The sequence below is a fragment of the Streptococcus gwangjuense genome (assembly GCF_003627155.1).
GTDB lineage: Bacteria > Bacillota > Bacilli > Lactobacillales > Streptococcaceae > Streptococcus > Streptococcus gwangjuensis.
This window is the reverse complement of sequence record NZ_CP032621.1, coordinates 1,650,172-1,765,514: the sequence shown is the minus strand read 5'-3', so window position 1 is coordinate 1,765,514 and position 115,343 is coordinate 1,650,172. Positions and strand designations below refer to the sequence as shown.

Here is a 115,343-nt window from a genome sequence, read left to right as displayed (position 1 = left end):
TATCTACGGCAAGGCGACGTTGACGTGGTTTGAAGAGATTTTCGAAGAGTATTAGAAAATGCCGATAAGGGTTTGCATCCCAAGACTAGTGAGGATGATGGCAATCCAGCAGATGGCTCCGAGAACAATGGATTTTCCGCTGGATTTGACCATAGCTACCAGATTGGTTTTGAGTCCGATAGCACTCATGGCCATGATAATGAGGAATTTGGAGAGTTGTTTAAGAGGGGTAAAGAAGCTACTAGCTACACCGAGAGAGGTCAGTAGGGTTGTTAGGAGCGATGCAAGGATAAAGTACAGGATAAAAAGTGGGAAGACTTTTTTCAGTTGCAAGCCTTGCTTATTTTTTTGCTCGCGACTTTGCCAGTAGGAGAGAAAGAGGGTGATAGGGATGATAGCCAGGGTGCGCGTCAGTTTAACAATGGTTGCAGACTCAAGGGTATTGGTCTGGTAGAGACTGTCCCAGGCGCTGGCTGTGGCTGTTACAGAGGAAGTGTCATTGACAGCTGTTCCTGCAAAGAGGGCAAATCCTTCATTAGATAAGTGAAGCCAAGTACCTAGGGTTGGAAAGATGAGAGCAGCCAGGACATTGAAGAAAAAGATAACAGAGATGGCTTGGGCTACTTCCTTTTCCTTGGCATGAATAACGGGTGCTGTCGCCGCAATGGCAGAACCCCCACAGATAGAAGAACCTACTCCAATCAAGGTAGCCAGTTTTGTGTCCAGTGCAAAGAAATGTTGGAAAAGGTAGGCAACAATCAAGGCTATTGAAATAGTGGAAAGGATGACAGGGAGTGAAGATTGCCCAACTGCGAAGACTTGCGAGATATTGAGACCAAAACCAAGCAAGATAACGGCATACTGGAGCAATTTCTTGGAACTAAAGGTCAATCCAGCATCCAGTTGTTTATGAGACGCGATAAAGGGATGGAGAAGCATGCCTATGAAAATTGCAAAGACAGGCGCGCCAATCACAGGGAAGAATCCTCCTAAGTACCAAGATATGGTGGAAATCAGAAGACAGGCCAAGATGCCTGCTCCATTTTTTGATAGAAATGACATAAAAACCTCCAAATAGAATCTGTTACCATTATAGACCTGTAAACAGGAAAAGTAAAATAGAAAGTGGAAAGCTATTCTCTAATGTATTTTTGCGGTCGGGGGGCTTTTGTAGTATAATAGAGATACGTTTTGAAAGTAGGAGGTATCTATGGACTTAACTAAGCGCTTTAATAAACAGTTAGATAAGATTCAAGTTTCATTGATTCGTCAGTTTGACCAGGCTATTTCGGAGATTCCTGGGGTCTTGCGTTTGACCTTGGGGGAACCTGATTTTACAACGCCAGACCATGTCAAGGAGGCGGCCAAGCGAGCGATTGATCAGAACCAATCCTACTATACAGGGATGAGTGGCCTGCTGACTCTACGTCAGGCAGCCAGTGACTTTGTTAAGGAAAAGTACCAACTGGATTACGCTCCTGAAAATGAAATCTTGGTTACAATTGGGGCGACAGAGGCTTTATCTGCGACTTTGACAGCTATTTTGGAAGAAGGAGACAAGGTTCTCTTGCCAGCTCCTGCCTATCCAGGCTATGAACCGATTGTTAACTTAGTTGGGGCAGAGGTTGTCGAGATTGATACGACTGAAAATGGGTTTGTCTTGACTCCTGAGATGTTGGAGAAGGCCATTTTGGAGCAGGGTGACAAGCTCAAGGCGGTTATCCTTAACTATCCAGCCAATCCGACAGGAATTACCTATAGTCGGGAGCAGTTGGAGGCCTTGGTAGACGTTTTACGCAAGTATGAGATTTTCGTTGTCTGTGATGAGGTCTACTCAGAATTGACCTACACAGGGGAAGCCCATGTGTCTCTAGGAACGATGTTGAGAGACCAGGCTATTATCATCAATGGTTTGTCTAAATCGCATGCTATGACAGGTTGGCGTTTGGGCTTGATTTTCGCTCCTGCAGCCTTTACAGCTCAGTTGATTAAGAGTCACCAGTACTTGGTGACTGCTGCAAATACCATGGCTCAACATGCTGCAGTAGAAGCCTTGACGGCTGGTAAAAACGATGCGGAGCCTATGAAGAAGGAATACATCCAGCGTCGGGATTATATTATCGAGAAAATGACTGCTCTTGGTTTTGAGATTATCAAACCAGACGGTGCCTTCTATATCTTTGCTAAGATTCCAGCAAGCTATAATCAAGATTCTTTTGCTTTTCTGAAGGATTTTGCTCAGAAGAAGGCTGTTGCCTTTATCCCTGGTGCTGCCTTTGGGCGTTACGGAGAAGGCTATGTGCGTCTGTCTTATGCAGCCAGCATGGAGACTATCAAAGAAGCTATGAAACGACTTGAGGAGTATATGAGAGAAGCATGATTCAGTCTATCACGAGTCAAGGCTTGGTGCTCTATAATCGCAATTTTCGTGAGGATGACAAGCTAGTCAAGATTTTTACTGAGCAGGCTGGTAAACGCATGTTTTTTGTCAAACACGCTGGTCAGTCTAAGTTGGCTCCTGTTATTCAGCCCTTGGTGCTGGCACGATTTCTCTTGCGAATCAATGATGATGGGCTCAGTTACATTGAGGACTATCATGAGGTGATGACTTTTCCCAAGATTAATAGTGACCTCTTTGTTATGGCCTATGCGACCTATGTGGCGGCTCTTGCCGATGCTAGTTTGCAGGATAATCAGCAGGATGCTCCCTTGTTTGCTTTTTTGCAAAAGACTTTGGAGTTGATGGAAGAGGGTTTGGATTATCAGGTTTTGACCAATATTTTTGAAATCCAAATCTTGACCAGATTTGGAATTAGCCTCAATTTTAATGAGTGTGTTTTCTGTCATCGGGTCGGTCAGGCTTTTGACTTTTCTTTTAAATATGGAGCCTGCCTCTGTCCAGAGCATTATCATGAAGATGAGAGACGTTGCCATCTCAATCCCAATATCCCTTATCTGCTCAATCAATTTCAAGCCATTGATTTTGAAACCTTGGAGACCATTTCGCTTAAACCTGAAATCAAGCAAGACTTACGACAATTTATGGATCAACTCTACGAAGAGTACGTTGGGATTCACCTAAAATCAAAGAAATTTATTGATTCCCTAGCAGACTGGGGACAATTACTAAAAGAGGAAAAGAAATGAAAAAAATCGCAGTAGATGCTATGGGAGGCGATTACGCACCCCAGGCCATCGTTGAGGGTGTTAATCAAGCCCTAGCTGACTTTTCAGATATTGAGGTTCAACTCTATGGAGATGAAAGCAAAATCAAGCAATATCTAACAGCGACAGAGCGCGTCAGCATTATCCATACGGATGAGAAGATTGATTCAGACGATGAACCTACGAGAGCTATTCGGAAGAAGAAAAATGCCAGTATGGTCTTGGCGGCCAAGGCTGTCAAAGAGGGTGAAGCAGATGCTGTCCTATCGGCTGGGAATACAGGTGCTTTACTAGCGGCAGGATTCTTCATCGTGGGTCGTATCAAGAATATCGACCGTCCTGGGCTTATGTCAACTTTGCCGACTGTAGATGGAAAAGGTTTTGACATGCTAGACCTCGGTGCTAATGCAGAAAATACAGCCCAGCACCTCCATCAATACGCGGTTCTAGGCTCCTTCTATGCTAAAAATGTTCGTGGCATTGCGCAACCACGCGTTGGCTTGCTCAACAACGGAACAGAGAGTAGCAAGGGCGATCCGCTTCGTAAGGAAACTTACGAATTACTAGCAGCTGATGAAAGTTTAAACTTTATCGGAAACGTGGAAGCGCGTGATTTGATGAATGGTGTTGCGGATGTTGTTGTGGCAGATGGTTTCACGGGAAACGCTGTGCTCAAATCCATCGAAGGGACAGCCATGGGAATCATGGGCTTGCTCAAGACCGCTATTACAGGTGGAGGTCTCCGAGCAAAACTAGGCGCACTCCTTCTCAAGGACAGCCTCAGAGGTTTGAAAAAACAGCTCAACTATTCAGATGTTGGTGGAGCGGTCTTGTTTGGTGTCAAGGCACCTGTTGTCAAGACTCATGGCTCAAGCGATGCCAAGGCTGTTTATAGTACAATCCGCCAGATTCGTACCATGCTAGAAACAGACGTAGTTGCCCAGACTGCGCGTGAATTTTCAGGAGAATAAAAGAGATGACAGAAAAAGAAATTTTTGACCGTATTGTGACCATTATCCAAGAGCGACAGGGAGAGGACTTTGTCGTGACAGAATCCTTGAGTCTGAAAGACGATTTGGATGCTGACTCAGTTGACTTGATGGAGTTTATCTTGACGCTGGAAGATGAATTTAATATCGAAATCAGTGATGAAGAAATTGACCAACTGCAAAGTGTAGGGGATGTGGTAGAAGTCGTCAAAAGTAAAGAATAGCAAGAAGCAACATGCAAGTCGTGTTGCTTTTTTATTGTCAGGAAAAATAAAAAATTTAGAACTTTTAGTGGGACTTACGAATAGATAGATAAGGAAGAAAAAGGAGGAGTGTTTATGTATGTGACTGGTTTTTATCCGTGGTTCATTAAATTATTTTTCAAATAAAATTTAATTAATTGTACATTTTCGAATTATTTTTCGAATAAATAAGTGAGACGAAAAGGAAGGAGATTACGCGATGTATTTACCAATCTTATTGCCATGGTTTATCAAATGGTATTTAAAATAAATGAAATTTACCTGTTCATTTTAAATCACTTCTCAAATAGATAAGTGAGACGAAAAGGAAGGAAAAGGAATTCAGTAATTTATCTATTCTGGTTTTTAAAATGGTTTAAGAGCCAGAAATCGTAAACTAAAAAATAGAAATAAAGGAGAAAAAGATGACAAATTTTGACAAAATGGAACAGAACTTTGTAGCTCTTACAGAAGAAGAGTTGATGGATGTGGATGGGGGAATTGCACCACTAGTAGTTGCGTTTGGAGTAGCGGCGTTTAAAGGTTTTTCTGTAACAGGAGGGGCTATTATACTGGGAGCAGGTCTTTATCAAGTTGGAAAAAATCTGAAATAAGACTTTGAGTAAGTTTTATGAATAGAATATTAAAAAAAATATATATAGGATCTGCTTTAATAGCTTACAGCATATTATTAATTTATTCTCTACTTAATTTAGAGAAGGTATCGTTGGGGATCTGTATTTTGTTAGTAGCATTGACATACTATATTAATAAAAAAGAAATATTTAAAGCAAAAGTGAATAAGAGTAAGGAGAACTTAAAATGAATATTTTAGTAAATGATAATCAGTTTGCAGAAATGACAGAAAAAGAACTAGCAATAGTTGATGGAGGAGTACTTCCTGCAGCGGTAGTAGCAGTTCCAGTAGGAATCAAGGTTGCAGGGTATGTTGTCGGTGGTTTATCTGCGGTAGGGCTAGTTGCATGGGGTTACTTCAGATAAGATAAAACACTTTGGAGAAATCAATGAATTTTTCAAACGAATTTGTGGCTATTATATCAGCCTCAGGGATGGTAGGTTTATTAGTGGGAGTCACTATTGGCTTAGTTAGTATTATTTAAAGAGGGGTATAACATGCAAAATTTGAATCAATTTGAAATCGTAGAGTAAAGTGAATAAGTTGGAGCAGGTTTATTAATTGTTATCAAAGGCTCATTACTTCCTGTAGGTGGAGCAGCTTTAGGGTATTATGCGAATAGACCATAATCTGATTGTAGTCAGAGAGGCATTTCTATGTTTTTAAAAAAAGAAGTGATATTGCTAGGGGTATTGTTATCGATACGTATTATTTTTACTATCGTTCAAATTTTAATTGATTATAAAATATTATCTGGACAGTATAGTATAAATTTTATGGATATTTCAGAAGTATTTACCTATCCAATACTCATTTTAATCATTGACATAGCAATATAATATAAAGGAGTAATGACGAACATGAACTTAGAACAATTTTATCAATTATCTGACGATGAATTAGTGGGAACAAAAGGTGGTTTTGGTCTTGCGGAAGCAGTTGGGATCGCAGGAGTACTGAATGCTGCTGTACAAATTTTTAATGCTGGTTACAAATTTGGTTCAGATTTGGCTCGTCGTGGACGTTAGATAATGAATAATCTCAATACATTGTTACCTAAACTAGCCACGATATTTCCTTTGTTGGGAATAACTCTTAATGTCGCGCTTCATGTGATTCGTACAGGTTCGTTAGTATCCTTTAATTGGCAATGGACTTTAGTTGGGTTGCTTTTCTCAGCATATTTTGGTATTTTTCGCAAAGATTTGTCAAAAAATAATCAAAACTATAAATGAAGAACATGAATCAAAAGGATTTTGTGTATGTGAATGGTAGCGTTTTTCCTCCATTCTTGTCAGGTAATTAGGAGTTTCTTATGAAAACATTTTTATTAGGATTTGCTGAGGGTTATTTTACCGTATCGCTCATAATCTACATCGCAACGTATTTGATGTTGAAAAATCCGATCAATACCCTATTTTATCCAGAAATTTACCCTGTTTTATTTGGGCTCTTTTATCTGGGATATAAGGTCAATAAAAAGCGAGTAGAGTAAACAGTTAAGAATGACTTGTTAGTCTGCGCTGAAAATAGCTAGGCTAGAATCTCAGAATGTATCACATTGGAGTTTAAAAGGGGTAACTATGAATCGTAATTTAGAACGGTGTTATCTATTCTGACTATGAATAGATCATACCAGAGGTGGCTTAGAAATAGCAGGAACATTATAAATTGTAGTAATAAATAGGATGTCATAAATGTTACTATCAATGATTTATTTGTTCCAAGCTTGCCTAGGGTGTCAGTAAAAATCAATTTCCTTTCATACCATATTTTTAGTAGGTAGGACGTTTGTTCTACCTATTTTTTTATCTAAAAAGTGCAGTTGGGAGGGAGATAGGCGCATTTGGGGAGGAAGTCCAGTTTTTGTTTGGGGATTGGGGTAAGATAGTTATTATCAGATGAGTTTAGGAAAAAGGAGATGAATATGAAATTTGGGAAACGTCACTATCGTCCGCAAGTGGATCAGATGGACTGCGGTGTAGCTTCATTAGCCATGGTTTTTGGCTACTATGGTAGTTATTATTCTTTGGCACACCTGCGAGAATTAGCCAAGACAACCATGGATGGGACAACGGCTTTGGGCTTGGTCAAGGTGGCAGAGGAGATTGGCTTTGAGACACGGGCCATTAAGGCAGATATGACGCTCTTTGACTTGCCAGATTTGACTTTTCCTTTTGTTGCCCATGTGCTTAAGGAAGGGAAATTGCTCCACTACTATGTGGTGACTGGGCAGGATAAGGATAGCATTCATATTGCCGATCCAGATCCTAGGGTGAAATTGACCAAACTGCCACGTGAGCGTTTTGCGGAAGAATGGACAGGGGTGACTCTGTTTATGGCACCTAGTCCAGACTATAAGCCTCATAAGGATCAAAAGAATAGTCTGCTCTCTTTTATTCCTATATTAGTGAAGCAGCGTGGCTTGATTGCTAATATCGTTTTGGCGACACTCTTGGTAACCTTGATTAATATTGTGGGTTCTTATTATCTGCAGTCTATCATTGATACCTATGTGCCAGATCAGATGCGTTCGACGCTGGGGATTATTTCTATTGGGCTGGTCATCGTCTATATCTTCCAGCAGATCTTGTCTTACGCTCAGGAGTATCTCTTGCTTGTTTTGGGGCAACGCTTGTCGATTGATGTAATTTTATCCTACATCAAGCACGTCTTTCACCTGCCTATGTCCTTTTTTGCGACACGCAGGACAGGGGAAATCGTCTCTCGTTTTACAGATGCTAACAGTATCATCGATGCACTGGCTTCAACCATTCTTTCGATTTTCCTAGATGTGTCAACGGTTGTCATTATTTCCCTTGTTTTATTTTCACAAAATACCAATCTCTTTTTTATGACTTTACTGGCGCTTCCTATCTACACAGTGATTATCTTTGCCTTTATGAAGCCATTTGAAAAGATGAATCGAGACACCATGGAAGCCAATGCGGTTCTGTCTTCTTCTATCATCGAGGACATCAATGGTATTGAGACTATTAAGTCCTTGACCAGTGAGAGTCAGCGTTACCAAAAAATTGACAAGGAATTTGTGGATTATCTGAAAAAATCTTTTACCTATAGTCGGGCAGAGAGTCAGCAAAAGGCTCTGAAAAAAGTTGCCCATCTCTTGCTCAATGTCGGCATTCTCTGGATGGGGGCTGTTCTGGTCATGGATGGCAAGATGAGTTTGGGGCAGTTGATTACCTATAATACCTTGCTTGTTTATTTTACCAATCCTTTGGAAAATATCATCAATCTGCAAACCAAGCTTCAGACAGCGCAGGTTGCCAATAACCGTCTGAATGAGGTTTATTTGATAGCTTCTGAGTTTGAGGAGAAGAAAACAGTTGAGGATCTGAGCTTGATGAAGGGAGATATGACCTTCAAGCAGGTTTCCTACAAGTATGGCTATGGTCGAGACGTCTTGTCGGATATCAATTTGACCATTCCCCAAGGGGCTAAGGTGGCTTTTGTGGGGATTTCAGGGTCAGGTAAGACGACCTTGGCCAAGATGATGGTTAATTTTTACGACCCAAGTCAGGGAGAGATTAGTCTGGGTGGTGTTAATCTTAATCAGATTGATAAAAAAGCCCTGCGCCAGTACATCAACTATCTACCTCAACAGCCCTATGTTTTTAACGGAACGATATTGGAGAATCTTCTCCTTGGAGCCAAGGAAGGGACGACTCAAGAGGATATCTTATGGGCGGTCGAATTGGCAGAGATTCGGGAGGACATTGAGCGCATGCCACTGAATTACCAGACAGAGTTGACTTCAGATGGGGCAGGAATTTCAGGTGGTCAACGTCAGAGAATCGCTCTGGCGCGTGCTCTCTTGACAGATGCGCCTGTCTTGATTTTAGATGAGGCAACTAGCAGTTTGGATATTTTGACAGAGAAGCGAATTGTTGATAATCTCATGGCTTTAGACAAGACCTTGATTTTCATTGCTCACCGCTTGACCATTGCTGAGCGGACAGAGAAGGTTGTTGTCTTGGATCAGGGCAAGATTGTCGAAGAAGGAAAGCATGCTGATTTGCTTGCACAAGGTGGCTTTTACGCCCATTTGGTGAATAGCTAGAAAGAGGAGAGGATGAAACCAGAATTTTTAGAAAGTGCGGAGTTTTATAATCGTCGTTACCATAATTTTTCCAGTCGGGTGATTGTCCCCATGTCCCTTCTGCTTGTGTTTTTGCTTGGCTTTGCAACTTTTGCAGAGAAGGAGATGAGTTTGTCTACTAGAGCTACTGTCGAGCCTAGTCGTATCCTTGCAAATATCCAGTCAACTAGCAACAATCGCATTCTTGTCAATCATTTGGAAGAAAATAAGCTGGTTAAGAAGGGGGAGCTTCTTGTTCAATACCAGGAAGGGGCGGAAGGTGTCCAAGCAGAGGCCTATGCTAGTCAGTTGGACATGCTCAAGGATCAAAAAAAGCAATTGGAGTATTTGCAGAAGAGCCTGCAAGAAGGGGAGAATCACTTTCCAAAGGAGGATAAATTTGGCTATCAAGCCACCTTTCGCGACTACATCAGTCAAGCAGGCAGTCTTAGGGCTAGTACATCGCAACAAAATGAGACCATCGCGTCCCAGAATGCAGCAGCTAGTCAAACCCAAGCCGAAATCGGCAACCTCATCAGCCAAACAGAGGCTAAAATTCGCGATTACCAGACAGCTAAGTCAGCTATTGAAACAGGTGCTTCCTTGGCCAGTCAGAATCTAGCCTACTCTCTCTACCAGTCCTACAAATCTCAGGGTGAGGAAAATCCGCAAGCTAAGGCTCAGGTAATGGCGCAGGTTGAAGCGCAGCTTTCTCAGTTAGAATCCAGTCTTGCTACTTACCGTGTTCAGTATGCAGGTTCAGGTACCCAGCAAGCCTATGCGTCAGGCTTAAGCAGTCAATTGGAGTCTCTCAAATCCCAACACTTGGCAAAGGTTGGTCAAGAATTGACCCTTCTAGACCAGAAAATCTTGGAGGCAGAGTCAGGTAAGAAGGTACAGGGAAATCTTTTAGACAAGGGGAAAATTACAGCGAGTGAGGATGGGGTACTTCATCTTAATCCTGAGACCAGTGATTCTACCATGGTTGCAGAGGGAACCCTACTAGCCCAACTCTATCCATCCTTGGAAAAAGAAGGGAAAGCCAAACTAACAGCTTATCTTAGTTCAAAGGATGTAGCAAGGATCAATATCGGTGATTCTATTCGCTATACTACGACTCATGATGCCAAGAATCAACTTTTCCTAGATTCTACTATTACAAGTATTGATGCGACAGCGACTAAGACTGAGAAAGGGAATTTCTTTAAAATTGAGGCGGAGACTAATCTAACTTCGGAGCAGGCTGAAAAACTTCGATATGGGGTGGAAGGTCGCCTGCAGATGATTACGGGCAAGAAAAGTTATCTACGTTATTATTTGGATCAATTTTTGAACAAAGAGTAATGTTCGTGTTCTTAGAGTTAAATGATTTTTAAACTGTGAGAAAGATTCTTCTTGCAGTTTTTTTCTTTATGATTTCCGCCACACAATTATTATTTATTCGGTTAAATTCTTGTAATTTTAGGTTTTTTATGGTAGAATGTGCTCAAGTAATACGAAAGGCGAACTTTAAAATGTCAAAACAATTGATCTATTCGGGAAAAGCTAAAGATATCTATACAACTGAGGATGAAAATCTTATTATTTCAACTTATAAGGACCAAGCGACTGCTTTCAATGGTGTTAAGAAGGAGCAGATTGCTGGTAAGGGAGTGTTGAATAATCAGATTTCATCTTTTATTTTTGAGAAATTAAATGCGGCTGGTGTGGCGACTCACTTTGTGGAGAAACTTTCAGATACAGAACAACTCAATAAAAAGGTTGAGATTATTCCTCTCGAGGTTGTGCTTCGCAACTACACGGCTGGTTCCTTTTCAAAACGTTTTGGCGTAGACGAAGGTATTGCATTTGAAACTCCGATTGTCGAATTTTACTATAAAAATGATGATTTGGATGATCCATTTATCAATGACGAGCATGTGAAATTCCTACAGATTGCGGATGACCAGCAGATTGCCTACTTGAAGGAAGAAACGCGTCGTATTAATGAACTTTTGAAAGGCTGGTTTGCTGAGATTGGGCTTAAGTTGATTGACTTTAAGCTAGAGTTCGGTTTTGATAAGGATGGCAAGATTATCTTGGCAGACGAATTTTCACCAGATAACTGCCGTTTGTGGGATGCGGATGGCAATCACATGGACAAGGATGTTTTCCGTAGAGGATTGGGAGAGCTAACAGACGTTTATGAAGTTGTCTGGGAGAAGTTGCAAGGTTTGAAATAATCTGTTTGCAACGGAAAACCTTCGTCTCTCAACTAAAAGGACTCAGGCTGAAAAGGTCCCACAGACCTTTTCACTCCGTAGGGGATTGGGAGAACTAACAGACGTTTACGAAGTTGTTTGGGAGAAGTTGCAGGGGTTGAAATAACAACCTCAAAGTCGTTGGAAACATTGTAAGAGCTGAAATAAAGGAATAAGGATTGATGGATAAACGTATTTTTGTTGAAAAAAAGGCTGATTTTCAGGTCAAGTCAGAGAGTTTGGTTAGAGAACTCCAGCATAACTTGGGGCTTTCAACTTTGAAAAGTATTCGCATCGTGCAAGTGTATGATGTATTTGACTTGGCAGAGGACCTGTTTGCGCCTGCAGAGAAACACATTTTCTCTGAGCAGGTGACAGACCATGTCTTGGATGAAGCAGCTGTGCAGGCGGATCTTGCCAACTATGCTTTCTTTGCCATTGAAAGCCTACCAGGGCAGTTTGATCAGCGTGCAGCTTCTTCACAGGAAGCCTTGCTTTTACTAGGAAGTTCAAGTGATGTAAAGGTTAATACAGCCCAACTTTACTTGGTGAATAAAGATATTGATGCGACTGAGTTGGAAGCAGTCAAGAACTATCTGCTCAATCCAGTTGATTCTCGTTTCAAGGACATCATGACAGGGATTGCCAAGCAAGAATTTTCAGAGTCAGACAAGACCATTCCTAAATTGACTTTCTTTGAAAACTATACAGCAGAAGACTTTGCTCGCTACAAGGCCGAGCAAGGGATGGCCATGGAAGTGGATGATTTGCTTTTTATCCAAGACTACTTCAAGTCAATCGGGCGCGTGCCAACTGAGACAGAGCTCAAGGTTTTGGATACTTACTGGTCTGACCACTGCCGTCACACGACGTTTGAGACAGAGTTGAAACACATCGACTTTTCAGCTTCTAAATTCCAAAAACAATTACAGGCAACCTATGACAAATATATCACTATGCGCGATGAGTTGGGGCGTTCTGAAAAACCACAAACCTTGATGGATATGGCCACTATTTTCGGTCGTTATGAGCGTGCCAATGGACGTTTGGATGATATGGAAGTGTCAGACGAGATTAATGCTTGCTCAGTAGAAATCGAAGTGGATGTTGATGGTGTGAAAGAGCCATGGCTCCTAATGTTCAAGAATGAAACTCACAACCACCCAACGGAAATTGAGCCATTTGGTGGAGCGGCTACTTGTATCGGTGGTGCTATTCGCGACCCATTGTCAGGTCGCTCATATGTCTACCAAGCCATGCGAATCTCAGGTGCGGGTGACATTACAGCACCGATTTCTGAAACTCGCGCTGGGAAATTGCCACAACAAGTTATTTCTAAAACAGCGGCTCATGGTTATTCTTCATATGGTAACCAAATTGGGCTTGCGACGACCTATGTTCGTGAATACTTCCACCCAGGCTTTGTAGCTAAACGCATGGAGCTTGGTGCGGTTGTCGGAGCGGCTCCTAAGGGCAATGTTGTCCGTGAAAAACCGGAAGCGGGAGATGTGATTATTCTCCTTGGAGGTAAGACTGGACGTGATGGTGTCGGTGGTGCGACGGGCTCTTCTAAGGTTCAAACGGTTGAGTCTGTGGAGACTGCTGGTGCCGAGGTTCAAAAGGGGAATGCCATCGAAGAGCGCAAGATTCAACGTCTTTTCCGTAATGGGGACGTGACACGACTTATCAAGAAATCCAACGACTTTGGGGCAGGCGGTGTCTGTGTAGCTATCGGTGAATTGGCAGACGGCCTTGAAATCGACCTTAACAAGGTGCCTCTTAAATACCAAGGTTTGAATGGTACCGAAATTGCCATCTCTGAATCACAAGAACGGATGGCAGTCGTGGTTCGTCCTGAGGACGTAGATGCCTTCGTTGCTGAATGTAATAAAGAAAATATTGATGCTGTTGTGGTGGCGACAGTAACTGAAAAACCAAATCTTGTCATGCACTGGAATGGTGAAACCATTGTAGACTTGGAACGTCGTTTCCTTGATACAAATGGTGTGCGTGTTGTTGTAGATGCCAAGGTTGTAGACAAGGATGTAAAACTCCCAGAAGAACGTACAATAAGTGCAGAAAGCCTTGAAGTGGATACTCTTGCAGTCTTGTCTGACCTCAACCATGCGAGTCAAAAAGGATTGCAAACCATCTTTGACTGCTCGGTCGGTCGTTCAACGGTCAATCACCCACTTGGTGGTCGTTACCAACTCACACCAACTGAGGCTTCTGTGCAAAAATTGCCAGTTCAGCATGGTGTAACTCATACCGCATCTGTCATGGCGCAAGGATTCAATCCTTATGTAGCAGAATGGTCTCCATACCACGGTGCTGCCTATGCGGTTATCGAAGCAACTGCTCGTTTGGTTGCTGCTGGCGCAAACTGGTCTAAGGCTCGTTTCTCTTACCAAGAGTATTTCGAGCGGATGGATAAACAGGCAGAGCGTTTTGGTCAGCCAGTAGCAGCTCTTCTTGGATCTATTGAAGCACAAATCCAACTTGGTTTGCCATCTATCGGTGGTAAGGACTCTATGTCTGGTACTTTTGAAGAATTGACCGTACCGCCAACCTTGGTTGCCTTTGGGGTGACGACGGCAGATAGCCGTAAGGTCCTCTCTCCTGAGTTTAAGACTGCTGGTGAAAACATCTATTACATCCCAGGTCAAGCCCTCTCTGCAGAGATTGATTTTGCCTTGATTAAGAAAAACTTTGCTCAGTTTGAAGCCATCCAAGCTGACCATAAAGTGACATCTGCATCAGCGGTCAAATATGGTGGTGTGCTTGAAAGTTTGGCACTTGCTACCTTTGGAAACCATATCGGTGCAGAGGTGACCTTGCCTGAGCTTGAGACAGCCTTGACAGCTCAATCAGGCGGGTTTGTCTTTACGTCTCCTGAAGAACTCGCTGGAGTGGAGAAAATCGGGCAAACGAAAGCCAACTTTACACTTCTTGTCAACGGTGTGAAGTTAGATGGACACAAACTTGACAATGCCTTCCAAGGAAAACTGGAAGAAGTTTACCCAACAGAATTTGCCCAAGCCAAAGAACTGGCTGAAGTACCAGCTGTTACATCAGATGTTGTGATTAAAGCCAAAGAAAAGCTTGAAAAACCGGTAGTTTATATCCCAGTCTTCCCGGGCACCAACTCGGAATATGACTCAGCCAAGGCCTTTGAAAAAGAAGGTGCAGAGGTCAACTTGGTGCCGTTTGTGACCTTGAATGAAGAAGCCATTGTCAAGTCAGTCGAAACTATGGTTGACAATATCGGCAAAGCTAATATCCTCTTCTTTGCAGGTGGCTTCTCAGCCGCGGATGAACCGGATGGATCAGCTAAGTTTATTGTCAATATCTTGCTTAATGAAAAAGTGCGTGCGGCTATTGATAGCTTTATCGCTCGTGGTGGCTTGATTATCGGTATCTGTAATGGGTTCCAGGCCTTGGTCAAATCAGGTCTTCTTCCATACGGAAACTTTGAAGAAGCCACTAGTACTAGCCCAACCCTCTTCTACAATGATGCCAACCAACACGTGGCCAAGATGGTGGAAACTCGCATTGCCAATACTAACTCACCATGGCTTGCTGGAGTGCAAGTGGGAGATATCCACGCTATTCCTGTTTCGCACGGTGAAGGGAAGTTTGTCGTGACAGCTGAGGAATTTGCAGAGCTCCGTGACAATGGACAAATTTTCAGCCAATATGTTGACTTTGACGGCAAACCAAGTATGGATTCTAAGTACAATCCAAATGGTTCTGTCCATGCCATCGAAGGAATTACCAGCAAGAACGGCCAAATCATCGGTAAGATGGGACACTCAGAACGTTATGAAGACGGTCTTTTCCAAAACATCCCAGGAAATAAAGACCAGCACCTGTTTGCGTCGGCGGTTAAATACTTTACTGGAAAATAAGACTTACAGATTTTCTAATAGATTGTATCAGTAATGTAAAAGTCATGTAGATTTAGCTCTTGGTGCTATACAAATAAAAATTAGGTATATAAAATGACATACGAAGTAAAATCTCTTAATGAAGAATGTGGTGTTTTCGGTATCTGGGGACATCCAGATGCTGCTAAATTGACCTATTTTGGTCTCCATAGTCTTCAGCACCGTGGTCAAGAGGGGGCAGGAATCCTCTCCAATGACCAAGGAAAACTAAAGCGTCATCGCGATATGGGGCTTTTATCAGAAGTCTTTAGAAATCCTGCTAATTTGGATAAATTGACGGGAACTGGTGCGATTGGACATGTGCGTTACGCGACTGCTGGCGAAGCTTCTGTAGATAATATCCAGCCTTTCCTCTTCCGTTTTCACGATATGCAGTTCGGCTTGGCTCATAATGGGAATCTGACCAATGCAGCTTCTCTCAAGAAAGAACTGGAACAAAGAGGAGCGATTTTCAGCGCGACTTCGGACTCGGAAATCTTGGCTCACCTCATTCGTCGGAGTCACAATCCGAACTTGATGGGCAAAATCAAAGAAGCGCTCAGCCTAGTTAAAGGTGGCTTTGCCTATATCTTGCTGTTTGAGGATAAGTTGATTGCGGCTCTTGACCCCAATGGTTTCCGTCCCCTTTCTATCGGGAAAATGGCCAACGGAGCGGTGGTTGTTTCCTCTGAAACCTGTGCTTTTGAGGTTATTGGTGCTGAATGGATTCGTGATTTGAAGCCAGGTGAGATTGTGATCATTGATGACAAGGGCATCCAGTATGATAGCTATACAGATGATACTCAGCTAGCAATCTGTTCTATGGAGTATATCTATTTTGCCCGCCCTGATTCTAACATTCATGGTGTCAATGTTCATACGGCACGTAAACGTATGGGTGCCCAATTGGCGCGTGAATTCAAGCATGAGGCGGATATAGTGGTCGGTGTGCCCAATTCTTCCCTCAGCGCGGCTATGGGATTTGCGGAGGAGTCCGGGCTACCAAATGAAATGGGCCTCATCAAGAACCAATACACCCAACGTACCTTTATCCAACCGACTCAAGAATTGCGGGAGCAAGGGGTGCGGATGAAACTCTCTGCTGTTTCAGGCGTTGTCAAAGGCAAGCGTGTTGTTATGATTGATGACTCTATTGTACGTGGAACAACCTCTCGTCGGATCGTTCAACTCTTGAAAGAAGCTGGTGCGACTGAAGTTCACGTTGCCATTGGTAGTCCAGCACTAGCTTATCCATGTTTCTACGGGATTGATATCCAGACCCGTCAGGAGCTAATTGCGGCCAATCATACTGTTGAAGAAACTCGCCAAATCATTGGTGCGGACAGTCTGACCTATCTTTCTGTTGAGGGGTTGATTGATTCGATTGGTATTGAAACGGATGCGCCAAATGGTGGTCTCTGTGTCGCTTATTTTGATGGGGATTACCCAACGCCTCTCTACGACTACGAAGAAGATTATCGTCGAAGTTTGGAAGAAAAGACCAGTTTTTACAAATAGACGAAAGATCCTCCATTAAAGAAAAGGAATATAAAAATGACAAATAAAAATGCTTATGCCCCATGTCTCACTACTGACTAAAAGCTAAAGCATTTGTCAGTAGACGCTTTCTCCTATGGGACCAAAGCTAGAGACCTGACTAGTATTTTTAGATAAAATAATTGTTTATCTAAAAATACGTCGCAGTCTTTCCCAAAAAAAGAAAAGGAAAAATAAAATGGCAAATAAAAATGCGTACGCTCAATCTGGTGTGGATGTTGAAGCGGGTTATGAAGTTGTTGAACGGATTAAAAAGCACGTGGCTCGTACGGAGCGTGCAGGTGTCATGGGAGCTCTTGGTGGTTTTGGTGGTATGTTTGACCTTTCAAAGACTGGGGTTAAAGAACCCGTCTTGATTTCAGGAACTGATGGTGTCGGAACCAAGCTCATGCTGGCTATCAAGTACGACAAGCACGATACCATCGGTCAGGACTGTGTGGCTATGTGTGTCAATGATATCATCGCTGCAGGTGCGGAGCCCCTCTATTTCCTTGACTATGTGGCGACAGGTAAGAATGAACCAGCTAAGCTAGAACAAGTTGTCGCTGGTGTGGCAGAAGGTTGTGTGCAGGCAGGTGCAGCCCTCATCGGTGGGGAAACGGCTGAAATGCCTGGCATGTACGGCGAAGATGACTACGACTTGGCTGGTTTTGCAGTCGGTGTGGCTGAAAAATCTCAAGTCATTGACGGTTCAAAGGTGGTAGAAGGAGATGTTCTTCTTGGACTTGCTTCAAGTGGGATTCATTCAAATGGTTACTCTCTCGTCCGTCGTGTCTTTGCGGACTACACAGGTGAGGAAATCTTGCCAGAATTGGAAGGCAAGCAACTCAAGGACGTTCTTCTTGAGCCGACTCGTATCTATGTCAAGGCTGTTTTGCCACTCATCAAGGAAGAGTTGGTCAACGGCATTGCCCACATCACTGGTGGTGGCTTTATCGAAAATATCCCTCGCATGTTTGCGGCTGACCTAGCAGCTGAGATTGAGGAAGACAAGGTTCCAGTTTTACCGATTTTCAAAGCCCTTGAAAAATACGGTCAGATCAAACACGAAGAAATGTTTGAAATCTTCAATATGGGTGTGGGGCTTATGCTTGCAGTTAGCCCTGAAAATGTAAGTCGTGTCAAGGAATTGTTGGATGAACCAGTCTATGAAATTGGTCGTATCGTCAAGAAAGAAAACGAAAGTGTCATCATCAAATGAAAAAAATAGCGGTTTTTGCCTCTGGTAATGGCTCAAATTTTCAGGTGATAGCGGAACAATTTCCAGTAGAGTTTGTCTTTTCAGACCATCGTGACGCCTATGTGCTTGAGCGTGCAGAGCAGCTCGGGGTTCTGTCCTATGCTTTTGAGCTCAAGGAGTTTGAGAGCAAGGCCGACTACGAAGCGGCCCTTGTTGAACTCTTGGAAGAACACCAGATTGACTTGGTTTGTCTAGCAGGCTACATGAAAATCGTTGGGGCAACCTTATTGGCGGCTTATGAAGGTCGGATTATAAACATTCATCCAGCCTACTTGCCAGAATTTCCAGGAGCTCATGGGATTGAGGGTGCTTGGAATGCTGGGGTGGAACAGTCTGGCGTGACCATTCACTGGGTGGATTCTGGTGTGGATACAGGAAAGATTATCAAACAAGTGCGTGTGCCACGCTTAGCTAATGATACGATTGACAGTTTTGAAGCTCGCATTCATGAGGCAGAGTACAAGTTGTATCCAGAGGTTCTGGATAGCTTGGGAGTTGCACGAAAATAAGAGCGAAGTCAAGTTTTGATTGCGCAATCTTGCTAGGAGAAAAAATGATTGAACTGAAATTAGTAGATGAGAGCAGTTTTCAGGCAGTGCTGGATTTGAAAATATCTGAAGCTGATGAACGAGCACGTTTCGTGGCTCCAAATGTACGCTCTTTAGCTGACGCATGGCTCTACCGGGAAAATGAAGATGTGTTTCCGAGGGCAATCTATTGGGATAAGCAAGTGGTTGGCTTTCTCCTGCTGGAAATAGACAAGGATGAAGCGGAATACTTTATCTGGCGGATAATGATTGGTCAGCAGTACCAAGGAAGAGGTTATGGTCGAAAAGCCTTGGAAGTTCTAATCAAAGAGGCTCAGATGGATAGAGTCTGCAGTCATATTGTTGCAGATTATGTGGTTGGAAATGAAAAAATGAAGCACCTGCTGACTAGTCTTGGTTTTCAGGAAACAGGATTTATAGAAGAAAATAACGAAGTCGCTATGCGCTTGGACTTAAAGAAAGAGGAATAGAATGACGAAAAAAGCCTTAATCAGCGTCTCAGATAAAGCGGGCATTGTTGAATTTGCCCAAGAACTTAAAAAACTTGGTTGGGAGATTATCTCGACGGGTGGGACCAAGGTTGCCCTTGACAATGCTGGGGTGGACACCATTGCGATTGATGATGTGACTGGTTTTCCAGAGATGATGGACGGTCGTGTCAAGACCCTACACCCAAATATCCACGGTGGACTTTTGGCTCGTCGTGACTTGGATAGTCACTTGGAAGCAGCTAAAGACAATCAAATCGAGCTCATTGACCTTGTGGTGGTCAACCTTTACCCATTTAAGGAAACCATTCTCAAGCCAGACGTAACTTACGCTGATGCGGTGGAGAATATCGATATCGGTGGGCCGTCTATGCTTCGTTCAGCAGCGAAGAACCATGCTAGCGTAACAGTTGTTGTGGACCCAGAGGATTATGCTGTGGTTCTTGACGAATTGTCAGCCAATGGTGAAACGACTTACGAAACGCGTCAACGTTTGGCAGCCAAGGTTTTCCGTCACACAGCGGCTTATGATGCCTTAATCGCAGAATACTTCACAGCTCAAGTGGGTGAAAGCAAGCCTGAAAAACTCACTTTGACTTATGACCTCAAGCAGGCCATGCGATATGGGGAAAATCCTCAACAGGATGCAGATTTCTACCAAAAAGCCTTGCCGACTGACTATTCTATTGCATCAGCGAAACAGCTCAACGGGAAAGAATTGTCATTTAACAATATCCGCGATGCGGATGCAGCTATTCGTATTATCCGTGACTTCAAAGACCGTCCAACCGTTGTGGCTCTCAAACACATGAACCCGTGCGGTATTGGTCAGGCTGATGACATCGAGACTGCTTGGGACTACGCTTATGAGTCTGACCCAGTGTCTATCTTTGGTGGGATCGTCGTTCTCAACCGTGAGGTGGATGCTGCGACAGCTGAGAAGATGCATGGTGTCTTCCTCGAAATCATCATCGCACCAAGCTATACGGATGAGGCGCTAGCTATTTTGACCAATAAAAAGAAAAACTTGCGTATCCTTGCCTTGCCATTTGATGCTCAAGAGGCTAGCGAAGTGGAAGCAGAATACACAGGTGTAGTAGGTGGACTTCTGGTGCAAAATCAAGACGTGGTAAAGGAAAGCCCAGCTGACTGGCAAGTGGTGACAAAACGCCAGCCAACTGAGACAGAAGCGACTGCTCTTGAGTTCGCTTGGAAGGCTATCAAGTACGTCAAATCAAACGGTATTATCGTGACCAATGACCACATGACACTTGGCGTTGGCCCAGGTCAAACTAATCGTGTGGCCTCTGTTCGCATCGCTATTGACCAAGCTAAAGACCGTCTTGACGGCGCTGTGCTTGCTTCGGATGCCTTCTTCCCATTTGCGGATAATGTGGAAGAAATCGCCAAAGCAGGTATTAAGGCTATCATCCAGCCAGGTGGATCGGTCCGTGATCAGGAATCCATCGAAGCTGCTGACAAATATGGCTTGACCATGATCTTCACAGGAGTGAGACATTTTAGACATTAAGAATGTAAAGGGAAGAAAACAGTTTCTTTCCTTTTTTGCATAAAAACGCGGAGTGAAACAAGATTAAAACGAACGTTTATGATATAATGTTAGTAAATAATTCGCAAAAGAGGTTATAAGATGAAGCTGTTAGTTGTCGGTTCGGGTGGTCGTGAACATGCCATTGCTAAGAAGTTGCTTGAGTCAAAGGACGTTGAAAAAGTATTTGTAGCTCCTGGGAATGACGGGATGACTCTGGATGGTCTCGAATTGGTAAATATCTCTATTTCCGAACATTCTAAATTGATTGACTTCGCAAAGGCCAACGATATCGCTTGGACCTTTATTGGTCCAGATGACGCCCTTGCGGCTGGTATCGTGGATGATTTCCATGCAGCTGGTCTCAAAGCCTTTGGTCCGACAAGATTGGCAGCTGAGCTGGAGTGGTCCAAGGATTTTGCTAAGGAAATCATGGTCAAATACGGCGTTCCGACAGCAGCCTATGGCACATTCTCAGATTTCGAGGAAGCCAAGGCCTATATCGAAAAGCAGGGTGCGCCTATCGTAGTCAAGGCGGATGGCTTGGCGCTTGGGAAGGGTGTCGTCGTTGCTGAAACGGTTGAGCAAGCAGTCGAAGCAGCTCACGAGATGCTTTTGGACAATAAATTTGGTGACTCAGGTGCGCGTGTAGTTATTGAGGAATTCCTTGATGGGGAGGAGTTCTCCCTCTTTGCCTTTGTCAATGGTGATAAGTTCTACATCATGCCAACAGCTCAGGACCACAAACGTGCCTACGATGGCGACAAAGGGCCTAACACGGGTGGTATGGGTGCCTATGCGCCAGTTCCACACTTGCCACAGAGCGTGGTTGACACAGCAGTGGAGACTATTGTCAAGCCAGTCCTAGAGGGCATGATCCAAGAAGGGCGTCCATATCTGGGAGTTCTTTACGCAGGGCTTATCTTGACAGCTGATGGACCTAAGGTTATCGAGTTTAACGCTCGTTTCGGAGATCCAGAAACGCAAATTATCTTGCCTCGTCTGACATCTGACTTTGCACAAAATATTACGGATATTCTGGATGGCAAGGAGCCAACCATCACCTGGACAGACAAGGGTGTGACTCTGGGTGTGGTTGTCGCATCCAAGGGCTACCCGCTAGATTATGCAAAGGGTGTCGAGTTGCCAGCCAAGACCGAAGGCGACACCATCACCTACTATGCAGGGGCTAAGTTTGCGGAAAATAGCAGAGCACTGCTATCAAACGGTGGACGTGTCTATATGCTCGTCACTACAGCAGCCACCGTCAAAGAAGCCCAAAACACCATCTACGGGGAACTCAACAAACAAAACACAGAAGGCCTCTTTTATCGAACAGATATCGGAAGCAAGGCGAACAAATAAAATTTCAAAAGCGACTGAGTCGCCAAACCCGATAATGGTTGCCGTGGTGAAAAGACCAGAACAGTATCTGTTTTGGTCGGGGAAACTTTGAGACCTTAGGCTCAAAGTTTAGGAATGAAACCGAAGGTTTGCTTCCGTCCCCACCACCTAAGACCATTATCAAAAAAGAAGAAAAAAGGAAAAATTATGACTAAACCAATTATTTCCATCATCATGGGCTCAAAATCCGACTGGGCAACCATGCAAAAAACCGCTGAAGTCCTAGACCGCTTCGGTGTATCCTACGAAAAGAAAGTTGTCTCTGCCCACCGCACACCTGACCTCATGTTCAAACATGCTGAAGAAGCTCGTAGCCGTGGCATCAAGATCATCATCGCAGGTGCTGGTGGCGCAGCCCATTTGCCAGGGATGGTGGCAGCCAAGACAATACTTCCAGTCATTGGTGTGCCAGTCAAATCACGTGCTCTTAGCGGTGTGGATTCGCTCTATTCAATTGTTCAGATGCCAGGTGGGGTTCCTGTAGCAACCATGGCTATCGGTGAAGCAGGTGCGACTAACGCTGCCCTTTTTGCCCTCCGTCTCCTCTCTGTAGAAGATAAGTCCATTGCGGACGCACTTGCTAACTTTGCCGAAGAACAAGGAAAAATCGCAGAGGAGTCTACGAATGAGCTCATCTAAAACAATCGGAATTATCGGTGGTGGCCAGCTGGGTCAAATGATGGCTATTTCTGCTATCTACATGGGCTACAAGGTTATCGCGCTGGATCCTGCGGCTGATTGCCCAGCCTCTCGCGTGGCGGAGATCATCGTGGCTCCTTATAACGATGTGGATGCCCTCCGTCAGTTGGCGGAACGTTGTGATGTCCTCACTTATGAATTTGAAAATGTTGATGCTGACGGTTTGGATGTCGTTATCAAGGATGGACAACTCCCTCAAGGGACAGATCTGCTCCGCATTTCGCAAAATCGTATCTTTGAAAAGGACTTTCTCTTAAATAAGGCACAAGTGACAGTTGCACCCTACAAGGTTGTGACTTCTAGCCAAGATTTGGCGGATATCGACCTGTCGAAAAACCATGTCCTCAAGACTGCGACTGGTGGCTATGATGGACATGGACAAAAGGTTATTCGCTCAGAAGCAGACTTGGAAGAAGCCAATGCACTAGCCGATTCAGCAGACTGTGTCTTGGAGGAATTTGTCAACTTTGACCTTGAGATTTCTGTCATCGTGTCAGGTAATGGTAAGGACGTGACAGTCTTCCCTGTTCAGGAAAATATCCACCGCAACAATATCCTGTCTAAGACCATTGTGCCAGCCCGCATTTCAGAAAGTCTAGCAGCCAAGGCCAAAGCTATGGCAGTGCGAATCGCTGAACAGTTGAATCTGTCTGGAACCCTTTGTGTGGAAATGTTTGCGACAGCTGATGATATCATTGTCAACGAGATTGCCCCACGACCACACAACTCTGGGCACTACTCTATCGAAGCCTGCGACTTCTCCCAGTTTGATACCCACATTTTAGGTGTTCTGGGAGCATCATTGCCAGAAGTTAAATTACATGCACCTGCCGTCATGCTCAATGTTCTCGGCCAGCATGTCGAGGCTGCTGAAAAATATGTCACAGAAAATCCAAGCGCCCACCTCCACATGTATGGTAAAATAGAAGCAAAGCACAATCGCAAGATGGGGCATGTGACTTTGTTTAGTGATGTTCCGGATGAGGTGGAGGAGTTTGGGGAGGGGATTGACTTTTGAAATGGCAGAAGAATTTGATGAATTGCTAGATGATGAAATAAAGACCGAAAAACTGACTTATACGGACGATTTGATTGTTCCAGAGATTGCGGATAGAGAGGGGATTCATATTTTAGAGAGAGCTGGTAATCAGCTAGTCTTAGAATATTCTTGTTCCGTGAAGGAAGTTAAGGATTGTCTGAGTAGTTACGGCCTGCCTAGACATCCTGAGAGAATTTCATTTGAATTTTCTATACATGAAGACTCAGAAAATGATAATCTTTAAAGCTAAATGGAGACCAGTTTATGATTCAAATTATTGTCAACGCTTTTGTGGAAGTGCTCTTTGCCAGCGCCGACCATGAAAAAGTAAAAGCCAAATATCAGAAATTAAAGATTCAATATACGAACAATTATCTGGCTATCTATGATTTGCCATTGGATACAGATCTAAGTAGCTTGCCGCACTATCCGTCGGTGGCTATTGGGAAAGAGGATTTTGAGTGAGGAGTGAGGTTATGAATTTAACTGATGAAACTATTGAAAATCTCAAAAAGAGATTTAGCATTGATGAAATTTTGGAATCTAATAATTTTAGTTTTATTCGAATTCTAGGTCAGGGTGGTCAGGGTGTAGTAGTTTTAGCAACTGATAATACTGGGATAGAAAAAGCTGTAAAAATTATGCAACTACCAACTTCCGGAGGTCGAGCAAATAAAATTAAAATTGATAGATTAAAGCAAGATCTTGACTTTTGTTTAAACGACAATCATCCTAATATTATTCGTTATGATAGTTATGGAGAATTTCCTAAAGACGAAGAAGTTAAAACAAAATTCTTTTATGCAGTCATGGATTATTATCCCCAAACTTTGAGAGATGTAATTAATCATCGTGAAAATTATTCTCCCTTACAAAGATTGGATTTATTAATTCAATTAATAAAAGCAGTGAATGCTGCACATGACAAGAGGATTATCCATAGAGATATTAAACCAGAAAATGTATTAATTAGTGGATATCACCTTGTTTTAAGTGACTTTGGTATTGCACATTTTGAGGACGCTGGACTGACAGTCGCAGATGACCTTCTAGTTAATAGAAATTACCTTTCTCCTGAACAAAAAATAGAGGGTAATGCTCTCACTATTACTTTTGCATCGGATATCTATTCTTTAGGTTTAATTATTAATGAGTGTTTTACTGGTGAAAATCCAGCAGGTTCTGACTATCGGCATATTGAACAATATTATCCATATTTATTTGAGTTGGACAATCTGGTTGATATGATGATGAGCTATAGAGCTGATGAACGACCAACGGCTGATAGTGTAAGAATCAAATTGAAGATTTATAACCATGATATAAGAAATCAACTTGATGAAATTAAAGACAGTCTTAGAACTGAGATGATAGATGAAGATTCTATTTTACAAACAGCAGCTGAAGATTTGATATTTAGTGATCATGCATTGAAAGATTTAAACGATAGTGCATTGCAAAAATTAAATCCGAATTACCATTGTTCGTTATCATATAGTGTAACTAAAGATTTATATTCAAATTTTATACAGCATCGTTTGCTGGCTGAATGTGAAAAGAAATTTACATATGAAAGTCATAATTACTTAGATGGTGAATACTACGAACCACTTAATATTAATCATAAAGGGGAGCATAAGTATCTTTATGACCGTATGAAAGAAATTCTGATAAATATTGGTGGGAATAAAATTCTTTCAGGTAAGATTTTAAAATTGTTTATTTCTTGTAAAGACTATCATTGCGAAGAAATTTTAAGAGAAGTTGATCAAATAATTACGTATTCTAAAGACAACATAATTGATGTTCCAGTGCTTTGGTTAGTTAAATATTTAAGAAGCAATGCTTTTACTTTCGACTCTAACTTCAATGGTGATAAATTATTCGAGCATGTTAAACTAGTTGAATTTCGTGAGAATAAAGTGGGAACGCCACTAGAATTAGCACTGTTTGAAAATCAGTTAGATTCTTTCAAAAAAAGGGATGAGAAACTTTTAACGATTCTTAATACAGTTAAGAAACAGTATCATATAGAATTTGATCAGATTAGTCGAGAAAATTACTCTTTGAAGTTCGATAATGTATTTAATGCTGGTAGTTTTGACAAATTTAAAGAATACTGTATTTCAAAGACAGAACCAGGTTCAACATTTGAAGCAGATGTACATGATATGTTAAGTAATTTAAAGGAAAATATAAATGAAGGGGTTATTGAATTGATTGTCTCTAAGGATTGGGATATAGAAGTTACATTAAGAAAGATTTTTATTAATTTAATTAGGGAAGGAGAAACATCATGATCAACCGTTACTCTCGCCCTGAGATGGCGAACATTTGGAGTGAAGAAAATAAATACCGTGCTTGGCTTGAGGTGGAAATCTTGGCTGACGAGGCATGGGCTGAGTTGGGGGAAATCCCTAAGGAAGATGTGGCTTTGATTCGTGAAAAGGCGGACTTTGACATCGACCGTATTTTGGAAATTGAGCAGGAGACTCGCCACGATGTGGTGGCTTTCACGCGTGCGGTTTCTGAAACGCTTGGCGAAGAGCGCAAGTGGGTCCACTATGGTTTGACTTCTACCGATGTGGTAGATACGGCTTACGGTTACATCTACAAACAGGCCAACGACATCATTCGTCGTGACCTTGAAAACTTCACTAACATCATCGCTGACAAGGCTAAGGAACACAAGTTTACCATCATGATGGGTCGTACCCACGGTGTGCACGCTGAACCTACAACCTTTGGTCTGAAATTGGCAACTTGGTATAGCGAAATGAAGCGCAATATCGAGCGTTTCGAGCATGCAGCTGCTGGTGTAGAAGCTGGTAAAATCTCTGGTGCGGTTGGGAACTTTGCCAACATCCCACCATTTGTGGAGCAATACGTCTGCGACAAGCTTGGTATCCGTGCTCAAGAAATCTCTACACAGGTGCTTCCTCGTGATCTTCATGCTGAGTACTTTGCAGTTCTTGCCAGCATCGCGACTTCTATCGAACGTATGGCGACTGAGATTCGCGGTTTGCAAAAGTCTGAACAACGTGAAGTGGAAGAATTCTTTGCTAAAGGGCAAAAAGGGTCTTCAGCAATGCCTCACAAACGCAACCCGATCGGTTCTGAAAATATGACAGGTCTTGCGCGTGTTATCCGTGGTCACATGATTACAGCCTATGAAAACGTTGCTCTCTGGCACGAGCGTGATATCTCTCACTCATCAGCTGAGCGTATCATCACACCGGATACGACTATTTTGATTGACTACATGCTCAACCGTTTTGGAAATATCGTCAAGAACTTGACTGTTTTCCCAGAAAACATGATCCGCAACATGAACTCTACGTTTGGTCTTATCTTTAGCCAACGTGCGATGTTGACCTTGATTGAAAAAGGCATGACCCGTGAGCAAGCCTATGACTTGGTACAACCAAAAACAGCCTACTCTTGGGATAATCAAGTAGACTTTAAACCGCTTCTCGAAGCAGATCCAGAGGTAACTTCTCGCCTCACACAAGAAGAAATCGACGAAATTTTCAACCCAGTTTATTACACTAAACGAGTGGACGATATCTTTGACCGTCTTGGACTGGGTGATTAATTAAAAAATAAACAGCGAGCTTCAATCTCGCTGTTTATTTTTTATCGAAAAGACCTAGTCTTCTTTTCTTTTAGTGATTCCATAGGCTGCTAGTGAGGCCATGAGTCCTGCGACTACTAGTCCTGCAGAATCGTGACTTCCTGTTTCAGGAAGTTTTTTCTCTGTTGCCACAGGAGCTGGACCTTGAGGGAGAGCTTTGTTTTCCTCAGCAGGAGCAGTTGCTGGAGCTGGTTGGCTTGAGATTTCTAGTTTTGGTTTTTCTTCAGCAATAGCGGCTTGTCCGTTTTCACCGCCTACATGTGTTACCATAGTTCCGACTTCGACTATTTGAGTAACGGCTTCCTGTGCTACGACACTATTTACAAGTGTTTTCACTTCCTTGCCATCAACAGTGCTTACAGAGTAGAAGTTGCTACGATGTCCATTGACGCCCTTAGTAATGACTTTTGTTTTTCCTTTGAACAAGAGTGGATTTTCACGAGTCACTGTGGTAAATGGAATTTCTTCTTCTTGGATATCCAGTCTAGGTTTTGTTTCTGCAACTGGAGCAAGATCATGTTCATCGCCTACATGTGTTACCATAGTTCCGACTTCGACTATTTGAGTAACAGCTTCCTGTGCTACGACACTATTTACTAGTGTTTTCACTTCTTTACCATCGGCAGAAGCGCTCACCGAGTAGAAGTTTGTACGGCGACCGTTGACACCTTTAGTAATGACTTGTGTTTTTCCTTTGAGCAAGAGTGGATTTTCACGAGTCACTGTGGTAAATGGAATTTCTTCTTCTTGGATATCCAGTCTAGGTTTTGTTTCTGCAACTGGAGCAAGATCATGTTCATCACCTACATGTGTTACAAGGGTTCCGACTTCAACAATTTGAGTAACTGCTTCTTTGGTTACAAGACTATCTACAAGTGTTTTCACTTCCTTGCCATCAACAGTGCTCACAGAGTAGAAGTTGCTACGATGTCCATTGACGCCCTTAGTAATGACTTGTGTTTTTCCTTTGAGTAAGAGTGGATTTTCACGAGTTACTGTGGTAAATGGAATTTCTTCTTCTTGGATATCCAGTTTAGGTTTTACCTCAGTAGTTGGTGCAAGACCACTTTCATCACCCTTATGAGTTACAGGAGCGCCGACTTCAACCACTTGGTTTACAACTTCTTTGGTTACCTGGCTATCAAGGACTGTTTCTGTTGTTTTTCCATTTTCAGTGAGTACAGAGATGTAATGAGTTCGTTCACCTTTGACTCCTGCTGTGATAATATTTTCCTGACCAGCTGGGAGGTTAGGATTTTCTTTCTTGATAACTTCAAATGGAATTTCTTCAGTTCTTGTGATGAGTTCTGGACTGGTTTCAACATTGGCAGTCACTTCATTTTCATCCAGGCTTCCTGAGTGAGTTGTAGCTGGTTTGAGACCTAAGCGAGCGGCTTTTAGGTTGGCTACAAGTGTGTCAAGCTCAGCTTGTTTATTACGGTTGAGGTTGTAATTTAGAGCTGTTTTAGCTGCGTCAAGGGTCTCAAGACTTTCTTTACTATATCCTTCTAAGTTTTCAGGAATTTGTGCTAATTCTTCACGGAGAGCATTATAATTAGCTCGGAAGTAGTCTTTGTTGTGGTCTGCAAAGGCAGTCATGAGTTCAAAGATTTCTTCTTCCTTGTACTCAGCGCTTGGTCTATCTGCCCAGATTGAAAGCATACTACCGACTGTTGGAAGGTCTACTTCAGGATATTTAGTAGAAGCAAGTTGATTGAATGGTGTTTTTCCAGTATTCTCAATAGCTTTTTTGAGGAAACCACCACCATCTTCTGGTTTTTGACCGAGAATGTAGTACCAGTCACCGTTGGTATTCAAGAACTTATAACCCTTGCTTGCTAGGTATTGAGGTGATGCGAGGTTATATCCCCACCAGCCTTTAGACCAGTAAGAAATCAAGACGTCTTTGTCAAACTGAACATCGTCCTTGTCCTCGTAGTAGAAGCCATCGTTGAAGGCCATTGGTTGAAGTCCTCTTTCTTTGGCCATAGCTGCGAGGGTGTTGGCATATTCGGCAAACTTGCCATAGAGTTGATACCATTTGAGGTAGTACCAGCCTTGGGCACTAGTAGCATCGTTGGCGTATTCGTCAGTACCAAAGTTGAAAATCTTTGTTTTTCCTGCAAAGAAGTCCATGTATTTACCGATGAGGGCTTTTACAAAGTTCATCGCTTCTTCGTTTCTCAAGTCCATAGTTGTTTTGGAGACTTTGTCAAAGTGGGCTTGAGGATTTTTAATACCCAATTTTTCCATGGCAACTAGCATAGCATCCATGTGACCTGGGCTGTTGATAGCTGGGATGAGACCGATACCCTTAGATTTAGCGTATTCAATTAATTCTGTCACTTCTGCCTGTGTTAGTGCAGTACCGTTTGGATCGTCGTAGTAAGCTTTAGTTCCTTCGATAATAGCTTTTTTAACGTCATCACTAGCATAGGTTTTTCCGTTGGCAGTGATGGTCATATCATCGAGTAAGAATCGAAGTCCGTCATTTCCTAGAAGGAGATGAACATCAGAATATCCGAGCTCACTGGCCTTATCTACGATGCGTTTGAGTTGGTTAAGAGTAAAGTATTTGCGTCCAGCATCGATTGAAATCACCTTGTTTTTAGCAAGTTTTTCAACCTCACGTTTAGCATCTTCTTCTTTTTGAGCTTCTGGTGTGAATGTCAAATTGCTGACTGCTTCTTGAAGTTTTGCAATTGCTTGGTCAATCGTGTCTTGTTGGGCACGGCTGAGGTTGCTATCAAGTGAACGGATGGCTTTTGCCGCTTCGTTAACCGCTGCGACGCTTTCTGCAGTATAACGGTTAAGGTCTTTTGGTACCTCGTTAAGTGCTTTTTCTGCAGACTCATAATCAGCTGCGAAGTATTCAGCGTTAGAATTTGCGAATTGCCGCATGAGTTTGAAGAGTCGTGATGGTGAATAACGTGCAGATGGAGTGTCAGCCCAAGCAGCTACCATACCACCGATGATTGGGATATCAGCTCCTTCTGTTTTTGGTACAGAAGTGATTGGTGTGTTTTTAATACCATTGAGCCCCTGATCGAGATTGTACCAACCTTGGCCATCTGCATTTCGCCCAAGAACATAGTACCAAGCATCGTTAGTGTTTAGGATTTGGTGACCTTTTTCTACTAGAAGTTTAGAAGAAGCGACGTCGTAACCTCCCCAACCACCAGTCCACATTGAAACGATGATATCTTTGTCAAAAGTTCCGAAGCTAGTATCACTATTGTAGTAAATACCATCATTGAAGGCCATTGGTTTTAGACCGTGCGATTTTACAATACGAGCTAGGTCATTGGCGTAGGCAATAAATTTTTCATATCCTTTTACAGGGTAGCCTTCGTTTGGATAGTATTTATCAGCCTGAAGAACGCTCCAACCTTTAGCGTTTGTTGCGTCATTGGCATATTCATCCAGTCCGATGTTGAAGATTTCAGTCTTTTTCGCGAAATAAGCAGCATATTTATCGATAAGGGCTTTTGTAAAAGCGACCGCTTGTTCGTTGTCAAGATCGACAGTACGGGCTGATTCCTTCCCAAAATAGCTAAAGTTAGGGTTTTGGATTCCCAATTCTTTCATGGCATTGAGGATTGCATCCATGTGACCAGGACTATTTACTGTCGGAATGAGACCGATACCTTTATCTTTGGCATAGTTAATCAGATCTGTCATTTGATTTTCTGTTAAGTGATTGCCGTTTGGATCGTTGTAATAATCATTTGTACCTTTTTCAATGGCACGTTTGACATCGTCACTGGCATAGGTCTTGCCGTTAGCTGTGATGCTCATATCGTCCAACATGAAGCGGAGTCCATCATTTCCAACTAATAGGTGTAAATCAGTGTAGCCATAATGTTTCGCTTTGTCGATGATTTCCTTGAGTTGTTCTGGTGAGAAATATTTACGTCCAGCATCAATAGAAACAATTTTCTTTTTCGCTAGTTTTTCATTTACAGTTGTAGCACGTTCCTTTCCTGCCTCTGTTGCCAGTTTGTCAGCCTCTGCTTTCGCTTCATCTTTTTTAGCTGGTTTATCCTTGTCAGTCTTGTCTGTATTTGACTCTTTAGAATCAGCCTCTTTCTTAGGGCTAGCTTCTTCTGCCTTTTTATTAGCAGTTTCTTTTTCAGCAGAAGTTGGAGTTACCACTTCTGCTTTATCACTAGGAGTTGAACTAACTTCCTCTTGTGGTTTTTCTTCTGTTTTTGGAAGACTAGCTACCTTATCAGCAGCTGGAGTTTCTGTTTCTACAGTTTTTGGAGCTTCTGGTTGAAGCTCTGCTTTAGGTGTTTCCTCAGTCCGATTTTCGGATGATTGAGGGGAATCAGAAACCGTATGGATGGTCGGTTGGTTTTCTGTAGTAGTAGGAGTAACTCCATCGGCTGCAACAGTCTGTGCTTGGAAGGCGAATCCAACTAGAACAGAAGCTGCTCCTACAGCGTATTTACGAATAGAAAAACGCTGTTGTTTTTCATGTTTCATTGCAAAACCTCCTGATTGCATTGTTATATTGATAGCGTTTACATAAATCAACACCTTTATTTTATTTCTTATATTAACGAGAGTCAAGAGGAGATGACAAAAAACTATAATAAGTATAAAAAAATATAAAATTTAAACTTAAGATTTCAGATTGGTCGGAAAAGATACATATATATATCTAGTAGAATTTTTTTGGTTCTATTTCTATAAAATATTCCACAAATTATAGAATCTTCCAAAAATAGGTAAGCGCTACCTTTTTGGTGTGGTATAATAAGTATAGAAAAAGCCCAAGCGTTTAGGCTCAGGCTTTCTTCTTAGTGATCACGGTCACATGAAATGAATTTGATTTTGTAGTAATCTGCTCGTTTATATGTTTCGCTGTATGCGAGAACTTGACCAGTAGACTCTAGTTTAGTAGTCTTGGTTTGTAAAACGGTTGGGAATTGTTCATCGACTCCGAGGACCGAAGCCGCATGTTCTGGAGTTGGAAATGCTATTTCATTGATTTCTTCAAAATGTTCATCATTCATGTGAATGTGGTAATCCAATTTGAAACGGTTATAGATAGAGCTATAATATTCAAGATTTGGATAATTTGCGTTGATGTATTGTTCCGGAATGTAAGATGTATGGTAGATGTAGACAACACCACCTGTTTCGCGTACGCGTTCAATCTTGTAGTAGAACTGATCTCCGCGTAGTCCAAGTTTTTCTAAGTAGCTTAGTTTGTTTCCACGCTCAATAGAAAGGACGGTAACTTTATCATCTTTAGTTTCAAAAACTTCTACATCTGAAAACTCTACGAGTTTGTGTTTGCGTGCGCGTGAAACGAATGTACCCTTTCCTTGTTGGCGGACAATATAGCCATCCTTGGCAAGGTCGTTTAAGGCGCGAACAACTGTGATAGAACTTACATCATACATTGCAATCAATTCAGCTTCAGTGTAGAATTTATCTCCACTGGCAAATTGACCAGAAATGATTTTGTTCTTTAACTCATCTTTAATATATTGATACTTTGGAATTGCCATATTTTCACCTCGATTTTCCTTCTCCGTTAAAGATTTTACCATAAAACTGGAAAGAATAGTAGCCTTTTGAATAAAAAAATTAGAATAATAGGCTATAAGGTTAATTTACATAGGAATAAATAGAAAAACATACATTTTTATACATGGTACCAAAATGTTGTTATGACTATAGATTACAAGATTTTTATAAGTTTTTTGTGTAAAAGTTAGTGAAAAATGAAAAAAATTGTGAAAACCTATTGACAAATGCAGGATATTGAGATATATTTACTATATCAACAAATGAAAGCGTAAACTTTAGTTGTCAGAAGGTAAGAATATGACACGATTTGAGATACGGGATGATTTTTATCTCGATGGAAAATCATTTAAGATTTTATCTGGCGCCATTCATTATTTTAGGGTTCCTCCAGAAGATTGGTATCATTCGCTCTATAACTTGAAGGCTCTTGGTTTTAATACAGTAGAGACTTATGTAGCTTGGAATTTACACGAGCCTCGTGAGGGTGAATTTCACTTTGAAGGAGCTCTGGATTTGGAGCGATTTCTCCAGACAGCACAAGATTTAGGTCTTTACGCTATCGTTCGTCCCTCTCCCTTTATCTGTGCGGAGTGGGAATTCGGTGGCTTACCAGCTTGGCTCTTAACCAAGAATATGAGGCTTCGTTCCTCAGATCCTGCTTATATTGAAGCTGTAGGTCGCTACTATGATCAGCTCTTGTCACGATTGGTTCCACATTTGTTGGACAAGGGTGGCAATATCCTTATGATGCAGGTTGAAAATGAGTATGGTTCTTATGGAGAAGATAAGGCTTACCTGAGAGCGATTCGACAGTTGATGGAGGAGCGTGGCGTAACCTGTCCCCTCTTTACATCAGATGGTCCATGGAGAGCTACACTGAAAGCTGGAACCTTAATCGAAGATGACCTCTTTGTAACAGGGAACTTTGGTTCTAAGGCATCTTACAACTTTTCACAGATGCAGGAATTCTTTGATGAACATGGTAAGAAATGGCCACTCATGTGTATGGAGTTCTGGGATGGTTGGTTCAATCGTTGGAAAGAACCGATTATCACACGGGATCCGAAAGAGTTGGCAGATGCAGTTCGAGAGGTTTTGGAGCAAGGTTCCATCAATCTTTACATGTTCCATGGTGGCACAAACTTTGGTTTCATGAATGGTTGCTCAGCTCGAGGAACTTTGGACTTGCCACAAGTCACATCTTATGATTACGATGCCCTTCTGGATGAGGAAGGAAATCCAACTGCCAAATATTTAGCAGTCAAGAAGATGATGGCAACGCATTTCCCAGAGTATCCGCAGTTGGAACCACTCTACAAAGAGAGTATGGAGTTGGATGCTATTCCACTAGTTGAAAAAGTTTCCTTGTTTGAAACCTTAGATAGCTTGTCTAGTCCGGTAGAAAGTCTCTATCCTAAAAAGATGGAGGAGTTAGGACAAAGTTATGGCTACCTACTCTATCGAACAGAAACAGACTGGGATGCAGAAGAAGAGAGACTTCGTATCATTGACGGTCGAGATAGAGCTCAGCTGTATGTCGATGGTCAGTGGGTTAAAACCCAATATCAGACAGAGATTGGGGAAGATATTTTTTATCAAGGCAAAAAGAAAGCGCTGTCTAGATTGGATGTCTTGGTAGAAAATATGGGGCGTGTCAACTATGGACACAAGTTCTTAGCGGATACGCAACGTAAGGGAATTCGGACAGGAGTTTGTAAGGATTTGCATTTCTTACTAAACTGGAAACACTATCCACTCCCACTAGACAATCCCGAGAAAATTGATTTCTCAAAAGGATGGACAGAAGGACAACCAGCCTTTTACGCTTATGACTTTACAGTCCAAGAGCCAAAAGATACTTACCTAGACTTATCTGAGTTTGGTAAGGGAGTTGCCTTTGTCAATGGGCAGAATCTAGGACGTTTTTGGAACGTCGGCCCAACCCTCTCACTTTATATTCCTCATAGCTATCTCAAGGAAGGTGATAATCGCATCATCATCTTTGAAACAGAGGGCCAATATAGAGAAGAGATTTATTTAACTCGTAAACCTACACTAAAACACATAAAGGGGGAAAACTTATGACAATTGTAGGATGCCGTATTGATGGACGTTTGATCCACGGACAAGTAGCCAATCTATGGGCTGGAAAACTAAATGTTTCACGTATCATGGTTGTAGATGACGAAGTTGTCAACAACGACGTTGAAAAGAGTGGTTTGAAACTTGCAACACCACCAGGTGTGAAGTTGAGTATTTTGCCAATTGAGAAAGCGGCAGCCAATATTCTTGCTGGAAAATACGATAGCCAACGTCTCTTTATCGTGGCTCGTAAACCAGACCGCTTCCTTGGTTTGGTAGAAGCAGGTGTACCAATTGAAACCCTTAATGTTGGGAATATGTCTCAAACACCAGAAACTCGCGCCATCACACGTTCTATCAACGTAGTGGACAAGGATGTGGAAGACTTCCACAAATTGGCAGAAAAAGGTGTTAAACTTACTGCTCAAATGGTTCCAAATGATCCAATTTCAGACTTTTTGAGCTTATTAAAATAGGAAAAAATTTTTAGGAGGTCATTGTTATGATACAATGGTGGCAAATTTTACTTCTCACTTTGTACTCAGCTTATCAAATCTGTGATGAGTTGACGATCGTTTCATCTGCAGGTTCCCCTGTATTTGCTGGTTTCATTACTGGTTTGATTATGGGAGATGTGACTACTGGTCTGCTTATCGGTGGTAACTTGCAACTGTTCGTTCTTGGGGTTGGTACCTTCGGTGGTGCTTCTCGTATTGACGCAACTTCTGGTGCGGTTCTTGCAACAGCATTCTCAGTTTCACAAGGAATCGCTACAGACCTTGCGATTACAACAATCGCTGTACCAGTAGCAGCACTTTTAACATACTTCGACGTTCTTGGACGTATGACAACTACTTTCTTCGCACACCGTATTGATGCTGCAATCGACCGCTTTGATTACAAAGGTATCGAACGCAACTACTTGCTTGGTGCGATTCCTTGGGCTTTATCTCGTGCCCTTCCAGTCTTCTTCGCGCTTGCATTTGGTGGTGAATTTGTACAACACGTAGTAGACTTCGTTACAAAATACCAGTGGGTTGCAGATGGTTTGACACTTGCAGGACGTATGCTTCCAGGTCTTGGATTTGCAATCTTGCTTCGTTACCTTCCAGTTAAACGTAACCTTCACTACCTTGCAATGGGATTTGGTTTGACAGCTATGTTGACTGTTCTTTACTCATATGTAACAGGTCTTGGTGGCGCTGTTGCTGGTATCGTAGGTACTCTACCGAAAGATGTTGCTGAAAAAATTGGTTTCGTGAACAACTTCAAAGGTTTGTCTATGATTGGTATCTCTATCGTAGGTATCTTCCTTGCAGTGCTTCACTTCAAAAATAGCCAAAAAGTAGCTGTAGCAGAACCTTCTACACCATCAGAAAGTGGGGAAATCGAAGATGACGAATTCTAATTACAAACTTACAAAAGAAGATTTTAATCAAATCAACAAACGTAGCTTGTTTACTTTCCAATTGGGTTGGAACTACGAACGTATGCAAGCTTCTGGTTACCTTTACATGATCTTGCCTCAATTGCGTAAAATGTATGGGGATGGAACTCCTGAATTGAAAGAAATGATGAAAGTTCATACTCAATTCTTCAATACTTCACCATTCTTCCACACCATTATCGCTGGTTTTGACCTTGCCATGGAAGAAAAAGATGGTGTGGGTTCAAAAGACGCCGTTAATGGTATCAAGACAGGTTTGATGGGACCATTCGCTCCTCTTGGAGATACAATCTTTGGTTCACTTGTACCTGCGATCATGGGATCTATCGCAGCAACTATGGCTATCGGTGGTCAACCTTGGGGTATCTTCCTTTGGATTGCAGTTGCAGTAGCGTATGATATCTTCCGTTGGAAACAGTTGGAATTTGCCTACAAAGAAGGGGTTAACCTTATCAACAATATGCAAAGTACCTTGACAGCTTTGATTGACGCTGCATCTGTACTTGGTGTCTTCATGATGGGTGCTCTTGTAGCAACAATGATCAACTTTGAAATTTCTTACAAGTTGCCAATCGGTGAAAAGATGATTGATTTCCAAGACATCTTGAACCAAATCTTCCCACGTTTGCTTCCAGCAATCTTTACTGCCTTTATCTTCTGGTTGCTTGGTAAGAAAGGTATGACCTCTACTAAAGCTATCGGTATCATTATCGCTCTTGCAGTAGGTCTTTCTGCCTTTGGTAAATTTGTACTTGGAATGGGCGCATAATTTATGGCTAAATCATTAATTTTGGTGAGTCATGGTCGCTTCTGTGAAGAACTTAAAGGTAGCACTGAAATGATCATGGGTCCACAAGACAATATTCATGCAGTGGCTCTTCTTCCAGAAGATGGTCCAGAAGAATTTACTGCGAAATTTGAAGCTGCTATTGAAGGATTGGATGATTTCCTAGTCTTTGCGGATCTTCTCGGTGGAACACCATGTAACGTGGTCAGTCGTTTGATCATGGAAGGTCGTGACATCGAACTTTATGCAGGAATGAATCTTCCAATGGTGATTGAATTTATCAATGCGAGCCTTACAGGTGCAGATGCGGACTATAAAAATCGTGCTGCAGAAAGCATTGTGAAAGTCAATGACCTGTTAGCAGGCTTCGATGATGACGAAGATGAATAATACTCTTCGAAAATCTCTTTCAACCATACTAGTGTCGCCTTGCCGTATAGATGTTACTGACTTCGTCAGTTCTATCTGCAACCTCAAAGCAGTGCTTTGAGCAGCCTGCGGCTAGTTTGCTCTTTGATTTTCATTGAGTATACGATGTGACAACGTGAAAATCGTTAGAGCATCTTATATAGAATATACATGGGAATGGGGCTTACTCCCATTCCCATCTTTAATAGAAAAAGAGGAATTCAATGCTACATTATACAAAAGAAGACTTGATTGAATTGGGTGCAGAAATCACTACACGTGAAATCTACCAACAGCCTGATGTATGGAAAGAAGCTTTTGAATCTTATCAAGCAAAGCGTGAAGAAATTGCAGCCTTTCTACAAGGAATTGCTGATAAACATGACTATATCAAGGTTATCTTGACAGGTGCTGGAACTTCTGCTTATGTGGGAGATACCTTGGTACCTTACTTTAAGGAAGTCTATGACGAACGCAAATGGAATTTCAATGCTATTGCGACAACTGATATCGTAGCCAATCCAGAAACCTATTTGAAAAAAGATGTGGCGACTGTCCTTGTATCTTTTGCTCGTAGTGGGAACTCGCCTGAAAGTGTGGCGACTGTTGACTTGGCCAAAGCCTTGGTGGATGAGCTTTATCAAGTGACGATTACTTGTGCAGCGGATGGTGAGTTGGCTCTTCAAGCCCATGGTGATGACCGCAATCTTTTGCTTTTGCAACCGGCTGCCTCTAATGATGCAGGCTTTGCCATGACTTCAAGTTTTACGTCTATGATGTTAACAGCTCTCTTGGTCTTTGATCCTACAGAATTTGCTGTGAAAGCTGAACGTTTTGAAGTTGTGTCTAGTCTTGCCCGTAAAGTTCTAGACAATGCAGAAGATGTTAAAGAGCTTGTTGACCTAGACTTTAACCGTGTTATCTACCTTGGCGCAGGTCCTTTCTTCGGTCTTGCTCATGAAGCTCAGCTCAAGATTTTGGAATTAACAGCTGGTCAAGTGGCGACCATGTATGAAAGTCCAGTTGGCTTCCGCCACGGTCCAAAATCTCTTATCAACGAAGATACAGTTGTTTTGGTCTTTGGTACAACGACAGACTACACTCGTAAGTACGACTTGGACTTGGTTCGTGAAGTTGCTGGTGACCAGATTGCTCGCCGTGTTGTGCTTTTGAGTGATCAAGCCTTTGGTCTTGAAAATGTCAAAGAAGTGGCACTTGGTTGTGGCGGTGTCTTGAATGATATTTACCGTGTCTTCCCTTACATCGTTTATGCCCAACTCTTTGCCCTATTGACTTCACTTAAGGTAGAAAATAAACCTGACACACCGTCTCCTACAGGTACAGTAAACCGTGTGGTACAAGGCGTGATCATCCACGAATATCAAAAGTAATACTCTTCGAAAATCTCTTTAAACCATACTAGTGTAGCCTTGCCGTAGGTATATGTTACTGACTTCGTCAGTCTTATCCGGCAACCTCAAAACAGTGTTTTGAGCTGACTTCGTCAGTTCTATCTGCAACCTCAAAGCAGTACTTTGAGCAGCCTGTGGCTAGCTTTCTAGTTTGCTCTTTGATTTTCATTGAGTATAAGACAGTATTTATGAATTCTTGATAAGAGGATTTGTAAATCATACAAGTAAACCATAGATTGTGAATGGACTTTCTATGGTTTGTTTGCTTAATAGAATTAGGAAGAAGGAAAAACGAATGAAAGCATACACAGAGCGTGTGTTCGGAAGAGTTGATGAACAAGATGTCCTAGCTTATTGCTTTGAGACTGATGCTGGTTATCAATTAGAGGTTATGACTTATGGGGCGACTATCTTGCGCTATGTCACACCTGACAAGGCTGGAAACTTTGCCAACGTTATCTTGGGTTTTGATGATTTTGATAGCTATGTAGGCAATAGTCCCAAGCATGGAGCTAGCGTAGGTCCTGTGGCGGGCCGTATTGCAGGTGCGACCTTTGAGCTTAATGGCAAGACCTATGACCTTGAAGTCAACAATGCTAGCAACTGTAACCATAGTGGTTCAACTGGTTGGGATTCTAGTTTATTTGAATTGGTCGAGGTGAGCGACCATGGCTTGACCCTCTACACAGAGCGTACAGATGGGACAGGAGGATTCCCTGGCAATCTTAAAATCTGGATTAGCTACAACTTAGAAGAAACTGGTGCCTATGAAATCAGCTACAAGGTGACGACCGATCAGGATACGCTGGTTAATCCAACCAATCACAGCTACTTCAACTTGTCTGGTGATTTCACACAGACAATTGACCGCCATGTCTTCCAACTAAACACAGAGGGCATTTATCCAATCGCTCCCGACGGTGTTCCGGCTAAAACTCCAGATGCTAATCGTGATGTGGTTAAACACATCTACAATGGTGCCTTGTTGAAAGACATCTTTGCAGAGGATGATGAGCAAATCCAACTGGTATCTGGTTTGGATCATCCATTCGCTCTTCCTGCAGGTCATGACAATGCTGGTTTCCTTTATGACCAAAATTCAGGTCGCTTCCTGCTTTTCAAGACAGAGGCTCCATGCTTTGTAGTCTACACAGCAAACTTTGTGGATGAGAGTGTCATCATAGGAGGTCAGCCAATGGTACAGCACAATGGGATTGCCCTTGAAGCGCAGGCTTTACCAGATGCCATTCATAGCGACCTCAAAGACAAAGTTATTCTTAAAGCCGGTCAAACCTTTACAAGCAAGACACGTTATGAGATTGTTGTGAAATAAAAATTTAGAAATATGATAGGTGTTCCAGAAGTTAGGTATCTAATTTTAGGAATGCCTTTTATTATTCCCTTATTTGCATATCTATCCCTAGAATCTTTTAAAAAGTTGATGTATAATGGGAAGAGTTGTATATTTTGCTATAAATTAATATACTAATTTAAAAATGTAAAAAGAGGGGAATATGAATTTCAAAATTAGTGGAGAAAAAAGACAGAATTTCTCATTAAGAAAATTGGCAGTTGGCCTTGTATCTGTAGCAGTTGCGTGTTTCTTTTTGATGGGAACTGGCCTACAGACTGTATCTGCCCAAGAATCTCATGCCGTTAATTATACTTATGTTTTAGAGTCGGATTTGACTGATGAAGAGAAGACTCTCTTAGTTACATCCCTACCACAAGTAGCGGAAGAATCTGATGCGACTTACTATCTGGTTTATCGAGCCAATCAAGTACTACCCAACACAGGAACTAGCTCTTCCCTAGAAACTGCTGCCTTAGTGGCAGGCCTTAGTTTGCTGGTCGTAGTGGTTCTTAAGGGACGTGATGGTAAGAGCAAGATTAGTCGATTCTTGTTAGTAACCAGTCTAGGAAGCCAGTTGCTGTCTCCAACTGTCCTTGCCTTGACTAGTGAAACACTAGCTGCCTATAATACCCAACTATCGGTCCAGGCAGGAGATGCCTTGCCAGCTCCGGTTGATATCCCTGGTTATACATATATTGGATATGTGAAAAATAAAGTAGACGTTGTTAAGCAATCAAATAAACAGAAGGCGCATGACAGCAAGTCTAACTTAGAAAATGTAGGTAGCTCAACGATAGAGGAACAACAAGGAGGAACACCTTCTCCTATAGAGCCTCAACCACAAAAAAACAATGAAACTGTAGTGCAAGCAAAGGGGAGCCAAGAGCCGGGTCATGAGGGTGAGGCTCTAGTCCAAGCAGAGCAACCGTCTTATACAGAACCCATTAGCACTCAAGGTACACAAGAGTCAGGTCATGAGGGTGAGGCTCTAGTCCAAGCAGAGCAACCGTCTTATACAGCCCCAATTAGCACTCAAGGCACCCAAGAGTCAAGTCATGAGGGTGAGGCTCTAGTTCAAGCAGAGCAACCGTCTTATACAGAACCCATTAGCACTCAAGGCACCCAAGAGTCAGGTCATGAGGGCGAGGCTCTAGTTCAACCAGTGCAACCAGCCTACACAGCACCAATCGGTACTCAAGGCACCCAAGAGTCAGGTCATGAAGGTGAGGCTCTAGTTCAACCAGTGCAACCAGCCTACACAGCACCAATCGGTACTCAAGGCACCCAAGAGTCAGGTCATGAAGGTGAGGCTCTAGTTCAACCAGTTCAACCAGCGTATACAGATCCAATTAGCACTCAAGGCACGCAAGAGCCAGGTCATGAGGGTGCTGCCCTGGTTCAACCAGTGCAACCAGCGTACACAGCCCCAATTAGCACCCAAGGTACACAAGAGTCAGGTCATGAAGGCGAATCCCTGGTTCAATCAGAACTACCAGTTTACACAGGTCCTCAGGAGGGAGCTCCAGTTGAGCCAACAGTGCCAGAGTCTACAGAAGTTGTTAGCAGTAAGGGGACCCAAGAAATTGGTCACGAGGGTGAGGCTCTAGTCCAACCAGCACAACCAGCGTACACAGCCCCGGTAGAAGCAAAAGGCACACAAGAGTCAGGTCATGAAGGTGAGGCTCTAGTTCAACCCGTTCAACCAGCGTATACAGATCCAATCAGCACTCAAGGTACCCAAGAGTCGGGTCACGAAGGTGAGGCTGCTGTGGCAGAGGCTCTTCCTGAACTGCCTTTGACAAGTAATCATCGTACAGTAACAGAAACCATTCCTCATGAAACTGAAGAAATTGAAGATGCGACTATCTTAAAAAATCATCGAGAAATTGCTCAGGAAGGAAAAGACGGTTTACGGACAATCGAGTATGAAGATTATCTCGTAGATGGTAAGGTGGAAGCTAGCAAGGAAATCTCACGTACAGAAGTAGAACCAACCAAAGAGATTGTCAAGGTTGGTAGTCTTGTTAAAACCAAACCAACAGTTGAAATTACTAATCTGGTTAAAGATGAGAGCAAAAAAGCAGTAGCAGTCAACTACCGCTTAGATGACCCAACGTCTGCTTTTGTTAAGGCCAAGGCCCAAATTTTTCAAAATGGAACACTGATTAAAGAAGTGAATTTGAAAGATTTATCCGTTCAGCAAACGATTGATGGTTTGGACTACTATACTCCTTATACAATTAAGACTTACTTGACCTATAATCTAGGCCAATCTGATCAGGAAAATACAGAAGTATCAACGAAAGATTTTCAATTAGACTATAAAAAAATTGAAATCAAAGATGTGGATGAAGTGGGGCTCTATGGTAAGGAAGAGGGTCACTACCGTCGTTATCTGAACTTATCAGAAGTACCAAGCGATTTGTCACCTTATTTTGTCAAAATCAAATCAGATAAGATGAAAGAAATGTTGCTCCCAGTTAGCTCTATTAAGGAAACAGAGGATGGGAAATACAAGGTAACCGTTGCCTTCAATGAACTGGTTCAAGAGGAAGGCTCAGCATACCAGGATAACTATAGCTTCACAGTTGATAAGCAAAAGCTTGCCAAGGACGGTGTCTATACTTCCTTCAAGAAATTGATTGCTGCCATGCAAGATAATCTCGCTGGAACCTTTAAACTTGGAGCTGATATGACAGCTGATGAAGTGGCCCTAGCTAAGGGTCAAACCAGCTATGTGACAGGCACTTTCACTGGTAATCTTATCGGTGCGAGTGATGGGCAACCATTTGCGATTTATGACCTTAAGACAGCCTTGTTTGATAATTTGACCAAGGCTACTGTGAAAGATATTGACCTTAAAGCAGTAGCGATTAAGCGTCAAGAAGACACAGCTAGCCTAGCAAAAGTGGCTACTAACAGCCAGATCAGTAATGTAGCTGTAGAAGGTCAATTGACAGGTAACAAGTCAGTTGCAGGCTTGGTAGCGAAGGCTCAGGATACAGAAATAAGCAATAGTTCCTTTACAGGTAGCATTCAGGCCAAGCATACGGATGCTTCTCCTTACTATGTGGGAGGTATAGCAGGGCTCCTATCTGGTACTAAGGCTAAGATTGATAAGGTAGCTGTTGATGCAAATATTTCTAGCAATGCCCGCAACAATGACCAATTTGCGGGAGGTATTGTAGGGAAAGTTCAAAGTGGTGCTTTGGTTTCTCATGCATTAGCAAGTGGAACCATCCTCAATACGACAACCTATCCACGTGTCGGAGGTATAGCAGGTTCTACATGGCAAAATGGCCGTATCCATCATGTTGTCAGCATGGTTAATACTAGAGATGGTTATGCCATCACAGGAGACCAATATATGGGAGCGGACATCAAAGACGCTAGCACTACCGTTGAGAACAAGAAGGCCGATCTCTATGCGACCTCAATCACCCAAAACCAGGTCAGAGAAAAGGTTCAGTCTTATGGTATGACAGTGACACTAGACGATACAGGTCAAACGCTCAAGGACAATCAACGAAGTGTGGACTATACTCAGTTAAGCCAAGGCCAAGCTAGTCGAAAAGTTGCTTATCACAATATTGAGAAATTAATGCCTTTCTACAACAAAGAGTTAGTGGTTCACTATGGAAATCAAGTCGATCCTACTGATAAGCTCTATACCACAGAACTGCTGGATGTTGTACCAATGAAGGACAATGACATCATCACAGATATTCAGGCCAATAAAGCAGCAATCAATAAGCTTATGTTGCATTTTGCTGACAATACAATCAGTTATCTGGACGTCACTTACAAAGATGACTTCAAAAATACACAAATTGCAGAGTACAGCGTAGCAGGTAAACCCTTTATCTTTACGCCAGAGGCCTTTCTATCTGACTATACAAAAGTGACTAATCAGGTCCTAGCAGATTTGCAAGGAGTCGAATATGACTCGGCAGCCATGAGAAAAGTCCTTGGCATTGAGGCAGATGCTTCACTTGATCCGCTATATTTGGACAAAGAGTTTGAAAAAGTTAAGGCCAATATCGGCGAACATCTCCGTAAAGTGCTAGCCATGGACAAGTCTATCAATACGATGGGAGATAGTGTAGCGACCTACATCAGTGAGAAAATCAAGAACAACAAGGAAGCTTTCTTGCTTGGTTTGACCTACCTCAATCGCTGGTACAATATCAACTACGATCACATCAACACCAAGGACCTCAATAGCTATAAGTTTGACTTTGATGGCAATAGCACAGCTTCAACCTTGGATACTATCATTGCACTAGGTCAGAGTGGTATGGAAAATCTCAAGGCATCAAATAATCCAAGTGCCTATGAAACAACCCTGGCCCCTGCAAAAGGACGTAAGACAGTGACTGATTTACTAGAGTCTTACAGAAAACTCTTCCTACCAACTAAAACCAATAATGAATGGTTGAAGACAAATACCAAGGCCTATATCGTAGAGAGTAAGTCAGCAATTCCAGAAGTGCGTGCCAAACAAGAGTCAGCTACACCAGATAGTAAGTATACGCTGGGAGTCTATGACCGGATTACGGCACCAAGTTGGAACTTAAAAAACATGCTCTTACCGCTATTAACATTGCCAGAAGAAGATGTTTATGTGATTTCAAATCTTTCTACCTTGGCCTTTGGTGGCTACGAACGCTACCGTGACCGTGTTAATAATACAGTCTTGTCAGGAGAGGAATTGCGTCAGTATGTCCGTGCTAAGGTCGACCAGTCGGCTGAATGGCAACGAGACCACTACGATATCTGGTACCACCTCCTTTCACCAGAATACAAAGAAAAACTCTTCCGTTCAGTCATGGTGTCAGATGGCTTTGGTATGAAAGATAGCAATAGCAAGTATTACTGGGCTACCCTGTCTGATAAGGCCATTGCTTCTATTTACAACTTCTTTGGACCAACTGGTAAGTGGTATGGGGAAAGTAAAGGAGCTGGAGCCTATGCCAACGGTTCAGAGGTTCACTATGTCAGCGACCGCTTGTTAGATAAATACGGAACATCTGTCTATACCCATGAAATGGTTCACAATTCTGACGGACATATTTACTTTGAAGGAAAAGGTCGTCGTGAGGGATTGGGAGCAGAGTTGTATGCCTTAGGATTGTTGCAATCTACTGACAACCTAGATAAGGATGCTATTGTCTTGAATACTCTCTATAAAGGGGATAAGGATTCACTAACTCGCTTGCATACTTATGACCCGTCAAGTCGCTTCACATCAGCTACAGCCTTGCAAGAATATGTTCACGGTATGTACGATGTCTTGTACACCTTGGATGCTATGGAAGCCAATGCTATTTTAACCAAGTCTAATGATGTCAAGAAAAAATGGTTTAGAAAAATAGAGAATTTCTACATTGAGGACAAGTACCATAAACAAACTCATGCAGGAAACTCTGTTCGCCCATTGACAGATACTGAAGTAAGTAAACTAACTAGTCTGGATGCCTTGATTGACAATGATATTATCAACCGTCGGGCTTATCGTGATAAGAGTGACTATACTCGTAATGGCTATCATATTATCAGCATGTTCTCACCGATTTATGCTGCCCTCAACAATCCAAAGGGTGCGCCTGGTGACATCATGTTTAGAAAGACAGCCTACGAATTGTTGGCAGAAAAAGGTTATCAAGATGGGTTCTTACCATATGTATCCAACCAATATGCAGAAGAAGCTAAACGAAACGGGGACATTACCTATTCAGATTGGCAACGAAAAGATGTGGGACTCATTACTGATAGCCTCGTATTGAAAAATGTCTTTGCCAACCAATACGCTTCATGGTCTGATTTCAAGAAGGATATGTTTAATCAACGTATTCGTAAGCAAGATCAGTTGAAACCAATCACCATTCAGTACGAACTTGGTGTACCAAACAGCAGCAAGGAAATTACAATTAGTTCAGCTGCCCAAATGCAAGAACTCATTAATCAAGCAGTGGCAAAAGATGTGGCTAACATTGACCGTACGACAAGCCATGCACCTGCAAGTTGGGTCCACTTGTTAAAACAAAAAATCTACAATGCCTACCTACGTAGCACAGATGATTTCAGAGAATCGATTTATAAGTAATAAGAAAACTCCCCCAAGCTATCCTATCTAAGCCAGTCTATCTTGCAGATGGTCAGTCTTTGTGATAGAATAGCATAAAGTCCTTTTGAGGGGGAACTTGCTAGGAAATCCCCAAGCATTGTAACGGATGAACCACCCTCGCCTTTTTGTGAGGGTGGTTTTTCGTCTATAAGAAGTAAATAATAGAGAAAGAGTGTATAGCATGTCGAGAATTGTCACTATCTTTTACCCAGAATACATCTACCTCATAGGAGGAGAAATCCGTTCTGAAGAGGACTTGCTGGTTAAGTTTTTAGCCAGATGGGCCCAGCAAACCGACCTCTTTATCCGTGACCAACAAATCGTTCCCAAACCCAGCCTCTGGCGTTATATGGAAAATACGGACAAAAATTATTATGAAGTCGTTCATGAAGATATCATGCGAGACTTACGTCTTGCCAATCTGCGCCAGACAAACAAATACCTAGTTGCTAGCGAAGTGTTGACTGATACTTTGGCGAAACAAGGGTATGATACCAAGTTTTTACCACCAATGTTTACAGAAAAAGTAGCTCAAACATACAGAGAACTACTAGATAGGAACTTCTAGGATGTTGGGAATTCTAGTCACCCTATTGCTCTATTTCGGCTTGATTTCCTGGATTGCCTATCGCAAAAAAGGGAGCGAAGAGGACTACTATAGGGTTAAGAAAGCTGTTCCTGTGACAGTTTTGGCCTTCTCAGTCTTTGCGACCTTGCTTAGCCCCATTTCCTTTCTGACTCTGGTGGGGAATGCCTATACAGGCAGGTCCTATCTCTGGTTTGCCCAGTGTGGCATCTTTCTAGCCATTCCGCTGGCTCATCGCTACTTTTTGCCCCTCTATCAAAAGGGAAACTACGAGACAGCCTATCATCTTTTAGAGGACAAGTTTCAATCGGCGGGCATTCGTTCACTGGCTTCAGGGCTTTTCATCCTCTACCAGTTGGGGAGAATAGCAGTGGTGACCTACTTGTTGTCTCAGGCCTTAGAGCCCTTTATCCCTATCAATCAGCTGATTTTGTCAGGTTTACTCCTTCTCTTGACGGTCTATTATCTGGCAAGGGGTGGTCTCTTGGTTGTGCTGTGGACGGATTTCTTTCAAGGCTTGGTCCTGCTAGCTATACTATCCCTTTTTCTACCAAGAATTGCCCAATCTGGCTTAGTCATGAATAGCAGTCAACAACTCTCTCACTTTGCAGAGAAACTGGATGGGCAGACGGTCTTGATCTTAGTTGCAGGAGCAGGTTTTAGTAGTTTGTTCTCCTACGTTTCTTCGCAGGATATCGTTCAACGTTTTAACAGCAAAATGGGACGTCGGAAAATTGGGAAAATCTTATGGTTTCAGGGACTCTTGTCCTTTGGGATTGCCAGTTTACTCTATCTGATTGGTTGCTTGATTCGGCAGGAAAATTTCGCCACCACATCGACCAATCCTGTTCTCATTGCCTATGCTCGGGAAGGTCTGGCACCTTGGTTTGGTAGTTTCATCATGTTGGCTCTCTTGGCAGCAGGCCAATCCACGGTTTCATCTAGTATGAATGCAATCGTGACCTGCTTGAAGTTGGATTTTGCCTGGTCAAAGATTCGCTGGTCGCCAAGCCTTCTATCCTTTGTCTTAGCAGGTCTGTCCTGGCTCCTCTGCCTCTTACTCATGAATGCAGAAATCTACTCCATCTATGAGTGGATTAACGGCTTTATGGGCCTGATACTAGGTGTGATAGGTGGTTTGTACCTCTTAGTCCTACTCCTCAAAAAACCGAGTTTACAGTTAGCCAAAATCTATCTGGTCTTTAGTCTAGGAGCCTTGGTTCTCTATCATTACAGTGGTTTCTTTGCTAACCCTAATCCTTGGTTAAATAGCATCATCACCACCCTATCTGCCCTTTTTATCTCAATTCTAGGAAAACTATATGAAAGCAAAATCTAAACCCATAGCCGTGATTTTAATCCGTTCGGGTTCACGCGGCTTAGTGGATAAAAATATCAAACCGCTTGCAGGCAAACCCTTGGTTTTCTACACCATAGAAGTCGCTCTAGCCTCCAAGTTATTTAGTGACATCTGGGTTTCCTCAGACTCACTAGCCTATCTAGAACTCTGTAGACAAGCCTATCCAGAGATTCGTTGTGTCCATAGACCAAAAGAATTGGCCCTATCAACAACCTCTAGCTTAGAGACCTTACGAGACTTTTTGCAGCCCTTTGAGGAAGACCAGGTCTTTGTGAATCTACAGGTGACCTCGCCCCTGAGAGAGGTGGAGCACCTCATCGAGTCCTACCAACTCTACTGTCAGTCTGGCGCCGACCATCTGATTTCTTGTGTCAAGGCAGACAAGAGTCGTAGTCTTTTCTTGCAGTTGGAGGAGTCGACATTTATCCGTCCACCTCAGGTTTCCAAGCACTATGCTCGGCAAAAAGAACCTGTCTATTACTATCCCAATGGTAGCATCTGGATTTCTCGCAAGGACCTTTACCTACGAGATGAGACCTTTTACACGGATAAGACAGTAGCCTATGAAATGCCCAAACTCTATTCTTATGATATCGACGATGCCTTGGACTTTGAAGTCGTTGAGATCTTGCTGCACCATCATCACCTAGGAGAATCAAACCCCAGAAGAAAAAGCTAAAGCGAAAGAATCTGTCGATAAAGACTTGGAAGAAAAAATCAAGAACATTGATAAAGATCCAAGCTTGACTCCAGAGCAAAAAGAAAAAGCCAAGGAAGAGGCTAAGAAAGAAGCTGAAAAAGTTAAGAAATCAATCGAAGAAGGTAAAACAACTGAATGGGTAGACGAAAAAGGAAACCCAATCAAACCTGTAACACCAGGAACATACCCAGCAGGATCAACTCCTAACTACGAACTAGTAGGAACAGTTACAAACCCAGAAACAGGCAAAGTAACACACATCTTTAAACCAACAACATCTGACAAACCTTCTACAGTATAGGTAGATGTCAATGGTAAACCTGTGAAACCATTAGCTGAAGGTGATAACCCAGCTGGAGAGATCCCAGGATATGCCTTAGTAGAAACAATAAATGTTAAAGAAACTGGCGATGTCATCCACGTATTTAAACGTACTACAAATGGAAGACCTCAAAAAGAAGGTTCTACAAATGGAGGATCACTCATTCCATCTCAACCAGGTTCTCCAGCAAGACCTTCAACAAACCCAACAAGTCCGGTGAAACCGACAGACCCAAGTCAGCCAGAAACTCCAGTAGTTCCTACAGACCCAAGTCAGCCAACAACACCGGCTAACCCAGCTGCTCCAGCGATGCCATCAGCCCCAGTCAATGGTGAAGCACCACAAGCTCCAGCAGCTTCATCAGAAGCTAAAGGACAAGCAGAGCTTCCAAACACTGGTACAGCAGACAATGCTAGCCTAGCAGCACTTGGACTTCTTGGAGTCTTGAGTGGATTTGGACTTGTTGCTCGCAAGAAAAAAGAAGACTAATTCTAATTAGATTTTTTGACAAGATTAAGGAGTAGGATATTCTATCCGCTCCTTTTCTTTTTGGGATTGAGATGAGAGTTATCATAGCGTTGGTTAAAAAATTTCGGTGGCTTTATTGTCAATTTTCTGTAAATTCTCTCGTTATAATCCCATATAGACAAGATTACAGAATCATAATCTATAAGTTGTCTGGCTTGACTTTCTTGATGGAAATTATATAATGATTGTAACAATTAAAGTTACAATTAAAGAGAGAAATAGTTATGATCTATGAATACAAGAGCCACATTTATTTAGCAGAGGCAGTTTTAAATGTAAAGGATTTGGCAAGTCAAACAACCTTTTATCAGCAAGTTATTGGTTTGGAAATCTTATCACAGACTGAGACAGAGGCTATTCTAGGACTTGGTGGAAAAGCCTTGGTTCAGCTGATTCAAGCACAAGAGAGTGGAGAAGTAAGGGAACATTATGGCCTTTACCATCTGGCCATTCTCCTGCCGACACGCAAGGCTTTGGCTGATGTCTTGAAACACCTGACAGATTTGCAGATTCCTCTTGTCGGCGGTGCAGACCACGGTTACAGTGAGGCCATTTACTTGGAAGATTTGGAGGGAAATGGCATTGAACTCTATCGAGATAAACCAGTTTCCACATGGGATATTCGAGAAGATGGACGCATTATCGGGGTGACGGAAGCCCTTGCAGCGCAGGACATCTATGAGTTGGGAGAAAGAGTAGAGCCCTTTATCCTAGCAGAAGGTACGAGAATGGGGCATATTCATCTTTCCGTCAAGGATAGTCGAAAGTCCAGCCAGTTTTATCAAAAAGTGTTAGGACTAGAGGATAAATTAAGTGTGCCTAGCGCTAGTTGGATTGCAGCTGGAGATTACCATCATCATTTAGCAGTCAATGAATGGGGTGGAAAAGGTCTGGCCCCGCGTAAGCAGGGCTTGCCAGGTTTGGCCTATTATGTCATTGAAGTTGCGAGTAAGGAAGAACTGTTAACGATTGCCGAGCGAGCACAAGAAGTTGCTGCACCAATCAGGTGGTTGACATCTAGCCAGCTGGAAGTTACAGATCCAGACGGAATTGTGCCCCGTATTCGTTTAGCAAGATAGAGCGAATGTGATGAAAATCAGAGCATAAACTGTAGAAAGTATGTCTTATCCTAGTCAGATATGTAGAAAATTTGATATGATAGTAGGGAATAAGGAGAAGAATACAATGACCAGTGAATACCAGAAAATGATAGCAGGGGAACCCTATCATCCGTTTGATCCCGAGTTGCGGGCCTTGGCTCAGACTTCTCGTCAAAAACAGGCTGCTTTTAACCAGGAGCCAGACTCCTTGAAAGGGGCGGAGATTATCAAGACTTGGTTTGGTTCAACTGGGGAAAATCTCTATATCAATCCACGCCTGGTGGTCGATTATGGAGTCAATATTCATCTAGGGGAAAATTTTTATTCTAATTGGAACTTGACTATGCTGGATGTTTGCCCGATTCGTATCGGAGACAATGCTATGATTGGCCCCAACTGTCAGTTTTTAACCCCACTCCATCCGCTGGATCCGCATGAACGCAATTCAGGGGTCGAATACGGAAAGCCCATCACCATCGGTGACAATTTTTGGGCTGGAGGTGGCGTTATTGTCCTTCCTGGAGTGACACTAGGCAATAACGTAGTGGCAGGAGCAGGGGCCGTAATTACCAAGTCCTTTGGAGACAATGTTGTTCTAGCTGGCAATCCTGCGCGCGTGATTAAGGAGATAGATGTGAAATAGAAGTAAGAAGGAACAGCGGAGGTTGTTTCTTTTTTATGGGTTTTATCATCTTTTACCCAGCTCACATTTACTTACTCTATATCTTAGCAAGTGTGCTTCATTAAGCAATTTTAAATCATTTCGGAACTGGGATGCTTTTTTCTCCTCAGTTCATCAGCTTCCTCCTTGACACTCTGTCAGCTTTTGATACAATAGTACAAAATCAGAGGAGGTAGGCTATGATTCAGAAACATGCGATTCCTATTTTAGAGTTTGATGACAATCCTCAGGCAGTCATCATGCCCAATCATGAGGGGCTGGACTTGCGCTTGCCCAAGAAGTGTGTCTATGCCTTTTTGGGTGAGGAGATTGATCGCTATGCGAGGGAAGTCGAGGCGGACTGTGTTGGTGAGTTCGTTTCTGCCACCAAGACCTATCCAGTCTATGTCATCAACTACAAGGGCGAGGAACTTTGTCTGGCTCAGGCTCCTGTCGGTTCAGCTCCAGCAACCCAGTTTATGGATTGGTTGATTGGCTATGGTGTGGAGCAGATTATCTCTACAGGTACCTGTGGTGTGCTAGCTGATATAGAAGAAAATGCCTTTCTAGTCCCTGTTCGGGCTTTACGAGACGAAGGTGCTAGCTATCACTATGTGGCACCTTCTCGCTATATGGAAATTCAGCCAGAGGCTACTGCTGCTATTGAGCGAGTGTTGGAAGCCAAAGGGATTCCCTATGAAGAAGTCATGACCTGGACGACAGACGGTTTTTACCGAGAAACGGCTGAAAAGGTGGCTTATCGCAAGGAAGAAGGCTGTGCTGTTGTGGAGATGGAGTGTTCTGCGCTTGCAGCAGTAGCCCAACTGCGTGGGGTTCTCTGGGGAGAGTTGTTGTTTACAGCTGATTCCTTAGCAGACTTGGACCAGTACGATAGTCGTGACTGGGGTTCAGAAGCTTTCGAGAAGGCCTTGGAACTCTGCCTTGAGATAGCCTTTCAGATATAGCTACTCTCCTACTTTTTATGGTACAATGGATGTATGTTATTCAAATTATTTGTGAAAAAAATTGAGAGAGCCTTGGGCGGACTTTCGCCAGCTCGTCGCATCTTTTTAAGTTTCGCTGGAGTTATTTTTATAGGCTCTCTCCTTTTGAGTTTGCCTTTTGTCCAAGCGAGTGGTTCGCAGGCCACTTATTTTGACCATCTTTTTACGACGGTGTCTATGGTCTGTGTAACCGGCCTTTCTACGCAACCGGTAGCTACTACCTATAATGTCTGGGGGCAGTTGATTTGTATGCTCTTGATACAGATTGGTGGTCTGGGGCTCATGACTTTTATCGGGGTCTTTTATATTCAGGGGAAGCAAAAGCTCAGTCTTCGCAGTCGTGAAACTATTCAGGAAAGCTTTAGTTACGGGGAGACTCGGTCGCTGAAGGCCTTTATGCGATCTATCTTTTTGACGACTTTTCTAGTGGAGGGCTTGGGTGCCTTTCTACTAAGTTTCCGTTTTATTCCTGAGTTCGGCTGGGGACGAGGCATTTTTACCTCTATCTTTTTAGCCATTTCAGCCTTTTGTAATGCTGGTTTTGATAATTTAGGAAGTAGCAGTTTAGTGGCTTTTCAGACGGATCCCTTGATCAATCTGGTCATTGCTGGCTTGATTATCACGGGTGGTCTTGGCTTTATGGTCTGGTTCGACTTGGCAACCCAGTTTGACAAGAAGAAAAAACGCCGTCTGCGTTTCCACACCAAGCTGGTCCTTTTCTTGACTGCAGGGATCTTGCTGTTTGGGACAGTAGCCACACTCTTTACGGAGTGGTACAATCCAGGGACTATTGGCAATCTCAGTATCACAGAGAAAGTGTTGGTTAGCTTTTTCCAAACCGTCAGCATGAGAACGGCTGGTTTTGCTTCTATTGACTATACCCAAGCTCGGCCTGTGACCTTATTTATCTATATCCTACAGATGTTTCTCGGTGGAGCGCCTGGAGGGACGGCTGGGGGGCTCAAGATTACGACTTTCTTCGTCTTACTGGTCTTTGCGCGTAGTGAATTGCTGGGCTTACCTCATACCAATGTTGCGCAGAGAACCATTGAGGCTCGCACAGTCCAAAAATCTTTTAGTGTCTTCATTATCTTTTTGATGACCTTCCTGTTGGGCTTGGTGTTGCTGGGAATTACAGCAGAAGGAACACCGCGCTTTATCTACCTCATGTTTGAGACCATTTCAGCCCTTGCGACAGTTGGGGTAACGGCAAATCTGACACCAGAATTGGGCAAGTTAGCCCTCAGTATTGTCATGGTGCTCATGTTCATTGGCCGTATCGGTCCTTTGACCTTGTTGGTTAGTCTAGCGGATTACCAGCCTGATAAGAAAGATTTGATTCAGTATATGAAAGCAGATATTAGTATTGGATAAGAAAGGAAGAACTATGTCAGATCGTACGATTGGAATTTTAGGTTTGGGGATTTTCGGGAGTAGTGTCCTGACGGCCCTAGCCAAGCAAGATATGAATATCATTGCCATCGATGACCACGCCGAGCGTATCAATCAATTTGAGCCTGTTTTGGCGCGTGGAGTTGTGGGCGATATTACAGATGAGGAACTCCTCAGAACCGCTGGTATTGATACCTGTGATACAGTTGTAGTCGCGACAGGGGAAAATCTAGAGTCGAGTGTGCTTGCAGTCATGCACTGTAAGAGTTTGGGGGTACCAAGGGTTATTGCCAAGGTCAAAAGCCAGACAGCTAAGAAGGTGCTGGAAAAAATCGGTGCCGACTCGGTGATCTCGCCTGAGTATGAAATGGGGCAGTCCCTAGCGCAGACCATTCTCTTTCATAACAATGTTGATGTCTTTCAGTTGGATAAAAATGTGTCTATCGTAGAGATGAAAATTCCGAGTGTTTGGGCAGGTCAAAGTTTGAGCCAGCTGGATTTACGTGGCAAATATAACCTCAATGTCCTAGGATTTCGTGAACAAGAAAATTTACCACTGGATGTCCAGTTTGGTCCTAATGACCTCTTGAAAGCAGATGCCTATATCTTGGCGGTCATTAACAACCAATATCTAGATGACTTGGCAGAATTAAATTCGTAAGGAGGGGATTTCCCTCTTTTTTTATGTCCAAGGTAGCAGATAGAGAGAAAGCTGTATCCCAAATGAGACCAGAACACCTTGTATTCCAGTAAAAGTCCTTCAAAAACGGGACTTTATGGTAAAATAAAGAGAAGTGACAAGAGAGAGTAAGAAAATCAGTCCCCTAAAGGAGTAGATCATGAAGTTATTGTCTATCGCCATCCCTAGCTATAATGCTGCAGCCTATCTTCATTATTGTGTGGAGTCGCTAGTGATTGGTGGTGAGCAAGTTGAGATTTTGATTATCAATGATGGGTCCCAGGACCAGACTCAGGAAATAGCTGAGCGTTTAGTTAGCAAGTATCCTAGCATCGTTAGAGGCATCTATCAGGAAAATAAAGGCCATGGCGGTGCGGTCAATCGCGGCTTGGCGGAGGCTTCTGGACGTTATTTTAAAGTAGTTGACAGTGATGACTGGGTAGATCCTCGTGCTTACCTAAAAATTCTTGAAACCTTGCAGGAACTAGAGAGCCAGGGGCAGGAAGTGGATGCCTTTGTTACTAATTTTGTCTATGAAAAGGAAGGCCAGTCTCGTAAGAAGAGTATGAGTTACGAGTCGGTCTTGCCTGTCCAGCAGATTTTTGGCTGGGACCAAGTTGGAAATTTCTCAAAAGGCCAGTATATTATGATGCACTCGCTGATTTATCGGACAGATTTGTTGCGAGCTAGCAAGTTCCAACTGCCTGAGCATACCTTTTATGTTGATAATCTCTTTGTCTTTACCCCCCTTCAGCAGGTCAAGACCATGTACTATCTGCCTGTCGATTTCTATCGTTATTTGATTGGGCGTGAGGACCAGTCTGTCAATGAGCAAGTGATGATTAAGCGCATTGACCAGCAACTTAAGGTCAATCGACTCTTGGTAGACCAGCTTGATTTGTCCAAAGTGAGTCACCCAAAAATGCGAGAATATCTTTTGAATCATATTGAGATTACGACGGTGATTTCCAGTGCCCTCCTCAACCGAGCTGGAACAGCGGAGCATCTGGCAAAAAAACGTGAGCTATGGACCTATATTCAGCAGGAAAATCCAGAGGTCTTTCAGGCTATCCGTAAGACCATGTTGAGTCGTTTGACCAAACATTCAGTCTTGCCAGCCCGCAAACTTTCCGATGTCGTCTATCAAATCACCAAATCCGTTTATGGATTTAATTAATATAAGTATTTTATAAGAGGGATTTAAGAAAAATTTTAACTTTTTCTTAATCCTTTTTAATTTTAGGAGATTATACTAGAGTCATCAAATAAAGAAAAACTCTAAGGAGAATCCTATGAAATTCAATCCAAATCAAAGATATACTCGTTGGTCTATTCGCCGTCTTAGTGTCGGTGTTGCCTCAGTTGTTGTAGCCAGTGGCTTTTTTGTCCTAGTTGGTCAACCAAGTTCTGTACGTGCTGATGTGGTCAATCCAACCCCTGCTCAAGTTGTGTCAGATGATACTTCGGTGAGTGAAAAGAGCGACTTACCAGTAGAAGTTCTCAAAACAGCAGTCGATACAGCTCTTCCTTCAGAACAGGCAGACTCAACACCTAAAGCAAGCTTGGATACTGCAAGCTCTCCAGAAAAAGCAGATGCAGGTGCTAAAGAGCCAGTAGTAGCACCAAAAGAAGAAGTGCAAGCAAAACCAGAATCTAAGAAAGAAACAGAAGATGCGGTTAAACCTGTGGAAAGTCCTGCAGCTACAGTTTCTGGACAAGACCGTGAAGCAAGTGAAGCTCAACCAGCAACCACTCCAGCTGAAGTCCAAAAAGGTGTGGCTGACAATACTAAAGACACAGTAGATGTCCCAGCTACTTACTTGGATAAAGCCAACTTCCCAGGCCCATTCACAGCCGGTGTCAATCAAGTTATTCCATACGAATTCTTCGCTGGTGACGGTATGTTGACTCGCCTTATCCTGAAAGCCTCAGACAAGGCTCCATGGTCAGACAACGGTTCAGCTAAAAATCCTGCTCTTCCACCAGTAGAAAAATTGGGCAAAGGCCTTTACTTCTATGAAGTGGACTTGGCAGGTACCCAAGGCAAATCTGACAAAGAGCTTCTAGACCTCTTGAAACAAAACGGCACTCAAAGCTATAAAGCCACCATCAAGGTTTACGGTGCTAAAGATGGCAAGGCAGATTTGACCAACCTTGTAGCGACTAAAGATTTGGATGTCAACTTGAATGGCTTGACTTCCCCAGCTGAAGTCCAAAAAGGTGTGGCTGACAATACTAAAGACACAGTAGATGTCCCAGCTACTTACTTGGATAAAGCCAACTTCCCAGGCCCATTCACAGCCGGTGTCAATCAAGTTATTCCATACGAATTCTTCGCAGGTGACGGTATGTTAACTCGTCTTATCTTGAAAGCTTCCGATAAGGCTCCATGGTCAGACAATGGCTCAGCTAAAAACCCCGCCCTTCCACCAGTAGAGAAATTGGGCAAAGGCCTTTACTTCTATGAAGTGGATTTGGCCGGTACTCAAGGTAAATCAGACAAAGAGCTTCTTGACCTCTTGAAACAAAATGGCACTCAAAGCTATAAAGCTACTATCAAAGTGTACGGTGCCAAAGATGGCAAGGCAGACTTGAGCAACCTTGTAGCGACAAAAGATTTGACAGTGAACTTGCATGGACATCAGTCTCTGATTCCGATGCAGTCAGGTTTCGTCCCATCTTCTAATGGTTCAGCTATGCCGGCTCCAATGATGAATAGTCATCAAGATGCATCTAAGATGAACGCTCAAATGCCTAGTGCCAATCAAGATGAGATGAAATCTAAAATGCCAGCTGCTAGTCAGGATAAGATGATGCCTAACAAAGAGCAGGACAAAACCATGAATGCTAGCCAGCCTATGGCAACACCAAGCATGAAACAAGATCAAGCTCCAGCAGCCTCAAGCAAAATGTCTGATGAAGGCAAGATGGTATCTAATAACAAGGTATCAAGTCCAATGATGGCTGATCAAATGAAAGACCAAAAAGACATGCTTCCATATACTGGTGAAGCCCAAACATCAATGGCTACTCTTGGATTCTTTGGATTAGCCTTGGCCGGACTTCTAGGTGGACTCGGTTTGAAAGCTAAAAAAGAAGAAAATGACTAGTCTAGCTACAGACTTTCTATCTAGGATATGAAAAATCCAGATATCGTTTAGAATGTTCGTAAAGAGATTAAAATAGTGTTATACTATTGTGGTATAGCACTGTTTTTTTCAAAGGAGAGACAGATGGGAAAGACAATTTTACTCGTTGACGACGAGGTAGAAATCACAGATATTCATCAACGTTATCTGGTTCAGGCAGGATATCAGGTTTTGGTGGCCCATGATGGAGTAGAGGCCTTAGAAATCTTCAAGAGAAAACCAATTGATTTGATTATTACAGATATCATGATGCCTCGGATGGATGGTTATGATTTGATTAGCGAAGTTCAGTATCAATCTCCGGATCAGCCTTTTCTCTTTATCACGGCTAAGACCAGTGAGCAGGACAAGATTTACGGCTTGAGCTTAGGGGCAGATGACTTTATTGCCAAGCCCTTTAGTCCTCGTGAGCTGGTTTTGCGTGTCCACAATATCTTGCGTCGCCTTCATCGTGGAGGTGAGACAGAAGTCGTCAGTCTCGGGAATTTACGGATGAATCATGGTAGCCATGAGGTCCAAGTTGGAGATGTGGCGCTTGATTTGACCGTCAAATCCTTCGAACTTCTATGGCTTTTAGCCAGCAATCCAGAGCGGGTTTTCTCTAAGACAGACCTCTATGAAAAGGTCTGGCAAGAAGACTATGTGGATGACACCAATACCTTGAATGTTCATATTCATGCTCTTCGACAGGAGTTGGCTAAACATGCTAGTTCAGAAACACCCACCATCAAAACCGTCTGGGGCTTGGGCTACAAAATTGAGAAAGCACGAGGTAGTTAATGAAATTAAAAAGTTATATTTTAGTGGGGTATGTCATTTCAACACTCCTAACGATTATCGTGGTTTTTTGGGCCATCCAGCGAATGCTAATTGAAGAAAGAGAAATTTATTTCCTAGTGGGTATGACTCTAGTGGCTAGTTTTATCGGTGCTGGGATTAGTCTCTTTCTCCTATCGCCGGTCTTTACTTCATTGGGCAAACTCAAGGAACATGCCAAGAGAGTAGCGGACAAGGATTTCCCTGCAAATCTGGAGGTTCAAGGCCCTGTAGAATTTCAACAATTAGGCCAAGCTTTCAATGAAATGTCCCATGATTTGCAGGCGACATTTGATTCCTTGGAAGAAAGCGAACGAGAAAAGGGCTTGATGATTGCTCAACTTTCGCATGATATCAAGACCCCCATCACTTCGATCCAAGCGACGGTAGAAGGGATTTTGGATGGGGTTATCAAGGAAGGAGAACAGGACCATTATCTAGCAACCATTGGGCGCCAGACTGAAAGACTCAATAAACTGGTTGAGGAGTTGAATTTTTTGACCCTAAACACAGCTAGAAATCAGGTCGAAACGACCAGCAAAGACAGCATTTTTCTGGACCAGCTCTTGATTGAGTGCATGAGTGAATTTCAGTTCTTGATTGAGCAGGAAGAGCGAGATGTCCATTTGCAGGTAATTCCTGAGTCTGCACGGATTGAGGGAGATTATGCCAAACTTTCTCGTATCTTGGTGAATCTGGTCAATAATGCTTTTAAATACTCAGCTCCAGGAACCAAGCTGGAAGTGGTGGCCAAGCTGGAAAATAACCAGCTTTCAATCAGTGTGACGGATGAGGGACAGGGGATTGCCCCAGAGGATTTGGAGAATATTTTCAAACGCCTTTATCGTGTAGAAACTTCGCGTAACATGAAAACAGGTGGTCATGGCTTAGGACTTGCTATTGCGCGTGAATTGGCTCATCAATTGGGTGGAGAAATCACAGTTACCAGCCAGTACGGCCTCGGAAGCACCTTTACCCTCCTTCTCAATCTCTCTGGCAATGAAAATAAAGCTTAGTAAGTGGTAAGAGTTTTTAGATTGAATCAAATTTTCCTGTGAGGGAGAACAGAAATGTTCTCTCTCTTTTTTATTTGCTGAGAAATGGGGGATTTGATATGGAACGAGTAGGACGTCAGGAATTACTAGAACAATTATTAAATTATGAACCATTAGGATTTATTGATCCATTCTCAGATCTTGGGGAGTTTGATTCTCTCCAGAAGAAATTTAAACAACCCGTAAAGGACTTAGTGAATCGATATTCAGGACAACCTTACAGCTTGGCCTGGCAACATAAAATTATGGAAATGCGGAAGTTGTTTATTGCCTATCAGATAGCACTAAATGAAGAAGATAAGCAGATTAATTTTCAACGAAGAACAAGAAGCGAAGAGTCCAAAGAACATGCTAATGCTATTGTCACAACCTATTTGAAACTGGGCTTTAGTTTTAAAGAGATTGAGAAGCGTGTTTCTTTATCTTACAAACAACTTCGTAGAGGCTGGAGAAGAAGTGACCATGTAATGACAAGTAGTCCTGAATTTTATAGCAAGGGGGACTTATCTGAAGGTTGCTGTTTACCGAGTAAAAAGCTACCTAAAAGTATGAGAATCAATGAGGAGTAATTATCGTGAAAGAAGCAGTATTAACGAAAGCTATTTGTCAAAAATGCGGATGCACGTGGGAAACACCCTGTATTGATGAAAAATGGGGTTGCTGCTGGTGGATGGACCATGATGAGACTATCTGTAGTCATTGTTTTTGGAACTTAAATGAAGAGGTGAAATGATGGGGAAACTAGAAAATTCAATCAGTATGATTTTGATTATGGGACTACTTTTAATCAGGTTAAATAGAATTAGAAACCATAAAGCGGACTACCTATCAGGTAAACGAGTTGGATATTTTCAGTCTCCAAAATTAGATTATTGGAATGATTTAGTCACGACAATTTTTGGCATAATTCTATCAGCCATTCTACTTGGAATTTCGCTATTCCTTCAGCTATCCAATTAGTCTGTAAAGTAAATGAAATTGCTATAAAAACAAAAAGAGATATAATTTCCCATTTATTATACCGTTTAAAATTTTTAGTCATTTCTTTACATAGATGAATAAAATTATTTTTTATAAATGCAAAAATAGCGATAAAGAAAATAAATACAATAAGATCATTTTCCATAGGTGGAAGTATTATTTTTCTGGAGTGGAAACAGATGAATAAATAAATATATTGTATAAAGTCATTGGTGTCCCATACGAGACGTTGGATTGAAGGGTTAATATCTATGAAATTTTGTAAAACTTCAATGAAAAAGAATGAGACCAATATAACTATGTATAGATGCATGAATAGATGTAATGAAAATATTGGTAAAGATATGTTTTGTAATAGAAAGTCAAGTAAATCATCAATCGTTTTATGGATAAAGAGATAGGTTAGAAGTAAAAAAAGTAGATAATGATTTATTTTATAAAGATTGTTGAGACTGGATTTGATAAGTTCGAACATAGTAAATACCTTTCTTCTTTTGTTAATCAATTATATTATAACTGACTTTTTAATAAAAAGATATGTCATCAAACAGCAATATTAGGAGAAGTATGAAGTTACAAGAATGCTTTAGCTTAATCACAAAAGACGGATTAAGAACACAAAAATTTAAGAATAGCCATCTACAGCTCATCTCTTCAGCAGAAGAAGGAAGACGAGGCTCTGTATTTGCTTATCGTTCAAAAGCAAATATGGTGAAGGCACGTGGTGTTGTTTTAACCTCTGTCGAATCATTGCTGGAGAATCAGGATCAGTTTACACACTGGACTCCTAATGTGTATTGCTACGGAAGCTATAGCGATGCTGGTCGACGGATTACACGTGGCCACTCTGAAGATAATCTTAGACAGATTAACACATTCTACATTGACTTTGATATTACCTCTTCAGCTGAAGAAATGACGACAGGAGATATTTTAACTGCTTCCTTGGATCTAGGTTTTATGCCGACGTTGATTCTAAAATCTGATAAAGGATTTCAAGCCTATTTTGTCCTTTCAGAATCAGCCTATGTTACAGCTCATTCCCAATTTCGAGTGGTGAAGGTGGCCAAAGCTATCTCTCAAAATTTGAGAAAATACTTTGCTCAAACTTTACCAGTAGATATGACTTGTAACCATTTTGGGATTGCTCGGATTCCTCGAACTGATAATGTCGAATTCTTTGAAGCTGACTATACCTATTCCTTCAAGGAGTGGTTAGATTGGTCGATGAAGCAATCAGAACTTCCTTTCCAAAGTAAAAAGCCCAATTTGACGGTTATTTCAGGATCTAAAGGGGTGAAACAGATTGATGAACCCTGGTATCAATTGCTGATGAGAGAGGGGAATATCAAAGGTGGAAAAGCTTTGATGGGAAGAAACAACGTTCTTTTCACGCTAGCTTTAGCCAACTTCTCTTCAGGAATCGATCAGGAAGAATGTGAGGAGGTTCTTTCTAGTTTTAATGCGAATCTAGACGAACCACTCTCTTCAGCTGAATATCATAAAATTATCACAAGCGCCTACTCAGGAAAATATGAAGCTGCTAGTCGTGACTATGTGATGACTTTATGTAAAGCATGGGTCAATCAGGAACTCAAGGCTTCAGATCTCTTTGTGAAGCAACGTTGGTACAAGTTTAAGAAGAAACGTGCTGACAGAAAGAATAGTCATTATTCCGAGTGGGAAGAAGATCTTATGTTTTACATTACAAAGAGAACGAATCAAGATCAAACTATTTTAAAAGTGACACAAAAAGACTTACAGATTGCTCTTGGAATTGCCAGTTCTAGCTTAAAAATCGTTCTACGTAGACTGGTAGAGAAGCATAAAATTTTTTTACAAGTTAAAAAAGGGCGAGGAGGGGGATTAATATTAGCCTCTATTCGAATGATAATCTTAACGGCTATGCAAAAGAAACAAGATGCTAAAAAGGCCTATTTAGATACCATTACGCATCTTTTGAAGATACCTAGAAAGATTATCAACCAAACTATTTATCATGTACAGGAGGGCTTAAAACATGTCATACAAGGAGAATTATTTGAGGAGGATGTGGGATAAAAGTAGGAAAAAATTTAATAGCCAGACTGCCATTACATTATATCTATGATACTGGAGGGAAAAGAATGAATGAAAAAAAGTGTCGTCGATGGACACAAGAAGAAATAGACTATGTAAGAATGTTTGCAGAAGATCCTGATGGCGACAATTGTATTACCGTAGCGATGTATCTAGGAAGAACTGCATCTGCAGTTAGAGGAAAAGTTCATCAATTGAGAAAAGAGGGAACTCAAACTAAACTATTGGATAAATGGTCCGACTGGGAAATTAATGCTTTAAAAAGAATGAGTGGGAAAATGACTGTGAAAGAACAAGCTAGGTTACTTGGTCGTTCTTATCATTCTGTGTGTCATAAAAGGAGTGATTTAGGGATACCTAATGTGCCTAGTCAGTATGGGAAAGAGATTAGAAAGTTGGCGCATCAAGGTTTATTTAGGAAAGAAATTGCAAGGAAATTGAGATTGAACTACTCTTCGCTTTGTCATTATATTACACGTGAGGGAATTCCTTGTGTGGTGGATGAAGAGGGGCGTTTACAAGGTATAACAGACAAGATAAAGTATCATAATCAATTGATGTCTTGGGCATTTTATAAGGAGGGTAAAAATGGATAAATGGCTAATCTTCAGTTTTTATAATGGTGATTTTATTCGTCACGATGATGTGATAGTAGTATTTGAAACAAAAGGTCTAGCTCGTCAATTTTTAGATCATTATCAGAAGCCCAAACAAAAAGAGACGGCGACTAACTATAAATACTACGATGCACCATTTCGATTTGTGAAGGAGGGGGATTATGGAGTGTTGTAAAATTATTCGAGGTTATTATTTGACTGGATTAGGACAGGAAGAATTGGCTTATTATTTCAAGGTGACGGAGGAACAATTTGAGGATTTAAATTTAAAAGTTGGCGATATTCTGATAACTTTTTATCAGAATCAGGAAGTAATAACGAGTATTCCTGCTTTAGTAAGAGTAGCGTCATTGATAACTGATAAAACAATTGTAACTCAATATCTGAATTCTGAAAAAATAGATGGTTTTCCAATGTTGCCAATTGTTGAGAAGTATAAAAATTTTGATCCGATAGTTTTTAAACATATTATGGAAATGTATCAAAATATGAAAGAAGAAATCACACAGTTGAAATTAAAATAAAAAAATAAAGGAGAGAAAAATGGAATTAATTTTTAGAATTTTTGAAGCACTATTGTATAGTTTTGTAATGACACTCCTAGCATGGCTTTTAATTTATCCAATCTGTTACATACAGCTTCAATCATCTTCAAAGAAAAATAAAGTCAGGTTGTTTCCAGCTTCAGTTGCGGGTGTAATTTTATTCTTGTCTATTGCTCCTAAACGAGTCACAATCCTATCCGTAGAAGAGAGAAAACAACTTAAAAAGAATATAAAAAAGTAATAAAATTAGGCAGTTTAGAACAATATATTTTACAGAAATTAGGAGAAAAGTTGATGTTTATAAGTGTGTTTTAGTGTGTGTATGATGTGGGAGGGGGCAATTTGTAAGTATGTAAAAGTAGGCGAAGCCGAGAAAATTGGGGACACTAGAAACGTTGATACTATCAACTTATCACAGGATGTGGTAACAGTTTCCCTTATGCTCTTTTATTAGGTATAGGAGAGGAAAAAGGTAGGCAATTTGCCTAGTCAAAATATGGTCAAATTTACCCCTGCTTCACTCTATCAAAAATTAATTTGGAAAATGGTGTGTTTATGGATAATTGGAAAACGATGTTAGAAGTTGCGAAAGAGTTGGGGATTACAAAAAGTTTAGTTAGATATCACCGTCAAAAATTGGAGGATATTGATATCAAAAAACAAGGTGGTGTAACATACATTTCCCCTCAGGGTGTTATGAAAATAAAGAGCTTTTTACGGTCAACGGATTACGATGAAAGCTTTGAAACAATAGTTAAAAATCAACTCAGTTTGATTCAAGAATTATTAATGAGTCGGACAGAGTTGTATAGAGAAAATACTAGAGATACTATTGAACAATTTCGAGAATTTTTAATTCGTTCACCAGATAGTTTAAAAGTTTTACATGAATTGGAGGAACGGTCAAAAGGAACGCCAGAGAATGAGTTTTATTTCCTACTTGCAGATTATATTGAATTGAAAAGTAAGAGGCATTATGATTTTTTGGTGGAGTAGAAAGGATGGATAATAAATGACTAACGGAAAACGAAGTGAGTTGAAAATTCGTGGATTAACTCAACTGGAAATTGATTATTTAAAATCACTTGCTAAAAAGAAAAAAGCAAAATCTTTTAATGAGTTTTTACTTCAGATTTTGCGTGAAAAAATTGAATTTGGGAGATTCAATAGAGCTCAAGAATTATATGTAGCTCATTTGGAAAATATGAAATTAGCTTCAGACCATATTCAAAACCAAGTTCAAAAACAAACAGAACAATTAGATAGTTTCAACGAAAAGATCCATTGTTATGGCGATCATATTTCACGTTGGCTAGAGTATGAAGGGGAGGTAGAATGTGATGACTAAAGATTTACTTATTCGCAATATACCAGAAGATATGTTTATTCAGCTACATATGATGAAAAAGGAACAAAATTTTCCTTCTTTCAATGCGTTTATGTTAGCTCAGCTGGAAAAAATTTGTCAATTAGATGGCTTGAATTTATATGACAATGCCTTTTCTAAGAGTTTGACTGAAATTAAGGAACAGCAGAACAAAATTTTAGAGTTATTAATAAAAAATGAGATAACTATTTTGGGAGTTAGTGGGAAACAAGAAATAGTCGAAGAGCTGACAGTTAGCTGGTTAAATCGTGTTATGAAGGAGTGATTTTAGTCTAAAAGTTTGGTATAATAAAGCAAGTAAAACAGGAATAAAGGAGATCATCTATGATGAAACAGAAATTGATGCTTATTTTAGGAGTTCTTGGCCTCTGTATTGCTATCTTAACAGCTTGTTCAGGTGGTAAAACTTCAAAAAATGCAGACGGCACACCTAGCACCCTAAAAAGTCGTTATTTGGGGTATTATCGTTCTGATACAGATAATGCAACATATTTTGATGAAACCACTAATGAGTTTGATTTTGATGTGAATAAGAGTACGATTTCAGACGGAACTGAAATTGAATCTCATATCAAAACATATCAAGTATTGTCTGAGGATGAGCTAGCTTCTAACTTTAAAGGTCCGGCTGAAAAAAATAAAGCAGAATCTAATTCAAATGATACAATTTTTTATATTCAGATCAAGGGGAGTGATCAATCTATTTACCAAGTAAAACTAAGTGATGGTGGGAAAAAGATTAAAATTATATCGTTAGGAGATGGTTGGGATCAGTTTGTTTTTACTGGTGTAGCGAAATAATAGCCATTTAGAGGCGAGAAAAACTCAATTCCACGAAAATAAACCGTAACTTTTTTTCATGATAAATCGCATAGTATCAAGTATTCAAAAAAATTGATACTATGCGATTTTATGTTTTTAGTCCTTATTGATCGCTCTTTTTTGAGGTTTGTCCCTTTACTACAAACTTTTTTATTATTCTTTATGATAGTAATAAAAAGGAGATAGTAATGAAGTATAGTACTTTTTCAGATTTGATAGGAAGTTTCTCAACACATAATGATTTACATGATAAGATTCCAATAACAGATGAACGTTCGGCTCCTTTAGTTGAATTTTATAAGTATTGGAGCAATTACCTGGAACCAACACCAGCTTATTTAGCGTTTTTATCTAGTTTATGGGGTTCTTTGGCTAAAGGCCTGTATTTTATAACTGCTAGTCTAGAACATGTTTTTAACAATTTATTTAAGCTTTTTGGACTTTTCGGATATCTGGGGGATCAGAAGACAGTCATTGGTCAATTTTTTTACTGGTTTCAGGTAATTGGAACTTCTCTGTTTGCCTTAATACTCGTTGTATCAGCTGTTACAGGAGTTTTTACAAAACCAGTTAAATATAAAAATGTAATCTTAAATTTTTTGATGGTGACCCTAGTATCTTCAGCTTTACCGTTGGCTTTAACGACAATATCTACGGCCATTTCTGAAGATGTGCAGAGTGTTCAGAAAGTAGAGAGTGCCTCAGGAGACAATTCAAAGTATTTCTCTTCTCTAGCTATTCAACCTATGAAAAATAATGTTGTAGATTTGAAAGTTTTAATTGATAAGGATTTTTCAACAGAACTTTTCCCAATGGATGACTATGGCTTTATTAAACCTATTCAGGAAGGTTCGACTCCTCTTAATAATATTACAGATAGTCCAGATAAACGTGATACCTCTGATTTTGCTTCACGAATTGATTTTAGTGCCACATTTGGAGCGACTGATACAGTTCTATTAGATGCTCTTGAGGCAAAACAAAAGGGATTAAAAGGACTCTTTCTTCATCAATTAAATGCAACTCAAAATGGCATTCTAGCTGTTGATGAACATCGCATTGTAAAGGGGTTAAATGCTTTTGAACCAGTATATATGCGTTATAAAGTCAATTGGATTGGGATGTTTGCTCAGTATTTTATTTTGATTATTCTTTTAACGAGTATGGCCATTAAACTCGTAAAATCTATTTTTGATATTCTTATTGAAGCACTTATTTCACCTCTAGTCGGTTATACTTCACTTTCTAACTCTAAAAAATATAAGGAATTATTAAGAACAATTGGCGGTGCTGGAGCAGGTATCTTTTTTGAGGTGATCATTATGCGTGTAACGCTTGAGATTTTCCGAGATTTACCAGTTCTATCTGTCTCAGCTGTAGCGAAGCTTTCTGGAGGGTTCTTTGAAGGCCTTAATAGTTGGGAACAAATGATAGCAGCCTGTGTAGTTTATGTTGGAGTATTCTTTGCATCCATGCAAGGAGTGGCCATGATTGAGCGTTGGCTTGGAGTTTCGACAGGTCACAGTGAAACAGCTCAACAATTGCTTGGGGCTATGATGATGGGCAATGCCTTTGCGGCTGGAGCAGGTGGTGTCTTTAATGGGGGTATGGCACTTGGTCAATTTGGTATGGATATGGCACAAAAAGCTCCAGATGCCTTATCTAAAGGAAGCCAGATCCTAGGGAATAGCCTTGCCAGAACTGGAGGTGGTATTCAAGGTGCTTGGAACTCTGTAAAAGACCAGGGCTTGATGAATGCGGCCAAAGGTGGTGTAAGCAATATGGTTGATTTGGCAGAATGGAAAACTTTTGAAGCCATGCAAAATACGAAAGGGGCAGTAGGCAACGTTTTAGATAAGCTGGATGATAAGGCTGTCTCTGCTCAAAATGCGACCTATAACGCTCTGAAAAATGATGCTGTTCCTGGAATTGGTCAGCCTGGCCCAATTGATATTCCTGAACCTCCAATCGATCCAGGAACAACGGATGCACCTATTGTCGATCCAACTTCTTCAGCTGAAGGAATGGAGTCCCCAATTCAAGATCCAAATCCACCTGCAGAGGCACCAGTTTCAGAATCGACACAACCATCAGCACAGCCTGATCCTTCTCAACAAAAATTTCAACAGAGCATGAATCAAATGAATTACATGAACCAACAAATGCAACAAGCAGGACAGCGTATGCAGGGAGGACGTCATATCACTGGCGCTGAGAGTGAAGAAGATGATAATTAATGTTGACGTTTTTTTGAAAAAATGGCAAACTACTAACATTGTATTTGTTTGTTAGATTTAATAGTTTGTACCTATATCTTTAACTCCTGATTTATATCAGGAGTTTTTTGTAGAATTAAAATAAATTTGCCTAAAGTTCTACCTGACTTGTACAATAGCTCTATTGTACTAAAGGAGGTTGTGGCAGGTGCTAGATGAACGTTTATTCAAGGAGAATTTATTAGAGAGTAGCGGTAAAGATTTTTTAAATTGGATAAAATCTTATGATGATTCACAAGTGCCTATCATGAAGCGAAGAGGTTATACCTGTATTCATTCAATGGAGCGAACAGTAGCTTTTACATTTGGGGAATTTACTTTTAGGAGAAGGCGTTGGAAAAAAGGAGATAACTGGATAATTCCTGTTGATGATAAATTGGGTTTAGAGAGAAATACTAGATATTCCAGAGAATTTATGTACCAAATAGCTAAATTATCTACTATGATGTCTTATGGAAAAGTGATACAAGTGATTGAAATGACTTATAATATTGTAATTACAAAACCTACAGTCGTTAAGGCAGTTAAACTATGCGCTGATTTGTTGAAGAAACAGGAAAGTTACCAGTCTTATCAAGAATCAAACGAAATAAAAGAGAAAGTAGATGTCATCTACGTAGAGGGAGATGGTGTAATGGTAAAATCAAGTGATAAAAATCTAAATAATCGCCGTATAGATCTTTCTCATTTTGTCGTACATACAGGAAGCAAAAAGATAGGGAGTAAGAGATTTGAACTGCAAAACAAAAAGGAATTTATTTCACCCAAAAATCGTTTAGTGAGAGAGCAGGTAATAGACTATTTAACTAATACTTTCGAGATTAGTAAAGAAACTATTTTTGTCACTAATTCAGATGGAGGGCATGGCTATACACCGTATGTCTTTAAAGAAATGGCAAAGATACTCAGAGTAAGTCGCCATGAGCATTTTTGGGACGAATATCATCTTAATCATAGTTTAAAGAGCTTTTTCAATTCTTATCCATCAGAGCTTTTAGAAAAAGCATTTCAAGCGATTCAAAGGCATGATAAAAGTTTATTACGTAGTGTTTTAGATACGACAGAGGCTTTAATAGAGAATCAGGAAGAGATAGAACAGTTCTATAAATTTAAACGGCGCCTTCTTCAAAATTTTCAATATACCAAGCCTGCAGAATTGAGAGGCCTTTCGCATTCTGGAATAGGTATAATGGAAAGTCAGCATCGTAAAATTACTTACCGTATGAAGAGAGGTGGAAAATATTGGACAGAAAAAGGAGCAGAAGCAATGAGTAAAATGATACTCTTGGCTGATAAAGACGAACTTCGGGAATTATTATTGGGGTCTTGGATTGTTGACTATGATCAAATTCAAGAGCAAAGAGGGCTATCTGGTGGGGAGGTTAGACGCTTAGAGTCCAAAAAAACAAGTCAATATATGCCAACTGGGAAAATTACCTGGAAGAAATTTAAACCCTGATATTTAGAAATAGTTGCACCAGGGGATGAAACGTGCTATAATGATATCAAATTTAAGCAAATAAAAAAGCCGTAAGGACTGCAATCCTTACGGCACCGAGTAAGTAAAAACCGAAAGAAGAAATTTTATTTCCCCAACTTACTCAGTCTACATACTCTATGTTAAAGCATAATGAGCAGAATGTCAAGACTGGGACAAGGGAAATCCTAGTTTTTTTCTTGCTTGGGGGTCTCTCTCATAGGGTTTGAGGTTTTCTAAAAAATTTTACCACTTACTAAAGCTTAAAACCCCTTTACAAATCTAGCCATTCATGGTAAAATGGATTTTGTGTGAAATATCAGCAGGAAAGCATGAAGCTCGTCAACAGGTGTCTTATGATAAGTAACCTTGGCTGTTTAGGCGAAGGGCATCTGCACGAATCAGGGCTTTCTAAGTGACTATTTCCACCGAAATATTATTTATATCAGGAGGGCATTCACATGTCACGTTATACAGGACCATCTTGGAAACAAGCTCGTCGCCTTGGCCTTTCACTTACAGGTACAGGTAAAGAATTGGCACGTCGTAACTACGTACCAGGACAACACGGACCAAACAACCGTTCTAAATTGTCAGAATACGGTTTGCAATTGGCTGAAAAACAAAAACTTCGTTTCACTTACGGTGTAGGTGAAAAACAATTCCGTAACTTGTTCGTACAAGCTACAAAAATCAAAGGCGGAATCCTAGGTTTCAACTTCATGCTTCTTTTGGAACGCCGTTTGGATAACGTTGTTTACCGTCTTGGTCTTGCGACTACTCGTCGTCAAGCTCGTCAATTCGTAAACCACGGTCACATCCTTGTTGACGGAAAACGCGTTGATATCCCATCATACCGCGTAACTCCAGGTCAAGTGATCTCAGTTCGTGAGAAATCATTGAAAGTTCCAGCAATCCTTGAAGCAGTAGAAGCTACCCTTGGACGTCCAGCATTCGTATCATTCGACGCTGAAAAATTGGAAGGTTCATTGACTCGCTTACCAGAACGCGACGAAATCAACCCAGAAATCAACGAAGCACTTGTCGTTGAATTCTACAACAAAATGCTTTAATTTTGGCTCTTTGTCAACTGTAGTGGGTTGAAGAAAAGCTAAGATCGAGAAAGGACACATTTCGTCCTTTCTTTTTTGATATTGAGAGCGATAAAAATCCGTTTTTTGAAGTTTTCAAAGTTCCGAAAACCAAAGGCATTTCGCTTGATAAGTTTGATGAGATTATTGGTCGCTTCCAATTTGGCGTTGGAATAGGGTAGTTGAAGGGCGTTGACAATCTTTTCTTTATCCTTGAGGAAGGTTTTAAAGACAGTCTGAAAAAGAGGATGAACCTGCTTTAGATTGTCCTCAATAAGTCCGAAGAATTTGTCAGGTTCCTCGTTCTGAAAGTGAAAAAGTAAGAGTTGATAGAGATTGTAGTGGTGTTTCAACTCTTCTGAATAGCTCAAAAGCTTGTCTAGAATTTCTTTATTTGTTAAGTGCATGCGAAAAGTAGGGCGATAAAAACGTTTATCACTCAGTTTACGACTATCCTGTTGAATGAGCTTCCAGTAACGTTTGATGGTCTTATATTCATGAGATTTTCGCTCAAATTGATTCATGATTTGGACACGGACACGACTCATAGCACGGCTGAGATGTTGGACAATGTGAAAGCGGTCGAGAACGATTTTAGCGTTAGGAAAAAGTTTCCTGGCAATATCGTAGTAGGGGCTAAACATATCCATCGTAATGATTTTCACCTGACAACGAACGGCTCTATCGTAGCGCAGAAAGTGATTTCGGATGATAGCTTGTGTTCTACCTTCAAGAACGGTGATAATGTTGAGATTATCAAAGTCTTGTGCAATGAAACTCATTTTTCCCTTGGTAAAGGCATACTCGTCCCAGGACATAATCTCAGGAAGTTGGCTAAAGTTATGCTTAAAGTGAAAATCATTCAGTTTACGAATGACAGTTGAAGTTGAAATGGAAAGCTGATGGGCAATGTCAGTCATAGAAGTCTTTTCAATTAACTTTTGCGCAATTTTTTGGTTGATAATACGAGGGATTTGATGATTTTTCTTGACGATAGAAGTCTCAGCGACCATCATTTTAGAGCAATGATAGCACTTGAAACGACGCTTTTTAAGGAGGATTCTGGTAGGCATACCAGTTGTTTCAAGGTAAGGAATTTTCGATGGTTTTTGGAAGTCATATTTCTTCATTTGACTTCCGCAATCAGGGCAAGATGGTGCCTCATAATCTAGTTTAGCGATGATTTCTTTGTGAGTATCCCTATTGATGATATCCATAAATTGGACATTAGGGTCTTTGATATCGAGTAGTTTTGTGATAAAATGTAATTGTTCCATATGAATCTTTCTAATGAGTTGTTTGGTCACTTTTCATTATAGATCTTATGGGACTTTTTTTCTACAACAAAATAGGCTCCATAATATCTATAGGGGGTACCCACTACAAATATTATAGAGCCTTAATTTTAAGATATATCTTACAGAAAGCCTACAACAGTGGGCTTTTTGCTTTGTCTTAAAACGTTGATTTCTGGGTTTGTCCCCCTTTTTGTCCCCCTTCACAAAGAACTTACAGCTTTCTCATAAAATGAGACGGCTGTTTTTGCTTTTTCTTTGGAGAGATGACTGTAAGTGTCCATAGTCATAGCTAGTGTAGAATGACCTAGACGGTGTTGTAATTCTTTATATGGTATTCCAGAGTTTAGCAAAAGACTAGCGTGTGTGTGTCTAAAACCGTGGAATCCAATATTAGGTACACCAGCATGTTTGAAACGTGTATTTAAACGAGTTGATAGTGTTTTATTGTTTGGGTATTTATGAATAAAATCTGAGAAGACAACAGTTTCAGTTCGACCAAGTTTCCAAGCTTCTTGCCTTTGTCTTTTTTGATACACTTTTAAGACCTCTATAGTTTGTGGGTCAATATCAATTGTGCGATAACTTGCCTTAGTTGCTAGCAGAATGACAAGGAGATAGAAGAGATAAAAATGTCTCTTAATTCCTTACCAAATGGTATGGAGAATGGACTTGAACCAAGAGCGAACACCGAGAAAATGCAAAAAAAGCACCTAGAATAATCTAAGCGCTCAAGAGTAGTGGACGGTGTGCCTGTCCCGTCATCTCAAACTATGAAGTTGCGTAGCGACACTATCATTTCTACCTCACTTCTCTTTAAACTAATTATACTATAAGGAATACCAGTGTGACCACTAACCAAGTAGAAAAGAAACTAAAAAGCATTAAAAATTTTGAAAAAGCAATTCAGAGACTAGACTTAGAATTGAAGATAAGTGATTGTATGATGTAGGACGTGAGATATTCGCAAGACGATTTATAGATAGATTAAAGCTATTTCAGTTATATGAGACGCTGGGCATGATAAAGCTGAGTATGAACGCCTCAAGGCTGAGATACTGCTAGACTTCGCTAAAAGCTACCGTGGTGGTGTTTTGTTGGTATATGAACAAACATAACACAGACCTAATTAGAAGCCTTTAGAAACGAATCTAGGGGCTTTTTGATTGGTTGATTTTTTCAGTAATTTCAATTTCCTTTATTTCATCTTCAAAGAGTTTAGTCCACCTGGTTCCAGAATTAACGGATAACCCATCAAGTTCTTCATCGTGGACATCTTTGTCTTCGTAAAGAGCTACACCTTCAAATATTTGGCCATCAATATCGGTGATTCTGACAACCTTGTTATTAAATCTTCTAAGTTCCATCAGTCTCTCCTTTCGTGTTACTATACTCTGTTATATTATTGGAATTCCATTAACATAAGCTTCTTTAGCCTCCGCAAGGGTCATTTCATTAGGGCCACCATCTATATTAGTTTCTCCTGTGTTTTGCCACTGACAGACGTCACAGATGTCATACACTGCTGTAATAGTACCACATACTGGACAATGGACATATTCTCGACCATCAATGATTATCAAATTCTCTTTTCCAGTCTTATTCATTTAAGGTTACTCTCAATACTATACAAATATATTAGCTATTTCTATACACTACTTTTTCAATATCATTGATTGTGATTGTTATGGTATCCCAGTCTTTGGGTGAATCACCTATGTCAGCAATAAAAGTATCTTCACTTAACTTTTCGACAATTGTCGCCATTTGACCGTTTTTTAACAACACTGTATCAAATTCTAGAATTTTTACGATTTTTCTCCTTGCGTAAGCTTCTTTGGCTTCGGCTAGAGTCAATTTATTTGGGCCACCGTCAATATTTATAATACCTGTATTTTGCCAACGACAGACGTCACAGATATCATAGTCCATAACTTCAGTTCCGCAAACAGGGCAATTTAACCATAAATATCCATCAATAACCCAAGTTTTTTTTGATCTATCCATATAAATCCCTCCTCCATAAACTCGCCAAACCAGTCTTTTTAGTGAACCGTGAGTATCAACCCACCTTTCCATCATTATACTGCAAATCGATGGGGATTACTAATAATTTAGTGTGTTTTCTAGATGTGGTATGATAGTATTATTAGGTAATAAAAAAGGACGTTTGACCGTGCTAATTTCTTGCCTGCTGAACTCGAGCACAGCCTGCGGCTAGCTTCCTAGTTTGCATTTTGATTTTCATTGAGTATAAGAAATCAAATCATGAGAATTAAAGAGACAGAAAAGGCTACTTACCATTTTCTAAAAAGCTATCGTAATGGTCTCTTGTTGATTGAATATTAGGATAGGAAAGTTTATAATGAAGTTAAAGTAAAGGAGGTTTCGTTTTAGATATGATGATACCACCAAGCAAAGAGCTCTTGATTTTTTATAATCAAATTCATGAGTGGGTAGACCAAGTTTATCCTGACAAAGATATGCCTCGTGTATCTTTTAAAAAGAACACTCCTAAGTCTGTTTTAGATTTATTTGATAGTATTAAATCTAAAATAGGTTTTGATTACCAAGAACATAAGTATTAAAATAATAATTATGGATAAGTTAAACATGGAAAATAAGATAATTGATGTTTATAAAATAGCGCATCGTCTTATTTCTATTACTGTTGAGAATCCTGATTTTTCAGATTTGAAAATCAATCAGTTTGTTAGAATTGGAGAAAAAGAGTATAGGGTACGTAGTGTCCCTATGATTCATTCAACTCCACCTAAATCTATCTTTAATTTAGATACTTTTACAATTGACTACACAGAGGATGACTTGATGAATAAAGTGGCGGTATTTACGCATAGGGAAGTATTTAAAGATGATTAAAATTTCAATTAGTTTGTTACTAGATGCGATTGAAGATAACATCAACGACGAAGAACTTCAATCTATCGATTTCGAGAGTCATATTAGAAAAATTACAAAAGAATTCCAGGGAGAAAATGGTGAATTCTTAGTAAAAGAAGAAGCGTTTGAAACACTACCTTTAGACAGAGATAAAAAGGATAAAATCATTGAGCAAATAAAGCAAAATAGTCAAAATGTTTTCGAAGATGATTTTGACACGTTGTTGCAATTATATTTTTGAGAATCAAGAATAATTCCAGTGCCTTATTTTATACTAAATAGAAAATGACAAAGATTGATAAACAAATTATTACGATGTACAAAATAGAAGATGGCTCGTCTAAGAGGCAGTATTCTATTGTGAGTGGAAGTTGTAGAGGAATTGCAACGATCGATAAAACTACTTTGGAATATAGCTATGTTAGAGATGATTTAGGACAATTTTCTTCGTTTGTCAAAGATACTTTGAATAAAAGTATTCAGTTAGGAAAAGAGTTGCCGGATAAATTTTCGTATGGTTTTGGATAAGTTGTAGAATATCTTATATAGGAGAATTAAGCTATATTATGGCGATATTAGATGATTTACGAGCATTGTATGACAATGGTTGGGACGCTTCTTTTGATTATAAGGGGCAAGTATGTGGTATTTTTCCTAATTCTGTTTATGACATTGTAGTCGTACTTGGAGATAATGAATATAAAGTGGTATCTTTTGATGAGTTAATTTCTTTACAGATTAACGGGAAAACTTTGCTGGAAATCATGAGTGAGGTTGAAGTGCAATATGGTTGAAGGACACTAGAGAAAAAGATAGACAATAAATTCAGATGCACGGATTGAAAATTGAGAAAAAAGTGCTATAATGAAGACATGAAGGATAGAGGTTGAGAATCTGTCACCAACGCGCCACTTATAGTGGGTCGAGAAATGTAGGAGCCCCGACAGTCCTGCCTATCCTTGCAAATAAATCGGCCCTTAGCTACTCTAGGGGCTTTTTGCTTTGTCTTAAAATGTTGATTTCTGGGTTTACTTAGAGATTTACTAGTGAGGTTATTTGTGTATCTAAGTCTAGCTATTTCAAGAATGACACGATGTTGATGATATAAATCTGGGTATAATATTTTGGCCCCCTCACTTTAAGGAAGGGAGGTGTTATATATGCTAGAGTTATTTTCCCTTTTTCTAGCTCCGTTACTTGTTAACGTACTATCTGAGCTTTTCAAGCTATGGATAAAGAGACGTAGCAAGTAGCATTTAACCCTTTTAGAGGGTAGCAAAAAACCCCATCGGTGGCACGGTGGGGCTTTTTTAGTTGCATATGCTAGAAGCATTATTTTCCCTTTATGCTTTCATTCTAACACAACCCCTCCGATATTTCAAGCTTTTGTTTTGATATTCATCAGAGTGTGTTTGTGGTTTGAGTCCGCTTCACTAAAATTAGCACACGCGCTACTATCCTCCATTCTACATCAAAGAAATCAATTCTTTTCTAGGGAATTTCCGCCCTCATTTTTGTCTTTTGTGCTAAAATAGACTTATAAATTGAAAATAAGGAATGTTTATGAAATCGGGTAATGGTTTTTGGAAAGGCTGTCTCTATTTTTGGGGCTTCTTGTTCTTGTTGGGCCTTTTGGTTCAATATGCTCTTCCACTTGCGGCTTGTGTCCTGCTAGGATATGGTGGTTATCGTCTCTATAAACGTTGGCGCTATCCTCTTTTGCAGGATCGTTCTCTAGACGATCGGATTGAGCTTTTAAAAGCTAGGATTCGTCAGGCGGACAAAGATATTCAACAACTAGAGGGAACTTTAGTAGAAAAAGGTTCAGATTCCTATAAGAGTCTGGCCAATCAAGTATTAATCGAACTGAGGGAAATCCATCAGGAGGCGGATCGTCTCAAGTCCTATATCGATGATGATGTCTATAATCGTATTGATAAAAAGGTTCGTACAGTAAGGGCAAATATCGATGTTCAGCTGGAACGTTTGGATAGAGAAAGTCAGGTAGATCTTGAGAATGCAGAGCCAGAGGAATTAGCTCCAGAATTGTCCCAGACCTTGGCCAATATTGCCATTGACCATCAGGCTATTTTAGATAAGATTGCTACCTCTGCTGAGGGGGATAAGGAAGAATTGACTGCCATTCATAGTTTGAAGATGGAGAAATTCCAAACGATTTTAGAAGGCTATTTAAAGATTAAGGCTAATCCTAAAAACTATAATCGGGCAGAAGAACGTTTGCAACAAGCTAAAGCAGCCATCGAACAATTTGACCTTGAGCTGGACCAAGTCTTGAGAGAACTCAATGAAACAGATATGCGTGATTTTGATATCAGTCTGCGTATCCTCGAAAAAGATCGTAAAGAATAGGTTAGAAACAAAGGAGTAACCATGACAGAATTTAATTTTGATATTGACCAGATTGCCAATAATACGGTAGCTAAGGTGGATAAAACAACCCAAATCATCGAGACAAATACTGGCTCAGACAAGACCTTGACCTTCCTTGAAAAGTTGAGCCCTGAGCAGCAAGAAGGAATCAAGGCGCACGTGCCTCAGTTAGTAGACCAGTTTGTCACCAATCAAAATGCTCTTTTGGATTTTGGACAATCTGCTGTCGAAGGTGTGAACAATACGGTCAATCGTATCTTGTCAGAACAAAAGAAACTACAGATTCCCCAAGTGGATGATTTACTCAAAAATACCAACCGTGAGTTGCAAGGCTTTGTAGTCAAATACAAGAACGCTGAAATTGCTGAGTTAGAAGAGAAGCCAAACTTTTTGCAACGCTTGTTTAACAAGAGCAAGAATACCCTACAAGAATTTTACTTTGATTCAAAAACAGTGGAGCAAAAGCTAGATGGCATGGCTGCCGCAGTGGTCAAGCAAGAAGATGTGCTAGCTCGAAATATCGTCTCTGCTGAGATGTTGATTGAGGATAATACCAAATCCATTGAAAATCTAGTGGGAGTGATTTCCTTTATCGAAGCCAGCCAGACAGAAGCTGGTAATCGCGCTGCCGAACTGAAAGCCCAAGCTGACCAACTCGATACAAGTACGGTAGAATACCAAACCAAATCACAAGAATTGGCCCGCATGGCTGAAGTGGTCAATACCCTCGAACAACAGCACACTGAGTATGTCAGCCGTCTCTATGTTGCCTGGGCAACAACACCTCAGATGCGCAATCTTGTGAAGGTGTCATCTGATATGCGCCAAAAATTGGGCATGCTTCGTCGCAATACCATTCCAACAATGAAACTTTCTATTGCCCAACTTGGTATTTTGCAACAATCAATGAAATCAGGTGTCGTGGCAGATGCCATTGTCAATGCCAATAATGCTGCCCTTCAGATGCTAGCTGAAACCAGCAAGGAAGTGATTCCGCAGATGGAACGAATTGCCCAAAGCCCGACAGTTGCTGTTGAGTCTGTTACCAAGCTGGCTGAAAGTCTGGTCGCACAAAACCAAGGCATCGTTGCTGCTATTGAATTAGGCCGTCAAAAACGTGCCCAACTAGAAACAACCATCGTCAAGTCCGCAGAAATGATCAATGATTCTGTCAAACTACGCGATGAGAAAATCGTCCAAGCCCTTCTAGACCAAGGCAAGGCCGCCCAGAAAGAAGTACAAGAATAACACACAAATCCCCTGTAATGTAGATTTGCAGGGGATTTTGGATTTTTCTATATATCCGAACATCTAATTTATTTCACAAAAATATAGTCAAAAATGTAGTCATTCGAATGATTTCCCTTGCAATGTAGTGAAATTAACCAAAAGAAAAAAACGCTTGAATTAGCGTTTTTCTTCTGTATTGATTCGTATTGAATGCTTACTTCACCTCTGTAAACACAACGTGTTTGCGAAGTTTTGGTGAGTATTTCTTCAATTGAAGACGGTCTGGAGTGTTACGTTTGTTTTTAGAAGTAAGGTACAAGCGTTCACCAGATTCTTTGTGTTCAAGTGTAATATTTACGCGCATGGTATCTCCCTTCTATTATTCAGCTGATGCAGCTTTAGCGATTTTACGTCCTTTGTAGTATCCTTTAAGTGATACACGGTGAGAACGTGAGTAATCTCCAGTAGTTTCGTCAAAGTTTACAGATGGAGCTGTTACTTTGTAGTGTGTACGACGTTTGTTTTTCTTCGCTTTTGAGGTGCGACGTGCAGGTACTGCCATTTTGATTTCTCCTTTAGGTATTTATATTCGATTCAATCTACTGATTTTCATCAACCATACTAGAATAACACATTTTTTTTGTAAAGTAAAGTTACTTGACAAAAAAAGATGAAAAAATTCTCCTGTCCGACTTAGCAGACAGGAGAAGATATTAAATATCAATCTCAAATGGTTTGTCAATGGTTTCTGATACGTATTTTCCATCTTTCTTCCGTTGTTTGACACATCTATGAGGATATATTCGATTTGGCCATTGACTGAACGAAAGTTATCTTCTGACCATGATGCGAGTGCAGCGTATAACTTTGTTGAGAGTCGAAGGGGGATCTGCTTTTTTTAGCTTCAGCCATTTTTAGTAAAGACTTCCGTGGTTTGCAGGGTTGATTGCTACGCTGAAGGGATTGACAAAGTAAAAATCAGGTTCTTTGATGGTACCTGTACAATTACCAAAGAGTGTCAGAACCAGAGCTTTCTGAGGTTTGACAACTTTTAAATCAGAATGAGCTAGCGCTACAATTACGATTAGTACAAGTCCGATAATAATTCCAAAAATGTTTTCTTAGCCAGCACTCATTATAAATATAAAGACACCAAGTACGAGCGTCAATTCAATGAGAATCAATGCTAATACCCCATTTGGTTTTGAATTAATTAGTTTTTCAGTCATAAGACTGACTTCCTGATATTTGATATCTAAATGATATTACTTTAATTTATAAAGTCAATAGAAAGTTGAAAAATAATCACTAAAAACTTTCAGCCCAATAATTACTTGTAGGAAGTGAGATTATATTGTGCTGAAATACTCTTTTATTCTTATAACTTTTACACTATAATTGTAGTTAGAAAGGAAGAGAAATGTTTGATTATAGAGCACTAGTTATTTTGATGACTTTGATGGATCATTGTGAGCTATCATTATATGAATTATCTGTTAAGGTGAGCTTACCTATAAAGGAAGTCAAAGAAGGAATAGATTATTTAGTGCCTTATCTAGCTAATAAAGGGATAGTGCTGGATAAAAAACAAGGTCGCTATAGTTTATCAAATCGTACGAAGCAGTCTTTGACAGATATTATTAAGTCGGATGGATTGGTTTTACCAAAGTCGACTCGCTTAGCATTAATCTATCTTTACACTTTTTGCCGATTAGATTTTATATCGAATAATCATTACCAAGACTTTTTGAAAGTAAGTAAGAATACAACCTTATCTGATATTCAATCATTAAGAAAGATTATGTTAGATAATGATTTGGAGCTAGGGTACAGTAGAGCAAAAGGTTATACTTTACACGGTTCAGAGTGGAATAAGCACCGTTTAGCTTTTCAAATGGTTAGTGAGTTGCTGGAATCCTCCATAGGGATTTGGGGGTTGGATTATGTTTTATCCAGTTGGGGGTATTCATTAACTTATGATTTGATTGATCAGGTAGTTAAAGATTATTATGAAAAGCTACAGATAGTACCTATTGTTAATCAATTAAAAGTTTGCCTTTTCGGTTTAGTATTCATTATATGTAGGTATCAAAGGGATGTTGAAAGAGTATGTCTTTCAGAGACATTAGTATCTCCTATTATTCAAGATATAACGACTATTTTATTAGATACAGTAGTTGATTTGGGAATTATAGATACGGTATTTTCAGAGGATGATTATCGCTATGTCACAGTTTTATTATCAAGTTGCTTTGAAGGTGAAGTAGATGTTGCTCCGGTTTACTTTAATCAATTAACAGAGGCCATTATAAGTAGAATGGAAGATATTTCTTTGTTGCATTTTAAACAAAGGGAAGCATTGAGAGAAAATCTTCGCCGCCACCTTATACCGGCTTACTATAGATTAAAGTTCGGCTTACCTAGCTCAAATGAATATGTGTTGCATGTCAAAGAACATTATCCTGATTTATTTGAACTAGTAAAAGACTCTTTGACTCCCTTGATGGATGCTATTGACAAACCTATACCTGATAGTGAAACAGCATATTTTGTTATCCATTTTGGAGGTTATTTAAAGAATGCAGACAATTTGCCTCAAAAATGTTATAAAGCAGCAATTATCTGTCCTAATGGAATTAGTTCTTCATTGATGATAAAAGAGAATCTATTAGCATTATTCCCTCAGATTGAGTTTATAGGAACCTCAAAGATTGATGATTTATATGCGAAAACTAGTAGTGACTATGATATGGTTTTTTCTACTATAAAGGTGGATACAGAGAAGCCAAATTATCTAGTTTCTGTTATGATGACGGAAGAACAAACAACACAGTTAGTTGAATTGGTATCAAAAGATTTCCCAGATACAGGTTATCGAGATATTGAGCTTAATCAGATAATTAGTATAGTAAGACGATATAGTATAATCACACAAGAATTAGAGTTAAAATTAGCATTAAAGAGGTATCTCTATCAAGAAATGAACAGAAAGGAAGTGTTACCATTGTTAGAAGAATTAATTACAAAAGAAACTTATCAGGTTAGTTCGGAAAAATTAGGATGGAAGGAGGCAATTCGTTTAGCAGCTAAACCGCTTTTGGATCAACATAAGATAACTGAGAACTACCCTGAGGCAATGATTCAAAAAGTAGAAGAGTTTGGGCCTTTTATTAATTTAGGGAAGGGAGTAGCAATTCCTCACGCTCGGCCAGATGAAGGTGTGAATGAAATAGGAATGTCAATGTTAGTTTTGGAAGAACCGATTTATTTATTGGATAATCCAGAACAAGAGGTAAGATTGTTGATTTGTATTGCAGCCATTGATAATGAGAGTCATTTAAAGGCTTTGTCACATTTAACAACAATTTTAAGAGATAAAAATCATGTTCAAACTTTAATATCATCAAAAAACTATGATGACATTGAAATGATAATTAAACAGGAGGATTAGATAATGTTAAAAATTGGTACAGCTTGTGGTTCAGGATTAGGTTCAAGTTTTATGGTACAGATGAATATTGAATCTGTATTGAGTGATTTGAATGTTTCAGATGTAGAAGTTGAACACTATGATTTAGGTGGAGCAGATCCAAATGCAGCTGATATTTGGATTGTTGGTCGTGATTTAGCTGATTCAGCTAGTCATCTTGGAGATGTTCGTATCTTAAATAGTATTATTGATATGGATGAACTACGAGAATTAATTACTAAACTTTGTGAAGAAAAAGGACTTATTTAGGAGGCTAGCGTCATGATGAAGTTCATATTGGATATTGTTAGTACACCAGCTATTTTAGTAGCTTTAATTGCAATCTTAGGATTAGTTCTTCAGAAGAAGAAATTACCTGATATTATTAAAGGTGGAATTAAGACTTTTGTTGGTTTCTTAGTTGTATCTGGTGGTGCAGGAATTGTACAAAATTCTTTGAATCCATTTGGTACCATGTTTGAACATGCTTTTCATTTATCTGGAGTTGTACCGAATAATGAAGCAATTGTAGCTGTAGCTTTAACAACATATGGCTCAGCTACTGCAATGATTATGTTTGCAGGTATGGTATTCAATATCTTAATTGCTCGTTTTACTCGATTCAAATATATCTTTTTAACAGGGCACCACACTCTATATATGGCGTGTATGATTGCGGTCATTTTATCAGTTGCTGGCTTTACTAGTTTGCCTCTTATCTTACTAGGAGGATTAGCACTCGGTATTATTATGAGTATTTCTCCAGCATTTGTACAAAAATATATGGTTCAATTAACTGGAAATGACAAGGTGGCTTTAGGTCATTTCAGTTCTTTGGGATATTGGTTGAGTGGTTTCACTGGTAGCCTTATCGGTGACAAATCAAAATCAACAGAGGACATTAAATTTCCAAAGAGTTTAGCTTTTTTACGTGATAGTACTGTTAGCATTACTTTATCCATGGCAATTATTTACATTATTGTAGCTATCTTTGCAGGGTCAGAATATATAGAAAAAGAAATCAGTAATGGTACAAGTGGTCTAGTTTATGCTTTACAATTAGCAGGTCAATTTGCAGCAGGTGTATTTGTTATTTTAGCAGGTGTTCGCCTTATTTTGGGTGAAATTGTTCCAGCCTTTAAAGGTATTTCAGAGCGTCTTGTACCTAATTCAAAACCTGCTTTGGATTGTCCGATTGTTTATACTTATGCACCTAATGCAGTCCTAATTGGATTTATCTCTAGTTTTGTTGGTGGTTTAGTAAGTATGGCAATTATGATTGCTTCAGGAACGGTTGTCATCTTACCAGGCGTTGTGCCTCATTTCTTCTGTGGAGCGACTGCAGGTGTCATTGGGAATGCATCTGGTGGTGTTCGTGGAGCCACTATTGGAGCATTTTTACAAGGTATTTTAATTAGTTTTCTTCCAGTCTTTTTAATGCCAGTTTTGGGAGGACTTGGTTTCCAAGGGTCAACTTTCTCAGATGCAGATTTTGGTCTATCAGGAATTATTTTAGGAATGTTGAATCAATTTGGCTCACAAGCAGGCATTGTTATTGGTCTTGTTCTTATTCTAGCAGTTATGTTTGGAGTATCCTTTATTAAAAAGCCATCTGCAAAGGAGGAATAAGGGATGATTTTAAGTGAAAATAGAGAAGATGAGTTAAGAAAATTTGCAACAAAAATCCGATTAAATACTCTTAGAACATTGAATCATCTTGGATTCGGCCATTATGGAGGGAGTCTGTCTATAGTAGAAGTTTTAGCAGTGCTTTATGGTGAAATAATGCCGATGACTCCAGAAATATTTGCGTCACGAGATAGAGATTATTTTGTTTTATCCAAGGGACATGCTGGACCAGCTTTGTACAGCACACTCTATTTGAATGGTTTCTTTGACAAAGAATTCTTACATTCTTTAAATACAAATGGAACCAAATTACCGTCTCATCCTGATAGAAATCTAACGCCGGGCATAGATATGACAACTGGCTCTTTAGGACAGGGAATTAGTGTTGCAACCGGACTTGCATATGGTCAGAGAATAAGAAAAAGTCCCTTTTATACCTATGCTATTGTTGGAGATGGTGAGTTAAATGAGGGACAATGTTGGGAGGCTATACAGTTTGCTTCTCATCAACAGTTATCTAATTTAATTGTATTTGTAGACGATAACAAAAAACAATTAGATGGTTTTACAAAGGATATTTGTAATCCAGGTGATTTTGTAGAAAAATTCTCAGCATTTGGGTTTGAATCCATTAGGGTCAATGGTTCAGATATTAGAGAAATTTATGAAGGGATTGTCCAATTAAAACAGTCAAATAATCCATCACCTAAGTGTATTGTATTAGATACTATTAAAGGTCAAGGGGTTCGAGAGCTGGAAGAAATGAAATCCAATCATCATCTTCGCCCTACTGTAGAGGAGAGACAAATGTTAACTTCAGTTGTAGAAAGATTAAGTCAGGAATTGGAGGAAACAGAATGATGAGAAGTACGAAAGAATTACGGCATGTATATAGAGATTTCCTTCTAGAAGCTAACCAAAGTTATTCTGATATAGTAGTTTTAGAAGCAGACTTGTCAAGTTCGATGGCTACTAATAATCTTGAAAAGGACTTTGGAGACCGTTATGTGAATGTTGGGATCATGGAAGCAGAAATGGTCGGGCTTGCAGCAGGTTTATCTATTCAGGGGTTTAGACCTTATCTTCATACATTTGGCCCTTTTGCTTCACGAAGAGTATTTGATCAATTATTTATTTCTCTTGGGTACGCACAATTGGATGCCACTGTGATTGGCTCAGATGCAGGAGTAACGGCAGAGATGAATGGTGGAACACATATGCCATTTGAAGAAATTGGATTGTTACGTTTAATTCCTAAATCAATCATTTTTGAAGCAACTGATGATATCCAATTTCGTGAAATCTTGAACCAGACATTAGAATTAAAAGGACTAAAATATATTCGAACAATTAGAAAAGCTCCAGAGGCTGTGTATCAAGGTGGAGAAGATTTTTCTAAAGGCTACATTGAGTTAAGACACGGTGAAGATGTTGTAATCGTTGCTTCTGGTATAATGGTTGCTCCAAGTGTTCGAGTTGCGGATGAGCTGTCCAAATTAGGTTATTCAGTAGGCGTGATAGATTTATTTAGAATCAAACCGATACCAGAACAGATAAAAACAATATTAGGTGGAAAAACTATATTTACTGTAGAAAACCACAATCAGATAGGTGGAATTGGCAGCGCCTTATGTGAATTATTCTCTGATGATGAAATGACAAAAATTCATCGGATGGGTGTTCAAGAAAGATTCGGTCAAGTAGGGAAAATGGATTATCTTCTTAATGAGTATGGTTTGAGTGAATCGAATATAAAAGAGAAGGTTCTAGAGTTTTATAATGCAAGATAGATGTTAAATACACTGTTCTGAAAGAATTTCTGTAAAAATTACATTACGTTATTGAAATCAAGCGGATTAAAAAGCATATTCTGGTAATCAGAAAGTGCACTAATCCGCTTTGTTGTTTTTAATTTTAAATATTTTATATGTATATAGAATTTTCTGAAAATTCAAGAATTTTCTTCTGTTCATTGCTTTTAAAATGTGCTATAATAGTAAAAACTGAAATGGGAGGGAACAAATGACTGAATTAGATAAACGTCACCGCAGTAGCATTTATGACAGCATGGTAAAATCACCAAACCGTGCCATGCTTCGTGCGACTGGTATGACAGATAAGGACTTTGAAACACCGATTGTGGGAGTGATTTCGACTTGGGCGGAAAATACACCATGTAACATTCACTTGCATGATTTCGGGAAATTGGCCAAAGAGGGTGTCAAATCTGCAGGTGCTTGGCCTGTGCAGTTTGGGACTATCACGGTAGCGGACGGGATTGCCATGGGAACGCCTGGTATGCGTTTCTCTTTGACATCTCGTGATATCATTGCAGACTCAATCGAGGCGGCTATGGGTGGTCACAATGTGGATGCCTTTGTCGCTATCGGTGGCTGTGATAAGAACATGCCTGGTTCTATGATTGCCATTGCCAATATGGATATCCCAGCTATTTTCGCCTATGGTGGAACCATTGCACCGGGAAATCTTGATGGCAAGGACATTGACTTGGTTTCTGTCTTTGAGGGTATCGGAAAATGGAATCACGGTGACATGACAGCTGAGGACGTTAAACGTCTTGAATGTAATGCCTGCCCTGGCCCTGGTGGCTGTGGTGGTATGTACACTGCTAATACCATGGCGACAGCTATCGAAGTTTTGGGTATGAGTTTGCCAGGTTCTTCATCTCACCCAGCTGAATCAGCTGATAAGAAAGAAGATATCGAAGCAGCAGGACGTGCTGTTGTTAAGATGTTGGAGCTCGGTCTCAAACCGTCAGATATCTTGACTCGTGAAGCCTTTGAAGATGCCATCACTGTAACTATGGCTCTCGGTGGTTCTACAAACGCCACTCTTCACTTGCTTGCCATTGCCCATGCTGCCAATGTTGACTTGTCACTTGAGGACTTCAATACGATCCAAGAGCGTGTGCCTCACTTGGCTGACTTGAAACCATCTGGTCAGTATGTCTTCCAAGACCTTTACGAAGTCGGTGGTGTGCCTGCGGTTATGAAGTACTTGTTGGCAAATGGTTTCCTTCACGGGGACCGTATCACATGTACTGGTAAGACTGTCGCTGAGAACTTGGCTGACTTTGCAGACCTCACTCCAGGTCAAAAAGTCATCATGCCACTTGAAAATCCAAAACGTGCAGACGGTCCGCTTATCATCTTGAACGGGAACCTTGCTCCTGATGGTGCGGTTGCCAAGGTATCAGGTGTTAAAGTGCGTCGTCACGTTGGTCCAGCTAAAGTCTTTGACTCAGAAGAAGATGCGATTCAGGCCGTTCTGACAGATGAAATCGTTGATGGCGATGTAGTCGTTGTTCGTTTTGTTGGACCTAAGGGTGGTCCTGGTATGCCTGAGATGCTGTCACTTTCATCAATGATCGTTGGTAAAGGTCAAGGAGACAAGGTTGCCCTCTTGACGGATGGCCGTTTCTCTGGTGGTACTTATGGTCTGGTTGTTGGACATATCGCTCCTGAGGCTCAGGATGGTGGACCAATTGCCTACCTTCGTACAGGCGATATCGTTACGGTTGACCAGGATACCAAAGAAATTTCTATGGCCGTATCGGAAGAAGAGCTTGAAAAACGCAAGGCAGAAACAACCTTGCCACCACTTTACAGCCGTGGTGTCCTCGGAAAATATGCCCATATCGTATCATCTGCTTCACGCGGAGCCGTGACAGACTTCTGGAATATGGACAAGTCAGGTAAAAAATAAACTTAAAAAGCAAGCCAATCTCGGCTTGCTTCTTTTCATCTTCAAAAGTGATTTGCCTGCTTAACGAGGTGGCAGTCCAAGGGCAATACGGCCGTAGCGACTGATTCGTGTAATCTTCCAGGCAGGCGACCAGGTAACTTCAACCTTGACATCTTCGATACCATCAATTTGTTTCAGACCTGCAACGATTTCGATAGGCAAGCTTTCGGCACAATCGCAAGCAGTGTCGGTGAAGGTCATGACAATCTTACAGAGGCCTGTTTCGTCTAGATTAATTTCATAAATCAGCCCTAGATTGTAAACATCCAATTCCACATCTGTATCAAAAACCTTCTCTAGTTTTTCGATAATTTGGTCTTGTAAGGCCAAAGCACGGTCATTGATTTTGATATCGTCTCTCATAACAGTCCCTCCACGTGATAAATATCCTCTATTTTCTCATAATTCTGACAATTTGGCAAGTTTTTGATGAATTTTCTGAAAAGACTCTCTTGAGATTTTCTTCTCTCACTGTTTTAATCCCTCTATTTATGGTAAAATAAGACTATTAAGTTTAAAGAGGATTCCCTATGAAATTACAAAAACCAAAAGGAACGCAGGATATTTTACCTGCTGAATCTGCCAAATGGCAGTACGTTGAGGGCTTTGCCCGTGAGATTTTCAAGCGATATAACTATGCAGAAGTGCGTACGCCTATTTTTGAGCATTACGAGGTTATCAGCCGCTCTGTCGGAGATACAACGGATATCGTAACCAAGGAAATGTATGACTTCTATGACAAGGGTGACCGCCATATTACTCTCCGTCCAGAAGGAACTGCGCCCGTTGTCCGTTCCTATGTAGAAAATAAACTCTTCGCCCCAGAAGTGCAAAAGCCAAGTAAGTTCTACTACATGGGACCTATGTTCCGTTATGAGCGTCCACAGGCAGGGCGTTTGCGCCAGTTCCACCAGATTGGTGTTGAGTGTTTTGGATCTAGCAATCCAGCTACCGATGTGGAAACAATCGCGATGGCAGCCCATTTCTTGAAAGAAATCGGTATCCAAGGTGTCAAATTGCACCTTAACACTCTTGGAAATCCTGAGAGCCGTGCGGCCTACCGTCAAGCCTTGATTGACTATTTGACACCGCTCAAGGAGACCTTATCTAAAGATAGCCAACGTCGTTTGGAGGAAAATCCTCTCCGTGTCTTGGACTCTAAGGAAAAAGAAGACAAGGTGGCAGTGGAGAATGCGCCTTCTATCTTGGACTTCCTTGATGAAGAAAGTCAAGCTCACTTTGATGCTGTGCGTCAGATGTTGAAAAATCTTGGAGTAGATTACATCATCGATACCAATATGGTGCGTGGTCTGGACTACTACAACCACACGATTTTCGAGTTTATCACTGAGATTGAGGGCAATGACTTGACAGTCTGTGCGGGTGGTCGTTACGATGGTTTGGTTTCTTACTTTGGAGGCCCTGAAACTGCTGGATTTGGTTTTGGACTTGGTGTAGAGCGCCTGCTTCTCATTCTTGAAAAGCAAGGTGTAGCTCTTCCTATCGAAAACGCCCTAGATGTCTATATCGCAGTCTTGGGTGAAGGGGCAAATATCAAGGCCTTGGAATTGGTACAAGATCTTCGCCAACAAGGTTTCAAAGCAGAGCGTGATTACCTCAACCGTAAACTAAAAGCTCAGTTCAAGTCAGCTGATGTCTTTGCGGCTAAGACCCTCATCACCCTAGGAGAGAGTGAAGTCGAAAGCGGACAAGTGACTGTCAAGAACAATCAAACCCGAGAAGAAGTGCAAGTGTCACTTGAGACTATCAGCCAAAACTTCTCAGAAATCTTTGAAAAACTAGGGTTTTAATAACAGAAAAACTGGTCAGAGAACTACTCTGACCTTTTTCTTTTGCAAAATGACAAAAATCATAAACTTTTTGACAAATATGCTTGTCAAAAAGAAAAAGATGTGTTACAATAAATTCAAGTTAAGAAATAGGAAGCAGAAAGGAACGATTATGTGGGCATTAGGATTTGTACCTCTTGTGATTATATTTTATCTCTATCATATCCAAAGGGTCAAGAAACTAGAGAATAAAATCAAAAGAATTGAGCAAAAACAGAAAGGAAATAAAGAAATGTCAAGATTATTAAAAGAATTGATTGGGAAAAAACCAACAATCATTGGACAATTGTTTGGGACAGACAACTGGGAAGTTGTGGATGTTGACGAGGAATGGGTCAAACTACGACGTGTTGATAAAAAGGGGAAAGAAAAATTCAAGTTGCAACGTATTGAGGATATCCAAACCGTTGAATTTGACGGAGAGTAGGTGTGTAACATGCAACTAAAAAATCGTCTAAAAGAGCTTCGAGCTCGCGATGGTCTCAACCAAACCGAACTGGCTAAGCTAGCAGGGGTTTCCAGACAGACCGTTAGCCTACTAGAACGGGATGAGTACACCCCGTCCATTATCATTGCCCTGAAAATATCTCAAATTTTCAACGAAACAGTCGAATCGGTATTTCGCTTGGAGGAGGACGAGTGATGAACAAGTACAAAGTGATTTATTATGTAGTGGTCACAGTTCTATTAGTCAGCGTGTTTCTATTGATTGGGATAGACTTAGGCTGGTTTAGTCCCTATCAAAGTAACCAATTTATTTGGGCCTACTTTGCTCTTATCCCAGTCGTTGACTGGATTGAAAAGAAAGCAAACAATTTAGCGAGTGAAAAAGGAGAATAAAAATGAAAAAGAAAAATAAAGGTGGATTGTTATTTTTAATGTCTGTTGTCCTTGGAGGTTTCTTGGGAGGTTTTGTAGGGATGTTTAAGGATGCTGCCGAATCCCACGCAATCATTTTAGATGTAAAAGTCTTGATACCCTGGATATCAACTATTTGTTTACTGATAGGTTTCATTAGTATTCTTTTGACTTTCAATTTCTTAAAGAAAAGCAGAAAATTTCACTCCTTGTATCAAGAGGAAATGGATGATGATCTGAATGAAACCTATTATGTGCAAATGTATCGGAATCTTGAGTTTGGAAGCATTGCTTTTAATATTACAAACGTAGCGATTTTATTGGCTCTCTTCATTTCAGCAAGTGAAATGGTTGTACTAAATGGAAGCCATCTAACCTTATCTCTTTCTTTTTTGGGATTAGTATTGATTTTTAATGTTCAAAAATATTTTTATAAAACCATTGCGATTGTTCGCCAGTTTGATTTGGTATTTTTCTCTATGCCAAAGGATATCTTAGGCTATGTCAATTCTTACGATGAAGGGGAGCGCCAGGCTAATTTGGAACAGAGTTTTCGGATTTTATTCCAATTACATCAGTATGTCTTGCCAGGTCTCTACTTTCTGATTGCTCTCTTTTCTTTACTGACAGGAGAGATTCAGTTACTAGCCTTCTTGCTTGTCGGAGCTATCCATATTTATATCAATGTGATGCAGTTACCTATGGTAAAACGCTATTTCAAATAAAGGAGTTTCTATGATTCGTGTTGAAAATGTAAGCAAAAGTTTTGGGAGCAAAAAAGCTCTTCATCAGATTTCTTTTGAGATTAAGGAGGGCGAAATCTTTGGTTTTCTTGGCCCTTCTGGCTCAGGTAAAACAACTATGATTAATGTCTTAACAGGACAGTTGGCTGCAGATCAAGGTAAAACAGTTTTGTTAGGCAAGAATTCTCAAGATTTAACCTCAAATGATTTGGAACAAATCGGTATTGTTAGTGATGGCAGTGGTTTTTATGAAAAGATGAGTCTTTACAAAAATCTTCTCATCTATGCTAAGCTGTATGGTCTCAAGTCAGATAGAGTAAATCAGGTGCTCCAACAGGTTGGATTGGCAGATGCTAAAGATATTATCGCAGAAAAATTATCTACAGGAATGAAACAACGAATGTTCTTGGCTCGTGCCCTTCTTAATGCTCCTAAGATTCTCTTTCTAGATGAGCCAACCAGTGGATTAGACCCTACAACATCTAAGATGATTCATACCCTACTTCAAGAATTAAAGCAGGCGGGGACAACTATCTTTCTGACCACGCATGATATGAATGAAGCAACTCTGCTTTGTGATCGCTTATCTCTTTTGAATAAGGGTAACCTAATAGAGTATGGAAGTCCGCAAGATATCATCCAGAAGTACCATGTGGATAAGAAAGTACGTGTGGTTTATAATGATGGACGAGAACAGATAGTTCCATTTGAAGAATTACCACAATTAGACACGACAGATTTGATGGTGGTTCACTCTTGTGAGCCGACACTAGAAGAAATCTTTATCAGATTGACAGGAGAAAAGTTAGATGTTTAGAAAATTAAATGCCCTACTATGGTTAAGATTACAAGTCCTTATTAGCAATTCATCTTTGTTGGCGACTCTATTGATGCCTTTTGGCATTGCTGTTGTATATAATGAATTTTTAAATAAGAATGGACAATTGAGCCTATTGTTACTATCTTCTAGCTTGACGATGGTCTTGAGCATGGGAAGTGGTTATATGGTATCGATTATGATGGCAGAAGATAAGGAAAAACGAAATCTTAAATCACTCATCCTAAGTGGTGTGACAGCAACAGAATATACTTTCAGTATGCTTGTTCTCCCTATTCTGATAATGTTACTTGCTATGATTGTACTTCCCATCTATCTTAAAGTAGATGTATCTGGTTATTTATTTGCCTACGTTATCTATTTGCTCCTAGCAACTATTAGTATTATTTTTCTCAACCTTCTAATCGGTGCGATGTCAGATACTCAATCTAAAGCGCAAGTTTATAGTATCTTCCCTATGTTAATTGTCTCTTTTTTACCTATAATTGCTCTTCAAAATGATACGGCTCAAAAAGTGTTGGATTACTCGTTCGTTGGTCCTATTGTAAATCTTTTAAATAAAAAAGGTGGAGAAATATCTTTTTCTAACATCGGTATGTTACTTGCCTGGGTACTTGTATTAGGAATAGCAAACCTCATTGTATTGAAAAACAGCTATAAAGCAAGATAGGAGACCTTTATGAAATTACTTAAAAACCTCGGCTGGTTTCTTCTAGCCCTTCTATCCTTTTTCTTTATCTATAGCTTCATTCAGGGGCTCGCGACTGCTTCGCTTGCCTTAGGCGCTTCCCCCTATGCTGTTACCTTGCTCTATGTGGCCTTGGCTGGAGTATACGTGTACGGCATTTACAAATGGTATCAGAAAGCTCCTGTTCATATTGAGAAGAGTGACTTCAACCGATTTATTTGGCTCCCGGCCTTGGTTTGGTTCTTATCTTTGGTTGTCCAGTTTTTCTTGCCAAATGATCCTTCAGTAAATCAGCAAATAGCGACAGACTTGACCTTGTCTCAACCACTTTTCTCATTCTTTGCGGTCGTTATTTTTGCTCCTTTGACGGAAGAGCTTATCTTTAGAGGAATGTTGGCACGCTATTTCTTTCCTAAGCAGGACAATAGTAAACAAACTCTGATTTTTCTTCTGGTATCCAGTGTTCTGTTTGCCTTGATTCATTTTCCAGGTGATGTGCAACAATTTTTAGTTTATGCTAGTCTTGGTTTTAGCTTGGGCTTGGCTTATATTAGCAGAAAAGGTCTGGTCTACAGTATTTCTCTCCACGCTTTGAATAATTTAGTCAGCTTTTTGATGATTCTCATGCTATAATAGAGTCAGGAGGTCACATGAAACGAGTAATTTTATTAGCAGTGATTCAAGCAGTTGTTCTATTTTTCATCATTGGGGCGCTAGCTTATGCCTTTAAGGGCGATTTCTTCTACAACTATCTAGCAGTTGTCTTTGCCCCTATTGCAGGTGTCTTGCGCTTTGGGACAGCTTATACAACGGAAATTGTCTTGCCTCGAAAGGCAGCCGAAATTGCTGAAAAGCGTAAAGCAGGCAAAAATTCAAAATAAAAGAGTCCGGTGAATTTCATCGGATTTTTGTATGGGCGTCAATTTTTAGAGTCTTCACTTGATTTTTAAAGACTGGCAAACTTTTCTGATGATTTTCATGAAGAGCCTGCGCTTTTATGGTAAAATAGTAACAGAATAAAAGAGGAGAGAAATAATGAAACGTAGTATGTATGCTGGTCGTGTTCGCGAGGAACACATCGGACAAGAAATAACCTTGAAAGGATGGGTTGGCCGTCGTCGTGACCTAGGTGGTTTGATCTTTATCGATCTTCGTGACCGTGAAGGAATCATGCAGTTGGTTATTAACCCTGAAAAAGTCTCTGCAGAGGTCATGGAAACAGCTGAAAGCCTTCGTAGCGAATTTGTTATCGAGGTGACTGGTCAGGTCACTGCGCGTGAGCAAGCCAATGATAAGTTGCCAACTGGTGCAGTTGAGTTAAATGTAACAGCTCTGACAGTGCTGAATACAGCTAAGACAACACCATTTGAAATTAAGGATGGCATTGAGGCCAATGACGATACGCGTTTGCGTTACCGTTACCTTGACCTTCGTCGTCCAGAAATGTTGGAAAATCTTAAACTTCGTGCTAAGGTGACCCACTCTATCCGTAACTACTTGGATGAGTTGGAGTTTATCGATGTGGAGACACCATTCCTTTCTAAGTCAACACCAGAAGGGGCGCGTGACTATTTGGTGCCATCTCGTGTTAATAAAGGGCATTTTTACGCGCTTCCTCAAAGTCCACAAATCACTAAGCAGTTGTTGATGAATGCTGGTTTTGACCGTTATTATCAAATCGTTAAATGTTTCCGTGACGAGGACTTGCGTGGAGACCGCCAGCCTGAGTTCACTCAGGTCGACTTGGAAACTTCATTCCTTACTGAGCAAGAAATCCAAGACATCACAGAAGGCTTGATTGCGCGTGTCATGAAGGAAACTAAAGGCATCGAAGTGACGCTTCCATTCCCTCGTATGAAATACGATGATGCGATGGCTCTTTACGGTTCTGATAAACCTGATACTCGTTTTGACATGTTGCTTCAGGACCTGACAGAAGTAGTCAAAGGTATAGACTTTAAAGTCTTTTCAGAAGCACCTGCTGTAAAAGCCATTGTGGTCAAAGGCGCTGCGGACAATTATTCACGTAAAGACATCGACAAGATGACGGAAGTAGCCAAGCAGTACGGTGCCAAAGGTCTTGCTTGGGTCAAGGTGGTTGATGGAGAATTAAACGGACCAGTTGCCAAGTTCTTGACTAGCATCCAAGCAGAATTGACAACAGCGCTTGCACTTGAAGATAAGGACCTCGTTCTCTTTGTGGCGGATACGCTTGAAGTGGCCAATGCAACTCTTGGTGCCCTTCGTGGACGTATTGCCAAAGAGCTTGGCTTGATTGATAACGATAAATTCAACTTCCTTTGGGTAGTTGACTGGCCAATGTTTGAATGGTCTGAAGAAGAAGGCCGTTACATGAGCGCCCACCATCCATTTACTCTACCACAGGAAGAGACTGCTCACGAATTAGAAGGTGATTTGGCGAAGGTTCGTGCCATTGCTTACGATATTGTCTTGAACGGTTATGAGCTTGGTGGTGGTAGCCTTCGTATCAACCAAAAAGACCTTCAAGAACGCATGTTCAAGGCTCTTGGTTTCTCAGCTGAAGAAGCAAATGACCAGTTTGGATTCCTTCTTGAAGCCATGGACTATGGTTTCCCACCACACGGTGGTTTGGCTATCGGGCTTGACCGATTTGTCATGCTTTTAGCAGGAGAAGACAATATCCGTGAAGTCATTGCCTTTCCTAAGAACAACAAGGCAAGTGACCCAATGACACAAGCTCCTTCAACAGTAGCTCTCAAACAACTAGAGGAACTCAGCTTACAAGTAGAAGAAGATGAAACAAGCAAAACGAATTAAGCGGTGGCGCTATTATCTGCGCCGCTTTGCTTATCAGATAAAAATTTTACGTGTCTTACAAAGCATCTCGCGAGAAAAATATGATGAGAAGATTTCGGCCTCTCTAGTCTATGGTTTTTTATCAGCAGTAGCGGTCAATTTCTTTTTCCAACCAGGGCATGTGTATTCGAGTGGTGCGACAGGTCTGGCACAGATTATCTCTGCCTTGAGTAATCACTGGTTTGGTTTTCATATCCCGATTTCGCTGACCTTTTACGCCATTAATTTTCCTTTGATGGTCTTGGCTTGGTATCAGATTGGGCATAAGTTCACCGTCTTTACCTTTATCACGGTGTCCATGAGTTCCTTCTTTATCCAGTTTGTCCCTGTAGCGACCTTAACGGAGGATCCCATTATCAATGCCCTTTTTGGGGGTGTTGTCATGGGCTTGGGGATTGGTTTTGCTCTTCGCAACAATATCTCCAGTGGTGGGACGGATATCGTCAGTTTGACTATTCGCAAGAAAACAGGTAAGAATGTCGGTAGTATTTCTTTCTTGGTAAATGGAACTATCATGCTGATAGCTGGTTTGACCTTTGGTTGGAAATACGCTCTTTACTCTATGATTACCATCTTTGTCTCTAGCCGTGTGACAGATGCAGTCTTTACCAAGCAAAAACGTATGCAGTCCATGATTGTGACCAATCATCCAGACAAGGTAATTGAAAAAATCCATAAAAAATTGCACCGTGGAGCAACCATGATCCACGATGCAGAAGGAACCTATAATCACGAGAGAAAGGCAGTTTTAATCACTGTCATCACACGTGCAGAGTTTAATGAATTTAAACAGATTATGAAACAGGTGGATCCAGGCGCCTTTGTCTCTGTATCTGAGAATGTCCATATTTTGGGACGGTTCGTTGAAACAGAAAATTAGTAACAAAAAAACCAGCGTGAGCTGGTTTTTATTTTTCAATAATTTTGTGGGCAATTAACTGACGGTAACAAATTTGTTTATTGTTTTTAGCATCGTTGATGATCTGAAGAATCGTTTCAAATGATGTTCGACCAAGTTCTAGGCTATTGATATTGACATAGGCCGCCAAGTTGAGCTTGGGATTGACTGAGTCAAAGCTGAGAACAGGGACATCCAGTTGGTGCTTAGCGATATAGTCACAGACCCCCTCAGCTAGGAGACTATCGGTTGTAATGATAGCATCAATCTGCGGGTCATGCTGAAAGAGGAGTTTACTAAACTGATACCCTTTTTCCTCTAGAAATTCATTTGCAAAGTAGGTCAGATTGTCATCAATAGGCAGTTGGTGTTGTTTGAGTGCTGACTCATAGCCTGTTAAACGGTCTTGCGTTACGAAGAGTCGCTTCGTCCCTCCAATAAAGGCAATTCGTTTGCAACCTTTTTTAATGAAATATTCGGTCGCATCAAAACCAGCTTGGACATTATCATTATCGACAAGAGGGATAAAGGGTGAAATGGATTTTCCTAGGATAAGGAAGGGGAACTGCTCATCAGCGACTAGTTTGACCAAGGGATCCTCCTCTTCGGCATAAAGGAAGATTAATCCATCCACACGTTTGCCATAAACCATCTGTGAAATAGCTTTAAGGCGCTCTTTTTCATCTTTCCCTGTTGCAATCTGAATGGCATAGTGGTTTTCAGAAGCGACTTGAGCGATACCACGGAGGACAGATGGGAAGAAAGGATTTTGATAGAAGGCGTCTGAGTCGTCAGGAAGGACCAAGCCGATAACTTGGGTATAACTGCTTACCAAACTACGAGCGTTGAGGTTGGGGTGGTAATTGAGCTCCTTCATAGCCTTGCGAACGCGTTTTTTTGTTTCGTCGCTAATGGTTGATTTATTTTGAATAACACGGGTTACAGTTGAAGGCGAAACACCAGCAGCCTTGGCCACGTCTTTAATCGTAACGGGCATAAAAATCTCCTATTTATGGTAATCTAGATCACGGAAATGCGTTTTATAAAAGATAGTGACCAGATACAGAACAAAAAGAATGTTTTGTACAGTTATCAGGGTTGTCATATTTTGGCCAAATAATCCCAAAATAAGCGTAATCAGAGTTGGTAATCCTAAACAGTTCAAGATAAAATGGTAGCACTCTTTAAAGGTCCTAAATGAAAAGAGGCGTGATTTCTTAGTGATATAAAGGAGAAGACTCGCTCCTAGAGAGACAATGAAGAAATTCAAACCAAAGAGGAAGCTTGCTCCGAGAACTAGGAAGAGACTGATATAGACACGATTCTGCTGGTACCAGTCTTTAGAAATCGCTTGTGTCAAGCTGTCTTTGCTTTTGAAACTCTCAGTCTGAATCGCTCGGTAAGAGATGCGTGTCAACTCTTTACTTTCCTTGCTGATGACGAGCTCATTCGTATCGAAATGCAGTTGCAAGTCCTTAGGTAATTCCTTGCTTTGACTTGGACCGATTAAAAGAGAAGGCGCTTGACTAGCTGTGCCTGTATAAGTTAATTTGCCATCAACAATTGCAGCGTGTTCAGAGAGATCCTGGACAACCTTATCTGTCAATGGTTCGTAGACATTATCGATAAAGGTTTCTAGCGGATAAGTCTCCTGGGCGCTGTTCTGAATAGCAATGGGTACCATAGACAAGCTGATAAGGAAGATACTGGTAAAGAGAAGCTGAAACCAGTTGAGCCCGAAACGTTTGGACAGGGGCTTACGAAATCCCCAAATACTTGAAAAATAAGAAAATGGATATGGAAGCATTTGTATCTTTCTAAAAGGTGTTTTCTATATGAGTATTATTATATAGAGAAATGTGCTTTATTTCAAGTCTAGGAGACAAATTGCTTGTTGTAAGGATATTTTTATAGTCACAAGCTCTAAAATGAAAAAGGGTGGCGGGGATATATTATCCCTTGTCGCCACCACTTGTAAGTCCTGAAACAAAGTTCTTTTGTAGGAAGAAGAAGAGAATACAGATTGGAAGGGCGATGAGGATAGCACCTGCTGAGAAGTAGGCAATCTTCATGTTTTTCGCATTGTTAACGAAGGTTTGGAGACCAACGGCAACAGTAAAGTATTCTTTCTCACGAAGCAAGAAACTAGAGAGGATGTAGTCCCCGAAAGGTCCCATGAAGGCCCAGAGAGCTTGCACAGCGATCATTGGGCGAACAAGTGGAAGAACAATTTGCCAGAAGCGGCGGAAGTGTCCTGCACCGTCTAGTTTTGCAGATTCGTCTAGAGACATTGGCACTGTATCGAAGTAACCTTTCATCAACCAAGCATTCATCGGGATACCCCCACCAACATAAAGGAAGATGAGGAACCAGCTGTGGTTAAGGGCGTTCAACATAAGTGCCATAACGAAGAAGGCTGTCAAAGCGGCCATGGTTGGCACCATTTGGATAATCAAGAAGAAGACCAAACTTTGTTTACGAGCCAAGAAGTTGTAACGACTGTAAGCATAACCAGCAAGTACGATGATACTTGTTTGAACAGCCATGGTAATCAAGGCGATAATCAAAGTGTTGAGGTACCAAGTACCGTATAAGGTTTCAGAGAAGAGCCCTTGGAAGTTAGCAAAACTAAAGTCGACATTGCTGTCTAGTTTAAAGGCTACTACGTTACCAGTCTTGAAGGCAGACATGATAGTGATCAAAAGTGGATAGATAATCACGATTGAAAGGCCAACTAAGTAGAGGTAGGTAAGGGTTTGAGTCAGTCTACGTTTGAGTTTAATTGAGTTATTCATCTTAGACGTCCTCCATATCAAATGCGTGTAATTTCTTGAATGCGATCATAGAGATTGAGATGACAATGATAGAGATAATCAAGGTAACAGCTGCCGCCATAGAGTATTGAGGAGATGTACCTGTTGTCAAACGGTAGATCCATGAAATCAAGATATCGGTTGAACCAGCTCCACCACCGACACTACCAGGTCCTCCAGCGTTGAAAAGGTACATGATAGAGAAGTTGTTAAAGTTGAAGGTGTATTGACTGATCAAAGTAGGTGCCGCAACGGCCAAGATCATTGGGAAAGTGATGTTGCGGAATTTTTGCCAAGCATTAGCACCGTCAATATAAGCTGCTTCGTAAAGGTCGTTAGGAATAGATTGCAAGATACCCAAAGTCAAAACGTAGATGTATGGGAATCCAAGCCAACCTTGCATCATAATCAAGGCAATCTTAGTCCAAGTTGGGTCTGTTTTCCAAGGAATAAGAGCACCATCAAGGAAAGGAAGGAATTTAGCCAAGATTGGCAATACTTGAGTGTTGATAGCACCGACACTATCGTTAAACATGTTTGAGAATGTCAAGATAGTGATGAAGGCTGGAACAGCCCAAGGAAGAAGGAAAATAACACCGAAGATACGTTTTCCTTTGATAAATGGTTGGTTAGCAATGATAGCTGTGAAGATACCAATCACAATCTGTAAAGTTGAGGCAGCCAAAGCCCAGATGATAGTCCAAGAAAGAACGGCACCAAAGGCAGAACGGAAGGTACTCAAACTCCAGATGTTCGTAAAGTTGGTCAAACCAACCCAGTCCAACAATTTGTTTGGTGGCAAGTGCTGGAAGTCGTAGTTGGTAAAGGCAATCATCAAGGTTACGATAACTGGGAAGATAATCGCAAAAGTCATGGCAATATAAGATGGAATGATCAATAGGTAAGGGAAGCCATTTTCATAGATTCCTTTGATCATATCTTTTAGCGTAAGTGGTACTGGAATTCCATTGTTAATACGTTTTGCGATTGTATGTGCATCTTTAATATTTGCGAAATAGAAGAGTACATAAACGACTACAAAGATTAAATGGAAGGCACCACGAATCAGCATGAAGAGGGAATTATCACGACCTGGCTTGTCACCAAGAGTGATGAGATTGCTCAATTCAGGGGCTGCAAGTGCTAGGAAATAAAGGACAAATACGATGGTTACACCAAGGAAGATAAAACCTTTGGCTTTTTGTTTATTGTAAATTTGTCCTAACCCAGGAATGATAGACAGCAGTGCTGCTTTACTAGGTTGTTGCTTTTCCATAATAACTCCTTTCATAGGATACTGGTTTCTAATTAAAACCTAAACTATATATGTTTTTTATTGATAAATTCAAAGGGGGATTTGAATTCCACCCCCCTTGAACAAATTTTTTATTCACCAAATTTTTGTTTGATTGTTTCTTTGATCAATGTCACAGCATCGTTAGCAGCTGTTTTAGCATCTTTCTTACCACTTACAGAGTCAAAGAGCATGTTAGCAGCTGGTTCCCAAACTGCAGACATTTGAGAGATGTTTGGCATTGGTTGAGCGTTCTTGAACTGTTTGATAACAGCTGTTGTCAACTCATCGTTTTTACCTTCAGCGTATGAACGAGCTTCAGTGTTAGCTGGGATTTCGTTAGTTGCATCGTAGAAGGCTTTTTGTTGTTCAGTTGAAACAAGGAAGTCTACAAATTTTTGTGCACCTTCAAGGTTCTTAGTGCTTGATGGGATGATCCAAGCTTTACCACCACCGAATGCTGCGTAGTCTTTTCCATTTGGAAGAGTTGGGATAGTAGCAACACCGTAGTTTACTTTAGCATCTTTGAATGCTTGAGCTTTCCAAGGACCATCGATGATAGCAGCTGTTTTACCTTCTTGGAATTGAGTTTGGATTAAGTTTCCAGCAGCTGTACCATCTTGCATACCTTTAGGCCATTTTTCATACCAAGATTTAGCGTAGTTGATACCTGCGATAGCACCTTCGTTTGCAAGACCGATGTCTTTAGGATTTTTACCGTTATCGCCAAATACATAAGCTCCGTTACCAGCAAGAAGTCCGTATGCATAGTAGAAGTTTGTCCAGTCAGCTAGGAAAGCAGAAGTTTTTCCATCTTCTCCAGCGAATGCGTATTTGCTATCTTTAGCAAGTTCTTCTAATTCAGCAAAAGTTTTTGGAGCGTCTTTTACCAAGTCTTTGTTGTAGTACATAACAAGTGACTCGATAACCGCAGGAGCACCGTAAACTTTACCGTCAGCAGCTGTTACAAGAGATTTAGTTTTATCATCTGTTTTAGCGCCATCGCTCAATTTCACTTCTGAAAGTTGTCCGTCAGTACCAAGGCTACCTACACGGTCGTATGGAGCCATCATAACGTCAGCAGCTTGACCTGATTGGTTGTCAAGAGAAAGTTTGTCAAGACCACCAAGTTGGTCACCAGATTTGATGTTAACTTTTGTTCCTGATTCTTTTTCATAAGCCTTAGCAACTGTTTCAGCAAAAGCTTTGTATTGGTCTTCAACGTAAAGAGTGATTTCTTTACCTTCAGATGAACCAGCATCAGCAGCTTTTTCAGCAGGTTTGCTTCCGCAAGCTACCAAAAGCAAGCTAGCGAGTGTAGCAGTTCCAAGCACAGCAGCGCTCTTCATGAATTTAGATGACATAGTGTATTCCTCCTAAAGAATAACAAATTTTATAATGAGGAAACGCAAACGTTTTCCTTTATGGGACTAGTATAGCACAATTGGAAAGCGGTTGCAAGTGTTTTTTGTAAAAATTTTTAAAAAAATTGTAGAAAAAAGTAAACGCTTTATCGTCATATAATAGTAGAAAATCTAAAAATCGCTTTTGTTTTATTTTTTTTAAAAAAGTTGAGAAAACGATTGCCTAATTTACAAATGGAAAGCAGGGAGGATTCTCACTTTATTTTTGCTTAATGAGATAAGTGAAACCCTTATTCCTATTTTGTTTGTTTCCTGAAAGGATATATATACGAGTAAGAAGAAAAAAATTAAAAAAATAATCAAAAAAGTTATTTATAACCGCTTGCATTTATCAAGAAAATGAGCTATACTAGTAATAGCGCAAACGTTTGCGTTCATAAAAATGTAATATCTAACTATAAACACATGAGGTGCTTATTATGAAAAAACGTCAAAGTGGTGTGTTGATGCACATTTCTTCTCTTCCAGGAGCATACGGAATCGGATCATTTGGTAAAAGTGCTTACGACTTCGTTGATTTCTTGGTTCGCACAAAACAACGTTACTGGCAAATCCTTCCACTAGGAACAACTAGTTACGGAGACTCTCCTTACCAATCTTTCTCAGCCTTCGCAGGGAACACTCATTTTATCGATTTAGATATCTTGGTGGAACAAGGCTTGTTGCAAGCAAGTGACCTTGAAGGGGTTGACTTTGGTAGTGATGCGTCTGAAGTTGATTATGCGAAAATCTACTATGCACGTCGTCCTCTTTTAGAAAAAGCGGTAAAACGTTTCTTGGAAGTAGGAGATGTTAAAGATTTTGAGAAATTTGTTCAAGACAACCAATCATGGCTTGAACTCTTTGCAGAGTATATGGCTATCAAAGAGCATTTTGACAATCTTGCTTGGACTGAATGGCCAGATGCAGATGCTCGTGCTCGTAAAGCTTCAGCTCTTGAAAGCTACCGTGAGCAATTGGCAGACAAGTTGGTTTACCACCGTGTGACTCAATACTTCTTCTTCCAACAATGGTTGAAATTGAAAGCTTACGCTAACGACAACCACATCGAAATTGTTGGAGACATGCCAATTTACGTAGCGGAAGATTCAAGCGATATGTGGGCAAATCCACATCTCTTCAAGACAGATGTCAACGGTAAGGCTACTTGCATCGCAGGATGCCCACCAGATGAATTTTCTGCAACTGGTCAGCTTTGGGGTAACCCAATCTATGACTGGGAAGCAATGGACAAAGACGGCTACAAATGGTGGATTGAACGCTTGCGTGAAAGCTTCAAAATCTACGACATCGTTCGTATCGACCACTTCCGCGGTTTCGAATCTTACTGGGAAATCCCTGCTGGTTCTGATACAGCAGCACCTGGTGCGTGGGTCAAAGGTCCTGGCTACAAGCTCTTTGCAGCTGTTAAGGAAGAACTTGGCGAGCTAAACATCATCGCAGAAGACCTTGGTTTCATGACAGACGAAGTGATCGAATTGCGTGAACGTACTGGCTTCCCAGGAATGAAGATTCTTCAATTTGCCTTCAACCCAGAAGACGAAAGCATCGATAGCCCACACTTGGCACCTGCTAACTCAGTAATGTACACAGGAACACACGATAACAATACGGTCCTTGGTTGGTACCGTAACGAGATCGATGATGCGACTCGTGAGTACATGGCTCGCTATACTAACCGTAAAGAATACGAAACAGTGCCACACGCTATGCTTCGTACAGTCTTTTCATCAGTTAGCTTCATGGCAATTGCAACCATGCAAGATTTGCTAGAATTGGATGAGGCAGCTCGTATGAACTTCCCATCTACCCTTGGTGGAAACTGGTCTTGGCGTATGACTGAAGATCAATTGACACCAGCTGTCGAGGAAGGCTTACTTGACTTGACAACAATCTATCGCCGAATCAATGAAAATTTGGTAGAATTAAAGAAATAATACAATATCAGGAGACACCTTAAACATGTTATCACTACAAGAATTTGTACACAATCGTTACAATAAAACCATTGCAGAATGTAGCAATGAAGAGCTTTACCTGGCTCTTCTTAACTACAGCAAGCTTGCAAGTAGCAAAAAACCAGTTAACACTGGTAAGAAAAAAGTTTACTATATCTCAGCTGAGTTCTTGATTGGTAAACTCTTGTCAAACAACTTGATCAACCTTGGTCTTTACGATGATGTAAAAAAAGAACTTGCAGCTGCAGGTAAAGACTTGATCGAAGTTGAAGAAGTTGAATTAGAACCATCTCTTGGTAATGGTGGTTTGGGACGTTTGGCTGCCTGCTTTATCGACTCAATTGCTACTCTTGGTTTGAACGGTGACGGTGTTGGTCTTAACTACCACTTTGGTCTATTCCAACAAGTTCTTAAAAATAACCAACAAGAAACAATTCCAAATGCATGGTTGACAGAGCAAAACTGGTTGGTTCGCTCAAGCCGTAGCTACCAAGTGCCATTTGCTCACTTCACATTGACATCAACTCTTTACGATATCGATGTACCTGGTTACAAGACAGAAACTAAGAACCGCTTGCGTTTGTTTGACTTGGATTCAGTTGATTCTTCAATCATTAAAGACGGTATCAACTTTGATAAGACAGATATCGCTCGCAACTTGACTCTTTTCCTTTACCCAGATGATAGTGACCGTCAAGGTGAATTGCTCCGTATTTTCCAACAATACTTCATGGTTTCAAACGGTGCGCAATTGATCATCGAAGAAGCAATTGAAAAAGGAAGCAACTTGCATGACCTTGCTGACTACGCAGTTGTACAAATCAACGATACTCATCCATCAATGGTTATCCCTGAATTGATCCGTCTTTTGACTGCTCGTGGTATCGATCTTGACGAAGCAATCTCAATCGTTCGTAGTATGACTGCCTACACTAACCACACAATCCTTGCTGAAGCCCTTGAAAAATGGCCTCTTGAATTCTTGCAAGAAGTGGTTCCTCACTTGGTACCAATCATCGAAGAATTGGACCGTCGCGTGAAAGCAGAATACAAAGATCCAGCTGTTCAAATCATCGACGAGAGTGGACGTGTTCACATGGCTCACATGGATATCCACTACGGATACAGCGTTAACGGGGTAGCAGCACTCCACACTGAAATCTTGAAGAACTCTGAGTTGAAAGCCTTCTACGACCTTTACCCAGAAAAATTCAACAACAAAACAAACGGTATTACATTCCGTCGTTGGCTCATGCATGCCAACCCAAGACTATCTCACTACTTGGATGAGATTATTGGAGAAGGTTGGCACCATGAAGCAGATGAGCTTGAAAAACTCTTGTCTTATGAAGATAAAGCAGCTGTCAAAGAAAAATTGGAAAGCATCAAGGCTCACAACAAACGTAAATTGGCACGTCACTTGAAAGAACATCAAGGTGTGGAAATCAATACAAACTCTATCTTTGATATCCAAATCAAACGTCTTCACGAGTACAAACGCCAACAAATGAACGCTTTGTACGTAATCCACAAATACCTTGACATCAAAGCTGGTAACATCCCTGCTCGCCCAATCACAATCTTCTTTGGTGGTAAAGCAGCGCCAGCCTACACAATCGCTCAAGACATCATCCACTTGATCCTTTGCATGTCAGAAGTTATTGCTAACGATCCAGCAGTAGCTCCACACTTGCAAGTAGTTATGGTTGAAAACTACAATGTTACTGCAGCAAGCTTCTTGATCCCAGCATGTGATATCTCAGAACAAATCTCACTTGCTTCTAAAGAAGCTTCAGGTACTGGTAACATGAAATTCATGTTGAACGGAGCTTTGACTCTTGGTACTATGGACGGTGCTAACGTGGAAATCGCTGAGTTGGTTGGTGACGAAAACATCTACATCTTTGGTGAAGATTCAGAAACTGTTATCGACCTTTACGATAAAGCAGCATACAAATCAAGCGAATTCTATGCTCGTGAAGCTATCAAACCATTGGTTGACTTCATCGTTAGCGATGCAGTTCTTGCAGCTGGAAACAAAGAGCGCTTGGAACGTCTTTACAATGAATTGATCAATAAAGACTGGTTCATGACTCTTCTTGACTTGGAAGACTACATCAAGGTTAAAGAACAAATGTTGGCTGACTACGAAGACCGTGACGCATGGTTGGATAAAGTCATTGTTAACATTTCTAAAGCAGGATTCTTCTCATCTGACCGTACAATCGCTCAGTATAACGAAGATATCTGGCACTTAGACTAAGATACAAATTTATACTAATACATCTTGTAAAAAAGCGAGTTTCGGTTGAAATTCGCTTTTTTGAATGCTGTGGATTTGGGTCAATCTTGTCTAAAGATAGGGAAATCATAGATACAGTGAAGGCTTTAAATGCTGGTTTTTACTGTCTTTCATCCTTATGTTTCTTCGTAGTTGAACACCTCATATTTATTGTATTCGCTTATATAAAGTATTATAATATAATTATAAGAAAGAAGGTGTTTTTATGATATATACAAAATTGGTGTTGTTTATTACCTTTCTTGTAATAAGCTTGTTACCTGATAAGATTTTTGGAAAAAATAAAAAAATTTGGAAAATAGTTCTTGCAATATTGATGGCGGCGACAGCATTATCATTTATGTACTAAGTTATTTTAAGAATGTAGGGTTTATTTTGGATTTTATTTATAATTTTGACCTGCCTCTATATAGGTAACCACGATTTGTTTCCTCTCAATCATCAAGAAATCTCTTTTCGTGGTAGTTTATGGGGTTTGGTACTGGCCTTATATCACTTACTGTTTATTTGAATGCTGTGGATTTGGGTCAATCTTGTCTAAAAACAGATAAATCCTAGATACAGTGAAGGTTTAGAAATGCTGGTTTTTACTGTCTTTCATCCTTATGTTTCTTCGTAGTTGAATACCTCATATTTCTTGTATTCGCTCACATAAAGTATTATAATATGATTATAGGAAAGAAGGTGTTCTTATGTGGAAAAAATATTTTTCAAAATATAAATGGACGGATTTATTTTGGATTCTATTTGTTATTTTAACATGCCTCTTGGCGGGTAATAGTAATCTTTACCCCCTTACCCATCAAGAAATCTCTTATCATGGGTGCTTATCGGGAATTACACTTGCCTTATTTCACTTGCTATTTATTGATAAGTTTGTTATTTCGAATCGAAAATAAATGGAGAAGCTAAAAGCTTTAAATGTTTTAGACTTTTGGGATAGATAGTTTAAAAATTGAAATTTAAAACCGCAGATCTTCTTGAAATGCGGTTTTTTGTGTCAATTATAGTACTTTCCCAACCAGAATCTCAGCCTCAATAGTAATCTCTGTCAGTTGGCTCCAGTCAATCTTGCTCTGGTCGATGTGAAAGAGGAGAGGAGTCATACTGAGTAGGGTTTGAAGCTGCTCTGCTATGATAGCTTTGGTCAGAGAGGCTGTTTGGCTAGATAGGATGGTAAAGTGTTCTTGGAAATGATTTTTGATATCTTGATTGGAATAGTCCTTTTTTGTCAGCTGGTCTTGTACCTTCTGACGGATTTCCTTGAGGTGATTTTCAGTTGGAATAACCTTTATCAAGATGCCGTCTTTGGATAAAACGCGACGAAATTCTCCATAGTTGGCAGGTGAGAAGATATCAAGCAGGATATCCATGCTAGCGTCTTTTATGGGGAGACGAGCCAAGTCACCAACGAACCAGTTGACTGCCCAGTTTGGTTCACTCTTGGCAGCGATTTGGACAGAATCTTTGGAGATGTCGAAGGCATAGAAGGTTTTGTCAGAGTGACTTTCTTGGAGTTTGCGAGAGTAAAACCCCTCGCCACAACCGATATCCAATACAGTTTTTGCGGATAGATTCGTTGCTAGTAAGTCCGAGATGGTTTCTAAGATAGCCTGATAAAATCCAGCTTCTAGGATTTGTTGACGGTTTTGAAAATTTTCTTTATCGTAGTTGGCAGATTGCTTGACTTGAGGTGCCAGATTGACATAGCCAAATTTTGCCAGGTCAAAAGAATGACGGTTGCAGCACTTGAGACTAGTCTCTACTAGGGTCAGATTTTCTTGACAGATAGGGCAGGCAAAGGCAGTTACAGAAGCAAAACGCTGGAGTTTGGGTTTGAGATTTGTATTCATAGTTTAAGTCTAGCAAAAAAAGGACTGGATGGCAAATGCCCCCAGTCTTCTTTTTAATATGTAAGAACGAAATATTTCTTCTTACCGCGACGGATAACAGTCAGTTCGTTCTCTAACTTATCAGCGTCACTCAAGACATAGTCAAGGTCTTGGATGCGGTCACCGTTGATGTAGATAGCTCCGTTTTGGACGTCTTCACGGGCTTGGCGTTTTGAGTTAACCACACCAGATGCCACGAGGAGTTCCACAATATTGTGGTTTTCATCTGCTTGAACTTGGTAGTTTGGTACTCCACGAAGTCCTTGTTTGAGCTCTTTAACAGAAAGGTTTTTGATGTTTCCTGCAAAGAGTTGCTCAGTGATGTTGAGGGCTTCTTTGTAAGCTTCTTCGCCGTGAACGAGTGTAACGACTTCACGAGCCAAGACTTTTTGCGCTAAGCGTTCGTGTGGAGCTGCTTCAAACTGTTTGCGGATATCTTCAATCTCATCAAGTGACAAGAAAGTAAAGATTTTCAAGAAGCGAACAGCGTCAGCGTCCATAACGTTCATCCAGAATTGGTACATTTCGTATGGAGAAGTCTTTTCAGGATTGAGCCATACGGCATTTCCTTCTGATTTACCAAATTTTTTACCAGTTGCATCTGTGATCAATGGAACAGTGATAACGTGGCCTGTCTTGTCAGCCTTACGACGAAGCAATTCAGTACCAGCTGTCATATTTCCCCACTGGTCAGAACCACCGATTTGAAGCGTTACGTTGTGGTCTTGGTTAAGGACGAAGAAGTCGTAACCTTGCATGATTTGGTAGGCAAACTCAGTGTATGAAATTCCTGTTTCAATCCGTTTTTTCACAGACTCCTTGCTCATCATGTAGTTGACAGTGAAGTATTTTCCGATATCACGGAGGAAGTCAATGAAGCTGATGCTGCCAAACCAGTCGTAGTTGTTGACCATGACAGCCCTGTTTTCGCCATTTTCAAAATCAAGAAAACGAGAAAGTTGTCCTTGGATAGACTTGACCCAGCCATCTACTGTGTCTTTTGTTTGGAGACTACGTTCAGCATCTTTGAAGGACGGATCTCCGATGAGACCTGTAGCACCGCCAACGAGCGCATAAGGTTTGTGACCTGCTAGCTGCAAGCGACGACTTGTCAAGATTGCGACAAGGTGACCTAGGTGAAGGCTGTCAGCAGTTGGATCGTAGCCAGTATAATAAGAAACTTGACCTTCTTCTAGGGCTTTACGCAAAGCTTCTTCATCAGTCGTTTGAAAAATCAAACCACGCTCTTTTAGCTCATCAAAAATGTGCATGTGTCTTTTCTCCTTTATAAAATATTGTTTCTACCTATTGTATCACAAACTTGGGCAATAGCCTAGTAGAATAGGGAAGAAAGTGGCTATTTTATTGAAAGTTTCCCTTTTATGGTATAATAGATAGAGTGAGGAAATCCATGCAAAATCAATTAAATGAATTAAAACGAAAAATGCTGGAATTTTTCCAGCTAGTAAAATCAAAAATAAATCATAAAAAACCAGAGAAAGTCTCAGAAGAGAAGCAGTCGGATGGGACAGGTGGGAAAGTCCTGGCTATCCTAGGTAGCATTTTAGTTGCTATTAAGGGCATTCTGAATACTCTCTTTATTCTAGGCTTTATCGGTGGGCTTTTTGGTGCTGGTGTAGCTCTTGGTTATGGAGTTGCTTTGTTTGATAAAGCTAAGATTCCCCAAGCGGAGGACTTGGTCAAGCAGGTTAAAAATGTTTCTTCCATCTCAGAAATTGTTTATGCAGATGGGAGTGTTATTGCTTCTATCGAGAGTGACCTACTGCGAACTTCTGTTTCATCTGAGGAAATATCGGACAATCTCAAAAAGGCTATCGTAGCAACTGAGGACGAACATTTTCTTGAACATAACGGGGTTGTGCCAAAAGCTGTGATTCGGGCGACATTGGGAACCTTTGCAGGTTTGGGCTCATCTAGCGGGGGCTCGACCTTGACCCAACAGTTAATCAAACAACAAGTGGTTGGAGATGCTCCGACTTTGGCTCGTAAGGCTACAGAAATTGTTGATGCCCTTGCCTTGGAACGCAGTATGAGTAAGGATGAAATCTTGACGACTTATCTCAATGTTGCTCCCTTTGGTCGGAATCATAAAGGGCAGAATATTGCAGGTGCCCAGCAAGCTGCTGAAGGGATTTTCGGTATCGATGCCAACAGGCTGAGTATTCCCCAAGCTGCCTTCCTAGCAGGTTTGCCACAGAGTCCGATTACTTATTCTCCTTATGAAAATACTGGAGAGTTAAAGAGTGATGAAGACTTAGAACTTGGTTTGAAGCGGGCCAAGGATGTTCTCTACAACATGTACCGTACGGGTGCTCTGACTCAGGAAGAATACGACCAGTACAAGGATTATAATCTCAAACAAGACTTCTTGCCATCAGGAACTGTCAATGCTGTTTCGAGAGATTATCTCTACTTTACAGCTATGGCTGAAGCGACAGACCGTATGTATGATTATTTAGTTCGACAGGACAATGTTTCGAGCCAAGAGTTGAAAAATGAAGCGATTCGAAAGGCTTATCATGAGAGAGCTGAGCAGGAACTAAGTAATGGCGGCTACAAAATCACTACAACGATCAATAAAAAAATCCATGCGGCCATGCAAAATGCAGTTGCGAACTATGGTTATTTGGTAGATGATTCGACTGGGCAGCCTGAAGTAGGGAATGTTTTGATGGACAATAAAACGGGGGCTGTTCTAGGCTTTGTTGGTGGTCGTAATTACCAGACTAACCAAAACAATCACGCCTTTGACACCAAGCGTTCGCCAGCCTCTACAACCAAGCCTTTGCTGGCCTACGGAATTGCCATTGACCAAGGTTTGATGGGAAGTGCTAGCATATTGTCAAATTATCCTACAAATTTTGCCAATGGTAGTCCGATTGTGCATGGTAGTAGTAAAGGCACAGATATGGTCAATTTGGGTGATGCTTTAAACTATTCATGGAATATTCCAGCCTATTGGACCTATCGCATGCTTCGTGAAAAAGGTGTCGATGTTAAGAGCTATATGGAAAAAATGGGTTACGAAATTCCAGAGTACGGTATCGAAAGTCTACCTATGGGTGGTGGTATTGAAGTTACAGTTGCCCAGCATACCAATGGTTATCAAACACTTGCTAATAACGGTGTCTATCATCAGAAACATGTGATTTCTAAGATTGAATCATCTGATGGTAGAGTAATCTATGAATTCCAAGACAAACCAGTTCAAGTGTACTCGAAGGCAACAGCAACGATTATGCAGAGTTTGCTTCGTGAGGTGATTTCATCTCGGATCACTTCAAGTTTCCAAACGGATTTGGCTTCTATCAATTCAAGCTTAGCTCGTGCAGACTGGATTGGTAAGACTGGTACAACCAATGAAGATGAAAATATGTGGCTCATGCTTTCGACACCAAGATTGACTCTAGGTGGTTGGCTAGGGCATGATGATAACCGCCCAATGGCTAAGGGGGCTGGGCATTATCGAAATGCCAAATATATGGCTTACTTGATCAATGCTATCCAACAGGCTGAGCCTGGTGTTTGGGGCAATGAACGCTTTAATCTTGATTCTAGTGTGACCCAGTCTCAGGTCCTCAGATCTACAGGGCAGAAGCCTGGCAAAGTATCTGTTAATGGAAGAACAGTGGATCTTTCAGGTTCTACTGTAACGAGCTATTGGGCTACCAAGGCGGGAGCTCCAACGACAAGCTATCACTTTGCTATTGGAGGAAGTGAAGCAGATTACCAAAATGCTTGGTCAAGTATTATTGGTAGTTTCTCATCTACACCAAGCTCAAGTAATAGCTCTAGCAGTACATCAAGTTCATCATCTACACAATCAAATAGCAGAAGATAGAGCTATAAAATAAAAATCTTAAATAACGGTCTTGAATCTCGTTAAGTGAGAAGCAAGGCCGTTATTGTGCTCTTAAAGACAAACGATATTATAAAAATTGTTAGTAAAATGTCTAATATATATTGCAACTTAGATAATATTGCAGAGATTATTCGTGATTTTAGAATAGAAATTTACTGAAAGTGCAATTGTTTTGGATGTCCTAGTGTTTCAATGATATAGAAGAATATTCTCCATCTATCAGTAATATCATTTTTGTTTAGTCGTTTGATGTTAATCGAAAGTTCTTAAGGAGTAGTGAAGTTTCTCTTTGTTAAGGATGAAAGCAGACTAGCTTCTGCTTTTTTATCTATATTGCTTTACTGGTAAATAAAATAGTTAAAAAAATCACAAAAATACTTGAAGAAACAAATGAAAAGGCTTACAATTATATTATAAACAGTACAAATAAAAAAAGGAGGAGTGCTTTATGAAAGCCTATACTTATGTTAAACCAGGACTTGCTTCTTTTGTTGACGTTGCCAAACCAGTTATTCGCAAGCCAACAGATGCTATTGTGCGTATCGTAAAAACTACTATTTGTGGAACAGACCTCCATATTATCAAAGGGGATGTTCCCGCTTGCCAAAGTGGTACCATTCTTGGTCACGAAGGGATTGGGATTGTTGAAGAAGTTGGAGAAGGAGTTTCGAATTTCAAAAAAGGCGACAAGGTCTTGATTTCTTGTGTTTGTGCCTGTGGTAAATGCTACTACTGTAAAAAAGGAATTTATGCCCACTGTGAAGACGAAGGGGGCTGGATTTTCGGTCACTTGATTGACGGTATGCAGGCTGAGTATTTACGTGTCCCTCATGCAGATAACACTCTTTACCATACTCCAGAAGACTTGTCAGATGAAGCTTTAGTTATGCTATCAGACATTCTACCTACTGGATATGAAATTGGTGTCTTGAAAGGGAAAGTAGAACCTGGTTGCAGCGTAGCCATTATTGGTTCAGGTCCAGTTGGTTTAGCAGCTCTCTTAACAGCTCAGTTCTATTCACCAGCCAAATTGATTATGGTAGACTTAGACGATAACCGTTTGGAAACTGCCCTATCATTTGGTGCGACTCATAAGGTTAATTCTTCAAACCCTGAAAAAGCCATTAAAGAAATTTATGATTTGACAGATGGCCGTGGTGTAGATGTCGCTATTGAAGCTGTTGGTATTCCTGCAACATTTGATTTCTGTCAAAAGATTATCGGTATAAACGGAACAGTTGCCAACTGTGGTGTGCATGGTAAACCAGTCGAATTCGATTTGGACAAACTTTGGATTCGCAACATCAATGTAACAACTGGTTTGGTATCTACAAATACCACTCCACAATTGTTGAAAGCACTTGAAAGTCATAAGATTGAGCCAGAAAAATTGGTAACTCACTATTTCAAACTAAGTGAAATTGAAAAAGCCTATGAAGTTTTCAGTAAAGCAGCAGACCACCATGCAATTAAGGTCATCATCGAAAACGATATTTCAGAAGCTTAAGTAGTAAAAACATTTTGGAACACAAGCAAATAGAAATTCAGTCATTCATCAGATGGCTGGATTTTTTATCAAAAAATTAAGAAATGAGCATATTTCTTTCCTTGTTTAATGGAATTAGTTATAATATACGATACAAAGGAAATGAATGAATATGTATCGTGTTATAGAAATGTATGGAGATTTTGAACCTTGGTGGTTCTTAGAAGGTTGGGAAGAAGATATTGTAGCTAGTAAGAAATTTGACCAGTATTATGATGCTCTCAAATACTACAAAACTTGCTGGTTTAGATTGGAACAAGAATCCCCTCTTTATAAAAGTAGAAGTGACTTGATGACTATTTTCTGGGATCCAGAAGACCAACGCTGGTGTGATGAATGTGATGACTATTTACAACAATACCATTCTTTGGCTCTTTTGCAGGATGAGCAGGTTATCCCAGATGAAAAATTACGTCCAGGCTATGAAAAACAAACAGGTAAGGAAAGGCACCGTTCTTGCCGTATGAAATTAAGATAGAGAAAAAGTAACTTTTTGGAGTTGCTTTTTTTATTTTTCCAAATCTTTGCGAATAGTATAGGTGAGGAGGTAAGTATGGTTCAAGAAATTGCACAAGAAATCATTCGTTCAGCTCGGAAAAAAGGGGCGCAAGATATTTATTTTGTCCCTAAGTTAGACGCTTATGAGCTTCATATGAGGGTAGGAGACGAGCGATGTAAAATTGGTTGCTATGATTTTGAAAAGTTTGCGGCCGTTATTAGTCACTTTAAGTTTGTGGCGGGTATGAATGTGGGAGAAAAGCGACGTAGTCAACTTGGTTCCTGTGATTATGAATATGACCAGAAGATGGCGTCCCTACGTTTATCTACAGTAGGCGATTATAGAGGGCATGAGAGTTTAGTTATTCGCTTGCTGCATGATGAGAAACAGGACTTGCATTTTTGGTTTCAGGATATTGATGAATTGGGCAAGCAGTACAGGCAACGTGGTCTCTATCTCTTTGCTGGTCCAGTCGGAAGTGGCAAGACAACCCTGATGCATGAATTGGCCAAGTCTCTCTTTAAAGGACAGCAAGTCATGTCCATCGAAGATCCTGTAGAAATCAAGCAGGACGACATGCTCCAATTACAGTTGAATGAAGCGATCGGACTAACCTATGAAAATCTCATCAAACTTTCCCTACGTCATCGACCAGATCTCTTGATTATCGGAGAAATTCGAGACAGCGAAACGGCGCGTGCAGTGATCAGAGCCAGTTTGACAGGGGCGACAGTCTTTTCAACCATTCATGCCAAGAGTATCCGAGGTGTTTATGAGCGCTTGCTGGAGTTGGGTGTGAGTGAGGAGGAATTAGCAGTCGTTCTGCAAGGAGTCTGCTACCAGAGATTAATCGGGGGAGGAGGAATCGTTGACTTTGCAAGCAAAGACTATCAAGACCACCAGCCAACTAGCTGGAATGAACAGATTGACCAGCTTCTTAAAGATGGATATATCACAAGTCTTCAGGCTGAAACGGAAAAAATTAGCTACAGCTAAACAAAAAAATATCATCACCCTATTTAACAATCTCTTTTCCAGTGGTTTTCATCTGGTGGAGACCATTTCCTTTTTAGATAGGAGTGCCTTGTTGGACAA

General features: G+C 40.7%; 108 protein-coding genes and 5 pseudogenes (1 of these 113 running past the window's edge). 92 read left to right on the top strand and 21 right to left on the bottom strand.

Going from position 1 to position 115,343, the window contains the following annotated elements:
* Positions 1-51: 51 nt before the first annotated feature.
* Positions 52-1,062 carry a YeiH family protein gene (locus D7D53_RS08910; RefSeq protein WP_120770744.1) on the bottom strand — a complete coding sequence of 337 codons (1,011 nt, stop codon included), beginning with the start codon at positions 1,060-1,062 and terminating at the stop codon, positions 52-54.
* 148 nt (positions 1,063-1,210) lie between these two features.
* On the opposite strand from D7D53_RS08910, the gene D7D53_RS08905 reads away from it, so the two are divergent.
* The 26 genes from D7D53_RS08905 (at position 1,211) to purB (ending at position 27,417) form a co-directional block, all read left to right on the top strand.
* On the top strand, positions 1,211-2,380 hold the full coding sequence (locus D7D53_RS08905) for a pyridoxal phosphate-dependent aminotransferase (RefSeq protein WP_120770743.1): 1,170 nt from the start codon (positions 1,211-1,213) through the stop codon (positions 2,378-2,380).
* A complete protein-coding gene (recO, locus tag D7D53_RS08900) occupies positions 2,377-3,147 on the top strand; it encodes a DNA repair protein RecO (protein ID WP_120770742.1) in 771 nt (256 codons plus the stop codon). Before D7D53_RS08905 ends, recO begins: the two co-directional genes overlap by 4 nt.
* On the top strand, positions 3,144-4,136 hold the full coding sequence (gene plsX, locus D7D53_RS08895) for a phosphate acyltransferase PlsX (RefSeq protein ID WP_020900475.1): 993 nt from the start codon (positions 3,144-3,146) through the stop codon (positions 4,134-4,136). The genes recO and plsX overlap by 4 nt, the downstream gene beginning before the upstream one ends.
* 5 nt (positions 4,137-4,141) lie before the next feature.
* Entirely contained in the window at positions 4,142-4,378 is a 237-nt protein-coding gene (locus D7D53_RS08890; RefSeq protein ID WP_000136444.1) for an acyl carrier protein, read from the top strand.
* Positions 4,379-4,821: 443 nt separating this feature from the next.
* A complete protein-coding gene (locus D7D53_RS08885) occupies positions 4,822-5,010 on the top strand; it encodes a class IIb bacteriocin, lactobin A/cerein 7B family (protein ID WP_120770741.1) in 189 nt (62 codons plus the stop codon).
* Between the two features lie 208 nt (positions 5,011-5,218).
* On the top strand, positions 5,219-5,398 hold the full coding sequence (locus tag D7D53_RS08875) for a class IIb bacteriocin, lactobin A/cerein 7B family (protein ID WP_120770739.1): 180 nt from the start codon (positions 5,219-5,221) through the stop codon (positions 5,396-5,398).
* A gap of 495 nt (positions 5,399-5,893) precedes the next feature.
* Complete coding sequence (locus tag D7D53_RS08865; RefSeq protein ID WP_001047583.1) at positions 5,894-6,061, top strand: class IIb bacteriocin, lactobin A/cerein 7B family; 168 nt, start codon at positions 5,894-5,896, stop codon at positions 6,059-6,061.
* 3 nt (positions 6,062-6,064) lie between these two features.
* The gene (locus D7D53_RS10250) at positions 6,065-6,268 is read left to right on the top strand and encodes a bacteriocin immunity protein (protein ID WP_120770737.1); all 204 of its coding nucleotides are present in this window, start codon (positions 6,065-6,067) and stop codon (positions 6,266-6,268) included.
* An 80-nt stretch (positions 6,269-6,348) separates the two neighbouring features.
* Positions 6,349-6,528 carry a hypothetical protein gene (locus tag D7D53_RS08855; RefSeq protein ID WP_050219186.1) on the top strand — a complete coding sequence of 60 codons (180 nt, stop codon included), beginning with the start codon at positions 6,349-6,351 and terminating at the stop codon, positions 6,526-6,528.
* 432 nt (positions 6,529-6,960) lie between these two features.
* Complete coding sequence (gene comA, locus D7D53_RS08850; protein ID WP_120770736.1) at positions 6,961-9,114, top strand: peptide cleavage/export ABC transporter ComA; 2,154 nt, start codon at positions 6,961-6,963, stop codon at positions 9,112-9,114.
* 12 nt (positions 9,115-9,126) lie between these two features.
* A complete protein-coding gene (gene comB / locus D7D53_RS08845) occupies positions 9,127-10,476 on the top strand; it encodes a competence pheromone export protein ComB (protein ID WP_120770735.1) in 1,350 nt (449 codons plus the stop codon).
* A gap of 170 nt (positions 10,477-10,646) precedes the next feature.
* Positions 10,647-11,354, top strand: a complete 708-nt coding sequence (gene purC / locus D7D53_RS08840; RefSeq protein ID WP_000043282.1) for a phosphoribosylaminoimidazolesuccinocarboxamide synthase — start codon at positions 10,647-10,649, stop codon at positions 11,352-11,354.
* A 1-nt stretch (position 11,355) separates the two neighbouring features.
* On the top strand, positions 11,356-11,499 hold the full coding sequence (locus D7D53_RS10320) for a phosphoribosylaminoimidazolesuccinocarboxamide synthase (protein ID WP_120770879.1): 144 nt from the start codon (positions 11,356-11,358) through the stop codon (positions 11,497-11,499).
* A gap of 55 nt (positions 11,500-11,554) precedes the next feature.
* Complete coding sequence (locus D7D53_RS08830) at positions 11,555-15,280, top strand: phosphoribosylformylglycinamidine synthase (protein ID WP_120770734.1); 3,726 nt, start codon at positions 11,555-11,557, stop codon at positions 15,278-15,280.
* Between the two features lie 93 nt (positions 15,281-15,373).
* Positions 15,374-16,816, top strand: a complete 1,443-nt coding sequence (gene purF, locus D7D53_RS08825) for an amidophosphoribosyltransferase (protein ID WP_000220614.1) — start codon at positions 15,374-15,376, stop codon at positions 16,814-16,816.
* A 217-nt stretch (positions 16,817-17,033) separates the two neighbouring features.
* On the top strand, positions 17,034-18,056 hold the full coding sequence (gene purM, locus D7D53_RS08820) for a phosphoribosylformylglycinamidine cyclo-ligase (RefSeq protein ID WP_120770733.1): 1,023 nt from the start codon (positions 17,034-17,036) through the stop codon (positions 18,054-18,056).
* Positions 18,053-18,604: a phosphoribosylglycinamide formyltransferase gene (gene purN, locus D7D53_RS08815; protein ID WP_120770732.1), complete on the top strand. Its 552-nt coding sequence runs from the start codon at positions 18,053-18,055 to the stop codon at positions 18,602-18,604. Before purM ends, purN begins: the two co-directional genes overlap by 4 nt.
* Positions 18,605-18,648: 44 nt before the next feature.
* Positions 18,649-19,113 (top strand): GNAT family N-acetyltransferase, encoded by a 465-nt coding sequence (locus D7D53_RS08810; RefSeq protein ID WP_050261349.1) that lies wholly within the window; start codon positions 18,649-18,651, stop codon positions 19,111-19,113.
* 1 nt (position 19,114) lies between these two features.
* The gene (gene purH / locus D7D53_RS08805) at positions 19,115-20,662 is read left to right on the top strand and encodes a bifunctional phosphoribosylaminoimidazolecarboxamide formyltransferase/IMP cyclohydrolase (RefSeq protein ID WP_120770731.1); all 1,548 of its coding nucleotides are present in this window, start codon (positions 19,115-19,117) and stop codon (positions 20,660-20,662) included.
* A gap of 120 nt (positions 20,663-20,782) precedes the next feature.
* Complete coding sequence (gene purD, locus D7D53_RS08800; RefSeq protein WP_120770730.1) at positions 20,783-22,045, top strand: phosphoribosylamine--glycine ligase; 1,263 nt, start codon at positions 20,783-20,785, stop codon at positions 22,043-22,045.
* A gap of 186 nt (positions 22,046-22,231) precedes the next feature.
* Entirely contained in the window at positions 22,232-22,723 is a 492-nt protein-coding gene (gene purE / locus D7D53_RS08795; protein WP_120770729.1) for a 5-(carboxyamino)imidazole ribonucleotide mutase, read from the top strand.
* Entirely contained in the window at positions 22,710-23,801 is a 1,092-nt protein-coding gene (gene purK / locus D7D53_RS08790) for a 5-(carboxyamino)imidazole ribonucleotide synthase (RefSeq protein ID WP_120770728.1), read from the top strand. The genes purE and purK overlap by 14 nt, the downstream gene beginning before the upstream one ends.
* Before the next feature lies 1 nt (position 23,802).
* Complete coding sequence (locus D7D53_RS08785) at positions 23,803-24,066, top strand: hypothetical protein (RefSeq protein WP_120770727.1); 264 nt, start codon at positions 23,803-23,805, stop codon at positions 24,064-24,066.
* A gap of 20 nt (positions 24,067-24,086) precedes the next feature.
* Complete coding sequence (locus tag D7D53_RS08780) at positions 24,087-24,287, top strand: phosphoribosylaminoimidazole carboxylase (protein WP_120770726.1); 201 nt, start codon at positions 24,087-24,089, stop codon at positions 24,285-24,287.
* A gap of 11 nt (positions 24,288-24,298) precedes the next feature.
* On the top strand, positions 24,299-26,122 hold the full coding sequence (locus D7D53_RS08775) for a serine/threonine-protein kinase (protein ID WP_120770725.1): 1,824 nt from the start codon (positions 24,299-24,301) through the stop codon (positions 26,120-26,122).
* Entirely contained in the window at positions 26,119-27,417 is a 1,299-nt protein-coding gene (purB, locus tag D7D53_RS08770) for an adenylosuccinate lyase (protein ID WP_120770724.1), read from the top strand. Before D7D53_RS08775 ends, purB begins: the two co-directional genes overlap by 4 nt.
* Before the next feature lie 54 nt (positions 27,418-27,471).
* Here purB and D7D53_RS08765 read toward each other — a convergent pair whose 3' ends face one another.
* Together D7D53_RS08765 and D7D53_RS08760 are read right to left on the bottom strand one after the other, a co-directional pair.
* Positions 27,472-31,944 (bottom strand): G5 domain-containing protein, encoded by a 4,473-nt coding sequence (locus D7D53_RS08765; RefSeq protein ID WP_162927896.1) that lies wholly within the window; start codon positions 31,942-31,944, stop codon positions 27,472-27,474.
* A gap of 317 nt (positions 31,945-32,261) precedes the next feature.
* Positions 32,262-32,978: a GntR family transcriptional regulator gene (locus D7D53_RS08760; protein ID WP_031237756.1), complete on the bottom strand. Its 717-nt coding sequence runs from the start codon at positions 32,976-32,978 to the stop codon at positions 32,262-32,264.
* Positions 32,979-33,297: 319 nt separating this feature from the next.
* Here D7D53_RS08760 and D7D53_RS08755 point away from each other — a divergent pair, with 319 nt between their 5' ends.
* The 22 genes and pseudogenes from D7D53_RS08755 (at position 33,298) to D7D53_RS08650 (ending at position 60,538) form a co-directional block, all read left to right on the top strand.
* Complete coding sequence (locus D7D53_RS08755) at positions 33,298-35,085, top strand: glycoside hydrolase family 35 protein (protein WP_120770722.1); 1,788 nt, start codon at positions 33,298-33,300, stop codon at positions 35,083-35,085.
* Positions 35,082-35,558 carry a PTS sugar transporter subunit IIB gene (locus D7D53_RS08750; RefSeq protein WP_020903315.1) on the top strand — a complete coding sequence of 159 codons (477 nt, stop codon included), beginning with the start codon at positions 35,082-35,084 and terminating at the stop codon, positions 35,556-35,558. Before D7D53_RS08755 ends, D7D53_RS08750 begins: the two co-directional genes overlap by 4 nt.
* A 26-nt stretch (positions 35,559-35,584) precedes the next feature.
* On the top strand, positions 35,585-36,490 hold the full coding sequence (locus D7D53_RS08745; protein ID WP_023947383.1) for a PTS mannose/fructose/sorbose/N-acetylgalactosamine transporter subunit IIC: 906 nt from the start codon (positions 35,585-35,587) through the stop codon (positions 36,488-36,490).
* The gene (locus D7D53_RS08740; RefSeq protein ID WP_020903317.1) at positions 36,477-37,298 is read left to right on the top strand and encodes a PTS system mannose/fructose/sorbose family transporter subunit IID; all 822 of its coding nucleotides are present in this window, start codon (positions 36,477-36,479) and stop codon (positions 37,296-37,298) included. Before D7D53_RS08745 ends, D7D53_RS08740 begins: the two co-directional genes overlap by 14 nt.
* A gap of 3 nt (positions 37,299-37,301) precedes the next feature.
* Complete coding sequence (locus tag D7D53_RS08735) at positions 37,302-37,706, top strand: PTS sugar transporter subunit IIA (protein ID WP_020903318.1); 405 nt, start codon at positions 37,302-37,304, stop codon at positions 37,704-37,706.
* A gap of 242 nt (positions 37,707-37,948) precedes the next feature.
* Positions 37,949-39,115: an SIS domain-containing protein gene (locus D7D53_RS08730; RefSeq protein ID WP_120770721.1), complete on the top strand. Its 1,167-nt coding sequence runs from the start codon at positions 37,949-37,951 to the stop codon at positions 39,113-39,115.
* Positions 39,116-39,431: 316 nt separating this feature from the next.
* A complete protein-coding gene (locus D7D53_RS08725) occupies positions 39,432-40,469 on the top strand; it encodes an aldose epimerase family protein (RefSeq protein WP_120770720.1) in 1,038 nt (345 codons plus the stop codon).
* Positions 40,470-40,650: 181 nt separating this feature from the next.
* Positions 40,651-46,596: a ZmpA/ZmpB/ZmpC family metallo-endopeptidase gene (locus D7D53_RS08720; RefSeq protein ID WP_120770719.1), complete on the top strand. Its 5,946-nt coding sequence runs from the start codon at positions 40,651-40,653 to the stop codon at positions 46,594-46,596.
* Positions 46,597-46,798: 202 nt separating this feature from the next.
* Positions 46,799-47,185 (top strand): hypothetical protein, encoded by a 387-nt coding sequence (locus D7D53_RS08715; protein WP_245941796.1) that lies wholly within the window; start codon positions 46,799-46,801, stop codon positions 47,183-47,185.
* Between the two features lies 1 nt (position 47,186).
* A complete protein-coding gene (locus D7D53_RS08710) occupies positions 47,187-48,542 on the top strand; it encodes a sodium:solute symporter family transporter (protein ID WP_120770718.1) in 1,356 nt (451 codons plus the stop codon).
* Positions 48,526-49,242, top strand: coding sequence for an acylneuraminate cytidylyltransferase family protein (locus D7D53_RS08705; RefSeq protein WP_120770717.1), 717 nt, complete (start codon positions 48,526-48,528; stop codon positions 49,240-49,242). Before D7D53_RS08710 ends, D7D53_RS08705 begins: the two co-directional genes overlap by 17 nt.
* Positions 49,223-50,074 (top strand): annotated as a pseudogene (locus tag D7D53_RS10375) (LPXTG cell wall anchor domain-containing protein); the annotation flags it as partial. The gene D7D53_RS08705 and the pseudogene D7D53_RS10375, both read left to right, overlap by 20 nt.
* A 263-nt stretch (positions 50,075-50,337) precedes the next feature.
* Positions 50,338-51,192 carry a VOC family protein gene (locus D7D53_RS08695; protein WP_120770716.1) on the top strand — a complete coding sequence of 285 codons (855 nt, stop codon included), beginning with the start codon at positions 50,338-50,340 and terminating at the stop codon, positions 51,190-51,192.
* A 106-nt stretch (positions 51,193-51,298) separates the two neighbouring features.
* Entirely contained in the window at positions 51,299-51,856 is a 558-nt protein-coding gene (locus D7D53_RS08690) for a sugar O-acetyltransferase (protein WP_120770715.1), read from the top strand.
* Positions 51,857-52,074: 218 nt separating this feature from the next.
* A complete protein-coding gene (locus D7D53_RS08685; RefSeq protein ID WP_120770714.1) occupies positions 52,075-52,839 on the top strand; it encodes a nucleoside phosphorylase in 765 nt (254 codons plus the stop codon).
* A 33-nt stretch (positions 52,840-52,872) separates the two neighbouring features.
* Positions 52,873-54,252 (top strand): TrkH family potassium uptake protein, encoded by a 1,380-nt coding sequence (locus D7D53_RS08680; RefSeq protein WP_120770713.1) that lies wholly within the window; start codon positions 52,873-52,875, stop codon positions 54,250-54,252.
* Positions 54,253-54,265: 13 nt separating this feature from the next.
* Positions 54,266-54,931 carry a potassium channel family protein gene (locus D7D53_RS08675; protein WP_120770712.1) on the top strand — a complete coding sequence of 222 codons (666 nt, stop codon included), beginning with the start codon at positions 54,266-54,268 and terminating at the stop codon, positions 54,929-54,931.
* Positions 54,932-55,109: 178 nt separating this feature from the next.
* Positions 55,110-56,126 (top strand): glycosyltransferase family 2 protein, encoded by a 1,017-nt coding sequence (locus tag D7D53_RS08670; RefSeq protein WP_120770711.1) that lies wholly within the window; start codon positions 55,110-55,112, stop codon positions 56,124-56,126.
* 115 nt (positions 56,127-56,241) lie between these two features.
* Positions 56,242-58,059 carry an SSURE domain-containing protein gene (locus D7D53_RS08665; protein WP_120770710.1) on the top strand — a complete coding sequence of 606 codons (1,818 nt, stop codon included), beginning with the start codon at positions 56,242-56,244 and terminating at the stop codon, positions 58,057-58,059.
* A gap of 123 nt (positions 58,060-58,182) precedes the next feature.
* On the top strand, positions 58,183-58,878 hold the full coding sequence (locus tag D7D53_RS08660; protein ID WP_000520654.1) for a response regulator transcription factor: 696 nt from the start codon (positions 58,183-58,185) through the stop codon (positions 58,876-58,878).
* A complete protein-coding gene (locus D7D53_RS08655) occupies positions 58,878-59,930 on the top strand; it encodes a sensor histidine kinase (RefSeq protein ID WP_000769779.1) in 1,053 nt (350 codons plus the stop codon). The genes D7D53_RS08660 and D7D53_RS08655 overlap by 1 nt, the downstream gene beginning before the upstream one ends.
* Before the next feature lie 98 nt (positions 59,931-60,028).
* Positions 60,029-60,538, top strand: a complete 510-nt coding sequence (locus D7D53_RS08650; protein ID WP_120770709.1) for a modification methylase Sau96I — start codon at positions 60,029-60,031, stop codon at positions 60,536-60,538.
* 317 nt (positions 60,539-60,855) lie between these two features.
* Here the strand turns inward: D7D53_RS08650 and D7D53_RS10020 are convergent, their stop codons facing one another.
* Positions 60,856-61,095 (bottom strand): hypothetical protein, encoded by a 240-nt coding sequence (locus D7D53_RS10020; RefSeq protein ID WP_162927895.1) that lies wholly within the window; start codon positions 61,093-61,095, stop codon positions 60,856-60,858.
* A gap of 422 nt (positions 61,096-61,517) precedes the next feature.
* On the opposite strand from D7D53_RS10020, the gene D7D53_RS08640 reads away from it, so the two are divergent.
* The 12 genes from D7D53_RS08640 to rpsD all read left to right on the top strand — a co-directional run bounded on the left by D7D53_RS08640 (position 61,518) and on the right by rpsD (position 71,226).
* Complete coding sequence (locus tag D7D53_RS08640) at positions 61,518-63,011, top strand: primase C-terminal domain-containing protein (protein ID WP_120770708.1); 1,494 nt, start codon at positions 61,518-61,520, stop codon at positions 63,009-63,011.
* A 65-nt stretch (positions 63,012-63,076) separates the two neighbouring features.
* Positions 63,077-63,625, top strand: a complete 549-nt coding sequence (locus D7D53_RS08635; protein ID WP_120770707.1) for a hypothetical protein — start codon at positions 63,077-63,079, stop codon at positions 63,623-63,625.
* Positions 63,618-63,821, top strand: a complete 204-nt coding sequence (locus D7D53_RS08630; RefSeq protein ID WP_038804259.1) for a hypothetical protein — start codon at positions 63,618-63,620, stop codon at positions 63,819-63,821. Before D7D53_RS08635 ends, D7D53_RS08630 begins: the two co-directional genes overlap by 8 nt.
* Positions 63,808-64,170: a hypothetical protein gene (locus D7D53_RS08625; RefSeq protein WP_120770706.1), complete on the top strand. Its 363-nt coding sequence runs from the start codon at positions 63,808-63,810 to the stop codon at positions 64,168-64,170. The genes D7D53_RS08630 and D7D53_RS08625 overlap by 14 nt, the downstream gene beginning before the upstream one ends.
* Before the next feature lie 19 nt (positions 64,171-64,189).
* Positions 64,190-64,432 (top strand): hypothetical protein, encoded by a 243-nt coding sequence (locus D7D53_RS08620; protein ID WP_038804257.1) that lies wholly within the window; start codon positions 64,190-64,192, stop codon positions 64,430-64,432.
* A 314-nt stretch (positions 64,433-64,746) separates the two neighbouring features.
* Positions 64,747-65,187, top strand: coding sequence for a hypothetical protein (locus D7D53_RS08615; RefSeq protein WP_120770705.1), 441 nt, complete (start codon positions 64,747-64,749; stop codon positions 65,185-65,187).
* Positions 65,188-65,203: 16 nt separating this feature from the next.
* Entirely contained in the window at positions 65,204-65,539 is a 336-nt protein-coding gene (locus D7D53_RS08610) for a hypothetical protein (RefSeq protein WP_120770704.1), read from the top strand.
* Positions 65,532-65,843, top strand: a complete 312-nt coding sequence (locus D7D53_RS08605) for a hypothetical protein (protein WP_038804255.1) — start codon at positions 65,532-65,534, stop codon at positions 65,841-65,843. Before D7D53_RS08610 ends, D7D53_RS08605 begins: the two co-directional genes overlap by 8 nt.
* A 59-nt stretch (positions 65,844-65,902) precedes the next feature.
* Positions 65,903-66,379 (top strand): hypothetical protein, encoded by a 477-nt coding sequence (locus D7D53_RS08600; RefSeq protein WP_120770703.1) that lies wholly within the window; start codon positions 65,903-65,905, stop codon positions 66,377-66,379.
* Between the two features lie 209 nt (positions 66,380-66,588).
* Complete coding sequence (locus D7D53_RS08595; RefSeq protein WP_120770702.1) at positions 66,589-68,637, top strand: pLS20_p028 family conjugation system transmembrane protein; 2,049 nt, start codon at positions 66,589-66,591, stop codon at positions 68,635-68,637.
* A 187-nt stretch (positions 68,638-68,824) separates the two neighbouring features.
* A complete protein-coding gene (locus tag D7D53_RS08590; RefSeq protein ID WP_120770701.1) occupies positions 68,825-70,135 on the top strand; it encodes an ISLre2 family transposase in 1,311 nt (436 codons plus the stop codon).
* A 479-nt stretch (positions 70,136-70,614) separates the two neighbouring features.
* Entirely contained in the window at positions 70,615-71,226 is a 612-nt protein-coding gene (gene rpsD, locus D7D53_RS08585; protein WP_000092756.1) for a 30S ribosomal protein S4, read from the top strand.
* A 38-nt stretch (positions 71,227-71,264) separates the two neighbouring features.
* Here the strand turns inward: rpsD and D7D53_RS08580 are convergent, their stop codons facing one another.
* From D7D53_RS08580 to D7D53_RS10230, 5 genes and pseudogenes are all read right to left on the bottom strand, one after another.
* Complete coding sequence (locus D7D53_RS08580) at positions 71,265-72,521, bottom strand: ISL3 family transposase (RefSeq protein ID WP_120770310.1); 1,257 nt, start codon at positions 72,519-72,521, stop codon at positions 71,265-71,267.
* Between the two features lie 221 nt (positions 72,522-72,742).
* A pseudogene (locus D7D53_RS08575) lies at positions 72,743-73,135 on the bottom strand (site-specific integrase); the annotation flags it as partial.
* A gap of 555 nt (positions 73,136-73,690) precedes the next feature.
* Positions 73,691-73,906, bottom strand: coding sequence for a hypothetical protein (locus D7D53_RS08570; protein ID WP_120770700.1), 216 nt, complete (start codon positions 73,904-73,906; stop codon positions 73,691-73,693).
* Positions 73,907-73,936: 30 nt separating this feature from the next.
* Complete coding sequence (locus D7D53_RS08565; protein ID WP_120770699.1) at positions 73,937-74,146, bottom strand: CPCC family cysteine-rich protein; 210 nt, start codon at positions 74,144-74,146, stop codon at positions 73,937-73,939.
* 214 nt (positions 74,147-74,360) lie between these two features.
* A pseudogene (locus tag D7D53_RS10230) lies at positions 74,361-74,546 on the bottom strand (CPCC family cysteine-rich protein); the annotation flags it as partial.
* A gap of 392 nt (positions 74,547-74,938) precedes the next feature.
* Between D7D53_RS10230 and D7D53_RS08555 the strand changes: the two are divergent.
* From D7D53_RS08555 to D7D53_RS08525, 7 genes are all read left to right on the top strand, one after another.
* A complete protein-coding gene (locus D7D53_RS08555; RefSeq protein WP_120770697.1) occupies positions 74,939-75,127 on the top strand; it encodes a hypothetical protein in 189 nt (62 codons plus the stop codon).
* Positions 75,128-75,137: 10 nt separating this feature from the next.
* A complete protein-coding gene (locus D7D53_RS08550) occupies positions 75,138-75,419 on the top strand; it encodes a hypothetical protein (protein WP_120770696.1) in 282 nt (93 codons plus the stop codon).
* The gene (locus tag D7D53_RS08545) at positions 75,412-75,681 is read left to right on the top strand and encodes a hypothetical protein (protein ID WP_020900513.1); all 270 of its coding nucleotides are present in this window, start codon (positions 75,412-75,414) and stop codon (positions 75,679-75,681) included. The genes D7D53_RS08550 and D7D53_RS08545 overlap by 8 nt, the downstream gene beginning before the upstream one ends.
* A gap of 44 nt (positions 75,682-75,725) precedes the next feature.
* Positions 75,726-75,968 (top strand): hypothetical protein, encoded by a 243-nt coding sequence (locus D7D53_RS08540; protein ID WP_120770695.1) that lies wholly within the window; start codon positions 75,726-75,728, stop codon positions 75,966-75,968.
* 38 nt (positions 75,969-76,006) lie between these two features.
* Positions 76,007-76,234, top strand: a complete 228-nt coding sequence (locus D7D53_RS08535) for a 16S rRNA processing protein RimM (protein WP_120770694.1) — start codon at positions 76,007-76,009, stop codon at positions 76,232-76,234.
* A gap of 769 nt (positions 76,235-77,003) precedes the next feature.
* Entirely contained in the window at positions 77,004-77,810 is an 807-nt protein-coding gene (locus tag D7D53_RS08530) for a coiled-coil domain-containing protein (RefSeq protein WP_120770693.1), read from the top strand.
* 21 nt (positions 77,811-77,831) lie between these two features.
* Positions 77,832-79,079: a toxic anion resistance protein gene (locus D7D53_RS08525; RefSeq protein WP_033685330.1), complete on the top strand. Its 1,248-nt coding sequence runs from the start codon at positions 77,832-77,834 to the stop codon at positions 79,077-79,079.
* Positions 79,080-79,275: 196 nt separating this feature from the next.
* Here the strand turns inward: D7D53_RS08525 and rpmG are convergent, their stop codons facing one another.
* From rpmG to D7D53_RS08505, 4 genes and pseudogenes are all read right to left on the bottom strand, one after another.
* Entirely contained in the window at positions 79,276-79,425 is a 150-nt protein-coding gene (gene rpmG, locus D7D53_RS08520; RefSeq protein ID WP_001265622.1) for a 50S ribosomal protein L33, read from the bottom strand.
* A gap of 15 nt (positions 79,426-79,440) precedes the next feature.
* Entirely contained in the window at positions 79,441-79,623 is a 183-nt protein-coding gene (gene rpmF / locus D7D53_RS08515) for a 50S ribosomal protein L32 (protein WP_000290417.1), read from the bottom strand.
* A 151-nt stretch (positions 79,624-79,774) separates the two neighbouring features.
* Positions 79,775-79,950, bottom strand: a pseudogene (locus tag D7D53_RS08510) (type II toxin-antitoxin system antitoxin).
* Between the two features lie 31 nt (positions 79,951-79,981).
* Positions 79,982-80,290: pseudogene (locus D7D53_RS08505) on the bottom strand (hypothetical protein); the annotation flags it as partial.
* 191 nt (positions 80,291-80,481) lie between these two features.
* Between D7D53_RS08505 and D7D53_RS08500 the strand changes: the two are divergent.
* The 6 genes from D7D53_RS08500 to ilvD all read left to right on the top strand — a co-directional run bounded on the left by D7D53_RS08500 (position 80,482) and on the right by ilvD (position 87,885).
* Positions 80,482-82,512: a BglG family transcription antiterminator gene (locus D7D53_RS08500; protein ID WP_120770692.1), complete on the top strand. Its 2,031-nt coding sequence runs from the start codon at positions 80,482-80,484 to the stop codon at positions 82,510-82,512.
* Between the two features lie 3 nt (positions 82,513-82,515).
* Positions 82,516-82,800, top strand: a complete 285-nt coding sequence (locus D7D53_RS08495; RefSeq protein WP_000912476.1) for a PTS sugar transporter subunit IIB — start codon at positions 82,516-82,518, stop codon at positions 82,798-82,800.
* Between the two features lie 12 nt (positions 82,801-82,812).
* Positions 82,813-84,159, top strand: a complete 1,347-nt coding sequence (locus tag D7D53_RS08490) for a PTS ascorbate transporter subunit IIC (protein WP_120770691.1) — start codon at positions 82,813-82,815, stop codon at positions 84,157-84,159.
* A 3-nt stretch (positions 84,160-84,162) separates the two neighbouring features.
* Positions 84,163-85,020 carry a transketolase gene (locus D7D53_RS08485; RefSeq protein ID WP_120770690.1) on the top strand — a complete coding sequence of 286 codons (858 nt, stop codon included), beginning with the start codon at positions 84,163-84,165 and terminating at the stop codon, positions 85,018-85,020.
* Entirely contained in the window at positions 85,017-85,949 is a 933-nt protein-coding gene (locus D7D53_RS08480; RefSeq protein WP_120770689.1) for a transketolase family protein, read from the top strand. Before D7D53_RS08485 ends, D7D53_RS08480 begins: the two co-directional genes overlap by 4 nt.
* A 232-nt stretch (positions 85,950-86,181) precedes the next feature.
* Complete coding sequence (gene ilvD, locus D7D53_RS08475) at positions 86,182-87,885, top strand: dihydroxy-acid dehydratase (protein ID WP_000137343.1); 1,704 nt, start codon at positions 86,182-86,184, stop codon at positions 87,883-87,885.
* A 60-nt stretch (positions 87,886-87,945) separates the two neighbouring features.
* Here the strand turns inward: ilvD and D7D53_RS08470 are convergent, their stop codons facing one another.
* Entirely contained in the window at positions 87,946-88,287 is a 342-nt protein-coding gene (locus D7D53_RS08470; RefSeq protein WP_033687965.1) for a metal-sulfur cluster assembly factor, read from the bottom strand.
* 167 nt (positions 88,288-88,454) lie between these two features.
* On the opposite strand from D7D53_RS08470, the gene hisS reads away from it, so the two are divergent.
* From hisS to D7D53_RS08415, 11 genes are all read left to right on the top strand, one after another.
* The gene (hisS, locus tag D7D53_RS08465) at positions 88,455-89,735 is read left to right on the top strand and encodes a histidine--tRNA ligase (RefSeq protein ID WP_049510881.1); all 1,281 of its coding nucleotides are present in this window, start codon (positions 88,455-88,457) and stop codon (positions 89,733-89,735) included.
* A 271-nt stretch (positions 89,736-90,006) separates the two neighbouring features.
* Entirely contained in the window at positions 90,007-90,201 is a 195-nt protein-coding gene (locus D7D53_RS10370) for an aspartyl-tRNA synthetase (protein WP_229294803.1), read from the top strand.
* 9 nt (positions 90,202-90,210) lie between these two features.
* Positions 90,211-90,417, top strand: coding sequence for a helix-turn-helix transcriptional regulator (locus D7D53_RS08455; RefSeq protein ID WP_070479546.1), 207 nt, complete (start codon positions 90,211-90,213; stop codon positions 90,415-90,417).
* On the top strand, positions 90,417-90,614 hold the full coding sequence (locus D7D53_RS08450; RefSeq protein WP_070479548.1) for a hypothetical protein: 198 nt from the start codon (positions 90,417-90,419) through the stop codon (positions 90,612-90,614). The genes D7D53_RS08455 and D7D53_RS08450 overlap by 1 nt, the downstream gene beginning before the upstream one ends.
* Positions 90,615-90,616: 2 nt before the next feature.
* Positions 90,617-91,357 (top strand): DUF3169 family protein, encoded by a 741-nt coding sequence (locus D7D53_RS08445; protein WP_070479550.1) that lies wholly within the window; start codon positions 90,617-90,619, stop codon positions 91,355-91,357.
* A 10-nt stretch (positions 91,358-91,367) separates the two neighbouring features.
* Entirely contained in the window at positions 91,368-92,192 is an 825-nt protein-coding gene (locus tag D7D53_RS08440) for an ABC transporter ATP-binding protein (RefSeq protein WP_023947599.1), read from the top strand.
* Positions 92,185-92,883 carry an ABC transporter permease gene (locus D7D53_RS08435; protein ID WP_120770688.1) on the top strand — a complete coding sequence of 233 codons (699 nt, stop codon included), beginning with the start codon at positions 92,185-92,187 and terminating at the stop codon, positions 92,881-92,883. Before D7D53_RS08440 ends, D7D53_RS08435 begins: the two co-directional genes overlap by 8 nt.
* A gap of 9 nt (positions 92,884-92,892) precedes the next feature.
* Positions 92,893-93,534, top strand: coding sequence for a CPBP family intramembrane glutamic endopeptidase (locus tag D7D53_RS08430; RefSeq protein ID WP_120770687.1), 642 nt, complete (start codon positions 92,893-92,895; stop codon positions 93,532-93,534).
* 17 nt (positions 93,535-93,551) lie between these two features.
* On the top strand, positions 93,552-93,782 hold the full coding sequence (locus D7D53_RS08425) for a hypothetical protein (protein WP_000832184.1): 231 nt from the start codon (positions 93,552-93,554) through the stop codon (positions 93,780-93,782).
* A gap of 154 nt (positions 93,783-93,936) precedes the next feature.
* A complete protein-coding gene (gene aspS / locus D7D53_RS08420; RefSeq protein ID WP_120770686.1) occupies positions 93,937-95,700 on the top strand; it encodes an aspartate--tRNA ligase in 1,764 nt (587 codons plus the stop codon).
* Positions 95,678-96,619 (top strand): YitT family protein, encoded by a 942-nt coding sequence (locus D7D53_RS08415; protein WP_120770685.1) that lies wholly within the window; start codon positions 95,678-95,680, stop codon positions 96,617-96,619. Before aspS ends, D7D53_RS08415 begins: the two co-directional genes overlap by 23 nt.
* A gap of 28 nt (positions 96,620-96,647) precedes the next feature.
* Here D7D53_RS08415 and D7D53_RS08410 read toward each other — a convergent pair whose 3' ends face one another.
* The 5 genes from D7D53_RS08410 to D7D53_RS08390 form a co-directional block, all read right to left on the bottom strand.
* Complete coding sequence (locus D7D53_RS08410) at positions 96,648-97,634, bottom strand: LacI family DNA-binding transcriptional regulator (RefSeq protein ID WP_120770684.1); 987 nt, start codon at positions 97,632-97,634, stop codon at positions 96,648-96,650.
* 9 nt (positions 97,635-97,643) lie between these two features.
* On the bottom strand, positions 97,644-98,444 hold the full coding sequence (locus D7D53_RS08405) for a DUF1189 domain-containing protein (RefSeq protein ID WP_120770683.1): 801 nt from the start codon (positions 98,442-98,444) through the stop codon (positions 97,644-97,646).
* 145 nt (positions 98,445-98,589) lie between these two features.
* Entirely contained in the window at positions 98,590-99,432 is an 843-nt protein-coding gene (locus tag D7D53_RS08400) for a sugar ABC transporter permease (protein WP_001065658.1), read from the bottom strand.
* A gap of 1 nt (position 99,433) precedes the next feature.
* On the bottom strand, positions 99,434-100,726 hold the full coding sequence (locus tag D7D53_RS08395; RefSeq protein ID WP_162927894.1) for a carbohydrate ABC transporter permease: 1,293 nt from the start codon (positions 100,724-100,726) through the stop codon (positions 99,434-99,436).
* Positions 100,727-100,836: 110 nt separating this feature from the next.
* Positions 100,837-102,108, bottom strand: coding sequence for an extracellular solute-binding protein (locus D7D53_RS08390; RefSeq protein WP_033681071.1), 1,272 nt, complete (start codon positions 102,106-102,108; stop codon positions 100,837-100,839).
* Positions 102,109-102,587: 479 nt separating this feature from the next.
* Here D7D53_RS08390 and malQ point away from each other — a divergent pair, with 479 nt between their 5' ends.
* From malQ to D7D53_RS10220, 3 genes are all read left to right on the top strand, one after another.
* On the top strand, positions 102,588-104,105 hold the full coding sequence (gene malQ / locus D7D53_RS08385; RefSeq protein WP_120770681.1) for a 4-alpha-glucanotransferase: 1,518 nt from the start codon (positions 102,588-102,590) through the stop codon (positions 104,103-104,105).
* A gap of 25 nt (positions 104,106-104,130) precedes the next feature.
* On the top strand, positions 104,131-106,389 hold the full coding sequence (gene glgP, locus D7D53_RS08380) for a glycogen/starch/alpha-glucan family phosphorylase (RefSeq protein ID WP_120770680.1): 2,259 nt from the start codon (positions 104,131-104,133) through the stop codon (positions 106,387-106,389).
* A gap of 731 nt (positions 106,390-107,120) precedes the next feature.
* Complete coding sequence (locus D7D53_RS10220) at positions 107,121-107,327, top strand: membrane protein (protein WP_045606609.1); 207 nt, start codon at positions 107,121-107,123, stop codon at positions 107,325-107,327.
* 105 nt (positions 107,328-107,432) lie between these two features.
* On the opposite strand, the gene D7D53_RS08370 is transcribed toward D7D53_RS10220, so the two are convergent.
* Both D7D53_RS08370 and tyrS read right to left on the bottom strand, forming a co-directional pair.
* Positions 107,433-108,281: a putative RNA methyltransferase gene (locus tag D7D53_RS08370; RefSeq protein ID WP_120770679.1), complete on the bottom strand. Its 849-nt coding sequence runs from the start codon at positions 108,279-108,281 to the stop codon at positions 107,433-107,435.
* Positions 108,282-108,334: 53 nt separating this feature from the next.
* Positions 108,335-109,591 carry a tyrosine--tRNA ligase gene (gene tyrS, locus D7D53_RS08365; RefSeq protein WP_120770678.1) on the bottom strand — a complete coding sequence of 419 codons (1,257 nt, stop codon included), beginning with the start codon at positions 109,589-109,591 and terminating at the stop codon, positions 108,335-108,337.
* Positions 109,592-109,731: 140 nt separating this feature from the next.
* Here tyrS and pbp1b point away from each other — a divergent pair, with 140 nt between their 5' ends.
* From pbp1b to comGB, 5 genes are all read left to right on the top strand, one after another.
* Positions 109,732-112,182, top strand: coding sequence for a penicillin-binding protein PBP1B (gene pbp1b, locus D7D53_RS08360; protein ID WP_120770677.1), 2,451 nt, complete (start codon positions 109,732-109,734; stop codon positions 112,180-112,182).
* 469 nt (positions 112,183-112,651) lie between these two features.
* The gene (locus D7D53_RS08355) at positions 112,652-113,710 is read left to right on the top strand and encodes a zinc-dependent alcohol dehydrogenase family protein (protein WP_120770676.1); all 1,059 of its coding nucleotides are present in this window, start codon (positions 112,652-112,654) and stop codon (positions 113,708-113,710) included.
* 151 nt (positions 113,711-113,861) lie between these two features.
* Positions 113,862-114,227, top strand: coding sequence for a DUF1033 family protein (locus D7D53_RS08350; RefSeq protein ID WP_120770675.1), 366 nt, complete (start codon positions 113,862-113,864; stop codon positions 114,225-114,227).
* A gap of 75 nt (positions 114,228-114,302) precedes the next feature.
* Positions 114,303-115,244: a competence type IV pilus ATPase ComGA gene (comGA, locus tag D7D53_RS08345; RefSeq protein WP_120770674.1), complete on the top strand. Its 942-nt coding sequence runs from the start codon at positions 114,303-114,305 to the stop codon at positions 115,242-115,244.
* On the top strand, positions 115,192-115,343 hold the 5' portion of the coding sequence (comGB, locus tag D7D53_RS08340) for a competence type IV pilus assembly protein ComGB (RefSeq protein WP_120770673.1). The gene runs 865 nt beyond the window's last position; 152 of the gene's 1,017 nt are visible here — the first part of the coding sequence; it begins with the start codon at positions 115,192-115,194; its stop codon lies beyond the right edge, outside the window. The genes comGA and comGB overlap by 53 nt, the downstream gene beginning before the upstream one ends.

Coding starts and splice junctions, on each gene's coding strand:
- D7D53_RS08910 (WP_120770744.1), bottom strand. CDS start 1,062: ATGTCATTTCTATCAAAAAATGGAGCAGGCATCTTGGCCTGTCTTCTG.
- D7D53_RS08905 (WP_120770743.1), top strand. CDS start 1,211: ATGGACTTAACTAAGCGCTTTAATAAACAGTTAGATAAGATTCAAGTT.
- recO (WP_120770742.1), top strand. CDS start 2,377: ATGATTCAGTCTATCACGAGTCAAGGCTTGGTGCTCTATAATCGCAAT.
- plsX (WP_020900475.1), top strand. CDS start 3,144: ATGAAAAAAATCGCAGTAGATGCTATGGGAGGCGATTACGCACCCCAG.
- D7D53_RS08890 (WP_000136444.1), top strand. CDS start 4,142: ATGACAGAAAAAGAAATTTTTGACCGTATTGTGACCATTATCCAAGAG.
- D7D53_RS08885 (WP_120770741.1), top strand. CDS start 4,822: ATGACAAATTTTGACAAAATGGAACAGAACTTTGTAGCTCTTACAGAA.
- D7D53_RS08875 (WP_120770739.1), top strand. CDS start 5,219: ATGAATATTTTAGTAAATGATAATCAGTTTGCAGAAATGACAGAAAAA.
- D7D53_RS08865 (WP_001047583.1), top strand. CDS start 5,894: ATGAACTTAGAACAATTTTATCAATTATCTGACGATGAATTAGTGGGA.
- D7D53_RS10250 (WP_120770737.1), top strand. CDS start 6,065: ATGAATAATCTCAATACATTGTTACCTAAACTAGCCACGATATTTCCT.
- D7D53_RS08855 (WP_050219186.1), top strand. CDS start 6,349: ATGAAAACATTTTTATTAGGATTTGCTGAGGGTTATTTTACCGTATCG.
- comA (WP_120770736.1), top strand. CDS start 6,961: ATGAAATTTGGGAAACGTCACTATCGTCCGCAAGTGGATCAGATGGAC.
- comB (WP_120770735.1), top strand. CDS start 9,127: ATGAAACCAGAATTTTTAGAAAGTGCGGAGTTTTATAATCGTCGTTAC.
- purC (WP_000043282.1), top strand. CDS start 10,647: ATGTCAAAACAATTGATCTATTCGGGAAAAGCTAAAGATATCTATACA.
- D7D53_RS08830 (WP_120770734.1), top strand. CDS start 11,555: ATGGATAAACGTATTTTTGTTGAAAAAAAGGCTGATTTTCAGGTCAAG.
- purF (WP_000220614.1), top strand. CDS start 15,374: ATGACATACGAAGTAAAATCTCTTAATGAAGAATGTGGTGTTTTCGGT.
- purM (WP_120770733.1), top strand. CDS start 17,034: ATGGCAAATAAAAATGCGTACGCTCAATCTGGTGTGGATGTTGAAGCG.
- purN (WP_120770732.1), top strand. CDS start 18,053: ATGAAAAAAATAGCGGTTTTTGCCTCTGGTAATGGCTCAAATTTTCAG.
- D7D53_RS08810 (WP_050261349.1), top strand. CDS start 18,649: ATGATTGAACTGAAATTAGTAGATGAGAGCAGTTTTCAGGCAGTGCTG.
- purH (WP_120770731.1), top strand. CDS start 19,115: ATGACGAAAAAAGCCTTAATCAGCGTCTCAGATAAAGCGGGCATTGTT.
- purD (WP_120770730.1), top strand. CDS start 20,783: ATGAAGCTGTTAGTTGTCGGTTCGGGTGGTCGTGAACATGCCATTGCT.
- purE (WP_120770729.1), top strand. CDS start 22,232: ATGACTAAACCAATTATTTCCATCATCATGGGCTCAAAATCCGACTGG.
- purK (WP_120770728.1), top strand. CDS start 22,710: ATGAGCTCATCTAAAACAATCGGAATTATCGGTGGTGGCCAGCTGGGT.
- D7D53_RS08785 (WP_120770727.1), top strand. CDS start 23,803: ATGGCAGAAGAATTTGATGAATTGCTAGATGATGAAATAAAGACCGAA.
- D7D53_RS08780 (WP_120770726.1), top strand. CDS start 24,087: ATGATTCAAATTATTGTCAACGCTTTTGTGGAAGTGCTCTTTGCCAGC.
- D7D53_RS08775 (WP_120770725.1), top strand. CDS start 24,299: ATGAATTTAACTGATGAAACTATTGAAAATCTCAAAAAGAGATTTAGC.
- purB (WP_120770724.1), top strand. CDS start 26,119: ATGATCAACCGTTACTCTCGCCCTGAGATGGCGAACATTTGGAGTGAA.
- D7D53_RS08765 (WP_162927896.1), bottom strand. CDS start 31,944: ATGAAACATGAAAAACAACAGCGTTTTTCTATTCGTAAATACGCTGTA.
- D7D53_RS08760 (WP_031237756.1), bottom strand. CDS start 32,978: ATGGCAATTCCAAAGTATCAATATATTAAAGATGAGTTAAAGAACAAA.
- D7D53_RS08755 (WP_120770722.1), top strand. CDS start 33,298: ATGACACGATTTGAGATACGGGATGATTTTTATCTCGATGGAAAATCA.
- D7D53_RS08750 (WP_020903315.1), top strand. CDS start 35,082: ATGACAATTGTAGGATGCCGTATTGATGGACGTTTGATCCACGGACAA.
- D7D53_RS08745 (WP_023947383.1), top strand. CDS start 35,585: ATGATACAATGGTGGCAAATTTTACTTCTCACTTTGTACTCAGCTTAT.
- D7D53_RS08740 (WP_020903317.1), top strand. CDS start 36,477: ATGACGAATTCTAATTACAAACTTACAAAAGAAGATTTTAATCAAATC.
- D7D53_RS08735 (WP_020903318.1), top strand. CDS start 37,302: ATGGCTAAATCATTAATTTTGGTGAGTCATGGTCGCTTCTGTGAAGAA.
- D7D53_RS08730 (WP_120770721.1), top strand. CDS start 37,949: ATGCTACATTATACAAAAGAAGACTTGATTGAATTGGGTGCAGAAATC.
- D7D53_RS08725 (WP_120770720.1), top strand. CDS start 39,432: ATGAAAGCATACACAGAGCGTGTGTTCGGAAGAGTTGATGAACAAGAT.
- D7D53_RS08720 (WP_120770719.1), top strand. CDS start 40,651: ATGAATTTCAAAATTAGTGGAGAAAAAAGACAGAATTTCTCATTAAGA.
- D7D53_RS08715 (WP_245941796.1), top strand. CDS start 46,799: ATGTCGAGAATTGTCACTATCTTTTACCCAGAATACATCTACCTCATA.
- D7D53_RS08710 (WP_120770718.1), top strand. CDS start 47,187: ATGTTGGGAATTCTAGTCACCCTATTGCTCTATTTCGGCTTGATTTCC.
- D7D53_RS08705 (WP_120770717.1), top strand. CDS start 48,526: ATGAAAGCAAAATCTAAACCCATAGCCGTGATTTTAATCCGTTCGGGT.
- D7D53_RS08695 (WP_120770716.1), top strand. CDS start 50,338: ATGATCTATGAATACAAGAGCCACATTTATTTAGCAGAGGCAGTTTTA.
- D7D53_RS08690 (WP_120770715.1), top strand. CDS start 51,299: ATGACCAGTGAATACCAGAAAATGATAGCAGGGGAACCCTATCATCCG.
- D7D53_RS08685 (WP_120770714.1), top strand. CDS start 52,075: ATGATTCAGAAACATGCGATTCCTATTTTAGAGTTTGATGACAATCCT.
- D7D53_RS08680 (WP_120770713.1), top strand. CDS start 52,873: ATGTTATTCAAATTATTTGTGAAAAAAATTGAGAGAGCCTTGGGCGGA.
- D7D53_RS08675 (WP_120770712.1), top strand. CDS start 54,266: ATGTCAGATCGTACGATTGGAATTTTAGGTTTGGGGATTTTCGGGAGT.
- D7D53_RS08670 (WP_120770711.1), top strand. CDS start 55,110: ATGAAGTTATTGTCTATCGCCATCCCTAGCTATAATGCTGCAGCCTAT.
- D7D53_RS08665 (WP_120770710.1), top strand. CDS start 56,242: ATGAAATTCAATCCAAATCAAAGATATACTCGTTGGTCTATTCGCCGT.
- D7D53_RS08660 (WP_000520654.1), top strand. CDS start 58,183: ATGGGAAAGACAATTTTACTCGTTGACGACGAGGTAGAAATCACAGAT.
- D7D53_RS08655 (WP_000769779.1), top strand. CDS start 58,878: ATGAAATTAAAAAGTTATATTTTAGTGGGGTATGTCATTTCAACACTC.
- D7D53_RS08650 (WP_120770709.1), top strand. CDS start 60,029: ATGGAACGAGTAGGACGTCAGGAATTACTAGAACAATTATTAAATTAT.
- D7D53_RS10020 (WP_162927895.1), bottom strand. CDS start 61,095: ATGGAAAATGATCTTATTGTATTTATTTTCTTTATCGCTATTTTTGCA.
- D7D53_RS08640 (WP_120770708.1), top strand. CDS start 61,518: ATGAAGTTACAAGAATGCTTTAGCTTAATCACAAAAGACGGATTAAGA.
- D7D53_RS08635 (WP_120770707.1), top strand. CDS start 63,077: ATGAATGAAAAAAAGTGTCGTCGATGGACACAAGAAGAAATAGACTAT.
- D7D53_RS08630 (WP_038804259.1), top strand. CDS start 63,618: ATGGATAAATGGCTAATCTTCAGTTTTTATAATGGTGATTTTATTCGT.
- D7D53_RS08625 (WP_120770706.1), top strand. CDS start 63,808: ATGGAGTGTTGTAAAATTATTCGAGGTTATTATTTGACTGGATTAGGA.
- D7D53_RS08620 (WP_038804257.1), top strand. CDS start 64,190: ATGGAATTAATTTTTAGAATTTTTGAAGCACTATTGTATAGTTTTGTA.
- D7D53_RS08615 (WP_120770705.1), top strand. CDS start 64,747: ATGGATAATTGGAAAACGATGTTAGAAGTTGCGAAAGAGTTGGGGATT.
- D7D53_RS08610 (WP_120770704.1), top strand. CDS start 65,204: ATGACTAACGGAAAACGAAGTGAGTTGAAAATTCGTGGATTAACTCAA.
- D7D53_RS08605 (WP_038804255.1), top strand. CDS start 65,532: ATGACTAAAGATTTACTTATTCGCAATATACCAGAAGATATGTTTATT.
- D7D53_RS08600 (WP_120770703.1), top strand. CDS start 65,903: ATGATGAAACAGAAATTGATGCTTATTTTAGGAGTTCTTGGCCTCTGT.
- D7D53_RS08595 (WP_120770702.1), top strand. CDS start 66,589: ATGAAGTATAGTACTTTTTCAGATTTGATAGGAAGTTTCTCAACACAT.
- rpsD (WP_000092756.1), top strand. CDS start 70,615: ATGTCACGTTATACAGGACCATCTTGGAAACAAGCTCGTCGCCTTGGC.
- D7D53_RS08580 (WP_120770310.1), bottom strand. CDS start 72,521: ATGGAACAATTACATTTTATCACAAAACTACTCGATATCAAAGACCCT.
- D7D53_RS08570 (WP_120770700.1), bottom strand. CDS start 73,906: ATGGAACTTAGAAGATTTAATAACAAGGTTGTCAGAATCACCGATATT.
- D7D53_RS08565 (WP_120770699.1), bottom strand. CDS start 74,146: ATGAATAAGACTGGAAAAGAGAATTTGATAATCATTGATGGTCGAGAA.
- D7D53_RS08555 (WP_120770697.1), top strand. CDS start 74,939: ATGATGATACCACCAAGCAAAGAGCTCTTGATTTTTTATAATCAAATT.
- D7D53_RS08550 (WP_120770696.1), top strand. CDS start 75,138: ATGGATAAGTTAAACATGGAAAATAAGATAATTGATGTTTATAAAATA.
- D7D53_RS08545 (WP_020900513.1), top strand. CDS start 75,412: ATGATTAAAATTTCAATTAGTTTGTTACTAGATGCGATTGAAGATAAC.
- D7D53_RS08540 (WP_120770695.1), top strand. CDS start 75,726: ATGACAAAGATTGATAAACAAATTATTACGATGTACAAAATAGAAGAT.
- D7D53_RS08535 (WP_120770694.1), top strand. CDS start 76,007: ATGGCGATATTAGATGATTTACGAGCATTGTATGACAATGGTTGGGAC.
- D7D53_RS08530 (WP_120770693.1), top strand. CDS start 77,004: ATGAAATCGGGTAATGGTTTTTGGAAAGGCTGTCTCTATTTTTGGGGC.
- D7D53_RS08525 (WP_033685330.1), top strand. CDS start 77,832: ATGACAGAATTTAATTTTGATATTGACCAGATTGCCAATAATACGGTA.
- rpmG (WP_001265622.1), bottom strand. CDS start 79,425: ATGCGCGTAAATATTACACTTGAACACAAAGAATCTGGTGAACGCTTG.
- rpmF (WP_000290417.1), bottom strand. CDS start 79,623: ATGGCAGTACCTGCACGTCGCACCTCAAAAGCGAAGAAAAACAAACGT.
- D7D53_RS08500 (WP_120770692.1), top strand. CDS start 80,482: ATGTTTGATTATAGAGCACTAGTTATTTTGATGACTTTGATGGATCAT.
- D7D53_RS08495 (WP_000912476.1), top strand. CDS start 82,516: ATGTTAAAAATTGGTACAGCTTGTGGTTCAGGATTAGGTTCAAGTTTT.
- D7D53_RS08490 (WP_120770691.1), top strand. CDS start 82,813: ATGATGAAGTTCATATTGGATATTGTTAGTACACCAGCTATTTTAGTA.
- D7D53_RS08485 (WP_120770690.1), top strand. CDS start 84,163: ATGATTTTAAGTGAAAATAGAGAAGATGAGTTAAGAAAATTTGCAACA.
- D7D53_RS08480 (WP_120770689.1), top strand. CDS start 85,017: ATGATGAGAAGTACGAAAGAATTACGGCATGTATATAGAGATTTCCTT.
- ilvD (WP_000137343.1), top strand. CDS start 86,182: ATGACTGAATTAGATAAACGTCACCGCAGTAGCATTTATGACAGCATG.
- D7D53_RS08470 (WP_033687965.1), bottom strand. CDS start 88,287: ATGAGAGACGATATCAAAATCAATGACCGTGCTTTGGCCTTACAAGAC.
- hisS (WP_049510881.1), top strand. CDS start 88,455: ATGAAATTACAAAAACCAAAAGGAACGCAGGATATTTTACCTGCTGAA.
- D7D53_RS10370 (WP_229294803.1), top strand. CDS start 90,007: ATGTCAAGATTATTAAAAGAATTGATTGGGAAAAAACCAACAATCATT.
- D7D53_RS08455 (WP_070479546.1), top strand. CDS start 90,211: ATGCAACTAAAAAATCGTCTAAAAGAGCTTCGAGCTCGCGATGGTCTC.
- D7D53_RS08450 (WP_070479548.1), top strand. CDS start 90,417: ATGAACAAGTACAAAGTGATTTATTATGTAGTGGTCACAGTTCTATTA.
- D7D53_RS08445 (WP_070479550.1), top strand. CDS start 90,617: ATGAAAAAGAAAAATAAAGGTGGATTGTTATTTTTAATGTCTGTTGTC.
- D7D53_RS08440 (WP_023947599.1), top strand. CDS start 91,368: ATGATTCGTGTTGAAAATGTAAGCAAAAGTTTTGGGAGCAAAAAAGCT.
- D7D53_RS08435 (WP_120770688.1), top strand. CDS start 92,185: ATGTTTAGAAAATTAAATGCCCTACTATGGTTAAGATTACAAGTCCTT.
- D7D53_RS08430 (WP_120770687.1), top strand. CDS start 92,893: ATGAAATTACTTAAAAACCTCGGCTGGTTTCTTCTAGCCCTTCTATCC.
- D7D53_RS08425 (WP_000832184.1), top strand. CDS start 93,552: ATGAAACGAGTAATTTTATTAGCAGTGATTCAAGCAGTTGTTCTATTT.
- aspS (WP_120770686.1), top strand. CDS start 93,937: ATGAAACGTAGTATGTATGCTGGTCGTGTTCGCGAGGAACACATCGGA.
- D7D53_RS08415 (WP_120770685.1), top strand. CDS start 95,678: ATGAAACAAGCAAAACGAATTAAGCGGTGGCGCTATTATCTGCGCCGC.
- D7D53_RS08410 (WP_120770684.1), bottom strand. CDS start 97,634: ATGCCCGTTACGATTAAAGACGTGGCCAAGGCTGCTGGTGTTTCGCCT.
- D7D53_RS08405 (WP_120770683.1), bottom strand. CDS start 98,444: ATGCTTCCATATCCATTTTCTTATTTTTCAAGTATTTGGGGATTTCGT.
- D7D53_RS08400 (WP_001065658.1), bottom strand. CDS start 99,432: ATGAATAACTCAATTAAACTCAAACGTAGACTGACTCAAACCCTTACC.
- D7D53_RS08395 (WP_162927894.1), bottom strand. CDS start 100,726: ATGGAAAAGCAACAACCTAGTAAAGCAGCACTGCTGTCTATCATTCCT.
- D7D53_RS08390 (WP_033681071.1), bottom strand. CDS start 102,108: ATGTCATCTAAATTCATGAAGAGCGCTGCTGTGCTTGGAACTGCTACA.
- malQ (WP_120770681.1), top strand. CDS start 102,588: ATGAAAAAACGTCAAAGTGGTGTGTTGATGCACATTTCTTCTCTTCCA.
- glgP (WP_120770680.1), top strand. CDS start 104,131: ATGTTATCACTACAAGAATTTGTACACAATCGTTACAATAAAACCATT.
- D7D53_RS10220 (WP_045606609.1), top strand. CDS start 107,121: ATGTGGAAAAAATATTTTTCAAAATATAAATGGACGGATTTATTTTGG.
- D7D53_RS08370 (WP_120770679.1), bottom strand. CDS start 108,281: ATGAATACAAATCTCAAACCCAAACTCCAGCGTTTTGCTTCTGTAACT.
- tyrS (WP_120770678.1), bottom strand. CDS start 109,591: ATGCACATTTTTGATGAGCTAAAAGAGCGTGGTTTGATTTTTCAAACG.
- pbp1b (WP_120770677.1), top strand. CDS start 109,732: ATGCAAAATCAATTAAATGAATTAAAACGAAAAATGCTGGAATTTTTC.
- D7D53_RS08355 (WP_120770676.1), top strand. CDS start 112,652: ATGAAAGCCTATACTTATGTTAAACCAGGACTTGCTTCTTTTGTTGAC.
- D7D53_RS08350 (WP_120770675.1), top strand. CDS start 113,862: ATGTATCGTGTTATAGAAATGTATGGAGATTTTGAACCTTGGTGGTTC.
- comGA (WP_120770674.1), top strand. CDS start 114,303: ATGGTTCAAGAAATTGCACAAGAAATCATTCGTTCAGCTCGGAAAAAA.